Below are 115,343 nucleotides of genomic sequence, written 5' to 3'. Positions count from 1 at the left end.
ATCGAAGCCTTTGCCATCGGCAACGGCACCGCCAGCCGTGAGACGGAGGCCTTCATCAATAAGATCGGCGTGCCGAAGTCCATCCCCGTCCTCATGGTGAATGAAAGCGGTGCCTCCATTTACAGCGCCAGCGAAGTGGCACGCGAGGAGTTCCCCAACCACGACATCACCGTGCGCGGTGCCGTCTCCATTGCCCGTCGTCTGATGGACCCGCTGGCCGAATTGGTGAAGCTGGATCCCAAGTCCATCGGCGTGGGCCAGTATCAGCATGATGTGGATCAGAACCAGCTCAAGAGCAGCTTGGACAATGTGGTGATCAGCGCGGTGAACGGCGTGGGCGTGGAGATCAATACCGCCAGCAAGCAGCTCCTCAGCTATGTCTCCGGCCTCAACAGCACCCATGCAGCGAACATCGTGGCCTTCCGCAATGAGAACGGTGCTTTCAAGACTCGCAAGGACCTGCTGAAGGTGCCGCGCCTGGGGGACAAGGCCTTTGAACAGGCCGCCGGATTCCTGCGCATCCGTGGCGCGGCCAACCCGCTGGATGCCAGCGCCGTCCACCCCGAGCGTTACCCCTTGGTGGAAAAGATGGCCGCCGACCTGGGCTGCACCGTCGCTGACCTCATGCAGAAGGCCGAGCTGCGCCAGAAGCTGGATCTGAAAAAGTACGTCAGTGAAGAAGTGGGCCTGCCGACACTCCAGGACATCATGAACGAACTGGCCAAGCCAGGCCGCGATCCGCGCAAGCAGTTTGAAGTCTTCAACTTCGCTGAAGGCGTCAATGACATGAAGGACTTGACCGTGGGCATGAAGCTGCCGGGCATCGTTACGAACGTCACCGCCTTCGGTGCCTTTGTGGACATCGGCGTCCATCAGGACGGCCTCGTCCATGTCAGCCAGCTCAGCGACACTTTTGTCCGCGATGCAGCCGAAGTGGTGAAGGTGGCCCAGAAGGTCATGGTCACCGTCACCGAGGTGGACATCCAGCGCAAACGCATCGCCCTCAGTATGAAGTCCAAACCTGACTTCGAGAAGAAGACCGGTGGCGGTGCTGCCGGCGGCCCACGCCCCGCAGGGCAGGGAGGCCAGGGTGGACAAGGCGGTGGCAATCGCAGCTTCGGCGGTGGTGGTGGCAGCAACCGCAGCAGTGGCGGCGGCATGGGCAACCCCTTCGGCGGTGGCGGCGGCGGTGACTGGTTCACGGCAGCCTCACAGAAAGGTAAAAAGTAAGGCGGCCTTCAGTCATTCACGGGGACTTGGAAACAGCAGCGAACCACACTCAACGTATGATTGAAAAGCTTCCCGTCTTGTCTGCTCGGATTCGCTTCCGTGGCGTGGTGGATGTGTGTCTGGTGCTCATGCTGCTAGTCACGTGGCTGGGACTCCTGGGCCGATTCCATTGGGCCCTGGATCTCTTCAGCCATTTTCGCTGGCAGTATCTGATCCCCTGTGGAGTGGCCTTGCTGTGGTCGCTGATGGCGAAGCGGTCATGGCTGATGATCGGCTTTTGCCTGGCATCCCTCGTGATGAATGTGAACGACCTCTACAAGGCCCGTGGGAATTCCTATTTGGCCAAAGAAGAGGGCGCAAAACTGCGTGTGGTCAGCCTGAATGTTCTCACCGGGAATCCGCAAAAGCAGGTGGTGCTGGATTACCTACGCAGCACCCAGGCCGATGTGATTTTCCTCATGGAGGTGGATGCCGCCTGGGGGCAGGCCCTTGAGTCTCTAAAACAGGATTATCCACATCATTTGTTAGGCTCGCGGGAGGATAATTTCGGCGTGGCCCTGTTCAGCCGGGTTCCTTTGCTGTCAGCGGAGATCTGGCAACCTTCGCCCGCGTCCATGCCCTCCGTTCAGGCAAGGCTGATGCACGCCGACAAGGAGATGATCATTCTCGGTGTCCATCCGCTGCCGCCCATCGGCCCTCGGATGGCGGAAAGAAGAGATGCGCAGCTCCAGGAAATTGGCCGAGAAGTAGCCCTCCTCAACCAGCCCGTCTTGGTGGTGGGAGATTTGAATGCCACGCCCTGGTCCTGGGGCATGAAGTTGATCCGCCAGGGCAATCAACTAGCCTTCCGTTCCTCCGCCCCCGCCTGGATGCCGACTTGGCGGGTAGGCACACCTTTTGCCATTCCGATCGACCATGCCCTCTGCACCCCGCCCCTGGTGATCTCTACTCGCAAGATCGGGCCGGATGTCGGCTCTGACCACCGCCCGCAGGAGCTGGAAGTGGGTTGGTATCCTTGAAGATGGATGAACCTCAGGCCACCAGTCCACGTTTCTCCTTACGGCTCTCTTGCCAAGCAATGAACAGCGGAATGACGACGAGGAAAAACAACCACAGCCCGGTGAGATGCACATGCAAAAGATGAGCCGGCAGCAGCCAGGACATGGCCGCCACGATGAGGCTGCTGACGGTCCAAATCCAGCCCGCAGCGCGGTGGGTCTGCCGCCAAACGTACTCCGAATTCAGCGTCCATGGAACGCGGATGCCAACATAGCGGTTGCGCTTCAGCTTGCCGAAGAGGTTGCCCATGAATGCAAACAGCAGGGCGATGCTTGTGATGACCCAACGGGTGACATCGGGACGGTGGCCCAGGGACCAGGATATCTGCACCAGGGCCACTGCGGCCAGAAGCACGCTGATGCCCAGACGGATCATCCGGGTGGCCTTGCCATGCGCGGTGAGGCTGCCATCACTGTCCCGGTGCCTGCCAGTGTCCCGGCTTTCCATCCAGAACACCAGGCCAAAGCTCAGGATCACCGTGACCGGCATCACCAGCAGGCCCCAGGCTTTGGGGGCATACCAGTTCACCTCGCCGCGCAGGTTCCACTGCATGGGTACACGGTCCGTGGCAAAGGGCATGGCGGCGAGGGAAGCCAGCACCGGGATGCACAGGATGAGCAGTTGCAGCCACTCCTGCCTAACAAAAGGGATGATTTTATTTTTCATGAGGATATCCGGGCTTTCAGCTTTTTGGCCGCCGCCTTTTTGATGGCCGGCTTGGTGGCTTCGATGAGGCCGCCTAGCCACACCATCACATCTTCGACCACACTGGTATTGAGATGATAACGACGGAACTGCCCCTGGCGCTCTTCCTCCACCAGTTCGGCCTGCCTCAGGATGTCGAGGTGGTGGGACACGGTGGGTTTGCCCACCTGGCAGGCATCGGCAATTTCGCCCGCCGTCAGCGACTGCACCCTCAGCATCTCCAGGATCTGCCGCCGGGTAGGATCATTCAGGGCTTTGAACAGAGTGTTCATGATATGAATTTTATATTTCGACAAATATCGAAATATTGCAAGAGCAATTACGGAATCTTAAATCATCACATCTAAACCCTTTCACCACTCGCCCTTACCACCCCGAGAACCGCAACGGCCATCAGGATCATCAGCAGGCTCACGGCCACGGCCGACTCCAGATTGCCGACGCTGAGCTCCAGCCAGACCGTCGTCGGCAGCACCTCCGTGCGGTGACGGGTGGCTCCGGCAAAAACCAGGATGGGCCCGAACTCGCCGAGGCTACGAGCCCAGGCGATGCAAAAGGCGGCGATGAGGCCTCGCTTGGCACTGGGCAGCGCGATGTGCCAGAGGGCCTGAAACCGGGTGGCCCCCAGCGTCAGCGCCACATCTTCAGGCCTGGCAGAAAGGTGGTCAAAGGTCCCGCGCACGGTGCGGATGGCAAAGGCTGCCGCGACGACGAACTGGGCGAGGATGACACCCGCGACGGTGTAAGTGAACGGGATGGCCGACTCGATGACCTTGCCCAGGCGAGTCTGAAAAAAGATGAGCAGGCACAACCCCACCACCATGGGAGGCAGGACGATGGGAATGTCCAGCGCTGCATCCAGTAGTGCCTTGCCCGGAAACTGCCGCCGCGCCATCAGGTAACCAATGGGCACCGCAATGAGCAGGGCAAAGGCCGCCGCGACCGTGCAAGTGATCAGGCTGAGTCCCGCTGCATAGCGGATCTCGGACTTCATCAGCGTCTCCAGCCATGCCTGTGGCGTGCTGTAAGTAGCCGTGGCCCCCACCAGCAGCAACCAAAAGACCAGGTAAACGGCGGTGACGGTGGCAAGACTGAGCCAGAACAGGCGGGAGGACATGGAAAACGAATAAACAGGGAAAACGGTCCATTCTATCGTCGCACAGCCGCAGCGCATTGGCATCGTTGTTATTGCCAAACACTGCATTTTTGTAGTCACGCGGTCGTCGCCTCCGCATGGATGGGAGTCTTGGGGATGCTGCCCGGAGAAAGAGCTCCCCCTAGAGCGCACCGGAGGCAAGATTCTCAGCGGTTGGGTGGTGGAGTGTTTGAATCGCCCTTGCCCGATTGTTCATATGATTCTAGTTTATCTGGTAACTGATGATCCTTTGTCTCGAATCTTCCCTCCTCGGCGGCTATCTCTCCAATGAAGTGCCAGGTCTGGTCACGGGGATGCTGCACGTGGCGGGTTCCAGGCAGCCTGTTCGGGTCGAGCTGGTGGGCAATTTTTTGCGGGACATCGCCGGGTGCCGGGTGGACCTGCACAACCCGCTCCCGCATGGGGATCTGGATGAAGTCGCCTCGTTTTCTCCCCAGCAGCACGGGTTCAGCGGTGTCATGACAGCCTCTTACCGGGTGGCCAAGCTGCCGCGTCGCCGCAATACCGGCCTGTCCCCGCTGCCTGAGCCTCAGGGACTGAAAAACCTGCTGTTTCTGGAGTGGTTCAATCAGCAAAATCAGCGCATCCTCATCCAGTCCTGGCATCTGCAGATGCGAGTCAGCGCCCCACGCTGGCAGATGAGCGAACAGGAGGAGGCCTCCCTGCTGCGGCAGGCCCGTGCGCGCCGGAAGCACTTTCTTTTGCACCAGCGCGGCAGCCTTGATCGCGAAGGTGCCTTGCTGGCCCCTGGGATGCCGGATCCTTTTGAGCCGCACGATCTGGGCAGTGGCGATCCTTTTGCCGGCCTGGAAGAGCCGGAGGGGTTGCCTAAACCTGAAAAGGCCTCGCGGCCTCCCAATCCTGCCAAACGTTCCCAGGCTCTCGCCCAGGAACTGCGTCGGTTTGAGCAACTGCTCGTTTTCAACGAGGAGGTTCGTTCTCGGCCCGCCGTGATGCACCTGCTCTCCACCGTGGCGGACCTGACGGCTCATCTGGTACATGTGCTGCGCCAGTTTTCAGAATCCAAAACCGCCCACTGGCAGTTTCTCATCGTGGATCTGGAGCAGTCGCTGCCACTGTTCGGTGCGGCCCTCAATGCCACCGACAAAATGATGCAGCATGCCACCCCAGGCACCGATCAGGAATGGCTGGCCATGGTGCAGGCCAGCCTGCTGAACATCGAACTGCGCATGCGGGAGTTGCTGACGCTCCTGCGGCGATAAAATCTCACCGTTGCGGGGCAGGACCCACGGTTTCGCCGCGCAGAAAGTCGGGCATCAGGAGGGGGCTGTCCGTGCGTAGAGAGCGGCCTTCACCGCAGGCGGTCACCAGCCGCGCCAGTTTCTTGGCAAAAACCTCGGCACTGCGCTGGTAGCGCGCAGGCTCCGGATGCAGGTGCTGCAGGAAGGGTTCGTCATCGCGTGAGATCACGGAGATCTGCGCAGGAATGCCATAGCCCTGTGCCAGCAGCCAGGTCTGTGCGGTGGCTAGGTGATCTGCCCGCAGCACAAACAGCGCGGTCGGGCGAGGCCGGGCTTCCAGGGCGTGACGCAGCGTGGCGATGACTCCCGCAGGGGTTTCATTGTGGGTCACCACTTCTACCTTCGCCTGTCCGGCCCCTTCTTGAAAGCCGGCCACGCTTTCCGCATCCCCGGCCAGTTCCACCCGCGATGTCATGAGGAGCATGTGGCGGTGGCCCAGCGCTGCCAGTCGGGCGGCGGCATGGCGCGAGGAGGCGCGGTAGTCCGTATCTACCTGCGGGAGGGAGATGCCCTGATGCTGTGTGCCAGCGATCACGGCCTTCAGACCCCGAGTTTCAAACCAGCGCTGCATGGCCAGGGTGGAGCGGTGCAGGATCCATACGGCCTCTGGTTGTTCAGACACCAGCGTTTCCAGCGCAGTGGCCGGGCTGTGGCGAAAGGCGGCGGAGTCCACCTTCATCTTCAGGTCCCACCCTGCGCCCTGAAGCCGCAGCCTGAGTGTCTCCATCCACAGGAGGGTGGTGGGTGCCAGTGTGTGGTAGGGCATGCCCAGCAGAAGGACTGCTGTGTGCGGTGTAGGTTTGGCTGCCGTAGTAATGCTGCCCACCACCTCCCGGCGGCGGCCCATCTGCGTCTTCAGCAGGCCCTCCTTTTCCAGCATGGCCAGGGCGCTGCGCAGTGTGTTTCTTCCCACCTGGAGCTGCCGGGCCAGCTCCAGCTCGCCAGGGAGAAACTTGGGCCAGGTTCCGCCCAGAAGCCGCTCGCGCAGAAACTGGGCTGCCTCTGCGGCACGGGGGACACGGCTGGGCAAGGCGGGGGAGGCAGGGGCGGTGGACACAGAGTCCCAATACACACAGGCGCAGCCGTTTCTTCAACCCATCATCTGCATCTGGAAGACCGGGGGGCTCGGGGTAGGGGGCGTGGTGTTGTCAGGAGCCGCCGCCCCTGCGCATGCCTGCTAACCAAGAATGTGACCGAACGAATCTGGATGATTTCCGCCGAAGATGAAACGAAGATCGAGTTTCGGGGTCTTATCCTGCATCTCATGAACAACTGGCTGAAAAGCATCCTCATTCTCAGCATCCTGGCCTGCGTGCTCTCGTTTGGCACGCTGGGCTGGCTGGCGGTGAAGACCACGAACGTGGCGGATGGCTCTGCGGCTAAGCCTCTGCCTGCCTGGGAAAGTACCTTGTCTGCGAAGAAGCCGGGGCAGATCAATCTGGAAGCTTCGCTGGATCAGGCGACCGCGCTGGCTTTGCGCACGGTGGACGAACTGGCTGCGCGGCTGCGGCAACTGAGCGCCACCCCCGGTGTCAAAGCCGGAGAGCTGGTGCTGACCTTCAAATCTGAGGAGGCGCTGAAGGCGTTTCGCGATCAGGCGGCCAGCCTGGGTTTCAAAGTCTTGCATGATGATCCCCGCCTGCTCACCTCGCGGGTGAAGTACAGCGATGCCGATGCCATGGCCAGGGCCCTGCGCCAGAATGCCGATGACCTGGACAATATCGGGCTGAACTACCTGGCCTGGGTGCCCGGCCTGCCCGATACGAGCCAGGTGGATGCAGCCAATGCGGGCGGTGACGTCCCTTTCGGCAACAGCGGGCTGGATGCCATCGGGGCCACAGGTGACCGCAAAAACTGGGGCACGGGCACGAAGGTGGCCGTGCTGGATACGGGTGTGACGGATCACCCCTCCCTTGAGGACTCCCGTGTCACGCACATTGACCTCGTCAAAGACGGCTTGGCTCCCAACGGTCATGGCACGGCCATGGCCTCCCTCATTGCCGGGGATGCTTCCCAAGACGGTGGCGTGGCCCCGGCCTCTGAAATTCTCGACATCCGTGTGGCGGATACCCGAGGGGAAAGCAATACCGCGCTGGTGGCCGAGGGCATCATGCAGGCCGTGGATCAGGGGGCGAAGCTGATCAACATCAGCCTGGGCACCACGGGTGACTCGGATGTTCTGCGCCGGGCCGTGGAGTATGCCTTGGAGAAAGGCGTCATCGTGGTCGCCGCGGCGGGCAATGAGCAGCAGACCTCGCTGGCTTACCCTGCCGGTTATGAAGGCGTCATCAGTGTGGCCGCTGTGGATGCGAATGGCAACCAAGCCTACTTTTCCAATTCGGGCGAAAATCTCACCCTGGCGGCTCCAGGTGTGGGCATTGTCTCCGCCTACAGTGACAACCGCATGGTCGTCAGCAGCGGTACCTCCCAGGCTACGGCCATCACCAGCGGCGTCATCTCCACCCTGCTGGGCTGGGGCTATCCCGCGCGAGGGATGGCGCAGACCCTGACCACGGGTGCGCAGTCCACCGGAGCCCCCAAAAACCAGGTGGGTGCGGGAATTGTACAGTTGGTTAGACCTTGAGGCGTCAGAGCCCGCGCGGGAGCTGGTTTAAGAGCAGGCGCAGTTGGTCCAGGTTCACAGGTTTGACCAAATGGGCAAAGAAGCCGGCCTGCTTGGTCTGGCGGAAGTCTTCCTCCATGCCGTAACCGCTGAGCGCGATGCCGGGGACGGGACGCTGGCGCTGGATCTCACGCATCAGATCCAGCCCGCTGCCATCCGGCAGGCCGAGATCCGTAATCACCGCATCAAAGTTGGCCAGGGCAAAGGCAGCCAGCGCATCGCGCGAATTGGTCGCGGTGGTGACCTGGTGGCCGCGGCGGGTGAGGAGGCGCGAAAGCACGGCCAGAGTGGCCTGGTGATCCTCCACGACGAGAAGGCGCAAGGTATGGTCGGGCTCACCGTGCAGGTTCTGTTTGACCGGGAGTGGCAAGGGGGCCTCCACCGACTTCAGCTCCACGGAGAAGGTGGCCCCATGGCCCTCACCTTTGCTCTCGGCGTAGATCTCGCCGCCATGGGCGTACACGATGGCTTTGGAAATGGCCAGGCCAAGTCCCAGCCCTCCAAAGTGATGGGAGCCGGTGGCTTCAATCTGCTCAAAGGCCGTGAAGATCCGGGTGAGCGAGTCGCTGGCGATGCCAATGCCCGTATCGGCCACGGAGACGAAGATGGCCCCGCTTTCGTCCGAGCGGGTGCTGACCGTGATGGTGCCGCCTGTGGGGGTGAACTTGAGGGCGTTTTTGATGAGGTTCCAAAAGACCTGCTGCAGGCGTGCCGGATCCGCCATGACATGGTGCTGCGCTGCCTCCAGCACGAAGCGGATGCGCACCTGCTTGCCGAGGCCATCGCTGCGGACGATTTCATCGGTGTGGTCCAGCAGCAGGTGGATGTCTGAGACCACGGGAGAGATTTGCAACTTGCCGTGGCTGATGCGGGTGAGGTCCAGCAGATCGTCAATGAGGCGGGCTTCCAACTCCACATTCCGGCGTATCATTCCGAGCTGGCCACGGAGATCGGAGGAAAGGGTGGTATCGCTCTCCAATGCGGCGGCGATCATGAGCACGGGCGTCAAAGGCGTGCGCAATTCATGGCTGAGGGCTGCGAGGAAATCATCCTTGGCACGGGATGAACGCTCGATCTCTGCCATGGCCCTGCGCAGGGATTTTTCGGCCTGGGTGCGGTTGGTGATGTCCTCGATGGCCAGCACGATGCGGTCGGGCGTGCCATCGGCGCTGTCGAGCTGGCGCGCATTCAGCAGCATGGTGCGGCGGCCCAGGGTTTCGAACTCGTGGGTGACCTCGTAACCATTGAAATAGACCTTCTGTGGGAGGATGTCTTCCAGCAGCTTGCGTAGGTCCGGAATGTCCCACTGCCGGTTGCCCAGTTCATAGATCAGCCGGCCTTCGCTTTCAGATGGAAGGACATCGAAGGCCTGATAGAAAACATCGCTGGCCGAGTCCACCCGCAAGTCGGAGCGCAGGACCAGAAAGGGCACGGGCAAGGTGCGCAGGATGGCTTCGGCGTAATCGCGCGCGGCGGCGATCTGCTGCTGATGGCGTTTGAGGTCGTTGATGTCATTGAGCACCAGCACCACGCCATCTATTTTGTTATCCAGCGTGAGGTAAGGCCGCACATGCAAGGAGTACCAGAGGCCCTCCTTGTCCTGCACCTCATGCTCCTGAGGGTCGAGGGTCTGCATGACATCCACCATCATGTCATAAAGACCGGGGATGAGAAGATTGTGCCGTACACCGCCAAAGTTTCGTCCCAGATCGGCGCTCATCAGGTTGAAGATCTTTTCGGCCGGAGGGGAAAAACGGCGGATGGCGAGGTCGCTGCCCAGCAGCAGGATGGCGGTGTGAATGCTCACCTGCAGGTTGTTCAGGTCCGCATTCAGGCGGCTCTGTTCCACATCCCGGGTGACCATTTCTTCATTGATCGTGGTCAGTTCCTCATTGGTGGACTCCAGCTCTTCCTTGGAGGTTTCCAGTTCCTCGTTGATGCTTTGCAGCTCTTCATTGGCGCTCTGTAGCTCTTCGCTGGAGGCCTGGAGGTCATCATTGACGGATTCATTTTGCTCCTGAATGGACAGCAGGTAGTCGCGTGTCTCCGCCAGTTCCTGTTCCAGGATGGCGATGCGGCTGGCCACCTCGCGTTTGCCTGTGGGGGCGGAAGGCAGGTTGAGAGACCCGGGTGAATGAAGCTTGTTTTCAGCATCTTCAAACAGCACTAGCAGGCAGGGCTCCTTCAGATTCCGGAGCGGGATGACCCGCAGGGTGAGCACACGCAAGTGACCATTTTTGCGCATCTGCACGTTTTCGCGGCAGACGGTTTTGTTTTCGCGCTTGGCTTTTTGGATGGCTGCGCGCAGGGGCAGCGTGAGGCCCTCAGGGGTCATCTTTAGCAGGTCAAAGCTGGCTTTGCCTGTTGGCGGCTCCAGGAAGGCGCCTGTGGCTCCGCGAAATTGCAGGATCTGACCATCGGCATTGATGAGCACCCCCGGTGGAGCAAAGAGGCTCACGGTGATGCGGTCTGCCTCGCGCTGCGCGTTGAATTCCCCGCGCATGGCATGGGGGAGGTCATGTTCGTCTGCGATCGCCCGCATGCCGGGGAGGCGCTGGACGGGGCGGCCTTTAGGTGCCGGTGCGTGGAAGGCAGGGGTGGGGGCGGCTTTGCGGGAGAAGATCTTCTGCTTTTTGTCAGCCGGGGTGAAGAGGTCCGTGAACTGACCGATGGACTCGCTGGCACCCAGAAAAAGATAGCCGCCTGGCTTCAAGGCATAATGAAAGGCCGGGAAGATCTTTTTCTGCAGTTCAGGCTCAAAGTAGATGAGCAAGTTCCGGCAGGTGATGAGGTCCATGCGCGAGAAAGGCGGGTCGCTCATGACATTCTGCCGGGCAAACACGACCTGTTCCCGCAGAGTCTTGTTCACGCGATAGCCGCCTTCTTCCTCGGTGAAAAAGCGCTCCAGCCGCTCGGGCGTGATGTCTTGGGCCAGTGATTTGGCGTAGAGGCCGGCGCGTGCCTTGTCCAGCAGTGCCTCATTGAGGTCTGTGGCGAAGATCTGGAGCTTCTGCGGGTGGGGAGCTTCGGCGGCCGCCTCGGCAAAGGTCATGGCCAGCGAGTAGGCCTCCTGGCCGGTGGAGCAACCCAGCACCCAAATGCGCAGCGGCCCGTCGCGCCGGGCCTGGGCCAGGAGCTTGGGGAAAATCTTGTGCCGGAGAACCTCAAAGGCTTCCGGATTGCGGAAGAAGCTGGTGACGCTGATGAGCACGTCCGAGTAAAGAGCATCCAGCTCCTTGGCATTGCCCTTCAGAAAGACGGAATATTCCGCTAGCGTCTCGTGGCGGTTGAGCACCAGCCGCCGTGTCACCCGCCGCTGGATGGTGCTGGATTTGTAGAGGGCAAAATCAACGCCGCAGTGGTTGCGGAGCAGCAGCAGGACATTCCGGAAATCGTCCTGGCCGTCGGTCTCAGCAGGCTGGGCGGCCTCTGTTTTGGCGCGTCGGGAATCGGTGCGCGGCGTGCCATGCCCGCCGGATGCGAGGGGAGTGTTTGGGGTCTGGCTCTGATCGCTCTCGCGTTCGGCCTCCGCCGGAAGGGGCCGGGCCTGGGACAGCGGCAGCATGGCGGATGAATCCCGAACGAAGGGATGCCTGGCAATGCGCGCCAGCTCCCCTGCAATGGCTTCGGGCGACAGTATAAAGTCCACAAAACCAGCGGCGATGGCGCTGCGGGGCATGGAGGCGTATTTGGCGGAGCCGTCTTGGGCAAACGTCAGCCCTCCCTCTGTCTTGATAGTTTCCAGTCCCAGGGTGCCATCCATGGCGGTGCCGGAAAGCACGACGCCGATGGCATTTTCCCGCTGGTCATGGGCCAGGGCTTCAAAAAAGCAGTCAATGGAGCGCGCCGGCCCCCGGACTTTGCCGCGCGGGGTGAGAGTCAGCACCCCGCCGGAGATGGCCATGAGTACATTGGGCGGAATGATGTAAATGTTGTTAGGCTCCACCCGCAGGCCCTGCGTGACCTCATGCAGCGGCATGGTGGTGCTGCGTCTCAGTAGATGGGCCAGCGCGCTTTCATGCTGGGGGTCCAGGTGCTGCACCAGGACAAAGCCCATGCCAGTATCGGCAGGCAGGTGTTTCAGCAGATCCTGAAAGGCCTCCAGCCCGCCTGCGGAGGCACCCACGCCGACGATGGGGAATGCCTTGGCGGGCAATGAATGCAGTTTTACAACGCCGGTGCCCTTTTTAAGCCGCGGTTTGCGTGTCGAGGCTTTCGGCGCGGCTTTTTTAATCAAAGTACACCATCTTACAGCGCAGAGGGTGTGCTGCGAGGTAAATAAATCTATTGTTAGGCAGGGTGAGCTGATTGGCTGGAAACAAAGAAGGCAGGCCTTTCGACCTGCCTTCCCTGAAGTCATCACGGGCCAAAGCCCTGGGCTCAAATGTATTCGTTGATCAGGTTTTCCAGCATCTCCTGGCGGCCAGAGCCGATGAGAGGCTCGCCGTTTTCCAGGGTGTAGGCTTCGAGTTCTTCAAAGTTGGTGGTGCCGGCTTCCACCTTGGCGCCGATGCCGGCATCGAAGGTGCTGTAGCGGGCTTTGCGGAAGGCATCCAGACGACCGTCTTCAATGATGGCCGAGGCGATTTTGAGGCCGCGCGCAAACGCATCCATGCCGCCGATGTGGGCGTGGAAGAGGTCCACGGGTTCGAAGGATTCGCGGCGCACTTTGGCATCGAAGTTCAGACCGCCGGTGGTGAAGCCGCCGCTCTTCAGCATGACGAGCATCATCTGGGTGGTGAGGTAGATGTCGGTAGGGAACTGGTCGGTATCCCAGCCGATGAGCTCATCGCCCGTGTTGGCATCCACAGAACCGAGGGCCCCGGCGGCCACGGCCACCTCCATCTCATGCCACATGCTGTGGCCGGCGAGGGTGGCGTGGTTGGTCTCCAGGTTCAGCTTGAAGTGCTCCATGAGATTGTGCTCGCGGAGGAAGTTCAGGCAGGCTGCGGCATCGGAGTCATACTGGTGGGTGGAGGGCTCACGCGGCTTCGGCTCGATGTAGAAGGGGCCTTTGAAACCAATCTTTTTCTTGTAGTCCACGGCCATGTGCAGGAAGCGGGCGAGGTGATCCAGCTCGCGCTTCATGTCGGTGTTCAACAGCGAGGCATAACCTTCACGGCCGCCCCAGAAGGTGTAGCCTTCACCGCCCAGGCGGTGGGTGACTTCGATGGCCTTTTTCACCTGTGCGGCGGCATAGGCATAGACCTGCGCATTCGGGCTGGTGGCGGCACCTTGGTTGTATCGGGGATGGGCAAAGAGGCAGGCGGTGCCCCAGAGCAGCTTTTTGCCGGTGGCATTCTGAGCCTTCTCCAGCTCATCGGCGACGGCATCCAGGTTGGCATTGCTTTCGGCCAGGGTTTCGCCCTCGGGGGCCACGTCGCGGTCGTGGAAGCAGTAATAGTCCACGCCCAGCTTGTCCATGAACTCAAAGCAGGCCCAGACGCGGCGCTGGGCATTGGAGATTGAGTTGGTGCCGTCATCCCAAGGGCGCTGGGCGGTGCCTGCGCCGAAGGGATCTGCCAGGCTGTTGCGCATGGCATGCCAGTAGGCGACGCCGAAACGGAAATGCTCGCGCATTTTTTTCCCGGCCACGACTTCATCGGCATTGTAATGCTTGAAGGAAAGCGGGTTGCGTGACTTGGGGCCCTCGTACTGGATTTTCGGAATGTCTGGAAAAGCTTCGCTCATGGTATGGGCGGCCATTGGATACGTTAGGCGCGAAAGCGTCAAGCCTGTTCGTTGGCGGGCTGAATCGCGGGGGCATTTTGCAGTGCTCGCGGAAGCCCCACATCTTCCTGAAAAAAAGCGGCCCGGAGGGACCCAACCAAAATCCCTCCGGGCCTTAAGTGACCGAACTGTCCCCAACCATGAAGTGACAGTCCAGCTCGTTGTGGTGAAGCTCGCGCTTCAGGGACTTATTCAGCAGCTAACAGGCCAAGTGCATCGGGATTCTATGTCATTTTCGACGCATTTTACAGCCGAGGGTCGGCACTGCGACTTCTTGTGACGCGAAGTGGTGTGGATGTGACCTACCTGTCCTGGGGTGGGTTTTACAGCTCGGCTTTGAGGGCGGTGAGGAGGTCCTCATAGCGGTCGAAGGCCTGGAACTGGGGGAACTGGGCCTGGATGCTTTCCGGTGCATGGAAGAAGAATCCTTTGTGGGCTTCGCCCAGCATGGTGGTGTCGTTGAAGGAATCTCCCGCTGCCAGAATGTGGTAGTTCAGGGTCTTGAAGGCTGCGACGGCTTTTTGCTTTTGGTTAGACTGACGCAGCTTGTAGTCGGTGATGCGGCCGGTGCTGTCAGTTTCCAGGTAGTGGCAGAAAATGGTGGGCCAGCCGAGCTGACGCATCAGCGGATGGGCGAATTCTTCGAAGGTGTCGCTGAGGATGATGACCTGGGTCAGGGAGCGCAGCTCATCCAGAAAGGCCTTGGCGCCTTCCATGGGGGAGAGGGTGCCGATGACGTCCTGGATATCTCCCAGCTTCAGCCCATGCTGGTCCAGAATGGCTAGGCGGCCCTTCATCAGCACATCGTAGTCGGGTTCGTCACGGGTGGTGCGGCGCAGTTCGGCAATGCCGGTTTTTTCGGCAAAGGCGATCCAAATTTCCGGCACGAGTACGCCTTCGAGATCGAGGGTGACGATGGTCTGTTTTTTCATGGGCGGCTTTTCTGTGTCATGGGTTGGGGCCACTGTCCAGCGGCCGGATGCTGAAAGTAGGGAGGGGCGATTGAGGGGCATTTGGGGTTTTCGATAGGGCCAAATGGCACGCCGCCGCGTAAGTTATGGGCTGGTGGTTTCGTTTTTAACCCTGCTTTGGGTCGCCTCACTCTATTTGAGCACCCTTCATTACCCCCCAACTATCGAATGACATTCTATTCTTGCAGCCTGCTGGCTGCGTCGGTCGCCCTGCTCATTTCGGGCACCAGTTGCAGTCAGGTTCACTCCGCAGGCTCCCTGGGTTACCTCATGCATGGCGATACCAACCTTCGCCCGACTCCTAAAGATTTTCGACACATGCCTCCGCGCGATCAAGACCGTACCCCCACGCCCATGCAGTGGGGCATGGCGTTTTGAGTCGGCTAACGGTTCAAGCGAGAGAGACCTGCGCCTGCGCGAGATCCCGCGTGTGGGTGAGGGAGACCAGAACCCGGGTGACCCCCTGGGCCTCGGCATGTTTTTGAGCACCCCCGTGCAAAAGCAGCACGGGTCTGCCTGATGCTTCGCGGGTGATCTCGAAATTTTTCCAGTCCACGCCTTCAGCCCAGAGGCCGGTGCCGATGGCTTTGGCCGCTGCTTCTTTGGCAGCAAAGCGGGCCGCGTAATGCATGGCAGGGTCTGCGCAGGCATCGCAGTAAGCGATCTCGCCTGCGGTGAAGGTACGCTCCTTGAAGCGGTCCCCATGTTTGATGAGGAGATCCCGGATGCGCGACACCTCCACCAAGTCTATGCCCAGGCCGATCATGCGCGTGGGTAGTGGGCCATGATGGCGATGAATTCGGCGATGGCCTGCCTTAGCCCGACAAACACGGACCGAGCCACGATGCTGTGGCCGATGTTCAGCTCTGCCAGATGAGGCACGCTGAAGAGATCGGCCAGGTTTTTGGTGGTGAGGCCATGGCCGGCATTGATTTGCAGTCCCAGGCTGTGGCCCAGCTCGGCGGCGGCCTTGAGACGGGCGGTTTCGTGCTCCCGTTTTTCACCTTGTTCATTGGCAAAGGTGCCAGTGTGCAGCTCGATCATGCTGGCCCCGATTTCGGCGGAGGCGCGGACTTGGTCCAGATCTGGATCAATGAACATGCTGACGCGGGTGCCATTGGCTTCCAACTGGCCTACGCTGCTGCGCAGGGCCTCCTTTTGGCCCACCACATCCAGGCCGCCTTCGGTTGTCACCTCTTCGCGGTTTTCGGGAACCATGCAGACAAAGTCCGGCTTTACCTCCAGGGCGATGCCCAAGATCTCGGCCGTATTGCCCATCTCGAGATTCATCTTGGTGCCGATTTCTTTGCGCAGCAGGTAGATGTCCGCATCCACGATGTGGCGGCGGTCGGCACGCAGGTGCACGGTGATGGAGCTGGCCCCGGAGGCCTCGGCAAGATGGGCGGCTTCGAGGATGCTGGGCTCTACATTGTGCGCGCCCAGCATGGTGCGGTAGCGGGCCTGACGGAGGGTGGCCACGTGGTCAATATTGACGCCGAGAAGGAGGGAGGAATTCATCAAAGGGGACGTTGGATGTCGGAGGAAAGGAGGTTGGTTTTGGCCAGTTGGCGGGAGGCCCAGGCATGGGTGCGGCGAGAGATGGCATCCATGATCAGGGCCAGGCAAAGCCCTGCCAGCGCGCCGCCCAGTGCCCCATAGGCAGGCACCACCCAGCCATCACCGATCTGTTCTGAAAAGTGCTTCAGGGCCCAGGCGCAGATGGCCCCGGCAGGGATGCCAGCGAGAACCCCGCACTGGATGAAAAGGGCGCGGATACCAGATTCCGTACGGCCTGTGCGGAGGCCGATCAAGACGGACGAGGAGAGTACGCCCAGGCTGATCAATCCCGCTGCGGCCACGATGGCAGCCAGTCCGAGGGCGATACCCACGCCGATGAGAACGAGGGCGACACCGAGGAAGAGGATGCCAAAGATGGCCATAGGAGGGAGTATCAATGCAGGAAGTGACGATGGCCTGTGAAGACCATGGCCATCTTGCGCTCATCGGCAGCGGCGATGACTTCTTCATCGCGCATGCTGCCGCCGGGCTGGATGGCGGCGGTGGCTCCGGCTTCGGCGCAGGCGATGAGGCCGTCGGCAAAGGGGAACATGGCATCGCTGGCGACGACGCTGCCTGCGAGGGACAGGCCGGCTTCTTTGGCCTTCCAAATGGCAATGCGGCAGGAGTCCACACGGCTCATTTGGCCAGCACCGATACCCAGGGTACGGTCATGGGTGGCGAAGACGATGGCGTTTGACTTCACGTGCTTCACCACGCGCCAAGCGAAGCGCATGGCTTCCAGCTCTTCGCGCGTCGGCGGGCGCTGGGTCTTGACCTTGTTTTCCAGGTCTTCCAGGCCGAGGGCGCGTGGATCGCTGTCCATGACGAGGACGCCGCCGGGGGCGCTGCGGATGATCGGGTCGCTGAAGGTCTTGGTGACTTCCGGCAGCATCTGGATGAGGCGCAGGTTTTTCTTCTTCTGCAGCAGCGCGCGGGCGTCCGCATCGAAGTCCGGGGCAATGATGATGTCCGTGAAGATTTCCGAGATGATGCGGGCCAGGCCCACAGTCATGCTGCGATTGATGACAATGACGCCGCCGAAGGGGGCCTGCTTGTCGGTTTCAAAGGCCTTGGCCCAGGCTTCACGCAGATCTTCATCCGCACAGCCGATGCCGCAGGGATTGGTGTGCTTCAGAATGGCGACCGTCGGGCGGCGGAATTCATGGATGAGCGCGGCGGCACCGTGAATGTCCAGGATGTTGGTGTAGCTCAGTTCTTTGCCATGCAGCTTCACAAAGTAGTCGCTGAAGTTGCCATAGAGGGCAGACTTCTGGTGCGGGTTGTCGCCGTAGCGCAGCTCGCTGTGCAGGGGCAGGCTGAGGGAGAAAGTCTTCTGCGTCACCTGCTCCTTGTTCAGGAAGCTGGCGATGGCGGCATCGTAGCTGGAGGTGCGCTGGAAGACTTTGCAGGCCAGGCGCTCGCGGGTGGCCAGGGTGGTCTCGCCTTTGTTTTCCTTCAGTTCCGCCAGGACGATGGCGTAGTCCGCCGGATCCGAGATGACGGTCACCCAGCGGTGGTTTTTCGCCGCGCTACGCAGCATGGAGGGGCCGCCGATGTCAATGTTCTCGATGGCCTCCTCCAGCGTCACGTCCTTCTTGGCGACGGTCTGCTCAAAGGGGTAGAGATTGATGGCCACGAGGTCAATGACCGGGATGTTGTGCTTGGTCGCGTTCTTTTTGTCCTCGTCATTGTCGCGGCGCTGCAGCAGGCCGCCGTGGACCTTGGGGTGCAGCGTTTTTACACGGCCATCGAACATTTCCGGGAAACCCGTGTGCTCCGAGACGTCAATCACCGTCAGGCCGGCTTCTTTCAGGTGCTTTGCCGTGCCGCCGGTCGAAAGGATTTCAATGCCGAGCTCTGCCAGACCTTTGGCAAAGTCGAGGAGACCGGTTTTGTCGGAGACGGAAAGGAGGGCGCGGGCGATGGGCATGTGGACAGGTTGTGTTTCGGGAGAGTGGAGTAAAGGGGGAAAGCGGGCGCGGGCAATGGCGAATATTGGATGATTCAGGCACTGCCATATCAAAAAGGGAGCCTGGATGACCCAGGCTCCCCATGAAGGTTAAAGAGATTTTCTAGCGCGTCCTGGTTACATGACCATGCCACCATCTACGGCCAAAACCTGGCCCGTGATGTAGCGGGCTTCGGCGCTGGCCAGGAAGGTGGCGGCAGCGGCGATGTCCTCAGCCTGGCCGAAGTCGGCCAGCGGGATTTTTTCCAGCACGGCGGCCTTCACTTTTTCATCCAGCACGCCCGTCATGTCCGTGGCGATGAAACCCGGTGCGATGACATTGGCCGTCACGCCACGCCCGGCGAATTCGCGGGCGAGGGATTTGGTGAAGCCGATGAGGCCTGCCTTGGAGGCGGCATAGTTGGCCTGGCCGGCATTGCCGATGAGGCCGATGACCGAGGCGACATTGATGATGCGGGCACCTTTTTGCTTCAGGATGCTGCGCTGAAAGGCCTTCACCATGTTGAAGGCGCCCTTCAGGTTGGTATCCAGCACAAAGTCCCAGTCTTCCTCGCTCATGCGCAGAAGCAGGCCGTCTTTGGTGACGCCAGCATTGTTCACCAAGATGTCCACATGGTCGAAATCGGCCAGGATGATCTTGCCCAGTTCGGCCACGTCAGGTCCGTTGGCCACATCCACGGCATAGCCTTTGGCGGCTCCCGGATATTTGGCATTGATGGCCTCGGCGGCGGCCTGGGAGTTGGCTTCGGTACGGCTGATGATGGCCACCTTCGCTCCTTCAGAAGCGAATTTTTCAGCGATGGCTTTGCCGATGCCACGTCCGGCACCGGTGACGACTGCGACTTTGTCTTGGAGTTTACCCATGCGCCATCATGGCCAAGCCGCGCCTCCTGGCAAGCGCGGACCTTTAGACACCGTCGAACAGACCGCCGATCACGGAGCCGATGCCCTCCAGCGCCAGGCCCAGCAGTTCGCCTGCATCCACCCCGTCCATGCTTTCCAGGATCCGGCCCAGGGTGCGGCGAACGCCGACGATGGCGAAGAAAAAGAACAGCAGCGAAAGCGCCGCCATCCCCAGGCCCCGGCTGGCGCTATCCGCCATGAACCCCGAATAACTGCCGTAGGCGCTGGCCGCAGAAATGCCGCCCAGGCCCCAGCGATAAAGGGCGGGCAGCAACTGCACCTTCACCTCCAGCAGTTCGTCACGGCTCAGCACATGCCCCGCCTTCAGGGCTGCTTTGACTCCCGCTTTTTCAATCTTTGGCAGCAGTTTCTCAGCTTTCGGCGTCAAGAAGGATGGCGGCGGCAGGGGGAAGGGGGCTGCGGGTCGGCCGGTGGATGGATCGTTCATAGGAAACAGGTGGTTCAGTCACTGCTGTGGAGTGGGGCGTGTTTACCGCGTTGTAGCGCATCCCGCACCGTTGCCTATTCCAAAATAGCCTACCTGATTCCAGCCAGACAGTCGAAATGGACATAAGAAGATCATTCCCAAGCCCAGGCAGACTCAGTAAAAAGAGCCACAACTCATGAACACACGCCGCCACTTTCTCGCCGGACTCACCACCGCTGCTGCTGCCACTTTCACCCAGACTCTGCGTGCGGCACCAGATCCCAAAAAGGATGTGGTGATCGGTCACGGCAACCATCGCTACAAGGTGAACAAGGACTGGGTGGCCCCAGGGCAGGGGAGGCATCACCCCATCCTGAACTGCCACGAAATGGTCCAGGTGAAAGACGGTCGCCTTTTCATGATCGGCGATCATTGGGATAACCAAATACTGGTCTTCAAGCCAGATGGCACCATCATGGAATCCTGGGGCAGCGTCTGGCCAGGCGGCCACGGCCTCAGCCTCGCCCGCGAAAATGGCGAGGAATTCCTTTTTGTCACCGATAGCGGCCTCTGGAAAAGCGGCGGTGGCGGTTACCGCCAAACAGGACGTGTCACCAAAATCGACCTGGCCGGCCGGGAGATCTTCAGCCTCAGCCATCCCATGAGCGTGGGGGCCTATGAACCGGACATGTTTTTCAACCCCACTGAAACCGCTGTGGCTCCGAATGGCGACATCTATGTGGTGGACGGTTACGGGTCTAACTATGTGTTGCGTTACGACCATCGTGGCAAGTTCATCTCGCGCTTCGGTGGTAAGGACGGCGTGCCCGAGCAGGAGCGACTGAACAATGCTCACGGCATTGAGATTGATACTCGCAAAGGTGCGGATCAGGCCACCGTGCTGGTGACCTCACGCGCGGACCATTGCTTCCGCCGCTTCACGCTGGAGGGCAAGTATCTCGAAACCCTACCGGTGCCCGGCTGCAAGGTCTGCCGCCCGGTCATCTCTGGGCAGGAGCTTTATGCGGGCGTCTGCTGGTCCCTGGATCCGGTGCGCAGCAAGCTGCCCCAGAATCCCTCTGGTTTCACGGTCATTCTCGATGCTGAGGGCAAGGTCATCAGCGCCCCGGGCGGCACGGAGCCTGCCTATGAAAACGGGCTGCTCAAACCCCTCACGCAGGCCCAGCCGGTGATTGACCACGGTCACGACGTCTGTGTGCTGGAGGGTGGAGACCTCATCGTCTGTCAGTGGAACGCCTTCCAGACCTACCCGATCCGGCTGGAGAAGATCTGATGTGTTGTTGCGCTCTTGGTTAGGCTGGGGGCGCTGGCCATCGGGTTTCAGCTCCCTTTGGCCACCAGCGGATTCACAATCTGGTCAAATCGGCGCAGCCACACCGTGGGGGCCGTTTCCTGGCGCAGCCAATGCCTGCCGCTGCTGCCCAGCGCCGCACGCTGGGTGGGGCTCATGGCTTCCAGGTTCAGCACATCCTGCGTCAGTCCGTCCACATCTCCGGGCTCATGCAGAAAGCCGGTGTTGCCAGACAGAACGGTCTCCCCTAGTCCGCCGGATCGCGCGGCCAGCACAGGTTTGGCGTAATCGTAGGCCTCATAGGTCACTAGGCCCAGCGGTTCCCACCAGACAGAGGGGATGACCACCGCCCGGCAGCGTAGCAACTGGTCCTTTTTCGTCTCTCCGCCCACCGTTCCCAGGGCGCAGATGAAGGGGTTCCCCCGCGCATGCTGGGCCACCAGTCCTGCCAGCGGCCCCTCCCCGGCGATGTGCAGACGAGGCGTGTTTTTGCCCAGTTGATTGTGCAGCGCATCCCAGGTTTTCAGCAGCATCGGCAGACCCTTTTCTTCAATGAGCCGACCCAGAAAGAGGTAGTATCCCGCGTCCACCTTCTCTGGGGCCTGCGGCATTGCATCCCAGGCATGGCGCAGCGTCACGATGCGTTCTGGATGCACCGCCCCGGCGGCGATCAGCCGTTCCCGCATGAAGTCAGAAATGGCGATCCACGTCTTCACGCTGTCCAGCCAGCCGCTCCGGTGCAGCAGCTTTAAAAGCACCGCCATCAGCGCACTGCGCGTGACGGATCCCATCCACGCGCCCTCCCACACCTCCGTGCCGTAGCGGCCATGCAGCGGATCTGAAAGAATCCGGCCTCGCGAATACAGGCTGCCGCCCACGGAAAAGGGTCGGTAGTTATGCAAAAACTGCACGACCGGCAGCTTGCGCTTCAGCGCACTGTGATAAAGCGCTGGCGATCCCACCGGGTAAATGTTGTGAAAAACGGCCACATCCGGCTGGGCTGCATCTACCGCCGCCTCAAACCGCCTTTTCCCTTCGGGATGATAAAACAGCTTTCCCGCCTGCGCGATTTTTCCCGGTGCGCCCGGTGGCGTCCACTCCTTGCTGTCGAAGGAACAGGTGGAAACCTCATGCCGTTGCCTCAGATGCTCACGAATTCTTTCCACCGAATACTCCTCGCCCCCGAAGGATCGGTAACGGTTGAAGACATTTAGGATCGAAAGGGACATGGACGTAGGGAGACAGCAGCACCATCGCACAGACTGCGCCACGACCAACGGGAATGTCTAATAAGCCATTGTCTTCTGCCGGTGAATCGGGAACAATTCACCCATCCATGAGTGATACCCCCCAGGACCCTCCGAATCCCTCCAAACCCACTCCGTCTCCCGATGAGATCACCCGGAAGCTGGAAGACTTCATCAAAAACAGCCTCGGCGGCCAGGTGGTGTTTTCCAGGGTGGAGCCTGGCCTGCGCAGCGGCACCCCGGACGAGGCCCCCCCAGAGGGACCGCCTGTGGAGGAGGAGCCTACGGCCGCTTATGATTTCCGTTACAAGCCGGCTGACATCAAAGCCTACCTCGACCGCTTTGTGATCCGCCAGGATGAGGCCAAAAAAGTCCTCTCCACCGCCGTCTGCGATCACTACAACCACGCCCGCATGCTGCGTGAGCACAAAAAGCAGAAGTCTGCCTCTCAGCTCGAGTTCACCAAGCAAAACGTCCTCATCACAGGTCCCACCGGTGTGGGCAAAACCTACCTGGTGAAACACATCGCCGATCTCATCGGCGTGCCCTTCGTCAAGGCCGATGCCACCAAGTTCAGCGAGACGGGCTACGTGGGTGCGGATGTGGATGACCTCGTGCGCGATCTCGTCGCCAAAGCCAACGGCAATGTCGAGCTGGCCCAGCACGGCATCATCTACCTGGATGAAATCGACAAGCTGGCCACTGGCGGTGAAGGCCGCATCGGTCGCGATGTCAGCGGCCGTGGGGTGCAGACTGCGTTGCTGAAGCTCATGGAAGAGACGGAAGTCGCCCTCTATGCGCCTAACGACATGCGCAGCCAGATGCAGATGATGTTTGATACCCGCAAAGGCCGCACAGGCCGCGAGGTGGTGAACACTCGCAACATCCTCTTCATCGTCAGCGGTGCCTTCTCAGGCCTGGAAAAGATCATCGAAAAACGACAGGCCAAATCCGCCATCGGCTTTGGTGCCGTCGTGGCCGCCCGGCCCCAGTCGGAGGAGCTTCTCCGCGAAGCCCGCACCAAGGATTTCATCGACTATGGGTTCGAGGCCGAATTCATCGGACGTCTCCCCGTGCGCGTGTTTTGCGATTCGCTGAAGGCGGATGATCTCTTCCAGATCATGAAGAACAGCGAGGGCAGCCTCATCCGCCAATACGAGCGTGAATTTCATGCCTATGGCGTCCGCACCGTCTTTGAGGACGATGCCCTCCGTGCCGTTGCCGAGCGCGCCGCCGATGAGAAAACCGGGGCTCGTGGCCTCGTCACCGCCTGGGAGAAAGTCCTGCGCGACTTTAAGTTTGAGCTCCCCAGCCTCGGCCTGCCGGACCTCATTGTGGACGGTTCACTCGTCGCAGATCCGGCCAAGGCTTTGGAACGCTGCCGCCTGGATGCCCAGAGCTTCAGCACGGATGTGCGTGCGGAGGTCGTCCACCGTTTTGCCTCCCAGTTTGCCACCGCCCATGGGCTGGAGCTGGTCTTCGATGCCGGGGCCGTGCGCGCCCTCGTCCAGCGGGCCGAGCGGGAAGGCTGCGCCGTGGAAGAACTCTGCACTCGCCTCTTTAAAGACTATCCCTTTGGCCTCCAGCTCGTCTCCCGCAGCACGGGGCAAAAGGCCTTTCACATCAACCGCGAATCGGTGGAGCAACCGGACAAATTCCTCAGCGACCTCGTTGTGGATTCCTATCGTCAGGCTGAATCTCCCACCCCCTGACCCCTCTCTCTATGGATCGTAATCGAGTCACCCTCATGTTCATTGGCATCCTGGTCTGCGTGCCAGTGCTGGCCATGTATCAGTTTGGTCTTTTCCCGGAGCTTTCTGCCTGGCTGGGCGGGCAGCTCCCACGTCTGCTGGTGTTGCCAGAGGATGGGCTGAAAAGCAGCCTCTTGCTCCAGTACGGCTACTACACTGCCCTGGCCTTCATCTGTGCCTGGGCAGGACTGGAGATGCGGGCGCTCTGGCAGAAGTTTGCCTTCCTCTGCGGCCTCACCTACCTCACCATCAGCCTCACCGTCACCCTGGCTTGGATGGGCGTTTTGTTTGAGCCCTTCAGCGGTCTCATGGCCGCATGGGTGGCCTGTCTGGTCGCCGTCATGGTGGCAGATGCGGGCAAAGCTACCGTGACCTCCACATCGGAAGCGCCCGTGGTCATCGGCGCTGAAACGAAAGAAGGGTGAACCTTGCGGTTCACCCTCCATCGGTGCTTCTGGTTAGGCTTGCGCCGGTCCAGGTTTAGAAATTGAAGCTCAGGGTGATGGAGCCAAAGATCTGGCCCTCATCCTGGCCGCGAAACTCACGCGTGCGGTAAGTGTAGGCGTAGCTCAGCTTGGTGTTCTTCCAGTTCACGGCAAAGCCGGCCGAAAGGTCGGCCACCAGCGGGTATTTGTCCACGGAGTGGCTATCGCGGAAGGTGTTACCATCCAGGAAGATGTTGCGGGCCACGGCGCGGCCTTCACCCCGGAGGAAGAAGTGGAAGCCCAGGCGATTCACCCATGATTTAGAGGTGTAAGGGTTTTCCAGGGCGGTCGGAGTGGTTGCGGATTCCGTGATCGCTCCGGTGCCAAAGTCATCAGGAAGATTGTAACCAAACCGCACTTCGGTGCCGATGGTGCCATGGGTCATCACGTTGCCCAAGGTGACACCTGCATAAGGAAGGATGTCCCAGTCAAAGCCATGGCTGTCGCGACGGTCGCGGATGCGCCACATGCGTTCATAGGACACGTTCACGCCGATCTCGTTGCCCAGCTGGTTGTCCCAGCCTTGCGGGTAGTCAATATCACGCGCTTCATGGACCAGACGCTGGGTCTCTTCCGCATAGGACCAGGGGCCGACGACACCGACGTTAAAGACCAGGGAGTTTTTGACACGCTCATTCTTCCAGATCAGTCCCATGCCCACATACAGCCAGCCAGCATAAGGCCGCTGATCCTGCACCAGGGTTCTGGCATCGGTATCCATCGGGGTGAACATGCTCTGCCCCAGGGTGATGGCCACGTTGCGTTCATACGTGTCACTGCCGAAGCCGTCAAAGTAGCCTGCCATCTGCCCCAGGGTGGGGTCATCACCAAACTTCTTCAGGTTTGGGGAGGTCCAGCCGATGCGGGCTCCATTCGTGTAGTTGGCATCGGTATTTCCGAAGAGGTCGTTTTCAAAGTAAAAGGACAGCGTGCCGTATCGGTTGGGATCCACATCTTGGGCATGCATGGCAGCGGGTAGCAGGCAGGCTGCGAGGAGGCAGAAGAGAGGTTTCATGGGAGTGATGAGGTTTTAAAAGTAACGCTGCCCAGCATGCACAAACTGTGCCCCCGCGCTGAAGTCGCCTGGGCTTTTCCCTCACCGGGTCACAGTCATGAAACCGACCTCATTTCTGATTGAAGGTCTAAGGGCAGTCTGCACTTCATCGGTCACTTTGCCCGTTGCAGACTGCATGGGTTGGGCTCACTCCGCTGCTTTTAAAAAGCGCTCCATCTCACCCCACAAAAAAGCAGGCTCATCCAGTTGGATGAAATGCCGAGCCTTGGGGGCAAAAATGACATGGTGATTCGGAATCTTGGCCACTTGAGTCCGGTAGTTTTCCTCCATCTGTTTCTTCTGCTCAGGGGGCGTCGCCATTGCTGTGGCCGCCACGAGGAGCACCGGCACCCGAATCGCCGAAACCCGAGGCCGCAGATCCACGCTCATGAGTTCATGCAAAGCCTGTCCCACTGCCTGGGTATCCGATTTCGCACTGCTCTCTGCCATCCTGTCAAAATCTGCGTCTCCTGTCACCATACCCCTCAGCGTCATCCTCAGCCCAAACTCGAACTGCCCGGCCGTCTGAGTCTTGTACAAGGATCGCATGCCCTTCGCCATCTCGCGCATGGATTCCGGCGTGGCTGTCGGGTTCAGCAAAGCAGGGAAAAAGGGCACGCCATCCACAGCAATCACCGGCCCCACCTCTTCCTGAAATGTCGCTCCAAGCCAGAAGGCCATAAAAGCCCCCAGGCTGTGCCCCACGATGACGGGACGTTGCAGCCCCTTGTCCCGGATGTATTGGCCCAGGGCATCACGCACTGCCTCCAGCATCGGCTCACGCCCCGCCGCAGGCTGCCCTGCGAAACCGGCCAGGGTCACCACATGGCACTCATAGCGGTCTTTAAAATGAGCCACCGTCCCATCCCACACATTGCCTCCGCAGCTCAGTCCGGGGATCAGAATCATCGGCCTGCCACTCCCGGTCACCGTCACCGCAAACAGCGGCTTCTTCTCTTGGCCGGGGGCTACCTCTTCAGCATGGCCGCTCAGCGTCAGGGTCCACAACAGCAGCATCGTCAAGGGAAGGGGAATGTTCATGGCAATCACAGCAAGACCGACATCCTACCCCAAACAGCCGCCGGATGGCCATCCCATACCCACAAACGAGGCGGATTTATCCCCCCAGGGCCTCCGCAACATCCCCCAACTTTTTTCGCGACTTAGCTCCAAAGGGGGACTCTGGCCCTTGCGCCCGCCATCCTCGTCCCCGAAATTGTCAGGCAATCAGACGCCCGGCTCATTCACAGGGCAGGGGACTTTTCTTCGATGTCACGATGCCGCGCCCAATTTCAATTTCCGAAAAAGAGATCGAGTGGCTGCCTCCAGAGTCTCGTGTGCTTTGCCTCCGTGGCCCGCATCTCAGTTCAGCTTTATCGAGGCCAGAATGTCATCCCCCAAACCTCCCCACCATACCCGGATGGGGATTTGATGGGGAAAGTTGTCCCCATATTAAGCTGTTGGTTTCCAATCGTTTACATCAAATGATCCCCAAATGGGGAAATTTCTACAACGTCCCCATCCCCACGTCTGAATCCGTTCTGCTCTCTCGGAAAACCGGAAATCCGCTGTCATATATTCTGCACGAACGTCATTCCCCTTGCACCCCACCCACCTCCGCGCCATCTCAGGTGAACCGTCCTGCCACCACCCTTGTCTGATCCAGAGAATCAACGCACACTCGTAGCCATACCTGCCCGCTGGGGATCCACCCGATTCCCAGGCAAGATGCTCCACCTCATCGCCGGAAAGCCGCTGGTGCAGCATGTATGGGAACGCTGCCAAGACTGCCGCGAGGTGGATGACATCATCATCGCTACGGACGATGAGCGCATCGCTGAGGCCGCTGCCGCTTTTGGTGCCAAAGCCGTGCTGACTTCGCCCGATCATCCCAGCGGGACCGACCGCATCGCCGAAGCCGCACGTTCTTTCCCGGATCACCGCACCATCATCAATGTGCAGGGCGATGAACCTCTGATCTCCCCGGCCCTCATTGATGAGCTGGCCGTCGTTCTCCGGCGCGAGCCGCAGGTGCGCATGATCACGGCTGCGGCCCCCATCCACGATGAGGCCCTCGTCACCGATCCCAACGTGGTCAAAGTCGTCTTCGACGTGAAAGGCGATTCTTTGTACTTCTCGCGTTCGCCTTTGCCGTACGTGCGCAATGCCAGCGCCGGCGCACGCCACTACCGCCATCTGGGCATCTACGGCTTCCAGCGCAGCTTCCTCTTCCAGTTCGTCGCCTGGCCGCCTTCGCGCCTGGAGCAGACCGAATCTCTGGAGCAGCTCCGCGCCGTCGAAAACGGCGTCCCTCTCCGCATCGTCCTGACCGACGACCTCTCGCCCGGTATTGACACTCCCGAGCAGGCCGCCGCCATCGAACAGCATTTCCTGACCACCCCCCCACTCTGACACCATGCCTAACACACTGCCGCAGAAGCCTATGAAATACATTTTCGTCACCGGAGGCGTCGTCAGCTCCCTTGGCAAAGGTCTGGCCGCGTCCGCCCTCGGCACGTTGCTGGAACTCCGTGGCCTCAAGGTCATCATGCAGAAGTTCGACCCGTACCTGAACATCGACCCGGGCACGATGAACCCCTATGAGCACGGCGAAGTGTACGTGCTCGATGACGGCGCTGAAACCGACCTCGACCTCGGGCATTACGAGCGCTTCACCCACACGAATCTCTCCCGCCTGAACAACCTCACCAGCGGTCAGGTTTACCAGAGCGTGCTCACCAAGGAGCGCGCTGGCAAGTATCAGGGCCGCACGGTCCAGGTCATCCCTCACGTCACCAACGAGATCAAGGAGCGCATCAAGGAAGTCGCCACCAAGATGACGGCGGATGTCATCATTACGGAGATCGGCGGCACTGTCGGCGACATTGAAGGCCTGCCATTCCTGGAGGCCATCCGTCAGTTTGGCCATGAGATCGGTCAGGGCAATGTTCTCTTCATCCACGCCACCCTCGTTCCTTACATCAAGGCCGCTCAGGAACTCAAGACCAAGCCTACCCAGCAGTCCATCGCCAAGCTGCGTGAGATCGGGATTGCCCCGCACATCATCCTCTGCCGTACGGAGCACCCCCTGGAACTGGACGTTCGGGAAAAAATCTCCCTCTTTGGCAACGTCCCGATCGAAGACGTCATCGAAGTCCGCGATGTGAAACACAGCATCTACGAGGTGCCTCTGAAGCTCCACGAAGAACGTCTGGATGACGTGGTCTGCAAGCAGCTCAATCTCCAGACTGAGCAACCCGACCTCAGCAAATGGCGCCATTTCGTTCAGCGCGTCATTCATCCCACCCATCACGTCCGCATCGGCGTCGTCGGCAAATACATCGAGCTTCAGGATGCCTACAAAAGCATTTATGAAGCCCTCACCCACGCAGGTGCGGCCAATGACTGCAAGGTGGACATCGTCCGTGTGGACGCTGAAGCCATCGAGAAGGCCGGACCTGACATCTACCTCAACGGCCTTCAGGGCATCCTCATTCCCGGCGGCTTTGGCGACCGTGGCACCGAGGGCAAAATCGCCGCCACGGGTTATGCCCGCCGCGTTGGCATTCCCTTCTTCGGCATCTGCCTAGGCATGCAGATCGCCGTCATCGAGTACGCCCGCAACGTCTGCGGCCTGAAGGATGCCAACAGCACCGAGTTCGACAAAGGCACTGCTGCCCCTGTCATCAGCATGATGGAAGAGCAGAAGAAGGTGAAGCAGCTCGGCGGCACCATGCGCCTGGGCAGTTGGGTCACCCAGCTCACTCCGGGCTCCAAGGTTCATGAGCTTTATCAGGAAGAAGTCATCAGCGAACGCCATCGCCATCGCTACGAGGTCAACGATGACTACAAGGAACAGCTTGAGACCAACGGCCTTGTCATCAGCGGCGTCTCCCAGAAGGGCGAACTTGCTGAGACCATCGAGCTGCCCGGTCATCCCTTCTTTGTGGCCTGCCAGTTCCACCCTGAATTCAGCAGCAAGCCGAACGATCCGCATCCGATCTTCAACGGCTTCGTCAAGGCGGCCCTTCTGCATCACAGCACGCCGGAGCCCCTCTGCTAACTTACTCGCCTCTGCGGCCATCACCTCCCGGTGATGGCCGTTTTCTTTTCTCCTCCATTCAGCCGACAACCCAGCCTCGGAAGATTCATCTCAAGTCTTTTGTCCGGTTTCCCGGCCAGCCTGGGGATAGGAAAACCTGACTGCTTCCCTTCTGCCATGATCCGTTTCCTTCTCCTCACTCTTTGCCTGTTGTCCATCGCCCAGGCTCAGTTGCCGCTGGAACTGACCCCTGGCACGCGCATCGCCTTCATCGGTAATTCGCTCTTCGACCGCATGCGCGATGACGGCAGCTTCGAGGCTCTGCTGCATCAGCGTTTCCCGCAGCATCATCTCATCGTCCGCAACCTCGCCTGGAGCGCTGATGAGGTGGCCTTGCGTCCGCGCCCGGATGCTTTTGGCGATTTGAACCAGCATCTCACCGAGCACCAGGCCGATGTCATCTTCGCCGCCTTTGGCTTCAATGAATCCTTCAAGGGAGACAAGGGCCTGGCTGAGTTTGAAACCTTGCTCAAGGCCTTCCTCATCGAACTGAAAAGCCATCGCTACAATGGCACATCGGCCCCGCGCATTGTCCTCGTTTCCCCCACCCCGGCAGAGAAACCACACGGGCATCTGAATGGCCAGATCCAAAGCTATGCCAAGGCCATGCAGAAGGTGGCGCAGGCGGAGAACGTTGGCTTTGCGGATGTCTCAAAGAGTGCGGTGCTCCTGGCCTCATCGCCTCAAAGCCCGGTCACCATCAATGGCGTTCACCTCAACGCCCAGGGTTATCGCCTTTTCGCCGAAGACCTTTTCCGCGCCACGTTTGATGAGACCGCCCCCACGCTCAACGAAGGCCTGCGTGTCGCCGTGGTGGAAAAGGAGACCAAGTTCTTCCAGTACTATCGCCCGCTGAACTACTACTACATCAAAGGTGGTCGTGCCGAGCCTTATGGTGTGGTCAACTTCCCAGGTGAATTGGAGAAGCTGAAGCAAATGGTCGGCAATCGGGATCAGCTCATATGGGACATCGCCACAGGTAAAAAGTTGGTTAGGCAGCAGGCGGTCTCCCCAGCGGTTTCCGCCCTGGTGGATGACTCCAACACCCGGCCTCTGCCCAGCATCACCGGGGACCGGCCCGTGAACGAATGGCTGAGTGCCGCCGATGAGCTGAAGGCCTTCAAGATTGATCCCCGCTTTGAAGTCACCTGCTTTGCCAGCGAGGAAGACTTCCCGGATTTCGTCAAGCCCATCGCCATGCGTTTTGATGCCAAAGGCCGCCTGTGGGTGAGCACCAGCACCACCTACCCGCAGATTCTCCCCGGCCAGGAGCCTGAGGACAAGATCCTCATCCTCGAAGACACCAACCAGGATGGCAAGGCGGACAAATGCAGCGTCTGGGCGGACAAGCTGCACATCCCGCTCAGCTTCGAGCTTGGCCACGGTGGCGTCTATGTCTCCGACCAGCCTAACCTGACGTTCCTCAAGGACACCGATGGCGATGGCAAGGCCGATCACCGTGAAAAGCTGCTCACCGGCTTTGGCACTGAGGATAGCCATCACTCCCTGCATGACTTTGTCTGGAGCCCCGAGGGCGACCTCATCTTCCGTGAGAGCATCTTCCATCACAGCCAAGTGGAGACGCCCTATGGTCCCGTCCGCGCCCGCGATAGCAGCTTCTTCCGCTACACCCCCGGCACAGGCAAGCTGCTGGCCTTTGGTGGTTACATGAGCACGAACCCCTGGGGCATTACCTTCGACGACTGGGGTTTTCACGTCGGCAGCCATCCCGTCTTTGCCAGTGCCGTGCATGCGCTGAATGCGCCTTATCCCGATATCCATGTCCCTGCGGGCAGCTACATTCCCGCTTACAGCGGCACCTGCGGCCAGGAGTTTCTCAGCAGCAGCCACTGGCCTGAAGGACTGCGTAAAAAGCACTTCATGCGCGTCCGCTACAAGCCCACCAACGAAGTGGAACTGCATGAATGGGTGGAGCACGACACCCACTTTGAAGAGAAAAAAGTCGGCATCGTCTTCCAGTCCACCAACCTCAGCTTCATCCCTGTGGACATCCAGCAGGGGCCCGATGGTGCCATGTATGTGGCCGACTGGTACAATCCCGTCAAAGGCCACATGCAATACTCCCTGCGCGACACCCGCCGCGACAAAAAGAGCGGCCGCATCTGGCGCATCACCGCCAAAGGCCAACCCCTGGAGGAATCCCCGAAGATCGCCGGTACCAGCATTCCGGATCTGCTCGGCCTGCTGAAGAGCGAAAACTACCGTACCCGTTACCGGGCCAAGGTGGAGCTTTGGGAAAAAAGCTCGGCCGAAGTTTTGCCCAGGGTGACTGATGTCAAGGAACCGCCGCTTCACCAACTGCTCGAACTGTTCTGGGTGGTTTCACCTCACCTGCACGTCCAGCCTTTTCCTTGGCAGGTCATTGTCCAGCTTTCTGAGCAACCAGTACCAACGGCCCGGGCTGCTGCTGCCAGAGCTCTTCGTTTTGCGCCTGCAGCCACTCTTCAGTCTGAGCTTTTCGCCCGTCTGGCCAACGACAAATCTGGCCTCGTTCGCATGGAGGCTGCCATTGCCGCTAGCTACATTGGCACCCCTATGGCCCTCGAAGCAGGATTGGATCTGCTGAAGCATCCGATGGACAGCTATCTGACCTATGCCCTGCGGACATCCCTCGACAGCCACACGCTGCAGCCTCTGTGGAAAGGCAATACCGAGTTCATGGCGAAGCACCCTGAGCTGGTCGTCTTCCTCAAGGACTCTGAACCTAAAAAGCCGGCGGTGATGGCCAAGAAGAAGCTGGCCGAGAAAGCTGATCCCTTTGATGCCCAGCCTGGCCTTCAGATCATCACCATCAAGTCTGTGCCTGAGCGGCTGCTCTTTGACGTGCGTGAGTTCACCGTCAAGGCGGGCACTCCGGTGAAACTGACCTTCGAAAATCCGGATGTCACTCCGCATAATTTGTTAGTCGTGCAGCCGGGTGCTGCCGATGAGGTCGGGATGGCGGGCAATGAGATGGCCAAGCTACCCGACGGCATGGCCAAAGGCTTCATCCCTGACAGTCCGAAGATTCTGGAGAAGACCCGGATGCTGATGCAGAACGAGAGCCAGACGCTGCGCTTTAAGGCTCCAGCAGCTCCCGGGCGTTACCCCTACATCTGCACCTTCCCCGGTCACTGGCTGGTGATGAAAGGGGAGATGGTGGTGGAGTAGAGTCAGACAAGCTCCAGGGGATTTGATCGCCCGGCATCATTGGTTAGGCGCGGCGGGCGGCGACGATGATTTCATCGGCCTCGCCTTGCAGCATGTCCGTCCACAGCTTCTCACGGCTGGCCAGCTTGTCGGGAGACCAGCGGTTGCCGATACTGGTGGCATCCAGAAGCACGATGAGTTCCGCCTCGCGGTGCTGGCGGAAGAGCACTTGCTTCACATCCTGGACAAAGCGTCGCTGGACTTCCTGCTCGGGGGTGGTGGCCAAGTTGAAAATCATCACGGTCTTGCTGCCTGCGGGTTTCCAAGCGGCGGTAAAGTCATCTTCATCACCCAGGGGCACTTGAATCATTTCCGGCTCGATCATCGCGCCGAACCGTTCGCGCACGCCCCTGGCCCAGACTTCGCGGTGCATGGGGGTAGCATCCGTGGCATGGATGAGCACGTGGATCACCTCCTGGCCGCCTTCCACCGAGCGTAGGGTCCGCTTCAGATAAGAACGCCAGCCCAGGCTGCGCACACGCTTTTGCAAGATCTGACGGGCCCGCCAGACGGCCAGCCCTGCCAGTCCAAAGCGTGGCAGCATGATGAGCAGGAACAGGGTGCCCGCATACAGATGGATCCAAGGCAAAGCCAGTGCCGGGGCCTGGGTGACGCCCCCGGTGCGGTGCATGGCAGGAAGGGCCTCCAAGGGAAGCTGAAGCTTCAAAGCTGAAGATGCAGGACCGAAGAGCGTGCCAAAGAATTTTTGGGCTCCAGAGTCCGAGAGCAGGGTGCTTTCCCACACGGCCCGGTATTCATGAGACCAGCCGCGTGCGTAAAGGCCGATGATGCTGCCGAGTGCCAGCAGGGCTGCGGCCAGATGCATCCAGGCCCGCAGCCTGCGCTGCAGCCGCTCCATGGCCGGGGCATTGGCCAGCAGGCCAAAACGCTGGTCCACGGTGAGGCCGGTGAGGGTCTCGCCTTCGGCAGGGCTGTCATGGCCCACGGGTGACACCACCTGGGCCAGCCATTCCATAAAACGGCTGCCACCCCCGGCACGCGGAGCGGGCAAGAGCTCCCAAACCAAGGACAGCACCATGATGACCGCATTCCACAGGAGAACGCCGACGAGGGGCAGGGCGAGGAGGTTGAACTCCGCCTGCTGGCCGAGACCCGACAAAAAATAACCCGCCACCAAGGCAATGCCCCAGCCAGCAAGAGCCCAGGACCAGCGGCCCTGCACGGTGACAAGACGCTCCATCACCCGCACGAGAGATCCGCTCCAGCCGACGACTTCACGCTCCAGCCACTGGGTGCGTTTGTGCAGAAAGGAGATCTCACGTGAGCTTATGGGCTCGCCATTCACTCCGTCGGAAGTCAGCCCACCCCGGGTGCGGGCGGTGGCTTGACGGCGGCGTTCTTCGGAAAGGATCGCCCCATCGGGATCTCCTTCCTCCAGAGCGCGCCAGCGCAGGATGCTCTGCCAGTCATTCCAGTCCATGAGCATTCAGTTCAGCCATGTTTCAGCCTTACGTCTTTGATGCCGGAGTTCTTCAGGGTCTCCTTCAGCCGTTTCAGAATGCGTGGGCGCTCCATCATGAGGGCATGGTGGACAGTGGGCTGCAGCACCCGCACCATCAGGACACCGCGCTGGATGGAGTCTGGCCTGGAGTGCTGATACAGAAAGTCGCCCACGATTTCCTTCCATGCGCCGAGCACTTCCTCGAGCTTCATGCGGTCGCCAATGCCAGCCTGGGCGACAATGGGACCGATGAGGTCGGCGACGGATTTCAGCGGCACGTCCAGGATGGGACCGCCATCCATTCCCCGCCACGCCGAAATCAGGGCGTGCCTGCGGCGCTGGGCAGCGGTGGGGAGGCGGTTGGACATGCGCCCAAAGATGCGCGGGAGTGGCAGGAAATGCGAGTGAGAAATGTGCTCGAACGCAATGTTTCAGGCCCGGAGAATGAGCCCATCCAGATCAGGTCCGGTCGCCGATTTATTCTTTCTTCGGCGGGTGTTGCCTGCTTAGGTCCCGGCTTTCCGTCCCTCAAAAGGAAGTTGGAGCGCATTTATAGGGCTGGAAGCGGGTGTTCAGGATGCGTTCTTAGCCCACCCTCCCTGCTTGCCAAGTCGCGTATCCTCTCCAAAGTAGACGGCCCGACCGCCACGCCCCATTGCGACGCGGCGGTCTTTCTGTCATTCCCTTTCTGTTATGTTCGAGTGGATCATCAAAAAAATCATCGGCACCAAAAACCAGCGTACTGTGAAGCGCTTGCAACCGGTTGTGGCCGAGATCAACCGGATCGAAGCCCAGCTTCAAAACGAATCTGATGACGCCTTGCGCGAACGTTGCGCCAAATGGAAAGCCCAGTTCCGCGCGTTTCACACGCCCCATTTCCTGGGCGGGGTTTCGCTGCGCATTGCCGATGAAGAAACTGTCGAAGCCTGCCTGCGCCATGTGGAAGGTTATTTCACGGCGCTGAAGCCTCACTTTCCATCCCTGGATGCCAGCTATCTGGCAGAAAGCGCCTGGAACGGTGCCTCCATCGAAGACAAAAAGGCCCGCATCGACAAGGCCCGCGACGCCTGGAACGAGATCCAACCGAAGTTTGCCAACATCATCTCCAAGATCCTCAACGACATCCTGCCGGAAGTCTATGCGGTGGTGAAAAGCGCGGCCCGCCGTCTGGTCGGTCAGGAGCACATCGTCTGCGACACGCCGCTGAAATGGAACATGGTGCACTTTGATGTGCAGCTCATTGGCGGCATTGCCCTGCATCGTGGCATGATCGCCGAAATGGCCACCGGTGAGGGCAAGACCCTCGTTGGAACCCTGCCAGTCGCGCTGAATGCGCTGACGGGTCGTGGGGTGCACGTCATCACCGTCAATGATTACCTAGCCCGTCGTGACTCGGAGTGGATGGGTTACCTCTACAAGTTTCTCGGTCTCACCGTGGGCTGCCTCCAAAACGACCAGCCGAGCCACATCCGCCGCGACCAGTACCAGTGCGACATCACCTATGGGGTGAATAGCGAGTTCGGTTTTGATTACCTGCGTGACAACGGCATGGCCTCTAGCAAGGAGCAGCAGGTGCAGCGCGGCCACTACTTCGCCATTGTGGACGAAGTGGACTCCGTGCTCATTGATGAAGCCCGCACGCCGCTCATCATCAGCGGCCCGGTGGCCGGAGCTGAGAGTACGCACCAGTATGAGCGCTACAAGCCGCTGGTTGAACAGTTGGTTAGACGTCAGAACACCCTTTGCAACGGCCTGGTCACCGAGGCCAAGGAAGACGCCAAAAAGGGCGATCTGGAGTTGGCGGGTCGCAAGCTGTACCAGTGCCGTCTGGGCCAGCCGAAGAACCGTGCGCTGATGCGCTGCATGGAAGATCCCGAGCTTCGCCGCGCCTTGGAGAAGGCCGAGCTGAAGATGTATGAGGACACCCAGAAGAAGGATCTCTTTGAACTGAAGGAAGGCCTGTACTTTTCCATCGAAGAAAAGAGCCACGATGCTGACCTCAGCGAAATGGGCCGCAATTTCCTGAGCCCTGACGAGCCGGACGCCTTCGTGCTGCCCGACCTCGCCACGCTGTATTCTGACATTGATGGCGATGCCTCCCTGACGGAAGCCCAAAAGTTGCAGAAGAAGAATGAACTTCAGGACCGCCTCTCCCACCAGGGGCAGCGCATCCACCAGATCAGCCAGCTTCTGCGTGCCTACTGCCTCTATGAGAAGGACGTGGAGTACGTTGTTGAGGAGAACAAGGTGGTCATCGTGGACGAGCAGACGGGCCGCAAGATGGCGGGCCGCCGCTGGAGCGATGGCCTGCATCAGGCTGTGGAAGCTAAGGAAGGTGTGCAGATCGATGCCGAGACTCAGACCCTGGCCACCATCACGATTCAGAACTACTTCCGCCTTTATGAAAAGCTGGGTGGCATGACGGGCACCGCTGAAACGGATGCCTCCGAATTCCATGACATCTATGGTCTGGACGTGCTGACGATCCCGACTAACCGTCTGGTGAAGCGCCTGGATCAGAACGACAGCATCTACAAGACGCGCCGTGAGAAGTACAATGCCGTGATCGAGATGATCCGCGAGCGCCATGCGAAGGGTCAGCCCCTGCTGGTGGGCACCGCCAGTGTGGAAGCTTCCGAAACCGTGAGCCGCATGCTGAAGCTGCAGAAGATTCCGCACGCGGTGCTGAATGCGAAGTATCACCGCCAGGAGGCCGAGATCGTGGCCCGTGCGGGTCAAAAAGGTTCCGTGACCATTTCCACCAACATGGCTGGCCGTGGTACCGACATCAAGCTGGGCGAAGGCGTGTCTGAACTGGGCGGCCTGATGGTGCTGGCCACGGAGCGTCACGAATCCCGCCGGGTGGACCGGCAGTTGCGCGGTCGTTGTGCCCGTCAGGGTGACCCGGGCGAGAGCAAGTTTTTCCTCAGCTTTGAGGATGAGCTGATGCGCAACTTTGGCGCGGCGGACCGGATGACCAAGATCATGGAACGCTTTGGCATGGCTGAAGGCGAAGAGCTGCAGCACCCTTGGCTGAACCGCTCCGTCGAGACGGCCCAGAAGCGTGTGGAGCAGCGCAACTACACCTGGCGCAAGCGCGTGCTGGAGTATGACGATGTGATGAACCAGCAGCGCGAAGTCATCTATGAATGGCGCAATGACGTGCTGGAAAGCAACGATCCCCGCCTGCTCATCAATGAAGCGGTGGAGAAAGGCCTGAAGGAACGCCTGGAGGAATTCCTGCCGAAAGACCGTGGCAGCGACATGGAGCCCGATTATGAAAATCTACTCCAGTGGATCAACACCACGGTGCCGATCGGCCTGCGTGAGTTTGACGAAGAGTTCAAGGCGATGGACTTTGATGGCCAGTGCGTATGGCTGCAGGGCAAGATCCTGGGTGCCTATGATGTGAAGGTGGGCGGGGCCAATCCGCAGGCCCTCCAGGAGATCGAGAAGATGATCCTCCTCAACGCCATTGACCGTCTGTGGCAGGAGCACCTGTATGCGCTGGATGCCCTCAAGGAAGGCATCAGCCTGCGCAGCTACGGACAGAAAGATCCGCTCATCGAATTCAAGCAGGAAGCCTTCACGATCTTTGCTGAACTGATGCGCAACATCAATGGCGAGGTGCTGGGCAACCTGTTCCGCAGTACGCAGCAACTGGCCGCGTTTGAGCAGTTCCTGGCGCAGATCGCCATGATGCAGCAGCAGCAGGGCAATGGCATCCAGATCCAAGATGGCAATCTGGTGATCCAGCAGCCTCAGGCACGGCCTGCCCCTGAGCCCGAGCCTGAAAAGCCGAAGCCGCACAATCCCGGTGCCGATGGTCCGAAGCTGATCCTCCCCGGCATGGTGCCGCAGAGAAAGCCTCTGGCCAATGTGGGCCGCAATGACTCCTGCCCCTGCGGCAGTGGCAAAAAGTTCAAGAACTGCTGCGGTCGGACGGCTTAATTCCTCCGTATCCTTTTACCATAGCCCAGCCCATGAACGAAGACGCCCTCCAGTCCGCCCTTTCCAATCCGCAGAACCTTGGCGAAATGCCGGATGCGGATGCGGTGGGGACCGTGGGCTCTCCCGACTGCGGGGACATGGTGCGCATGTGGCTGAAGTACAAGGAAAAGGATGGCAAGAAGGTGATCGACAAGGCCAGCTTTCAAAGCTTCGGCTGTCAGACGGCCATTGCAGTGGCCAGCCTGGCGACGGAGCTCATCCGGGGCAAAACGAAGGAGGAGGCTCTGCAAATGAGCGCCGCCGAACTGAGCGCCCCTCTGGGAGCACTGCCGCCGATGAAGATTCACTGTGGGCAGATGGTGGAAGGGGCGCTGAAGGCGGCCCTGGAAGCGGAATCAGCCGTGGCGACGACTCCTGCTGCTGCGACTGCGCCCACTGGTCCTACCTTGATGGATAGCCTGGCTGATGCGGGCAAGACTGCCGGGAAGATCAAGATCGTGCTGCAGCCGTCGTGAGGGCCGATGGGTGAGGGGAGGCTGATGGGAACCTGAACGCGGAAGGCTGAGTTGGGTTTTTGAGGTCCCTTCGGAATGGCGGGCGAAGTGTAATACGATTTAGCGAGATGGATTGGTGAAATTGCGGTCGTTCGGGCGTCGCGCTGCGACGCGATGAGTGAAGTCGGTGCGAGGGACAAAACCGCGCCTTGAAAGGCGCGGCTAAGATACGGACGCCGCTCTGCGGCTGGGGAGAGGTATCGGGATGCGTATCAGGCCCAAGAGGCCTGAAGCTTGCATTGTAGCTAAATCGTATAACATGTTTTCGAGATGGCGACGCTTTTGGTTATGCCATCGCAGATTTAGAATGCCGCTTTTGTGGAGCGTGGAGGTGTGGATTATTTAAGCTTCGACAGCCCCTCACCCCTGGCCCTTTCGCTTCGCGGCTTCGCAACCCCAGTTCCTAGGGCGAGGGGGATGTTTTTTTTGGCCTTCTTTTGTCGAGACCATGAGACCTTTTTCGCGTCTTTGTGAGATGCGGAATGGAATCAGAGGCGGGAGTTTTAGCGAGCTAAAGCTCTTTAGTACTTTGGCTTTGCCGAGTTGGCTGGTCAGCCTTTGCCTTGTGATTCTTCCTTTGGCTCTTATGAGGTCAGGCAGGTTTGGAGGATGGCCTCCTGCTGGCGGGTCATTTCGGCGGCTTCTTCGGGGTCGTGATCGTCCCAGCCGCCGAGGTGCATGAGGCCGTGAATCATGTAGAGGGCGAGCTCCGGGTTGAGGGGCTGGCCGTGGTCGCTGCCTTGGCGGAGGGCGGTGTCTGCACTGACGAGGATTTCACCGTGGTGAAAGGTGATGACGTCGGTGGGGGTGGGGTCATCCAGGAACTCGGCATGGACGACGGCGATCTCTTCATCAGAGACGATGGTGAATTCGATCTCTTCCAGTTCGTGAAGCGGGGCCTCGGGGGATCTGGCCGCAGCGAGGCAGTGGGGCAGGGCGGCCTTGACGATGCGGCGCAGCCAGGGCAGATCGGGACGGTGCGTCTTTTGGCGGTTGTACAGCAACAGTTTGGCCATCATGCAGCGGAGGCTGGCGGCTTGCGTGCCGGGCGTTTTTTCTCGTTGCCTGCGCCAGTGGCGTAAGGGTTGTCGGTGATGAGCGTCATGCCATCATGGACGGGTGTGGTGGCGGCGATGTCTTTGGTGATGACGTGGGTGGTCGGGCTTTCAGTGCCCTTCTGGTACTTGATGCGGCTGTGCATCATGCTGAGGAGGGTTTTGACAAAGCTGGCTTTCACCTTGGCGAGCTCGGCGATGGTGAGGTCGCATTCGTCGAGCTGACCGTCCTTCATGCGGTCCTGCACGAGTTCATCCACGAGGCCTTCGATGCGGGACGCATTGGGTTTTTCAAGGGCGCGTGAGGCGCTTTCGACGGCATCGGCCAGGGAGATGATGGCGGATTCTTTGAACTGAGGGGTGGGGCCGGGGTAGCGGAAGACTTCTTCGCTGACCTGGGGGACGTCGTCTTCCTTGGATTTGCCCTGCTCGACCAGGCGGATCATTTCGGCCTTCTGATCGAGGGCGCGTTTGTAGAAATACCAGGCTAGGGAGGTGCCGTGGTGCTGCTCGATGACGTCGATGATGCTGACGTTGAGCTTGTGCTTGATGGCGAGGTCCACACCGTCCTTCACATGGGCGATGAGGATGAGGGCGCTCATGCGGGCGGTGAGGTCATCGTGCGGATTGTCCGCAGGGTCCATGTTTTCGATGAAGTACTCGGGCTTGGTGAGTTTGCCGATGTCATGGAAGTAGGCGCAGACGCGGGTCATGGCGGCATTGGCGCCAATGGATTCCGCGGCGGCCTCCGAGAGATTGGCGACGACGAGGCTGTGGTGATAGGTGCCGGGGGCCTCGATGCTGAGGCGCTTCATGAGGGGGTGGTTGAGGTCGGCAAGCTCGAGCCAGGAGACTTCGGTGGTGACGCCAAAGAGAGTTTCGATAACCGGGAGGAGACCACCCACAAGGAGGCCGGTGAGAATGCCCATGACAAAGGGGACGCCGAGGACACGACCGATGGAGACGCCGCCGAGGCCCGTGCCGGAAGCCTCGTATAGAAGCAGTGAAAAGACGGCTGCGACGACGCCGATGTAGAGGCCGGCCATGAAGAGGCGGTTGCGGCGGCGGACTCGCTTGGTGAAGAGGACCACGAGGAACCCGATGAGGGAGGATGAGGCGAGGTAGGTGATGGGGTTCACCGCGACGCAGACGATGGTCCCGAGCAGGGTGGAGTAGATGGCGGCGAAGAGCCCCATTTTACGACCGAGGATGACGGAGAGCACCAGCGGTGCAAAGGCATGCGGCATGGCGACGACGAGGAGCGCGCCGGTCCAGCTCTGCTGATTGCCGTAATCCAGCATGGCCACATTGGCGGCCATCTGCAGGAGGATGGTGCCAAGAACGAGGGCGAGCTCGGCATTGTCCTCAACGTCTTCGGTGAGGGCGACCCGGAGATGAACGACCAGGGCGGAGGCGATGGCCGCCATGCAAAGGTAAGCGATGGGCTGGGGGGTGACGGTACCAGGGATGACCGCCGCGCCCATCTTCATGAGGATGCCGAGGGCGATGAAGAAGCCGACGTAAACAGCGATGGTGGCCGCACGATGGGTGCGGAGTTCATCCACGAGGTCGCCTTCCTGATGTTTGAGGCGCTTCTTCCCACAAGAAAGCCCAGCTCGTTGCAATTTGGCCCGGCGAATGGATTCAAACATGAGTGGGATTTTCGAGAAGTATTAGCGGAATGCTAACACACTCAAGGTCGGCTACAAGAAGCCTTTTCTATCAAAAGCGGTTCAAATGAACATTTATTTAACCGAGCTTTATTATTGGGCTCGATGGCGGTCGTACGCTTCAATGATACGCTGAACGACAGGGAGGCGGACGATGTCCTTCGACAGGAAGCTGACGAATTTGACGCCTTCGACGCCCTGGAGTGCCTCGACAGATTCGCGGAGGCCAGAACGGACGTGGCGGCGGAGGTCCACCTGGGAGGGATCCCCGGTGATGACGCAGCGGGCACCTTCACCGAGGCGGGTGAGGAACATGAGCATCTGCTCGGTGGTGGTGTTCTGGGCCTCATCCAGGATGATGAAGGCATTTTTCAGGGTGCGGCCACGCATGTAGGCGAGCGGGGCGATTTCGATGGCTCCACGCTCGATCATGCGTTCGGCCTCATCGGGGTCGAGCATGTCGTAGAGGGCATCGTAGAGGGGCCGGAGGTAGGGGAAGATTTTCTCCTTGAGATCTCCGGGTAGGAAGCCGAGGGCCTCGCCAGCCTCGACGGCAGGGCGGGTGAGGACGAGTCGCTGGACGGCCTTTTCCCGGAGGAGATGTAGACCCTGGGCCATGGCGAGGTAGGTTTTACCTGTGCCGGCGGGGCCGATGCCGAAGACGACCTCATGGTCCCGCATGGCCTGGACGTAGGCGATCTGGCCGCGTGTCTTGACCAATACGGGAGGCTTCCGGGAGGACCCCTGAAGCTTGAGGTTCATGATGGCATCCGCCGGGGCGCTGCCGTGCTCGGTAAGGACACTTTCGGTGACGAGGCGCAGCATCGTGGGGGTGACCTCGCCGCCCTGGCGGCGGATGCGCTCGAGCTGGGCAAAGACTTCCTTGACCGCGAGGATGGCAGGTTCTTCGGCCTCGATGCGGACCCAGCCATCACGGCTGGTGATCTGCACGTGGAGGGCGTCGGCAATGATGCGCAGGCCGGAGAGGTCGTGACCGATCAGTTTTTGGAGAAACTGGGGCGACTCATAAGTGAGGGTTTCGACGGGCATGGAAACAGGTTGGGGAAGGGAGGTCGAAGCCCTGGCAGTCTGCGTTTTTAGAAACGCGCAGAGCTACTTGCCCAGTGCTTCGGGATTGAGGCCGCTCATCAGTGCGGCGCCGCCGAAGAGGAGCACGATCACGAGAGCGATGGCACCCATGATGGCATACATCACGATGACGGCGGGGATGGAGGCGAGCATGGTCTTCAGCATGATTACGATCAGCCTGCCGAAAGGGATATCAATGTCAGTAATGACCGTGCGGGTAGTGGTGCTGACATCGGCAGATGGACTCTCGTATGGATTGTTCATGATCGTGTGAGGCTGTGGATGCTACTGACAGGGAAGGATTAACGGTAACCGTAGGCAAGGGCCCAATAGACGCCTTTTTCCTTTTTCGAGGTGAGGGAAAACACGACGCTGTAGGTGCCGGTCTTGGGAGGATTGACCCGGACGGTGGCGAACATGCCCTGGCTTTTGAAATCGAGTTCGATCTCTTTGCCTTTTTCATCAAGGACCTTAAGCTCGAAGGTCACGTCTTCGCTGGCGGTGCCGAGCCAGAAGGCGTACTCGTTGCCTTTGAACATCTGGTGGCGGACCATGAGCTTTTGGCCGCTTTTGACTTCGCCGTTCCAGTAGTCTTCGCGGACGATGAAGCCCTGTTCGACGAAAGGGGTGGCGGCCTCCATGGCGAAGCTGTGGGCATCGTCAATGGTGGCGTGAGTCAGGGGGGCACCGATGAGAAGCAGCGCCGCCAGGAAGGCAGCGGCAGCACGGTGGAAGTGACGAGTAGGAAGGAAATGCATGGACGGATCCGGTAAGGGGTTAGCGCGGTGGCGCGAGGGGGCCGGTCTTTACTTGGCTGCCAGAATATCGGTCAGCAGGCTGTCGCAGGTCTTGCCGATTTCACGGACGCCATCCTTGGTGAATCCATCCACAGCACCTTCCATCTTGGCGAGGATGTCTTTCAGGCCTTTGGAAATGTCGGCAACGACGGCGTGATCTTTTTTGTCCTTGGACATCTTGGAGATGGAGGCAATGAAATGTTCGACCAGCATGGGCTGGTTGAGGAGTTCAGCACGGTCTGCGGAGAAGCTTTTGCCGATGACGGAGGTCACGGATGCGGTGCCGCGCAGCCAGCCGCCCATGCTGACGCATTGGGAGAGATCGGCGTCCTTCATTTGTTCCATGGAGTCGCGGACGGTTTTTTGGGTCTGGTCGAATTCCTTGCGGATGCTGGCCCAGTCGCTCTTGTCAGCCGCATCCAGAATGGCCTGGGCGTGGGGGCGGACGGACTTGATGAGGCCGAGGGAGGTGGCGAGATCAATGACTTCGCGACCGATGTCCTTGACGGCTTCTTTGTCCTCAGCCTGGACGGCGACGAAACCTTCCGCAACGACAAGGCCGAAGAGGAGGGAGAGTTTGGTGCGGTCCGGGGTTTTGGGGAGGTTGAGGCTGCGGATTTCCTGGCGCCAGTTGGGCTCGCCGAGTTTGTCGAGCACGGAGAAGACTTCGCTGGGGACTGGGACGACGACATCTTCGACGACCTGGCCTGGGAAGGCGCGGGGGTCAAACTCCTGCACGCCAGCGCTGGCGGCCTGGGCTGACATGGGGCCGGCGGTGACGAGGGCTGCCGCAGCGGTGATGACAAACAAGCAGGGAAGGGAGGGTCGGTTCATGAGCAATGAGACGGCGTGGTCTAGTAAGAAAATTCAACTGGAAGTAAGCCGCAAATGGGCTGAACCGCAACCGCTTTGAATGGTGGCTATTTCTGGGGAGCAGAAGGTGCCGGAGCTGGTGCTGGAGCAGGGGGCGGCGTGGTGGGAGGGCCCTGAATGTAGTGGTCGCGCAGGACTTTGGATTCGAGGAGTTGGATCTGGTCGAGCTTGAGCAGGGAGGAATACATGACGACCTCGGCAAGGTAGCCGGAGAACTGCTCTTCTGCAGGCGCATTGTCCTGGTTGGCTCCGACAACTTTACCGATTTGCAAACGGGTGAGGGGGGCGGTGGGCGGCTTGGTCTTGGCGGCGGCGCGGAAGGTTTTGCCGGGTGCGTCTTTGACGCGCATTTCGGTGACGCTGGTCGCGGTTTGCCAGGTGAGCACGACAGTGCAAGGGATAGTGGGGTCCACTCCATTGCAGGTGATGGAGCCCAGGGAACCGCCGTTGCGGAAGTCTGCGATGATTTTTTTGTATTTGTCCACGCGCAGGATGACGGAGCTGCCGTCCTCGCCAGACAAGCTGAGGACGCGGACAGGAAGACGGGATTCATCGACCTGGAAGACGAGGGCGAGGGTCATGCCGGATTCACCGCGCGGGGGTGTCTGGCCAAAGGGAAACTTGCTTTTTTCTCCGGCGGGATCGGTGAGGGCGATGGCGACGGGGCGTCCTTCGCGAGGCCGGAAATCGAGCACGCTGCGGCTGGGCTTGGCACCGATGATGCCGGAGGTCGGGGTGGGCCAGAAGCTGCGCTTTGGGGCGTAGTCGGCATTTTTGTTGTAGGCTCGCGCCAGGTTGTCATTGCCCAGGGGGGAAATGTCATGCCAGTCGAGGATCACGCCATCAGGCGGGGCGATCTTTCCGTCTTTACCGATGCAGCCGACGCCTGCGACGAGGTGCAGGCAGATATCGCTATCCATCGGAGGGAAAAGTCTGTCTTGGGGGAGCTCGTATTTGACCTTGTCCGGGCCGGTGGAGAGGATGCTTGTAGCGGCGGATCCACCGCTCGCGGTGTCCTTTTTGCTGCCAAAGAAAAACCAGCCTGCGCCGAGCACGAGGGCGATGCCAGTGCCGATGATGGCAAAGATCTTGGCCTTGGAGCCGCTGCTGGCGGGCTCAGGTGCTGGGGCATGGAGCCGTGTGGAAGGGGAGCGGCCAGTCGGCATGGTGCGCCTGCCGACTGGGGGGCGACCGGTGGTGGGGCTGGGGCGTGAGATGGGCGTGGTGTAGGCGGCCATCTCCAGGATGGGCTCCGCATCGGGCACGACCTCCAGCACGGGTTGAGCGTAAGCTTCCTCCTGCGGGGGCTGGTAGTAGCCGGGCTGAATGGGGATGGTGCTGGTGGTGGCGCTGCCGGGATACATCGGCTGCGTGTAGGTCCCGGGCGGCGGGCCGTAGCCTGGAGGCATCCAGGGCATCATCGGCGGTGCGGCGGACATTTTTTCCCAAGCCCGGAATTCTTCGATGGCCTGTTGCGCACCGGTGGGGCGGTCCTCAGGATTGAGGGCCATGAGGCGCAGAACCCAGGCGCCGAGCCAGGGCGGCACGTGCGGTGCCACCAAGTTGAGCGGGATGATGTCGTGATTGATGTGCTTATCAATAACGATGTTGAGGGTCTCGCCATCGAAGGCTTTGCGGCCGGAGAGGGCCTCGTAAAAGACGCAGCCTAGGGAGTAGAGATCGGTGCGGACATCCACCGGGGCGCGGGTGAGCTGCTCGGGCGCCATGTAGAAGATGGAGCCCATGACGGTGCCCTCCTGGTCTTCGGTCTGTTTGCGGGCACGCATGCCGGCGCGGGCTAGGCCGAAATCAATGATCTTGGACTGCATTCGTCCGCCGGGCAGGCGCTCAACCTTGATGTTTTCCGGCTTGATGTCGCGATGGAGGATGTGGCGCTGATGGGCGGCCAGCAGGGCTTCGAGGGTCTGGGAGGCCAGCTCCTTGAAGTCATCGTAATGCAGTGGACCGCGAGCGACGACATCGGCAAGGTCTTCTCCTTCGAGAAGTTCCATGACCATGAAGAGGCCTTCGGCGTCGCTGGCGACATCGAAGATGGTGACGATGTTGGGGTTGCGCAGCGAGGCGAGGGCATCGGCCTCGCGGCGGAGCTCGGCAGCGAGACCTTGGTCCCCGCTGGCATCGTTGGCGGAGATGAGTCGCTTGATGGCGACCCAGCGCTTTAACTCATTGTCATAAGCGCGGTACACAGCCCCCACGCCACCGGCGCCGAGTTTGTCATAGATCTTGTATCGTTCCGCCATCCAGGGTTTTTTGGGGGTATGCTGAGCTGGCGGTAAGGAGAATCCAAAGGCAGAGGGTTTGGCAAGAGCGATGTTTGCTAAATTACGCTTTGGAGACGGATTTTGAGCGTATTCAGGACATTCTTGGTCAGGGATTCAGCTCGTGCTTGACGAGCGCAGCAGGTCTCCGACCATCCGTGCACATGTTTTTCCTCACTCCCCGCTACCTGAAGCATGCAAAGTTGCTGCACAAAGGCGTCACTCGATTCATTGATTACAAGCGTGATTTGCTGCCACCGGCGAAGCTGGAAGAGATCTGCGGACTGCGCCGGAGCCTGGAGCAGGCGATGAAGGCGCGGGACAAGACGCGCCTGGGGGAACTGAACGAGGAGATCAACAAGGTCTGTGAGAAGGCGCTGCCAGAGGCGGCCTCAAGCGAGATCGGTGACAATGTGGAGGTGTTCTTTGTGGCCATCGTCATCGCCCTGGGCATCCGTGGATACATTGCGCAGCCCTTCCAGATCCCCACGGGGTCCATGCAACCGACGCTGAACGGCATCACGGCGCAGGCGACGGCGGAGGATCCGCGAACGGGGATCGCGGGCTACCTGAAGACATTCCTGACCAGCAGCCGCCAGATTCACGTGGTTTCTGACCACAGCGGTGTTCTACGCCGGGATGATCCGGTGACGGAGCACAAGCACTGGCTGATTTTTATGCCCTACTGCAGGCTTCATTTTGAAGACGGGCATAAGATTGACATCATGGCCCCATACTCCCAGCTGACCAATGAGCTGCAACTGGCTAGGCATCTGCGCTCGCAGCCGGTGCTGACCGGGAATGACACGCCAGACATGAAATACCGGGTGGTGATCCCAGGGGGCATCAGGGTGGAGAAAGGGCAGTTGCTGGCCAGCGGCGTGGTGAACAATGGTGACCATGTGCTGGTAGACAAGTTCTCCTATCACTTCCGCTCGCCGAAGCGCGGAGAGGTGTTTGTGTTCACGACGAAGCACATCGGGGGCATTGAAAATCAGCAAAGTTTTGATCCGCGCTGGGGCTCGCAGCATTACATCAAGCGTCTCGCGGGTGTGCCAGGAGACAAACTGGAAGTGAAGTCGCCCAAACTTCTGATCAATGGAACCGAAGCGCAGGAGCCCGGTTTTAAACGGGTGATGCAAGGCACTTTTGAAGCCCCCGTGGATGGTTATCGGGGGTATTCGGACCCGAACGCCATTGGTGGTGGCATCGCCAAAATCGAACTGGGTGAAGAACAGTACTTTGCGATGGGCGACAACAGCTACAGCAGCAGTGACTCGCGCTACTGGGGTCCCGTCCCTGAGCGGAATCTGGTGGGTTCCGGCTTTTTTTGCTACTGGCCGCTGACGAAGCACTGGGGGCTGATCAAGTAGCGGCTGAAACCTCGTTTACAATCCGCCGAGCCGGATAGCGAAGAGACTTTTTTGCCTGATGAAAGCAGGTGAAAATGAGGCTCGACGTGCCGGGGCTGTGTTGGCTATTTTGGTGCCATGAAATGGCTTTGGCGGCGAATCCGAACTGGGGTGGTGGTCGGTGTGATGCTGGCGACGGTGTGGGGGCAGGCAAAGGAGGCTGGCCTGGAAACACGTGTCTTTGCTGTAGGGAAGGATTTTTTGAGCATTGCAAGCGCAGCAGATTCGCCAGCGGCGGCTGACCCGATCGGCTACCGTCCGCCGATTCCGCGCTCGCCCCTGGAGCGCTGGGAAACCTTCCGTCAGAGCGGTGATTTTAGATCGGCCAAAGAGAGGCTGACCGCCTTTGGGATTAAGTTTCCTGCTGGGACTTCCGCCTTATTTCATCCTGCGGCGGGCACGCTGACGGTGAAGAATACGACGGCGAATCTGGACCTCGTGGAGGCATGGTTGGCAGGAACGGAACAAAGGCAACCGCAGACGGTGACCATCACCGCCCATCTCGTGCAGGCCCCGGGGCCCTTGCTCAGGTTGCTGGCCGCAAACGAAGCTCAGAAGATGGATCAGACGCAGGCCTTGAAAGACCTGATGAAGGAGGCGGAGCGGGAGACGGGGGCGGTGAAGATTTTGCACACGGCTTTTCTGGAGATGCCTCGTGGCAGCCGGAGTACTTTCAGCACGGTAACGGAACATGAGCATGCGACTGATCTGGTCCTGGATGCCAAGGGCCGGGCCGAAGTGGAGACCGAGACACAGCCCCTGGGCTTTCACATGGATCTGGATACCTTCATCCAAGAGGATGGTAAAACCCTGGACATGAGAGTGCTGGTGCAGCACACCCTGCTGAAACAGCCTGCGAGGCAGGAGACCTTGACGGAGCCAGTCTCTGGCGGGCCATTGGAGATGTCGCTGGCTGAGTTTGAGACGGCGAAGATCTCAACCGAGGTGAAGATGAAGAGCGGTCACACTCGCTTGCTGGGCCTGTGGCCCGTCAAAGGTGATCCCGCCTTGAAGGACGCGGATGTCAGCCAGGGCGTGTTTTTGACGGCTCATGTTTTGTCTCATGGGCCCGAGGCTCCCTTGGCATCTTCAGCGACATTGGAGTCTCCAGACCAGTTGATCGAACGGACCTTCGACCTGCCCCGGGAGTTTTTCTTCGTCAATCCAGGGGCCGATCAGGAGGACCTTCGCGAGCTGCTGGGATTGAACGGCTTGAAGGTGCCTGCAACGAGTCAGGTGGGCCTGGATGAGCAAAAGCGTCTGCGGGTCAAAACGACTGCCGAGATGATGCCCGTGGTCGAGGGGTGGGTAGGGCACTACGCGGAAATGTTTCCCAAGACCTTAAAATACACGGTCGAAGTGATCCGCGCGCCAGCGGCGCTGGTGCGCGAGCAGATCCTGAAGGTGGCCCATCAAAGCAACCACCGGGCCATGCGCGATGTGCTGCGTGAGGCTGTGGGACGGAAGGATGCGGAACAAGTGGCCGTGGCCTTTGCGGAGACGCGTCCCAATGAAAGCGCCATCGTGGAATCCGTGATGGACAAACATTGGGTGAGTGAGCTGAGCTGGCAAAACGGCCAGCAACCCGTGATGGAGACTGAGCGCCGCCCGTCAGGGTTTCTGCTAACCCTGGATTCTTACATGTCCGGAGGTGACTCACAGGTGAGTGTCAACATGAGTGTGGAGCGTCACCATGCGCTGCCGAGCCCGAGGCGAGAAAAGCTGTCGGATCCAGCTTCCCGACGCTCCTTCATCATGCCGCTGAATGAGTTTCATCTGGGACGAATCGAGACGGAAGCCATTTTAAGCCATGGGGAGACGCGGCTGATCGGTGTGTGGAGGCCCGTGGGGAAGGGAGGGGAGGTGGGTGAGGATGTTTTGGAGGCGGTGTTCATCCAGTGTGACATCAGCCGCCACACGAGGCATTTCGAGGTCGAGACGGGAGGTGCTATGGCGGAAGTGAGCCCCGTTCCTGCCAAGGAGGAGGACAAAATGGTGACGAAGATATTCAAAGTGACGCCCGATTTTATCCTTCACGAGGTGGGATCTCCCCGGATGTTTCCTGACCCATTCGGCAAGGAACTGTCGGCCAAGGATCTCTTCAAAGCGCAGGGCATTCCTTTCCCGGAAGGAGCCGAAGTGTCTTACACGGGGCCCGCTGCCAGACTCATGACAGTGAAAAATACGGCGGCCAATCTGGCCTTGATGGAGGCTTATTTAAAGAGGCTCAATGGCCGTGACCCCTCAGACGTTAGTTTTATCCTCCACCTGCTGGAAATCCCGGCGGCCAAGGCGAACGAGGTTTTTCTGAAGGCAGGACAGGAAGCCGATCATCGTGCGATTTTGGACAAGCTTTTGGTTGGGGGCGGGACAGACGTCAAATCTCTGGCCACACTGAATCTCAGCGTGCGCGGCAACCATGAGCACACGGTGGAAAACGTGAAGGAACTGAAGGTGTTCGAGTCATTCCGGGTGAATGACGAAGGTGCGGCGGAGGTGGAGCGGCAGACGATGGCTGTGGGAACGAGCCTGACGGTGGCGGTGGACAATGAGGAGGACGAGAGGCTGCTGAAGGTGGACTATGAGATCCGGCATCACCCCGCTGAACCTGTGCGGTATGCGCTGAATCTGGCGGCGGAGGGGAGTGCTGCTGTGGAGGTTCCTCTTACCGATTTGTTAGTGGAAAAGGCAACGGGTCATCTCATAATGATGTCCGGCAGCGCCCACATCCTGGCTTTGTGGAAGCCGATGGGGAGACCGGAGTTCGATGCCGGGGAGCTGTATCACATCGCGATCCTGGAAGCGCATGTGATGCAGGATGAGAAGGCGAAATGAAGGGGCCTACTCCTCCAGTTTCACATCGCCTTTGGTTGGGTCCACTAGCTGTGTTTTGACGAGATCATAGGCGGTGCCGCGCATGTAGGCGTGCATGTAGAGGCGCTGTTTGCGGCGCTCCAGGTTTTCGCGGACGATGGTGACTTGTTTAAAGTCCACGCGGTCCTGGAAATCGGAAAACCAGTAGATGCCATCGGCGGTGCGGAGCTTGTCATGCAGAAGGGCCAGCCAAGTGTAACCGAGCCCGGTGTTGTGAATGAAATAGGTCTGCGGGCGTTTGGAGAGGACGCGGTAGATGGCCTCGCTTTGAATATCCTTTTTGGGGTCAATGCGGAACTTTCGAGTTTCCTCGAGGGTGGCACCGCCGAGACGCCAGAATTTTTCAAACTCGACACTGGAGGTGGAGTAAACTTCATCGCCCTCCAGGCCCTGGGGTGGGGGCGGCTCGAGGCCACAGCCGAAGTAGAGGATGACGATGCTGCCACGGGCTACTTTGTCCACCTCCTCAATCACGCGGGGCAGGTGAGGGGCCATGGAGGTGGAGACATCGAGGACGAGCGCGAGACGCTTGGCCTTGATCTGCATGCCAAACATGGAGAAGGGCTGGAAGGTCATGCCGCTCTGGCCGCCGAGGCCGACGCTTTTGCCAAAGCCGCCGCCTGCGCCAGCCAGGCCCATGCCGGCCGTCAGCTTATTGCTGGCAAAGAGGTCTTTGGACTGGGGAAGTTCCAGGAGGTCGGGAGCTTCATCCGGGAGGACGATGTCGGAGATGGAATTGGCCGCGGCGATCTTCCGCAGGGGCATGGATTTTTTCAGCCAGGGGTTTTTCTTCTGCTGGATCTTGTGCTCCAGGGCCTGGGAGGCTTCGGCCCCCTGCTGGGTGCCGCCGCCAGGGAGGAAGTCCACCTGCTTTTCAGTGACCTGGGTGACGACGATCAAGGCCCCGCCTAGAAGGAGGAGGGCGTGAACGGCCACGCTGAGACTGAGGGCCTTGCCACCCCATCGTTCCCAGTATTGGCGGATGAGGCCGGGCTGAACAGGGACTGTGGTGGTGGGAGCGTTTTCCGATGAAGGAGGCGTTTCTTTGCCGCCAGCGGCATCCGTGGTTTTCTCGACGGACGGCTCCTGGGGGGCTTTGTCGGCTTTTGACTCGGGTGTAGGGGCAGGTTCTGGGTCCGCTTTTTTGTGCTTGGATTTGGGGGCTGCCGCCGGGCGTTTTTCCTGGGCGAGCGGAGCCGGTTTTTTCGGGGGCTGCGGAGGTGGTTCCGGGGCTGCGGGAGGTGGTTCCGGGGCTGCGGGAGGTGCCGCATCTGCAGTGGGCGTGGCAGGGCGTTTGCCAATGACGGTGCGACTTCTGGCAGCGGGGGCAGGGGCGACTTCGGGAGGTTGCTCCTCAGCAGTGGGTGGAGGGCTGGCTTCCGGTACGGGGGCACGGCGACCAACGACCGTGCGGCGAGGAGTCGGGGGCTGGGCGGGCTCCTGTGGGGGCAACTCCTGAGAGTGGGAAGGGAAGGCGCTTTCGGGCCAGCCAAAGGTAGAGGGAGCTGGGCTGGAACTTTGAAGCAGTTCCTGCCACTCGTCCGTGAAGGGCGCGGCTGGTTCTTCTACTGGCGGGGCCTCGACATGAGCGGTGGTGGAACGCGGACCGATGCGGGTCTGCTGGCGACGTGCCGAGGGCTGCTGAGCGAGGCTATGGGGTGTGTTTCCATCCGCTGTGGGCAATTGGCTGAAATCGTCGGATGGATCGTGAGGAGGCATGGGCGCTTTAAATGAGAAAATCAGCCGTTCAAGAAATGCCGGATCGCGTCCTGGCCCGCAAGCTTTTCGTGATCATGTCTGTCCTTCTGTCTTTCGAACGGATGAGGGCGTACTTTCTTGTCCGGTTTTGGCGGCTGGTGTGAGATAATGGGGAAGCATGAACACACAGGAGACCCGGGCCGCCCAGATCTTTCTCACCCATCACGATTTTGTGAAGGGGGTGGCGCTGAAGTATGCCCCCTGGCCGGGGCTGATGGAGGACATTGCCCAGCAGGTGTTTTTGGAGTTCATGGCCAAGGAGCAGAGATGGGATCTGGAGAATGATCTGCGCCCGCTGCTGGCCACGATGACGCGGCATGTGGCGATGCGGCTGTGGCGTGACCGCACGCGCCAGCGGCCTGAAGTGGTGCAAAAGCTCGCCGATCACATCCGCCTGCTGGCGGAGGAGAGCGAGCTGCCGCCGCGCTATGAGGAGGAGGTGGGGCTGCTGCGGGGCTGCCTGCAAAAGCTGCCAGAAAAGAGCCGCGACCTCATCCAGATGTATTATTACAGCGATGTGTCCACAGCGCAGATCGCCGAGCAACTGGAGATGAAGGCGGACACGGTCTGCCGAGCGCTTTCCCGAGTGAGGGAGAAACTGAGGGAGTGCATCCAGCGCCAGATCCAGCAGGGAGGTGCCGCCCATGTCTGAGCCAACTTATGATCCTGAGGTGCTGATGCAGCGCTATCTGGAGGACAGCCTGACGGAGGCGGAGGCTGCCGCATTGCTGGATCTTTTGCAAAAGCCAGAGGCGGGCAAGCTTTCGGAAAGCCTGCTGGCGCACCTGTCGACGGATGCGATGCTGCGTGAGATGAAGGCCAGCGACGTCGTGTCGACCCTCATTCCTGCGCCTGCAAAGCCAAGGAGCGGAGTGCGTTTCAGCTACACCACGCTGACCTCGGTAGCGGCGCTGGCGGCTTGCCTCACCCTGGCAGCGACTTGGTTGTTAGCTCCCCCGGCCAACCTGGAGGATGACGAGGACATGACGGCGGCGGTGGCCGTGCTGGCCCGTGGGGTGAACCTGGAATGGGAAGGCACCCCTCATGCACCGGGAAGCCCACTGACGCCTGGCTGGCTGCGGCTGAAGTCAGGGCTTGCGGAGATCGAATTTTACCAGGGGGCACGCGTCACTCTGGAAGGTCCGGCCGCTTTCCGTCTGGTGTCTCCCAGCGAAGCTTTTTGTTCGGCCGGAAAGCTGAGTGCGCATGTGCCTCCCCAGGCCAAAGGCTTCCGCATTGATACGCCGAAAGGCACGATTGTGGACTTGGGCACGGACTTTGGCCTGGACCTGAATACGACGGCGGCAGAGCTGCATGTCTTCAAAGGCGAGGTGGAGCTGCATGCCTCTGGCGAAGCCATGAAACCGCTGCGTGAAGGCCAGGGAATGACGCTGGGAGAAGGCACACGTGACATCCTGGCAAACCAGGCGGCCTTTGCCTCGCTGGGATCGGTGGATGAGCGCACCGCTGAATCACAAAGGCTGGCGTTTGAGACGTGGTTGTCCCGCAGCGCGATGTGGAATGAGGACTCTGCCCTGCTGATGCGGCTGGATTTTCAAGATCGCAGTGATACGCGCAGCCTGCGGAATCTGGCGAGCCGTGCGCCCCAGGTGCCAGCGGGAAGCATCGTGGGCTGTGCCTGGACGGAGGGACGGTGGCCGGGCAAACGGGCGCTGGAATTTCGCAATGTGAGCGACCGGGTGAGGCTGAGCGTGCCGGGTGACCATGACGCGCTGACGCTGAGCGCCTGGGTGCGGGTGCATGGGCTGGACCGGGCCTACAATTCCCTGTTTATGGTGGAAGGGTATGTGAATGGTGGAATCCACTGGCAAATCACCCGTGAGGGCAAGCTGCGCCTGGGCATTGCTGGGCGTGACGAGAAGCCATCGAGGGACCATGATACGCCCTCCATGTTCACTCCGGAACGGTTCGGGCAATGGATGCATCTGGCCACGGTGATTGATCCGGTGGCGAAGGAGGTGCGCCATTATGTGAACGGGGATCTGGCTGCGCGTGTGGCGAGGGCGAGTGTTTTCCCGGTGAGCCTGGGGGTGGCGGATTTGGGCAATTGGAATTTTGGCGGGAAAAACGACCGGATACCGATCCGTAACTTCAGCGGCACGATGGATGAGTTCATGCTGTTTTCGAGGGTGCTAACGGAGGCGGAGATCGGCAAACTGGCCCGCTGAATTCCAGACTTGCGGTTAGGTAGTGATTTTGCCAGCATCGCCGGATGAAATCATTCATCCTTGCGGGGCTACTGCTGTGCGGTTGGGGGTATGCGGCTACGGTGAAGGACCGTGAGGGGGCGGTGAGGGCGGACCGAGCGGTGATGGAGAATGACAAACGCTGGGCCTACAATGACATTGAGAGCGGCTTTCGGCAGGCGAAACTGACGGGGAAACCGCTGCTGGTGGTGCTGCGCTGCGTGCCCTGCCTTTCCTGCATGGGGCTGGACAGTGCGGTGCTGATGCAGGGGGATGAACTGGCCCCGCTGCTGGACCAGTTTGTGTGCGTGCGGGTGATCAATGCGAATGCGCTGGACCTAACCAAGTTTCAGTTCGATTTTGACCTGTCCTTCTCCACACTTTTTTTCAATGGAGACGGCACGGTGTATGGCCGTTACGGCTCCTGGACGCACCAGAAAAACTCGGCAGATACGACGATCTCTGGCTACAAGCGGTCGCTGGAAGCGGCCCTGAAGATTCATGCGGGCTATCCTGGCAACAAGGCGCAACTGGCAGGCAAGCAGGGGGAGCCGCTGCCCTTTGTGAATCCTTTGGACATGCCCAATCTTGCCGGGCGGTACCAGGCTCATCTGGATTGGGACGGGAAGGTGATGCAGAGCTGCATCCACTGCCACATGCTGGGGGATTCGCTGCGGGCTTCGTATCGTGAAAAGAAGGAGCCGATCCCGACGGAGTGGGTCTATCCCATGCCCTCCCCGGAGACGCTGGGGCTGACGCTGGCGGCTGACCCTGTGGGGGATGTGACGGCGGTGGCGACGGGATCAATGGCTGATGCGGCGGGAGTGAAAACGGGTGATACGCTGGCCAGTGTGGCTGGCCAGCCGCTGGTCTCCCTGGCGGATGTAAGCTGGGTGCTGCACCGCACCGACGATGTGGAAGCGACGGCGCTGGAGATGGTGGTGAACCGGGGCGGCCAGGAAATGCCGGTGAAAGTGGCGCTGCCTGCCGGGTGGAAGCATGGCGCGGACAATTCGGGCCGGGCAGGTGCCTGGCCCATGCGGGGCATGGCGACGGGCGGGATGGTGCTGGTGGATCTGACCGATGAGGAGCGGCTGGCACGCGGCCTGGGCAAGGACGGGATGGCGCTCTTTGTGAAAGGGCTGGGCATGTATGGGAAACATGCCCTGGCGAAGAAAACGGGATTTATGAAGGAGGATGTCATCGTCGAGTGCGACGGGCTGAAGGACCGCATGACGGAAAGCCGCCTGCTGGGGCATCTTTTGCAGAAACGTTTGTTAGGCGACGAGGTGGAGATTTCCCTCCTGCGCGGGAAGGAGCGCAAGACCCTGAAGCTGCCGATGCAGTGATGACTCGCTTTGAGAGCCGGTCTGATTCGCGGGTCAGACCGCAATGGTGGCCTTGATGGCCGGGTGGGGATCGTACCCTTCCAGGGTGAAGTCTTCGTAGCGGAAGGCGAAGAGGTCTTTGACCTCCGGGTTCAGCTTCATGACTGGCAGCGGGCGTGGCTCGCGGGAGAGCTGTTCCTTGGCCTGGTCGAGGTGATTTTTGTAGAGGTGGAGATCTCCAAAGGTGTGGACGAATTCACCCGGCTGCAGGTCGCAGACCTGGGCGACCATCATCGTCAGCAGGGCATAGCTGGCGATGTTGAAAGGCACGCCGAGGAAGAGGTCGGCACTGCGCTGATAGAGTTGGCAGCTCAGCTTGCCTTCAGCGACAAAAAACTGGAACAGGCAATGGCAGGGCGGCAGGGCCATCTGATCCACTACGGCGACATTCCAAGCGCTGACGATATGACGGCGGCTGTAGGGATTTTTGCGGATGCCTTCGATGAGCTGGGTGATCTGATCCACGGGGGCGGCCTCCGGGGCACCTTGCCAGCGACGCCACTGCGCGCCATAGACAGGCCCGAGGTCGCCGTTTTCATCCGCCCATTCGTCCCAAATGGAGACCTTGTTTTCCTGGAGGTAGCGGATGTTGGTATCACCGGCGAGAAACCAGAGCAGCTCGTGGATGATGCTGCGCAGGTGCAGCTTTTTTGTGGTGACCACGGGGAAACCTGCGCTGAGATCGTAGCGGCTTTGCTCGCCAAACACAGAATATGCGCCGGTGCCAGTGCGGTCTTCACGGTAGCTGCCGTGGGTGAGCACCTTTTGGAGCAGGCGGTGGTATTCTTGCATGCGGGAGGGGTGCTGAGTGCCGGAGAAAGGTCAAGGAGGGGCTCTCCTTGACCTTGGAAGCCATGAACGGACGCGCGCTTAGGCGTATGGAACTGGGGTGCCGGTGGAGTTGGCCAGGACCTTGAAATTTTTGATGATCTCGCTGGTCAGCTTGCCGGGCTTGCCGTCGCCGATGGGGCGGCGGTCATACTGGACAGCCGGGATGACCTCTGCGGCAGTGCCGGTGAGGAAGCACTCATCAGCGGTGTAGATTTCGTGACGGGTCATGGTCACTTCCTGCACCTGGAGACCCATCTGGGTCATGACCTCGATCACGGCCTGGCGGGTGATGCCGTTGAGGGCACCGCTGGCGATGGTGGGGGTGTAGATGAGGCCGTTTTTGATGACGAAAACGTTGTCGCCAGTGCACTCGGCCACGTAGCCCTGCTCATTGAGCATGATGCCTTCTTCACAACCGGCCTGGATGCATTCGATCTTGGCCATGATGTTGTTGAGGTAGTTCAGGCTCTTCACCTGGGGGCTGAGCGCGGCCGGTGTGGGGCGGCGGGTGGCGCAGGTGATGAGGTTCAGGCCGGTCTCATACTTTTCCTTGGCATACAGGGTGATGCCGCTGGCGATGATGATGACGCCTGCCTTCGGGCACTGGTAGGGGTTCAGGCCGAGGGGGCCTGCACCACGGGTGATGACGAGGCGGATGTAGCCGTCGCGAAGGTTGTTGGCGGCGACGGTTTCCACCGTGGCCTTTTCCATTTCTTCGATGGAGATCGGGATGGTGAGGCAGATGGAGCGGGCGCTTTCATAGAGACGCACAAGGTGCTCGGTGAGGCGGAAGACGCGGCCGTTGTAAATGCGGATGCCCTCAAAGCAGCCATCGCCATAGAGCAGACCGTGGTCGAAGACCGAGACCTTGGCCTCGGATTCGGGAACGAGTTTGCCGTCGAGATGGATGAGCAGATTGGATGAGGCCATGATGGGTGGTGGGAGGGCGTGGAGAATGCCAGTCACTCGACCGTTTGCAAGCGTCTGCTTGCAGCATGCGAAAAGCGGCTGGTTTTCAGAGGACTGGGCCTGGGCGGCTAGCGGCTGAGATCGCCCTGGCAGAGGACTTTGAATCCGGCTCCGCCAAGGACCTCGGCACCCATGTCCACATCATCACAATGGAGGGCGAAGAGGGGAAAGAGGCCTGGACGGACGAGCAGGGGGTAGCAGAATTCAATGTTCAGCTCGGCGGCGAGAAGCACCGAGAGGCACTCGGTGAGGCGGCGGTCGGATTCGCTGAGTTCGACGACGATGATGAAGCAGTCGGTGTGCGGGATGCCTTTTTCAATGAACAGCATGGCTGCGCCTTCAGGATCGCTGAGGATGAGGCGGACCAGGGTCATTTCCGTCGTGTCCTGCATGGAAAGGCCGAGGACTTCGATGGAGTGTTCCTGGAGCAGCTTAACGAGGGCCATGAGCGAGCCGACGCGGTTCGGGAGGAAGACCGAGAGCTGGCGGATGGGGCTGCTTTTGGCGGTGGCAGCGGGCGTTTCTTGCAGGGAGTTCGACTGCATAATGTGGTGGAGTGAGGGTGGGACTAGCCTGCTGGGCCGATGGTGGAGCGGGACTCGTCAAAAAGCGTGACCCGCAGAGGAATGGTGAAAAGGACATTGCCCGCGAGTTCCAGCACCCAGCGGTACACGCCTTGCCTTTCGATACGCAGTCGCTGGAGGTTCAGGACGATGTTTCGGGTGACAAAGGGCACGAAATTCGACGGAAAGCTGACATCCACGGCGGGGTCGAAGGGGGGGAGGCACTCCTGCCCGGCGGGGTCGATGCAGCGGATGATGAAGGCGTGGTGGCCGGAGTCCAGGGGCTCGAACATGAGCCGGATGACCAGCGAGCAGTGAGGGTGGACCACGGGAAACTCACGGGCGCACAGGGTATCGAAGGCGCCCAGGATGCAGAGTTTGCCTGAGTAGTCGGACGCGGAGTCGCAAAGGGTGGCGAGTTGAACCGTCATATCTGTCGGTGGAAGGGAACTAGGAGCCGCGTTTGAAGAGCTTGCGGAAGAAACCGCCGAGCGTTTTTTGCTCCGGCGGGGGAGGTGGAGGGGCGGCCTCGGCTGGGCGGCTTTCCTGGGCAGGGATGCCGTCCATTTCGCCTTCATCCACGGCGAGGGCCTGGGGGACATCCTTGAGGGCGGCGACGAGCGGATCATCGGTGGGGGCACCTTCGAAGTATTTGGTGAAGACTTCGTTGACGATGGGGGCGGCGATGGCCCCGCCGCCGACTTTTTCGCCAGGGCGGCCTTCATAGACGACGGCAAAGGCGAGGACGGGCTGACTGGCTGGGAGGAACCCGGTGAACCAAGCGAGGTTTTGATCCTTGGCGGGCACCCACTGGGCGGTGCCGGTCTTGCCCGCAATCTGGGCTTTTTTGATGGCGGCATTGCGCCCGGTACCACCGCTGCCGGAGACCACGGCGACCATGCCTTTGACGACGGTATCCCGATGGCCGGGATCAAGATTCACCTGGCGGCGCACGCGAGGCTCTGTGGCATCCACAACGAGTTCGCCAATGGTCTGGACCTGCTTGACGAGGCGTGGCTGGGGCATATTGACTCCATCGCCGATGGCGGCCATGGCCTGGCAAACCTGAAGCGGGGAGACAAGGACGGCACCCTGGCCGATGGCGATGTTGGCCAGTTCACCCCCGAGAATGCGGTGATCGGCATTGGTGGGCACGTTGCCTGCGGCTTCGCCTTTGAGAGGGATGCCGGTACGTTCACCAAAACCGAGCCGGAGAGCCATGTTGGTGATGGGATCTGCACCTGTATCAAGGGCGGCCTGATAGAACCAAGTGTTGCAGGAACGCTTAATGGCCGAGATGACATTCATCGGGCCTTCATCGCTTTTGGTGTTCCAGTTGTTGAAGTAGCGGTCGCCCACCAGGAAGGAAGTACTGCAGTTGTAGGCGGTATTGGCGCTGACTTTGCCACTCTCCAGCGCACCGAGTGCGGTGACAATTTTGAAGGTTGAAGCAGGTGGGTAGGCACCGCGGAAGCAGCGGTCGGTGAGGGGTTTGCGAGGATCGCTGGTAAATTCTTCCCAGCGGGCGGAGCGGACGCCGGGGACGAACTCATTGAGATTGAAGCCCGGGTTGGAGGCCATGGCCAGGATGTCGCCGTTGCGGATGTCCATGATGACCATGGCACCGCCGTTGCGCGCGCCTTTTTTGAGGGCGTTTTCTGCGTACTTTTGCAGGTTGAAATCCAGGGTGGTCACCACGGTGCGGCCGGGAGCCGGGCGGCGCAGGACTTCATCGGCCAGGAGCTTGCCATCGGGATCGAAAAGGAGGTTGATCTCGCCGGGGATGCCTTTGAGCCAGGAATCAAAGGTCACTTCCAGGCCTTCGCGACCTTCCATTTCTTCAAAGAGCTGGTCGCCATCGGCAATCGGGCCGAGGGGCAGGGGGCGGGTCTTGCCGGTATAACCGATGATGTGACAGGCGCTGTCATCCTTCGGGTAGCTGCGGATGTAGGCAGGCTGAAGGAGAAGGCCATCCTCCAGCAGGGGGGCGAGGAGCTTTTGCTGCTCGTCCGTGATTTCGACGTTCAGGGTGTCCTCGATGGAGAAGACCAGGGGCAGCCAGCGGCGGTGCTCGTAATGGCTGAGCAGACGGTCATCGGGCAGGGACCAGTTTTTTCCCAACAGGCGGTTGGCGGCATTGATCTTACCTTTGGCAAAGCTCAGGATTTTTTCCGGAGTGGCCTTGTCCATGAAGGGGAAGTTCAGGGCGAGGTAGTTGACCACGCGGTTGCTGGCAAAGGCGACGCCGTTGCGATCCACGATCTGGCCTCGGGGAGCGGGGATGCTTAGGCGCATGGTGCGCGCCTCTTTCTGGGTCAGCAGGGTGGCGGAGAGATCGCCCTTTTTCTTTTCCTCGCCTTCATTGCCCACGGAGACGTTTTGCACGGGCACGGCCTTGGGGGCATCCTGGGCCCGTGCGACTGGGAGGGTGGAAAGAAGGCAACAGCCAAGAGCCAGGGATTGCCAGGGGCGATGAAACACAGTCTGCATGAGGGAAGGGCATTCGTCCGGCGGGCTGGGACGTCCCGCAAGATGCGGGGTGAGCGCTTCCCCGTCAAGGCACACGTCAGGTTCCCGTCTGGGCCTGCATGAGATTGCGCACGTATTTGCCCAGGAGGTCAAATTCCACATTCAGGCGCATGCCGGCGGTTTTGCTGCGCAGATTGGTCATCTGGAAAGTGTGGGGGATGATCCAGCAGACGACGCTGGTTGGAGTGACTTCGGCGGCCGTGAGGGAGATGCCGTCGAGGCAGATGGAGCCTTTGGGGATGACAAGCCCCGCGTGCTCGGCTGGCAGTTCCACTTCCAGGCGGTAGTCCTGGCCGTGGGGGCTCCAGTCCAGAATGGTGACGGTGGCATCCACGTGGCCCTGGACAAAATGACCGCCGAAACGGGCATTCATGCTCATGGCGCGCTCCAGATTGACGAGGCTGCCGATGGCGAGATCTCCCAGGCTGGTGACCTTGAGGGTTTGCATCAGGAGGTCAAAGCTTGCGGTCCGGGCAGTGATGTCCCAGTCAGTCACCGTCAGGCAGCAGCCATTGACGGCCACGCTTTCACCTTCGGTCAGGCCTGCGGCGAGGGAGCCGACATTCAGGGTGAGGCGGGCGCTTTCGCCGCGTGCTTCCAAGGAAAGGACGGTGCCGGTGCATTCGATGAGGCCAGTGAACATGGGGATTTTGCTACACGGAGGTGGCGGGGATGTCGAATGCCGATTGCAGGGCGGCGGAAAAGCGGGGTCAGTTTTCGCGCGGGCGATTATTTTTGCCTTGTCGCCGGGACGGGGCAAACCCACACTCGTCTTTAGTACGTAAAACCACCCATGAACGCTGCCGCCCACCGCCCCCTGACCACGTTTTTGCTTGGCCTGACTCTGCCTCTGATGGCGACTGCTGAAATGCGCGCCTGGAAAAACAAGGCTGGAGTTTCCATCGAAGCCGAGATGGTGGCCGTGGATGTGACTGCCCGCACGATCACCATCAAGCGTGCCGATGCACAGACCTTTACGATCCCGATCGACAGCCTGAGCGATGAGGACAAGGCCTTTGCGGCGGAGCAATGGAAGAAAATGCAGGCCATGCCAGCAGCAACCCCGCCTGCGATTCCTGGCGCACCTGCTGCCCCGGCCCCTACGGCTCCCGCTCCCAAGACGGCCAGCGCGCGTCCGGCTCCTCCACGGCCAGCCCTCACCATCACCCCGGCGAGCAAGTTCAAGGTGCCAAACAGTGCCGACTATGTGCGCACCGTGCTGAAAACGCGGCCACGGCTCATCCACGCAGCCCCAGGCTGGGCCTATGTCAAAGGGCTGCCTGCGACGGACCCCGTGGCTGCCAAGATGGTGGAAAACTTGAAGGCCGGAGGAGAGAAACTGCTGGAAGCCCCAGAACTAACCCGCATTTTCGGGGAGCAGCGGGGGACGGTGACTCCGGGCTCCAAGGCGATGTTTCGCATGGCGACGCTGGGCGTGCTGAACTTTGTGGATGGAGATCCTCGCTGGAAAGAGCGTGGTGTGCGTGAACTCATCGCCATCACGGATCCGGCCACCTTTCAAAACTGGTATGTGGATGAACCGCCAGTGACGGCAGACTTTCTGATCGCAGCCTCTCTAGGTTATGACTACTTCCGCGATGGCCTGAATGAGAAGCAGGCGACGGATGCACGCACCTACATGATTGAAAAAGGTATCGGCGCGCTGGCTGCTTTCCTCAAAGGTGAGCCGGTGCCAGAGTCCGCCCGTGGCAAAACGGCTGGATCTGATGCCGCACCGAAACCTAAAGCGGCACCCAAGGGCGCTGGCAAAGGCGAATCTGAAGAAGAGCCCGACTCTGAGCACATGGCAGCGGCCTCGGCCTTGATCCTGGCTGCGTTTTGCCTCAATGATGAAGATCCCAGCGCGGCCAAACAGGCGATGGATGCGGCGGGCAAGGTGTTTGGCAAAGGAATGCTGCGTTTTGCCCCTGCGGGGATCTGGCCGGAAGGGATGGAATCCGGGGAACATGTGCTGGACTATGCGATCCTGGTGCTGCAGACGCTGAAGGCGAATGCCGGCAGTGATTTAGGTTTCAGCTTGCTGGAAGGCATCCCGCAGGCGGGACTGGCCCGGGTGCATCTGGTGGGGCCGACGAACCAGCTTTTCAACTATGGGGATGCGCAGGGCGCGGCACTGACCCGACCTTGGGTTTCCACCTGGCTGGCTGGTGCTCACGGTAACATGGGCACCAAGGCGCTGACGGCCGGAGCTGCTCCTGGAGCCGACACCGCATTTCTTAATCTGGCTGGCCATCTGATGTATTACAACCCCCACGCGGCGGGCGATGGAACGCCGGACAGCATGGACTATTCCTTCCAGGGCGGCTCTGTGGCAGCCATGCGCAGCGGCTGGGACAAGGATGCCTTTTATGTGGCGGTGAAGGGGGGCGACAACAGCATCCCGACGGCGCAACTGGACCTGGGCAGCTTTGTGCTGGAAGCCGGCGGCAAGCGCTGGGGCATTGAACTGGGCGGTGAAAGTGACCGGGCTCCGGGCTTCAAGCCTGCGGCGGACCGCACCAAACGCTATGAACTGTATGTGGAGAACACTCTGGGCCAGAACACGATTTCCCTGGGTGGAAATCAGGAACTGGATGCGAAGGCCTCGGTGATTGTCAGCCACAGCACGCCTGCCCTGGGGATCACGGCGGTGGACCTTTCCAAAGGTTATTCAAAGTCGGCTAAGGACGTTTTCCGTGGAGCGATGATGGTGCGTGGTGCCAAGCCTTATGTGGTGCTTCAGGACGATCTTCAGGTGAAGAACACGACGCCAGTCACCTGGTCCATGCACACCCGTGCGGAAGTGGTTGTGGAAGGTGCCAAAGCCACGCTGACGGACAAGGAAAAGACGCTGTATGCGGTGATCCTGTCGCCTGCGGGTGCCACCTTCACGGCAGAAGAGGCGCCGGAACCGAAGAGTGAGCAGATGAAGAAGCTGACGGGCATCAAGGTGCTGAAGGTGAACCTGGGGGCTGTCAAGGGCTTGCAGACCCTCAGCATTGCCTTTGGCCTGGGTGAAGCACCTGCCGCCATCCCGGTGAAGCCGATTTCTGAGTGGGTTCCGAAGCGTTAAGGTCAGCAGATCATCAAACAAAAAGCGCCAGAGGAGACTCTGGCGCTTTTTGTTTGGGACTGTGAGGTTCTAACCGAAGGGCTTTCTTTCAGGCCTAACCAACGATGATGCCTTTGGACTTGCGTTCTTTTTCGCGCTCCAGAAGGGGAATCGTCTCCCCGGTTTCCAGGAGGGGAATTCCGAGGTCGCCGATCTTGGCGTAGCTGAGTCCATTAAAGGCCGCCACGTCATTGGCGAGGCCTTTGAAGACATCTTCCACGCTGTAGAGACCATTGGAACCACCGCAGGCGACAACGAGATCGCGCAGGATTTCCCAGGTGTCGCGGGCATTGCCTGGAGCGTTGACGGCCTTGTTCAGCTTTTGCAGGCGGCCTGTGACATTGATCATGCTGCCGCGTTTTTCGGCATAAGCAGTGCCTGGAAGCACCACGTTGGAAAGCTCGGCCGTGGCATTGGCCAGGATGTGGAGCGTGGTGAGGAAGCCGATTTTTTCGACGTCGCGACGCTCAAAGCCGACCTTGAGGAGGTTTTCTCCCAGGGCCAGGACAGCACGCAGGCGGCCACGGCTCATCAGTTCGGTGATGCCGGCGATGCGGCTGCCGGGTTCGATGCCGAGGATCTCTTTGGCCCCGAGAGTGTTGGGGTTTTTGTCGGCGGCGGAGAGGTAGTTGTCGCCTTCGCCGAGGCGCTGGATGACATCCACGTTTTCGGTGCCGAGAATCCGGGCGAGCTGCTTGACGAAGAAGAGCTCTTCATTGGTCATGCGGGCACTTGCGATGATGGCGATTTCTTCGCCCTTCAAGCCGGAGAGGCCTTCAGCGACAGCCTGGATGGATTTTTTCCAGGTGCTGATTTCATGCTTGCTGCCCGTTTTCACAAGAGGGTCGGTGAGGCGGAACTCACTGTTGACGAAGTGGAAGTCGAGACGGCCACGGTCACACATCCAGGTGGAGTTGACGTCGTTGTTCTCACGGGGAGTCTGGCGGTAGATGGTATCGCCACGGGCACCAATTTCCATGTTACAGCCACGACCACAGCCGGTGCAGACGCTGTTGGTCTCGCTGAGGAACCAGACGCGCTGCTGAAAGCGGAAGTCGGTGGAGGTGAGGGCACCCACGGGGCAGATATCCACTGTGTTCATGGAGTAGTTGTGCTCCAGACGCTTGCCAGGGTGAACGGCGAGGGTGGTGTGGCTGCCGCGTTCGGTGAAACCGAGGACGGGTTCGTCAGCGATTTCGGCGGTGAAACGAATGCAACGGCTGCACATGATGCAACGCTCATCGTCCAGACGCACACGGGGGCCGATGTCCACATTCTTTGGCTTCTTGACCTTGTTCTCACGGAAGCGGCTTTCCCCTTTGCCGTGCTCGACGCTGAATTCCTGGAGGCGGCATTCGCCAGCCTGGTCACAGATGGGGCAGTCGAGGGGGTGATTGATGAGGAGAAACTCCATCACGCCTTTGCGGCATTCCTGAGTGAGGACGGACTCGGTGCGGATGCCCATGCCTTCGGCAACGGTGTTGGCGCAGGCGATGACGGGACGTGGCATCCAGCCGATCTTTGGCATGCCGTGTTCGTCTTTCTCGGCTTCCTGGCCAGGGGCGGGGCGCGGGGGCATGCCCATTTCGACCAAGCACATGCGGCAATTGCCGGGGCTGGAAAGCTTGGGGTGGTAGCAATAATGCGGCACTTCTTTCTTCACCTGCTTGCAGGCTTCGATCATGCGGGTGCCCTTGGGGAACTTGTGCCAGACGCCGTCGATTTGCACGTTCACCAGATCAACGGGTGGCGGTGCGGTGGGGGTAGCGGCGGCGGCGGGAGCAGACATGGGCAGAAAGACGGAGTTTGGGGATTATCGGAGCCGCCGGGAGAGGGGCAACCCGAATTTGTGAAAAATTTCACAAGCGAAGGCCTTGGCATCCGAATACTTATCCCAGGCGTTGCGCGGAGCGGCTTTTCCGGGCACTGGATTCCTGGCTTCCTTTCAACCTGTCGCCGTCATGCCCATTTACGAGTTTTACTGTCCGGAAAACAACACTGTGTATCAGTTCCTGGCCCGCAGTCTGGCCTATCGGCACAAGGTACCGAGCTGTCCGGAGAATCCAGCGTATCACCTGCAGAAGCAGATTTCGCGTTTTGCCATTCTGGGCAAGGCCAAGGAAGATCTGGAGGGGGACCCATTTGCCGGCCTGGATGAGGCCAAAATGGAGGCGCTGATGGCGGATGTGGAAGGGGAGATGGGGGCGATGAGCGAGGATAACCCGGATCCTAAGCAACTGGGCCATCTGATGCGGAAGATGACGGATCTGATGGGCGACAAGACGCCGCCGGAGCTGAGAGAGATGGTGAAGCGGCTGGAAGCAGGGGAGGATCCAGAAAAACTCGAGGCTGAGTTTGGCGGGCTGGATGAAGGGGGAGATGGCGACCTCTTTACGACGGTCAAGAAAATGGTGCACGGCAACCGTCCGCCCATTCGCAATCCGAAGCTCTATGAGATGAGCGAGTGGGTGAAGGACCCTCCTGGGGCAGCCTTATAGCTCCGCCCAGGCTCGGCCTAGGTTTTGGATAACATCCGTTGGAAGAGTGCTTTCGACAGCCTGTGTAAGTGACTGGATCTCAGCAGCCCTGCCACAGAGCCACGCGGCGAGGCCTGCGGCGAAATGGGTGGGGATGCCCTGGCCGATGAGGGCGGCGGCGACACCGGTGAGCACATCGCCCATGCCTCCGGTGGCCATGCCCGGGTGACCGGTGGTGTTGTAAAGGGTATCCTGCCCGAGGGTGCTAATGATGGTGCGGGCTCCTTTGAGCAGAAGGGTATGGCCGATGTGGTTGGCCGCCCACACTTCCGCCTGTTCGCGTCGGCTCAGGCTGCTGGCGTCGGGCATCAGCCGGGCCATTTCGCCGGGATGCGGGGTGAAAAGATGCGAGGATGCGCAATCGTTCACCGCCTCTGGTCCCTGGCGCGCAAGTGCGGTGAGGGCATCGGCATCCACGACGGAGCGCACCTGGGTTTGGCGAATCAGTTCCAGGTATTCGATCTCATGTGCAAATCCTAGCCCTGGGCCAATGGCGAGGGCGTCAAAGCGCATGTCGAGCACCTCACGGTAATCTTTGACTGATTTTACCATGACTTCTGGTGGTACGCGTTGGGCGAGGATGTCATAGGCCTGTTCTTTGACAACCAGGGTCACCAAGCCTGCGCCAGCACGTAAAGCGGCACGACAGGCCAATTCTGCGGCTCCGTAATATCCTGGCGAGCCCGCGAGGATGCCCACCCGGCCTGCTTGGCCTTTGTGGAAATCAAAGTTTCTGCGGGGGAGATGAGGACGCAAATACTCTGGGGTCAATAAGTATCCCAGGGTGTCATCGCCAGGAGCCAAAGCGGTAAGTGAGGGCAGGGGAACAAGGGCGAGCCGTCCCACGTGATGGGTGGCTTCGTCGGCGACCAGGCCTGTTTTGCAGAATGCTACGGTGGCGGTGATGTCTGCCACCACGCAGTCTGGGTGGGGCTGGCCTGTATCACCATCAAGGCCTGAAGGGATGTCCATGGCGATGGTGACGGCCCGGTGGCTGATTCGGAGTTGGTTCATCTCCTGTGCGAGTGCGGCCAGATTGGGCCGCATGGGACCTTGGCTGCCGATGCCCAGCAGACCGTCCAAAAGCACGATGGGGGCGGTCTGACTTATGATGGGGGCTTGATGAAGACACGACACTCCTGAGAGGCTGAACCAGTGAGCCTGCGGCAGAGGCTTCATCTTTTCTGGCTCGCCGCTCAGACGGGCCAGCAATGTCCACCCTAGTTTTTGGAGTTCGCGTCCAGCCACCAGGGCATCCCCGGCATTGTTGCCACTGCCCAGGTAAAGGATGAGCGTGCCGGGTGTGGGGAAAAACTGGCGGATGACCTGGGCGATGCCAATGCCCGCAGTCTCCATGAGGTCGGCAGCCTGCACACCATTGGCAAAGGCGCGCTCCTCCGTCTCTTGCATCTGGCGGCACGTCACCAGCATGGTCGTGTGGGTTATTTGGCCCGTTTGTAAGCCACGATGCCCTGGGCGATGCCTTCGGCGATGCGGGCGCGGAATTCACCTGTCATCATGCGGGCGCGCTCTGTGGGGTTGCTGACGAATCCGCACTCCACTAGAACTGCGGGGTTGCGCTCTGTTTTGCGGATGACGTGGAAGCTGGCGTGCTTGACCCCGCGATTGGTCATGCGGGTGCGCTGTACGAGGTAGGCCTGGATGTAGGCAGCCAGGGTGTAGCCCCGGGAAAAGTGGTAGAAGGTCTCGACACCGCTGCCGCTGCCGCCGCGGTTGTAGTTGTAGTGCACGCTGACAAAGATAGCATTGCCGTAGCGGTTGCCTGCGGCGGAGCGGTCTTGCAGAGGTATGAACACATCGCGGCTGCGGGTCATGATGACCTTGATGCCTTCTTTGCGCAGGAGCTGCTCCACGCGCCGGGCGGTATCCAGGGCGAGATGCTTCTCATAAACGTAACCGATGGCAGCACCGCGGTCATGGTCACCATGTCCGGCATCCAGGACCACCGTATCGAAAGCCTGGGCCAGGGAGCCTAGGAACAGGCTGATGGCGAAGCAAAGCCAGAGGATCTGAGACCGAGCGGGGGGGAGATTCATGCTGGAAAATCGAAGAAAGGGGGGAGGCTGGCCGTGGACAGCCGTGGCGATAATCAAACAGACAACGGACAGCCTGTTTTCAATGAATCCAGTAAGCCCGTTTCAGGAGGGGTGGTCAAGAAGTTTGGCGCATGTCTGCTAAGGCAAGTTCCGTGCCACCTCAAAGCGTGGACAAGGCTGAACCCGTGACTTATGAGGCTGGGATGAAGTCCCATGCAAAAACCTTACAGGCATATGTTTTGTTCCTCTGTTTTTCTATCGGGGCCCTTGCGGCTGAAGAGCCGTGGGAAACGGTGGTGATCCAGGGCATCCGGGCCATGAACCAAGGTGACGGACAAACCTTTGTACAGGTGACGCATTCTGAGTTTAAAATGACGATGCGAAACATCCTGCTGCAAAAAATGCAGGGAGTGATGGGTTCGCCTCAAAACCAGGAAGTGCTAGACGCCTTTGGCCTGGCCAGCGAGACCGAGCTGGAAAAGCTGGCTCCGGATGAAATGGTGACGAGAATGATCCGCTGGATGCACTTTAACAGTCCGGTCCGGCTACGCGCAGCCATGAAGGAGGCACAATTCAAAGTGGTCTCCAGCGCCCCAGAGGGACATCTGCAGCAGGTGAAGGTGGAGATGGAATGTGTGCTGGACGGCGTGTTGCGTAAAGCTCCCATGGTCCTCCTGGCCAGACAGGACGGCACGGCCTGGAAGTATTATGGAGATGTGGCCAGCCTTCGGGGGCCTGCGAAGTAGGTCTGCACCGCGGCTGTGATGCTCCGCGTGACGAGCAGGCGGTGTTGAAGCCGAGGGGCGTATTCGTCTTTGCGGTGGAGAGGGTTCGTCTCATATTGCTTTGGGTCCCCTCTGGATCTTTCCCTTTCGTTTTATGAGCCGCCTTTCTTCTTTGATCTTTACTGTTACTTTGGCCGTCGCCACGCTGGCGGGCCAGGCCCAGACTGCCGCTGTGCCGCAGCCGACTCTGGCCAATGTGGCCTATGGGAAGCATGAAAAGCAGGTGCTGGATTTTTACCAGGCGGCCTCTGACAAGCCCGTGCCGCTGCTGTTTTTCATCCACGGGGGGGGCTGGATGAATGGGGACAAGGCGAATCCTGACTTTCTGGCGAAGTGTCTTGAATCCGGGATCTCGGTGGTATCCATCAACTACCGGCTGATCCCGGATGTGAGTGCGGACAAAAGTGTGCCGCCGGTGAAAGCTTGTCTGGATGATTCGGCCCGCGCGTTGCAATTCGTACGCAGCAAAGCGGCGGAGTGGAAGATCGACAAAACTCGCATCGGCGGCTGCGGCGGTTCTGCGGGCGGATTCAATACTCTCTGGCTGGCCTTTCACCCGGACATGGCCGATGCCAAAAGTGCGGACCCTGTGGCCCGTGAATCTACCCGGCTGACCTGCGCACTGGGCTTTGTCCCACAAACATCCCTGGACCCGCAGCAGATGCGCGACTGGATTCCTAACAATGATTATGGTCATCACGCTTTTCTGCTGGCCAGCTACCAGGAGTTTGTGGACAAGCGCGAGTCGCTGATGCCGTGGATTGAAAAGTTTTCGCCCTATGCCCTGGCGACCTCGGATGACCCGCCCGTGTATCTGTTTTATGACTCCGTGCCTGCCATGGGCAAGGAGGCCAAAGACCCGCCGCACTCCGCCAACTTTGGGGTGGGTCTGGAAGAGAAGCTCAAGAAAGTAGGCATCCCGTATGAACTGAATTATACCGGAGGTCCCCAGGTGAAGCACCCGGACATCTTTGGCTTTCTGCTGGAGCATTTGAAGTGAGCAAGCTCAGGTGGATGCTGGACGGTTCTGGAGATTTTGGAGCGAATGCGGCGGAGCTTTGCGTTCAGTTTAAGATTTTCCTCAACCATGTCCTCGCCTCTGAGCCGGGTGGTGACCGACGGCAATCTTGGGAGATCAAAGGGAGGGCACATGAAGAATGGCTGTGCCATATGAGCCCTGGAAGTTGAGCGACTGCCAAATCCGACACAAACTTTGCTGATGTTTTAGTTGGCTGTAGTTCGTTTCGGAAAAGTGACAGGCTTGTGCCCGACCGCATGAAAGGGGTAAGCTGCTCAACCAACTGCATGAAAAAGTCGCTCTGCCTTCTCTTGATTTCGGCTGCCCCTGCCTGGGCGGCGGTTGACTTTGCGCACCAGATCGTGCCCGTTTTGCGGAAGCACTGTGCGGAGTGCCACATGGGAGACAAAAAGAAGGGCGGCTTTTCCATGAATGACCGTGGATCCCTGATGACGGGCGGGGAAAATGGGCTGGTGGTGGATGTCAAAGTGCCGCATGAGAGCCTGCTGCTGGAGGTGGTGAGCACTGAGGATGAAGACCTGCGGATGCCGCCGAAAGGGCCGGGGCTAACCAAGGATGAAGTCACGCTGCTGAAGCAGTGGGTGGAGGAAGGGCTGCCCTGGGAGGCGGGATTTGCCTTCAAAAAGCCAGCCTATGAGCCGCCTTTAAAACCACGCCAAGTAAATTTGCCTGCTGCCATGGAAGGGCGTGAAAACCCGGTGGACCGCTTGGTGGATGCCTACTTTGTGGAGCGGAAACTTGCGCGCCCGAAGACCCTTGAAGATGGTGCTTTTATGCGCCGTGTTTATCTGGATCTTATCGGCCTGCTGCCGACTCCAGAAGAATTGGCTGACTTTCAGGCGGATAAGACGGCAGGCAAGCGGGAACGTTTGGTGCAAACAGTGCTGGCCCGGGATGTGGACTATGCCGAGCATTGGCTGACTTTTTGGAACGATCTGCTGCGCAATGACTACGGTGGCACCGGATTCATCACCGGTGGGCGCAAGCAGATCAGCAAATGGCTTTATGAATCCTTGGTGAATAACAAAAGGTTCGACCAATTTACGCGTGAGCTGATTGCGCCGCCCACCGATGACAGCCGGGGTTTTATTGATGGCATCAAATGGCGCGGCGAGGTGAGTGCTGGGCAGACGGTAGAGATCCAGTTCGCGCAGAGCGTGGGCCAGTCATTCCTGGGCATCAACCTCAAGTGTGCCTCCTGCCACGACAGCTTTGTGGACCGTTGGAAACTGGATGAAGCCTACGGGCTGGCCGCGATCTATGCTGAGAAGCCGTTGGACATTCATCGCTGTGACAAGCCGGTGGGGCGCCAGGCGAAAGCGGGCTGGTTGTTTCCGGAAATCGGAGATGTGGAGGCCACCGTACCCAGGGCGGAGCGGCTGCGGCAATTGGCCGGGCTAATGACGCATCCTGAAAATGGGAGGTTCACTCGCACTATCGTGAATCGTCTTTGGCACCGCCTGATGGGGCGCGGCATTGTGCATCCCTTGGATGCCATGGACACGCCGCCATGGAATGCGGACCTGCTGGACTTCCTCGCGACTCATTTGCAGGAAAGTGGGTATGATCTGAAGCAGACGCTGCAACTGATCGCCACTTCTCAGATCTACCAGTCTCAAGGTGAGGTGGTGAGTGGCGAGATCGAAGATGCGGCTTATGTTTTCAAAGGAGTGCGGGCCAAACGATTGACCGCCGAGCAGTTTCTCGACGGGGTGTGGCGGCTGACCGGAGCGGCCCCGGCGAAGATGGATGCGGCGGTGTTTCGTGGGAAGCCTGACCCAGCGCTGGCCAAGCAGATCCAACTTCAAGGAAAGTGGATCTGGGGAGATTCGGCACTGCCGGGCAACGTGCCACCTGCGGGGGAGAAGATCCTGCTTCGGAAAGTTCTGAAGCTGGATCAGGCGGTGGCTGTGGGCTCTGCCATCATGACCTGCGACAATGGTTTTTCTCTCTACATCAATGGACGCAAGGTGACGGGGAGCGAAAACTGGGAGCAGATCGTGGCCGTTCCTTTGGCTGACAAACTTGTGGTTGGGCCTAACACTTTTGTAGTCATAGGCAGCAATGCCGGGAAAGGACCGAATCATGCGGGGCTGTATTTTGAAGCCCGCCTGAAGCTGGCTGACGGGCAGGAGATGAGTGTCAATACCGATGATACCTGGGAGTGGAATCCTGCGGTGCCCGAAGGCAAAGAAGGTCGGCTGGGAGCCGTGGCGGCCAAGGGCTGGAAACCCGCCGTGGTAGTGAAAACTCTGGGAGCCTGGAAGCAGCGGCTGGAGTCTCAAGGTCCGGCCCTGCTGGCCCAGGGAGGAAAAAGTGGTCACCTTGTCGTGCGTGCCAGTTTGCTGAAAAGCGACTTCTTGATGCGCTCTCTCGGGCGGCCTAATCGGGATCAAATCGTCTCGATGCGTCCGAACGAGATCACCACATTGGAGGCGCTGGATCTTTCCAATGGGGAAGCCTTGACGGGCACCTTGGCACGCGGTGCCGAGGCCCTGGCTGAACGTGAATGGAAGGCACCGAATGCCCTGGTGAATTGGATTTATCAGCAGGCCCTGGCGCGGGACCCGACAGGAGCTGAAATGCAGGCCGCTCTAGAAGTGTTGGGGGCAAAGCCCACGGCGACATCGGTTCAAGACCTGTTGTGGGCTGTGGTGATGCAGCCTGAGTTTATGTTTGTTCGTTAAACCTTTGAAGGAATCCAGATCATGAACCGTGAATTCGATCCACAGGCACCGGCATCCATTGTTAGGCGCGATTTCATCCGGCAGCTTGCTGCTGCAGGGACGGCCGCCTGGATGACCGGAGCTCCGCAGATGGTGAAGGGGGCGGCGTTGCAGCATCCGAAGGCCAAGGCGGATGCCTGCATTCTGCTTTGGATGGCCGGCGGCATGGCTGCACCGGAGACCTTTGATCCAAAGCGTTATGTGCCCTTTGAAAAGGGTGTCGAAGTGGCAAAAATGCTGAGCACCTTTCCGTCGATTGATACCGCCGTGGACGGGATGAAAATCTGTCAGGGTCTGGAGAACATCGCCCAAGTGATGGACCGGGCCACGCTGATCCGAAGTGCCGTGCAGCCGGATCTGGGGAGCATCCTGCACAGCCGCCATCAGTACCACTGGCACACGGGCTATGTGCCGCCGCAGACGGTAGCCTGCCCGCACATTGGTTCCTGGATGGCGAAGGTGCTGGGGCCACGCAATGCGGTGATGCCTTCGTTTGTAAACATCGGCCAGCGACTGGAAGGAGTGGGCGAAAGTGAAGAGCTGAAGGCCTTTACCACGGCAGGCTTTTTCGGCAGTGAGTACGGTCCCATGAACCTGCCTTATCCTGAGGAGGCGGCAACCTCTGTGCGGCCACCGAAGGGCATGGATGCAGGGCGTTTTGCCAGTCGAGATAAGCTGTTCCGCAAGCTGGTGGATCAAAGTCCGCAGCGTGACTACATGAGCGATCACCAGCAGCAGTCGCTGATACGCAGCATGGACAATGCCTATCGTCTGTTGAGTTCGAAAGAACGTGAAGCCTTCGACATCACCCTGGAGCCGAAGGAGAGCTATGCCAAATATGACACGGGGCGTTTTGGTCGCGGCTGCCTGTTGGCACGTCGGCTGGTGGAGGCTGGCGTGCGGTTTGTCGAGGTGACCACGGAGTACGTGCCCTTTTTCCAATGGGATACCCACAAGGATGGGCACACAACCGTGGATGGACTGCACAAGGAGATGGACCTGCCTATCGCCACCCTGGTCCGGGATCTTGAGGAACGTGGTTTGTTAGACCGCACGTTGATCGTCATCGCGAGTGAGTTCAGCCGGGATGCCATCATGGAAGGCAAGCCTGGATCGAATGCCAATGATCAAGCCACTTTCAAGGTGGAGCGGCTGGAGGAGATGAAGCATTACGGTCTGCACCGACATTTCACCGCAGGGACCAGCGTGGTCATGTTTGGTGGTGGGGTGAAAAAAGGTTTTGTCTATGGGGAGACGGCGGATGAGCGCCCGTTGGTGGCGACCAAAAACCCAGTCAACGTCATGGACCTGCACGCCACCATCATGACCGCTATGGGCATCAGCCCGAAGACGGAATACCTCATCGAAGGACGGCCTTTTTATGTGACGGAAGATGGCAAGGGGAAGGCTGTGGAGGATCTTTTTGCTTAAACAGACACATCGCCCTGCATGATCGGAAACAAGGGCGTTTCTGTGGCGTTACCCGACGATGAAAACATTGCTCTACCTCTGCCTGCTGTTGGTTTGTGGATTGGCATCGGCGGCTCAGCCAAATGTCCTGTTTCTGTTTGCCGATGACATGCGCTCAGATTCACTGGCCGCATTGGGCGATCCTGTGGTGAAGACACCTCATCTCGATGCGCTAGTGCAGCGTGGATTCACCTTTACCAATGCATACAATTTGGGGGGCAATTCGCCGGCGGTCTGCATGCCCAGCCGGAATATGATGATGAGTGGTCGCGCCTACACTCGCTGGAAGGATTATCTTCCCGCAGGTGCACCGGAGCCGCGCCGTGGCAAAATGAGTCCTGGAGATGGGCCGAATTTTCCCTTGTCCATGAAAGCCGCAGGTTATGAAACCTGGCACTTTGGGAAGAAGGGAAATTCAGCCAATCTGATCCAGGCGAAGTTTGATCACGTGCATTACCAGGAGAACGATCACATGGACCGTGAACATGGGGAGCCGGGGCGCGAGATCATTGATGGAGCCATCCAGTTTGTAAGCCAGCGGTCTGATGAGAAACCCTTCTTCATGTATCTGGGGTTCAGCAATCCTCATGACCCGCGTGTCGCCGCCCAGTCTTATCGAGACCTCTATGTGGAGGCGCAAATGCCGCTGCCAAAGAACTACCTGCCAGTGCATCCCTTTGACAACGGTGAGATGATGGTGCGGGACGAAATGATCTCGCCCTGGCCGCGCACGGAGGCGGAGATTCGCCGCACTTGGCGAGACTACTATGCCACCATCACCGGGCTGGATGCGCAGATTGGTCGCCTGCTGAAAGTTCTGCAGGAGCGCGGACTGATGGAGAACACGATTATCCTTTTTTCGGCGGATCAAGGCATCGCCATTGGCAGCCATGGTTTGTTAGGCAAGCAGAACCTCTACGATCACAGTGCTAAGGCTCCGCTGGTGGTGGCTGGCCCCGGTATTCCGAAGGGGAAGAGCACTGCGCTGGTGCATCTGCTGGATATTTATCCCACGGTCTGTGATCTGGTGAGGGCGAATCCGCCTGCGAGTATTGACGGTGTCTCCTTTAAGCCGGTCATTTTAGGACAAAAAAAATCTTCCCGTGAGTCATTGCTGCTGACCTACATGGACAAACAGCGCGGTCTGCGGGATGAACGCTACAAGCTGATCCGTTATCCTCAGACCGATGTGACTCAGCTCTTTGATTTGGAAAACGATCCACTGGAAATGGAAGACCTTTCACGCCGGGCAGAGCTCCAAGAACGCAAACAAGCCATGCTAAAGAAGCTGGCCGAGATGCAGACGAAATTTGGCGATGATCTGCCACTGACTGTGGCGCACCCACAACCTGCGAAGTGGAAGATTCCCACTCCGGAGGAGATCAAGGTCCTACTGCCAAAGTGGAAGATGGAGGATTCCCTGGAGCATCGTGCCGGAGGCCCCCCGCCTTTCCCATTTAAGAAACACTGATTCGTTTTCACTGTCTCATTTTCATGAAATTCTTCTCCATTTTAATTTTGTTGCTGGCCTTTGATTTTGCAAAGGCTGCACCGGACGTTCGGCCTAACATTGTGTTCATTCTCGCTGACGACCTGGGCGGAAGTGATCTGGGCTGTTATGGCAGCACCTTTCACGCAACCCCTCACCTGGATGCGTTGGCGAAACGGGGCATGCTTTTTACCCAGGCTTACTCGGCCAGTCCTCTATGCTCGCCCACACGCAGCAGCATTCTCACGGGGATGGCTCCGGCCCGCACGGGAATTACTGCACCTGCATGCCATGTGCCGCAGGTGATTTTGGAAAAGACCTTGATGAAGGGTGGGGCTCAAACGCGGGTTTTGGGAGCCGAATCGGTGACGCGGATGCGGACGGAGTATGTGACTCTTGCGGAGCTTCTAAAACAGGCAGGCTATCGAACTGGGCACTTTGGCAAATGGCATCTGGGGCCCGCACCTTATTCCCCTCTGGAGCAGGGTTTTGATGTGGATTTGCCGCACACACCCGGGCCTGGGCCGGGCGGTGGCAATGGATACTTTGCCCCCTGGGCTTTCTGGAAAGACGAGGGCAAGCCGGGTGACCACATTGAGGATCGCATGGCTGAGGAGGCCGTAAAATTCATGCGTGAGAACAAGGACCGCCCTTTCTTCTTAAACTACTGGGCCTTCAGCGTGCATTCGCCCTGGATGGCCAAGGCGGATTACATCACCGAGGCGGCGAAGAATACAGACCCCAAGGCGGGCCAGCGTAACCCCATGTATGCAGCCATGATCCGCAGTCTGGATGAGGCCGTGGGCCGCCTAACCAAGACTTTGGATGAACTGAAGCTCTCAGAAAAGACTCTGGTGGTCTTCACCAGTGACAATGGGGCCTGGCACAATGTGCCGAAGGAGGCCATGGGCAAAAATAGCAGCTATTCCGATGTGCCTGTGACCAGCAATGCGCCCTTTCGAAGCGGCAAGGCGAGCAATTATGAAGGGGGGACAAGGGTGCCGTTGTTCATAGCCTGGCCTGGGCATGTGCAGCCTGGAAGCCGTAGTGCTGAGGTGGTGCAAAGCGTGGACTTTTTTCCCACCCTTTTGGAGCTATGCGAGTTGCAGCCCCCCGCTGGGCAGGCCATGGATGGCGTGAGCATCGTGCCTGCGATGAAAGGCGGAAAGGTGGAGCGTGAAGCCATCTTTTGCCACTTCCCGCATGGCGGCAGATCGGACATTGAGGGCTTTCTACCAGGTACGTGGGTGCGTCGTGGGGACTGGAAGCTGATCCGCTTTTTTGCTGCGGCTGAAGATGGCAGCGACCGCCTGGAGCTCTACAATCTCGTGGAGGATGTGAGTGAAACGAAGAACCTAGCACCGCAAAAGCCAGAACTGGTTTCTGCGCTCAATACGCTGATCAGCGATTACTTAAAGAAAACGGAAGCGGTGGTGCCCAAGCTGAATCCTGCCTATAAAGCCAAGGGCGAACCGATTGCGAAAAGACGTGTTGTTGGTGGCTGGACATCGAGCAAGGATGCGAGGCTGGAGCTGACCAAGGAGGGGGCGCTAATCGTGGACTGCACAGGTGGGGATCCCTGGCTGGCTACGACGACAGTGCCTCAGGGTAACCCAGAGTCTATGACGGTGCGGGTTCGGATGCGCCGCACGGCCAAAGGCCAGGCTTTGATCTATTATGTCAGCAGCGCGGGACAGCCTTTTCATAAAGATCGCACGGTGCCCCTGCTTGGGGTTGCTGACGGTGAGTGGCATGAGCAGGAAGTGGTGCTTCCGGTGAAAAGCCTCCATTCTCTGCGCCTGGATCCCGCCCAGGGAAAAGGGCAGGTGGAGATTTCCAATCTTTCTCTGGTCGATGCCAATGGCAAGGTGCTGAAAGAGTGGCTACCGTTCAAGAATTGATGATCTGAAATAAAGTTTGTTAGCCAAATTTATGGAACCTTTGAAAGCAGTCTTTTTATTCGCGCTCATCGGCTGGATCAGCCTTCCAGCATGTCTCTCTGCGGCACCGAATGTCCTGCTGATTTACAGCGATGATCATGGCTGGGCGGATCTGGCATTGCAGGGGGCAGATCCTGATGTCAGGACCCCGAATCTGGATCAGCTGGCCCACGATGGGGTGCGTTTTTCACGGGGATATGTCAGTGCACCGCAGTGTGTTCCTTCCCGTGCTGGCGTCATCACGGGCACTCACCAGAATCGTTTTGGCGTGGATGATAATCACAAGGGACCGCTGCCTCTGGAGGTGCTGACTTTGCCTGAGCGACTGAAACAGGCAGGCTATGTCACAGGCATGTGTGGCAAATGGCACCTGGACCTGGGAAGTAAAAAGGAAGGTCCAAGGACCCTTCGTGTGCTGCCGGATCACATGCCGCACAGGCATGGTTTTGATGAATACTGGCGCGGGGAGCTGCGCCAGTATTACGCTTCCCATGGGCTGGACGGGAAGCCGTTTGAGGATGCACCCAAGCTAGTCTCGGATGATCGTTTTCGCATCACAGTGCAGACGGAGGCGGCGCTGAGTTTTCTGGATCGCAGGGCGGCGAAGCCGGAGGTGCCTTGGTTTCTTTACCTGGCCTGGTATGCACCGCATGTGCCGCTTGAGTCACCGGAACCGTGGTTTTCCAAAACACCGGATCATCTTCCGAAAGAGCGCCGTCAGGCCCTGGCGATGATTGCCGCGATGGATGATGGCATCGGGCGTCTGCGCACCAAGCTCAAGGAAATGGGCGTGGAGAAAAACACTCTGATCTTTTTCATTGGGGACAATGGCGCTCCTCTCAAACGTGGGGCGTGGAATGGCTCCCTGAATGCCCCCTTGATCGGTGAAAAAGGTATGCTGACGGATGGCGGTGTACGGGTGCCATTTGTTGCTGCGTGGCCGGGGAAGATCCCGCCCAGGAAGGTCTATGAACAACCCGTGATGAATCTGGACGTGGCGGCGACTGCCGTGGCCCTGGCGGGTCTGCCTCATGACCAAGCACTGGATGGGGTGAATCTGATGCCTCACCTGCTGGGAGAAAATAAAACGGCCCCCCATGAAGCCCTCTTTTGGCGCTGGCGCAGTCAGGCGGCTGTGCTGGAGCACCCGTGGAAACTGATTCATCTGGGAGACAAGGAGAGCTATCTTTTTGATGTTTCTCAGCCGGGTGGTGAGACAGAAAACCTTTTGGCCAAGCATCCAGAGATCGCCGCCCGCTTGGACGCAAAACTGAAAGCCTGGAGTCAGGAGCTGCATCGGCCTGGCGCAGCGGAGCCGTTGCACCCCCAGGATGTGGTTTTCTTTGCAGATCATGTGGATGCCAAGTTGGCTCCTGCTCCTCCTTTGGCGGCAGTAGAGCCCGGCGGCGTACAAGGCTGGCTATGCCGGAATGGCACTTTGGAAACGACAGATACCGGACTGCGAATCGTGCCGCAGGGAAGGGGAACCAAAGCTGCGCGTGTGTTCATCACACGGCCCGGCCTCTCGGTTGCGGGCCCTGTCGAGATCACTTTGCGCGCTCGTGCCAAGAAAGGCGGTGCTGCCAGGGTGAGCTGGCGAACGAAGGCTGAGAGCGACTTTCTGCCTGCGAACGAGAGCCCTTTTCAGTGGCCCGCTGGGGAGGTATGGCAGGAGCTGAAAGTATTGCTGCCCATCCAGGGGAGGCTCATTCATCTGCGTATCACCCCGGGGGCGGAGGCGGCGGATCTCGAGATCCAATCCATCGAATTGAAAGGTAAAAATGAAGCCCTCACGCATTGGGAGTTTGGCCGTGCGCCCTGAAACTCGGGAGCGCAAATTCCAGGATTCTGCTTGGGCTGGCAGTTTCTCCCGCTAAATTGCACGGACATGAGTCCCTCCTCAAAAATGAAACGTCCCTCCGCCATCACGGTGGAGGAGTTTTTCAGAACCAATGAAAAAGCATTGAAGCTGCGTTTGGTCGGCAGTGATGCGGGCTTTAAACGCAAGATCTCGGAGCCTTCGGTCAACCGCCCTGGCCTCGCCCTTTCGGGGTTCTTCACCTACTTCGCCTACAAGCGGGTGCAGATCATCGGGAATTCGGAGCATTCTTTTTTGGAAGGGCTGGAGCCTAAACTGCGGGCGGCCCGTTTCAGCCAACTGTGCAGTTGGGAGATCCCCTGCCTCATCGTGGCCCGTGGGCACCGGCTGAGTGAGGAGCTGGTGGCCATCGCCAATGAAGCGGGCATTTCCGTTTTCCAGACCAGCATGATCACCATGAAATTCATCAATGCGGCCACCATTAAGCTGGAGTGGGCCTTTGCCCCCACCATGCTGGTGCATGGCTGTCTGGTGGACGTACAGGGCATCGGCGTGTTGGTGCAGGGGAAAAGCGGCTGCGGCAAAAGTGAAAGCGTCATTGGCCTGTTGCAACGTGGGGCCAGCCTGGTGGCGGATGATGCGGTGCGCCTGCGCCTTGTCGAGGAGCGCGAAATCGTGGGCTCCGCCCCCGAAATGACCCGAAACATGATCGAAATCCGGGGACTGGGGATTCTGAATGTGGCGGCCCTGTTTGGGGTGGGCTCCGTCCGCATGAGCAAAAGGCTGGATTTGGCCGTGAATCTGGTGCACCTCCAGGAATCTAACGATCTGGAGCGTGTGGGCATGGAAAACCAGACGACGGAGGTCATGGGTATGACCATCGCCAAGGTGGATATTCCAGTCGCTCCAGGCCGCGATGTGGCCGGTTTGATCGAATTGGCGGCCCTAAATTACAAATTACGCACATTTGGCTACAACAGTGCGGTTGAGTTTGATCAAAGATTGTTGAAAAAGATGGCGGACGACCAGATAGGTTGATCTGCGCCCAGCCAACTCACCCGCATGACTCTCAGCAAAGACCTCACGATCCGAAACAAGATGGGCATGCATGCCCGTCCGGCGGCGCAGTTTGTCAAGCGTGCGAGCAAGTACAAGTGCGACATCTGGGTGGAAAAAGATGAAGAGCCAGTGAATGGCAAAAGCATCATGGGACTGATGATGCTGGCCGCTGGCCGCGGTGAAGTGATCAAGCTGACGACCGAAGGCGTGGACGCCGAGGCTGCCATGGCGGATCTGGAGGAACTGGTGCTTTCCGGATTTGGCGACGTGGAATAGGGGCCACTCGCCCTTATTCGCTGATCCACACGGCTGTCCCCACGGGGGTCAGATCGAAAAGCTCAATCATGGCTGCATTTTTGAGACGGATGCAGCCATGGCTGGCTGGACGACCGATGCTGCGCTCATCATTGGTACCGTGAATGTAGATGTAACGCTGCCAAGTATTGGCATTGCGTTTTTCCACCCCATCCAGCCACAGGATGCGGCTCAAAATGAGGTCATCCGGTGTTACGATGTCCTCTGTCCACAGGCCCACAGGCTGGCGGGATTTAAAAATGGTGCCCGCAGGGGCACCGTCGCCGTGCTTTTCCCGCACAAGAAAGCCGCCCAGGGGGGTTTTGTTGCTGCCTTCGATGTAGCCCAGGCCAAATTTGGAGGTGCTGCAGGGCCAGCACTTCACCTGGCGGATGCCATCCCACAGCACCAGACTCTGGGTTCCGACAGAAACTTCGATGCGTGGCTGGCTGAGGTTCACCCTCAACTCTTGGCATAGATTGGGCTCTTTGACAAATGGTCCTCGGTTCCAGAGGCCGCCTTTACCCCGAAGTGGCAACCTTCGCATGACAGTCCCATGAAATGCGGCGAAGAGAGGTTGGCCGCTTCATCCAGGAGTCTACCCACCTTTTCCCATGCAACGATTCAACTGCGACTGTGGCAATGTGATCTTCTTTGGCAGCTCACGCTGTCTGAAATGCGGAAAGGAGGTGGGGTATGATCCCTACACCTCCGAAATGCTGCGGATCCAGCCTTCCATCGGCATGAAACGCTGTGAAAACGGCGTGAAGCATGGCGTTTGCAACTGGTTGGTCCCGGCGAATTCACGCCATCGGCTCTGCGTCGGCTGTTTGATGAACCGGACCATTCCGGATCTGAACTCGGGGCGTAACCTGCTGCTTTGGGGCCGTATGGAGATGGCCAAAAAGCGGCTCATCTACACCCTTCGGCATCTGGGCATCACGCTCCCCCTGAAATCCGAAAACCCGGCAGCGGGACTCGCCTTTGACATCATCAGCACCCTTTCCAATCCCACAGTCACCACGGGGCATTTGAATGGTGTCATCACGGTGAACCTGGAGGAGGCGGATGATACCTACCGCCAGATCAATCGGCAGCAGCTCGGAGAAAACAGCCGCACCTTGCTGGGACATTTTCGCCATGAAAGCGCCCATTATCTCTGGCAGCGGTTTCTCTCCGATCTTCCTTGGGAAGACCCGCTCCGCATGGCCTTTCGTGAACGCTTCGGCGATGAGTGGCTGGATTATGCAGGGGCTCTGAGCAGCCATTACCAAAAAGGCCCGTCCACCGGTTGGGAGCAAAGTTACATCACTGGTTATGCCGCTTCACACCCTTGGGAGGACTGGGCGGAAACCTGGGCGCACTATCTGCAGATCGCCGATGGTTTGGAAACCTGTGAAGGCCTGGGCGTCCAGGTTCAGCATGTCGCCTTGCCTTTGGTGATGATGCCTGTGGAAGCTGGTTTTCTGCCGACCATCCTCAAACATGACCCCGTCGCCAATGATGAGTTCCTGGCCTGGCTGCAGCGTTGGATTTGTCTTTCCACGGTGCTTAATGAGATTTCCAACAGCGTTGGCGAATCGGCCCTGTATCCGTTTGTGATTCCGGTTAAAGTCGCTCAAAAGCTGCGTCTGGCCCATCATTTTGCCCAGGTGTGGGGCGGGCGGTTGTGAAAGCATCCCTTGCTTAAAGCTGGGTAGGCTGTCTGGTAAGGCATGTCGCAGCACCTGAAAGGTTTGTCCTGAGCGGTTCCACCTTGCCGCAGCGCATTGCCTTTTTGGGCGATTACCTGCCACGTCTTTGTGGCATTGCCACATTCACTTACGATCTCGCTGAATCCGTGGCCCAAGCGGCGACTGAGGCAGATTGTTTTGTGGGTGCCGTCAATGATCGCTCTATCGGGTACGATTATCCCCAGCGAGTGCGTTTTGAACTGCTGGAAAAGGACCTCGATTCTTACCGCAGGGCGGCGGATTATCTCAACTTCAACAATGCCGATGTGCTCTGCGTGCAGCATGAATTCGGCATCTACGGCGGAGCCGCTGGCAGCCACCTTTTGGCCCTTTTGAAGGAGGTGCGCATGCCCGTGGTGACGACCCTTCACACCGTGCTCAGCGAGCCGAATGTCGCGCAGCGCAAAGTGATGGATGAACTCGTCCGCCGTAGCGACCGCCTGGTTGTGATGGCCCGCAAAGGCGCGGAGATCCTGCATGAGGTTTACGCGGTGCCGGAAACCAAGGTGGATATCATTCCTCATGGCATCCCAGACATGCCGTTTGTGGATTCCTCTTTTTATAAGGAGCAGTTCGGCGTGGAAGGTCGCAAGGTGCTGCTCACCTTTGGTCTTCTCGGGCCAGGGAAGGGGATCGAACATGTCATTGAGGCCCTGCCTGAGATCGTGCGGCAGCATCCGAATGTCGTTTACCTAGTGCTGGGGGCGACCCACCCGCATCTTATCGCCCGGGAGGGGGAACGCTACCGGTTGGGACTGGAGCGCCTGGCAGAGGACCGCGGCGTGAAGGATCACGTCATCTTTTACAATCGCTTTGTTTCAGCCGATGACTTGAAGGAGTTCATTGGCGCGACAGACATCTACCTCACACCTTACCTCAATGAGGCCCAAGTCACCTCCGGCACGCTGGCGTATGTTTTTGGGGCAGGGAAGGCCGTGGTCTCCACGCCCTACTGGCATGCCCAGGAACTGCTGGCCGAGGGGCGCGGCGTGCTAGTGCCGTTCCGCAATGCCGCCAGCATCGCGGAAGGTGTCTGCGGACTGCTGGAGGATCCGGCACGATTGGAAAAAATACGCCATGATGCCTATGCCATGGGACGTGAGATGGTCTGGCCAGCCGTGGCCCGGCGTTATCTGGAATCCTTCCAGCATGCGCGTGCAGATCGCAAGGCCACCTCGCGAAAAGCCTTCGCTGGCTGGACTCTCAACAGCCGTCCTTATGCATTGCCACCCTTGCGGTTAGACCATGTGGAGCGGATGAGCGACAGCACTGGCATCTACCAGCACGCGATCTTTAACGTGCCGAATTTTCATGAAGGCTACTGCACCGATGATAACGCCCGGGCGTTCATCCTTTGCAACCTGCTGGATGAGCAGGGCAGCCTGCCTCTGTCTCCAAGTTTGGATCATCTGGCCACTCACTACCTCGCATTTCTGGCCGCCGCACTCAATTATGAAACGGGGCGGTTTCGGAATTTCATGAGTCATGGTCGGCAGTGGCTGGAGGAAGCGGGCAGTGAAGACAGCCACGGGCGCGCCCTGTGGGCTGCAGGCACGGGCGCGGGACGTTCGCGGAATGAAGGGCATCGCCGGCTTTCGGCCCAGCTCTTCCAGCGTGGGCTGGCAGCGGTGGCCGCCTTCACTTCTCCTCGGGCATGGACATTCTCATTGTTAGGTATTCATGAATATCTCCGCCATAATCCTGACGACGAGAAAACGCAGGTGCATGCGATGCGGACGCTGCTGACCCAGCGGCTGGTCAATCTTTGGAATGCCTATGCCACCGAAGACTGGCCTTGGTTCGAGCCTGGGGCCACCTATGACAATGCCCGCATCTGCCAAGCCCTGATTCTCAGCGGCCAGTTCATGCCTCATGAGGAGGCGATGGAAATCGGCTTAAAGTCTCTGCGCTGGCTGGTTTCCATTCAGCGAACCCAGGCAGGGCATTTCCGGCCGATTGGCAGCAATGGTTTTTACCAGCGTGATGGGGCGCGGGCTGACTTTGATCAGCAGCCTATCGAGGCCCAGGCCATGGTCTGCGCCTGCCTGGAGGCATTTCGTGCCACTCAGGATGCCATGTGGCCCCGCGAGGCCAAACGCGCCTTTGAATGGTTTTTGGGACGCAATGACCTTGGCGTGCCTCTCTATGATTCCACGACGGGTGGTTGCAGCGACGGTTTGCATCCAGACCGTGTGAACGAAAACCAGGGGGCGGAGTCCACGCTGGCCTTCCATCTGGCTCTGGCGGAAATGAACAGCGTCCAACAATTACTTGCGCCATCCCCGGCCTTATTATGAAATCAGTCCACCTCTGCCGCCATGAGGTGACACTGCTTCCTGAAAGCGCCCGTGTCATCATCCGTCCCTTCATCCCATCGGAGGTTCATCGCATCACCACCATCATTGGCCGGGCGCTGGCTTTGACGGAGGAAGAGGTTTTGCTCGAGCTGGAGTCTGTCAGACGTGAGTTCGATTCACGGCATTTGGAGCTTGAGGCTCCCTTTCAGGCGCACTACGAAAAAGTGAAGCATCACATCTTCACGCAGCGTCCCTTGTCTGCCGCCAGGCAGTTGCTCATCGGCGCGCTTTTCTCCGGGGAATATGCCCTGGAATCTGCCGCCCTGTTCAATCCTTCGATGGTCCCGCATCCAGATCAAAGTGAACTGCCTGAGGGTTCTCTGCGGTTCATCATGAGCCTGCGGGCCACCGGCGAGGGCCACATCTCCTCCATCGAATTTCGTTCGGGCGTTTGTGCTTCAGACGGGACAATCTCCCTCGATCCGGTCTCCCGTTATGTCACGGTGCCAGGCATTGTTCCGAACCCCAGTTACCGCAAAAAAAGGTTCATCATCAAGCTGCATGAAATGGGGTTTGAGAACGACCATACCACGGCGGTGCTGGCTCCCCTGGCGGACAATTTTTCACGTAGCGACCTCAATAAAAGCGTAAGCAGTATCCGCCACGAAACGAGGCCCGCCACACAGGATCTCAGCCGTACCTTGGACTGCATCCAGTGGCTGGCGGATTCCAACTACGAACTCCTGTTTTCCCCCACGCTCGCCATGAGTGAGCGCATCATCTTTCCTGTGTCGCTCAATGAGAGCAATGGCATCGAGGATGCGCGTTTTGTGCGTTTCATTGATGACGATGGTTCGGTGATGTATTTCGCCACTTACACGGCTTACAACGGTCGGGCCATCCTGCCACAGCTCATTGAGACGGAGAACTTTCTGCACTTCCGTGTGCTCACCCTCAATGGCAGTGCAGTGCAGAATAAGGGCATGGCCCTTTTCCCCCGGCGAATCGGGGGGCGGTATGCCATGTTGTCACGCCAGGACGATGAAAATCTCTTCATCATGTTTTCAGACAACCCTCATTACTGGAGTGACCCCCAGATCCTGCTGCGCCCTGCGGAAATGTGGGAATCCGTGAAAATTGGCAATTGCGGCTCGCCGATCGAAACCGAAGCCGGCTGGCTGGTGATCACCCACGGTGTGGGTCCCATGCGCAAATACTGCATCGGCGTCGTGCTTCTGGACCTGGAAGATCCCACCCGCGTCATCGGCCGTCTGCGCCAGCCTCTCCTTTGTCCCGAGGGCCTGGAGCGCGAAGGCTACGTGCCCAATGTGGTGTACAGCTGCGGCTCCATGTTGCATGGCCGCCAACTCATCCTTCCGTATGCGATGAGTGACAAAGTCACCGCCATCGTCAGCATGTCTTTGGACGAGCTTCTCAGCGCGCTGCTTGCAGACCAGAAGTAATCTTGCCTCCATAGAGAGGGCCCGGCACCTCCCCATCTGGCCACCTCCCGTGCCTCAAAGAAAACTTGACTGATCGGCCAAGTACTGCGACTCTAATCACGTCAACACTGACTTGGGGGCGTCCTGGTTTCGACGGGTAGTCTGCGGTCGGGGTGGCATGTCGAGGATGATTCGTTGGCCTCGTTAATCTTCGGATCAAACAAATAAAAGCAAACTCTTCTGAGCTCGCTCTTGCGGCCTAAGCACCGCAACATCTTCGAGGCAATGTCTGGTAGCCTCGACGATGACACTACCAGGCTGGCTGGCTGATCGGGCGACCGGGTCGAAAGCGAGATTTAACAGGACGCTGGGTGAAAGGTATTCTGCCAGTTGAAGACCTCTCATCGAGATTAAATAACCGGATAAACATGTAGAAGCTCCAACTTACGGTTATTCGGACAGGGGTTCGATTCCCCTCGCCTCCACCATTTTAAAGAAGCGCCAATCCGCTGAAAGCAGCGGTTGGCGCTTTTTTAATGTCTATTTACTTGGCAGTGCCCAGGATGGCGTGCCGAACCATTGATGCATCTCCTGTGCAAAGGGGGCGGTGACCTCAGCGGGTTCAGGGATGGCTCCTCGATCTCCAGTTTCCGTCATCCAGGTGTCGAGTGCGGCGCGAAGACGGATGAGTGCTTCGCGGTGTTCGGGCTCTTGAGAGGTCAAAAGATTCTTCACCTCATGCGGGTCGGTCTGGGTGTCATAGAGTTCTTCACAGGGACCGGTGCGTTGCATGAGTTCCAGTGCCGGTCCGGTGAGTTTCCCCTGCGCATGGAGGCCACGCATGACAGGCATGATGGCAAAACACTTTTCCTTGTATCGGTTGAGGGAGGAAAAGGTAGGGCCAGTCGAAAGGGTGCGTATGTAGTGATAGCGTTCGTCATGCACAGAGCGGATGCGCTGCGGGGTCTCGTCGATGCGGTCGCGGGCGGCAAAGGCGAATGTGCGTGGAGCCTCGGTCTGCTCTCCCAGGAAAACACGCCCCTGCATCAGAAGTGGTTTCGGCTGACCGGCCAAGGCAAGGGTGGTGGCCGTCACATCAATCAAACTGAGAATGCGGTCATCTATGGTTCCTGGTTTGATCTGAGCCGGGGCAGGGAAGTTCTTGGGCCATTTGATGATCATGGGTACGCGCAAACCATTGTCATAACACCAATGGATGCCGCGTGGTTCCAGGCGGCCATTGTCGCCGAAGAAGATGATGATCGTGTCGTCTTCGAGGCCATCGGCACGCAACTGGGCCAGCGCTTTGCCGAAGCGAAGATCCATGCCGGAAACGGAATTTAAATATCGTGCCCACTCTTGCCGCACCACCGGGTGCTCCGGGTAGTACGGCGGCAGTGTGACGCTCTCCGCCTTGGCATGCTGGACATGGATACGTTCACCCACCCACTCGACCCTGTCTTTTTCGGCGCTCTTGCGATCGTAAATGTCATACTCGCTCTCCTCCGCATTCACGACAGCGAAGAAGGGCTGGCGGGTTTTCAGCGTTTCCCATTCGCTGGAGTTTTCATGGTAGATAGGGCCTTCGTTGACGTAGTTGAGATCCAGTTTGCCAGTGCCCACACTCTCGTTACCCACGGTCTTGATGTTGGCCGTGAAATACCCACCATCCTGCAGGCGATGCGTCACTGGGCGCACACCTTCTGGCAGCTTAAAACCATCCGTGCGGTGCGCACGCATGGGGTGGGTGTCTGTCGAGGTCTGATACATGCCCACAAAGAAGGCGGAGCGGCTGGGAGCGCATGCTGGGTTGGTGGAAAAGACACGGGTGTAGCGCACGCCTTCAGCCGCCAAACGGTCGAGATTGGGCGTGTGGACATCCTTGGCACCGTAGCAGCCCAGATCGTGGGAAAGGTTTTCTCCAATGAGCCAAAAAATGTTAGGCTTGCGAGCGGGCGTTGCCGCTTGGGCAGGCGGAAGCAGCAGAAATCCTAAAAGCAAAAACAGGAACTTGGTCATGGTGCATCAGTGGTACGGATTTTCTCCATTTCTTCATCCAGTCTTCTCCGCAGTTCGCCCATTTTGGTCAGGTATTTCGGATCTGCCTGGACTCCTATTGCCTTTTCACCCAACTGCCAGACATGATCGCTGAACAGCATGATCCAGGTGTTTTCGGCATGAGGGCTGGCTTCCAGCTTTTTCTGCTGTGGAGCAAAGAGCGGAATGTGAGGCCGATAGTAACCTGTGCCAAGAAAGAACGGTTTTGCTCGGGGGGCTTCGAATTTCTTCATGGCCCCGTTGGTCGGGTTCTACTGGCTACGATGAAAACGCAAAAGACGCCCAGACCTTTTCGGTCGCCTGTTATCAAAATCGGTGACTTCGAAACGGCAGATCAGTCCCGTAAAAATAAACGCCAAGCGCTGTGACCCAGCGTTTGGCGTTTATGGACGGTCAAAATGGCTTTGGTTACCCGAGTTACCAGCGGATCACCGAACTGGCCCAGGTGAAACCACCGCCAAAAGCGACGAGGAGGATGATGTCGCCACGTTTGATCTTGCCTTGACGATGGGCTTCATCGAGGGCCACGGGAATGGTGGCGGCGCTGGTGTTGCCATACTGGTCCAGGTTGATGAAGGTCTTTTCAGGCGGCACGCCCAGGCGGTCGGCGATGGCGGTGATGATGCGGGCATTTGCCTGGTGGGGGATCACCATGGCGATGTCTTCCTTTTTCAAACCAGCGATTTCCAGGGCCTGCTCGCTGGCCTGGCACATGCGGGTGACGGCATGCTTGAAGGTTTCCCGGCCTTCCATGTGAATGGTGTTCGGGCGGCTGGCCACGTTTTCAGGCGTGATGGGGCAGGCGCTGGCACCCCCTGGGACTTTGAGAAGGTCCGTCAGGTTGCCATCGCTGCCCATGACGGTGGAAAGCACGCGCCCTGGGGCGTCTTCGCCTTCCTCGGCCCTGCGGATGACCACGGCCCCGGCACCATCGCCAAAGAGCACGCAGGTGTTGCGGTCCTGCCAGTTGATGAGGCTGCTGAGTTTTTCCGCTCCGATCACCAGTGCGGTGGTGCGGTTCCCCGTGTTGATGAAATGACGCGCGACCTGAAGGGCGTACAGGAAGCCTGAGCAGGCGGCACTGATGTCAAAGCAGACGGCATTGCTAGCACCGATCTTTTTCTGCACGAAACAAGCGGTGGAGGGGAAGAACATGTCCGGCGTGACGGTGGCCACGACGATGAGGTTGATGTCCTCAGGTTTCACATTCGCTGCGGCCATCGCGCGTCGGGCCGCTTCGCTGGCGAGGTCGCTGGTGGCCTGGTCGTCCGCAGCGATGCGGCGTGCGCGGATGCCCGTGCGGCTGGTGATCCACTCATCGGAGGTGTCCACAAACTTGGACAAGTCGTCATTGGTCAGGACTTTTTCCGGCATGTAGCTGCCGGTTCCGATGATGCTGGAGGCGCAGAAGGGCTGCGAACTAGGCGTGGGCATGGATGAGAAGATGTTTGGAAATGGCGGCCTCGATGTGAGGGTTCACCTGGTGGGAAATGGTGTCGCAGGCCATGCGGATGGCATTTTTCATGGCATAGGCGCTGGCTCCGCCGTGGGCGATGATGGTGATGCCATTGAGACCGAGGAGGGGCATGCCGCCGGCTTCATCCGCACTGGTTTTCTTATGAATGCGCTTGAAGGCAGGCTTGGCCAGAAGACCGCCGATTTTGGTGCGGGTGGAACTGACAATCTCGGTCTTGATCATGCCAAAGAGGGCATGGGCCAGGGCCTCGGATGTTTTGAGAATGATGTTGCCGGTGAAGCCGTCACAAACCACCACATCCGGCGGTGTTTCCCACAGGTCATGCCCTTCCACGTTGCCGATGAAGTTGATGCCCGGGGTGGTGCGCAGGAGTTTGGCGGTTTCTTTGCAGAGAGCGTTGCCCTTTTCTTCCTCGGTGCCGTTGGACATGAGGCCCACGCGCGGATTGTCCCGGCCCATCACGTGCTTGGCATAGGCGCTGCCCATGAGGGCGTTTTGGACGAGATGCTCGGGCAGGCTGTCAGGGTTTGCCCCGGCATCGATCAGCAGCCAGGTGGTCGTCTGCGAAGGCATGACGGAAGCGATGGCGGGGCGCTCAATGTGGGGCAGGGTGCGCAGCTTGATGAGGCTAGCGGTTACGGCAGCACCCGTGTGGCCGGCGCTGACGACGGCATCGGCCGTTTTGTCTTTTACTAGGTCCACCGCCCGGGCGATGGAGCTGTCCTTCTTTTTGCGCACGGCATCCAGCCCGCTGTCGCTCATGTCCACCACCTGGCTGGCAGGGACGATTTCCAGCTTGGAACTGGCAGGGATGCCCTGGGCCTGCATTTCTCGCTCAATGAGTTCCGGCACGCCCACGAGAAAGATTTTCTCGAGTTGCGGCAGGGTTTCCAGGGCCAGCTTCACGCCGCCCATGGGATTCTGCGGGGCGTGGTCGCCACCCATGACATCCAACGCGATTTTCATGCCTCAGGAGCTAGTGTGTTCAAAATTAGGAAAGAGCAGAGTGTAAAGCGTGGCCCGGTCAGTTTGCAAATGCGGATTCATTCCAGGATGAGGGACGGCGGTTAAAAAGGCAAGAGGGCAGGGGAGGGAAAGCCAGCCGAGTCTGCATTGCGCTTCTCCTAAACTTTTTCTTGTTTCTGCCCCTGATCTGGCGGATGGTGCCACAGTGAGCCAACGTGCCGATGTCACTCCCCCCGCTGCTTCCTGGACACAGGAGGGTGCGGCTGTGACCTTGGTCCTGGCGGGTTCTTGGAACCGGGACAGCCCTGAAGTCAAGGTGGAGGGAACCGCCCCCGCGCATTGGCCGGACCGTTTTGAAACCAGTGGCCTGGGAGAGTTTGATTCCACCTTGCCTGCTTTTCTTCTCGCACAATATCGCGAATTGGGCATAGCAGACACCGCCGGGGAAACCCAAGGAGAAGAGCCCAAAAAACCTTCACTTGAAGGCCTGCCAGAAAACCTCCGGGGCCTGATGGAGCTCGCGCTGGCCGTGCCCGAGCGGAGTGAGGCCAAAACTCGCAGTGCACCGCCTTCAGAGCTCAAAGCCCTGGGCAAGGTCACGCTGGGAGTCTGGGCCGGGATCCGTGGCATGGCCGAGTTTGTCGGTGAGTCCATTCTGTCTATCGGGCGTCTTTTGACAGGCAAGGCCCGCTTCCGCCGCAGCGATCTTTGGATGACGGTGCAGGAATGTGGCATTGAGGCCCTCCCGATTGTTTCTCTCATCAGCTTTCTGATCGGCCTCATCCTCGCTTTCGTGGGCAATGTGCAGCTCACTAATTTCGGCGCGAACATCTTCGTCGCAGATCTGGTGGGCATCGCCATGGTTCGTGAGATGGGGGTGGTGATGACGGGCATCATCATGAGCGGGCGTACCGGCGCGGCCTTTGCGGCCCATCTCGGCAGCATGAAGGCCAATGAGGAGATCGATGCCCTGCGCACTTTTGGTCTGAACCCCTTTGACTTCCTGGTGCTGCCTCGCCTGCTGGCCCTTTTGTTAATGATGCCAGTGCTGACGGTATATGCGAACATCATCGGCATCCTGGGTGGCATGCTGGTGGGCGCGGTGGTGGGCATCCCCCCGGTGCTCTATTGGAATGAAACCCTCCTGGCCATCAATCTCACCACGGCTTCCCTGGGGGTCTTGAAAAGCTTCTTTTTCGCTGCTGCTATTGCCATCAGTGGCTGCATGCAGGGCATGAATGCGGGCAATTCTTCGGCAGCGGTGGGCCAGGCCACCACCCGCGCCGTCGTCATCTCCATCACCGCCATCATCGTGCTGGACTCCGCCTTTGCCGCCATCTTTACCCTGCTGGAAATCTGATCCATGAGCGCCCCTTCTGCAGAACCTAAGGCCAAGATCTCCATCCAGGATCTGACGATGGCTTATGGTTCCTTTGTTGTGATGAAGGACCTGACGTTTGACATCCAGGAGCGGGACATCTTTGTCATCATGGGCGGCAGCGGCTGTGGCAAAAGCACCCTGCTGCGCCATCTCATCGGCCTGCGGGAGCCCGCCAAAGGCAACGTCTATTATGGGGAGGAAAACTTCACCCAGGCCGAGCCCGAAGCACGGGAAAAGTTCATCCGCCGATTCGGGGTGATGTATCAGTCTGGGGCCTTGTGGTCTTCCCTGACTTTGGCTGAAAACATCGCGCTGCCGCTGGGGGAGTTCACCCAGATGTCGCCCAAGGCCGTGCAGGAGCTGGTGTCTTACAAGCTGGCGCTGGTAGGGCTCTCCGGCTATGAAGACTACTACCCCAGCCAGGTCAGCGGCGGCATGAACAAACGGGCCGGCATCGCCCGGGCGATGGCGCTGGACCCCGACATTCTGTTTTTGGACGAGCCCGGGGCTGGTCTGGACCCCCTCAGCTCGCGCCGTCTGGACGATCTCATTTTGCGTCTGCGCGACAGCCTCGGTTCCACCGTCGTCATCGTCACTCACGAACTCGCCAGCATTTTTGCCATCGCCAACAACAGTGTTTTCCTCGATACTGAAACCCGCACGCTGGGGGCGGTGGGGAATCCCTCCCACCTGCGTGACCATTCTGAGAATGACAATGTCAGACGGTTTTTGAATCGCGGGGCCGAAGTCGCTGTCCAGAAGGAAGCCTAACTAGAAGTTTTTCATGAGCCAAAAAGCCAATCCCACTCTCATCGGCGCTTTCACCCTGGTTGGTCTTATCCTGACCGGGGCTGCCATCGTGCTGTTTGGCGCCGGCAAATATTTCGAGCGTTCACACAAAATCCTCCTCCATTTCGACAAGAGCGCCATCGGCCTCATGGTCGGCTCGGATGTGCGGTTCGGCGGTGTGCGCATCGGTCGTGTCTCCTCGATCAATGTGATGGTGGACACAGAAAAGAACCGCAAGATCATCCCCGTGGTGGTCGAGCTGGGCGAGAAGGACCTGAAGGCCATCGGCACCACCACGGGCGTGGCCATTGATTTCTCCAGACGCGAAGGGGTTGCGCGTGCGGTCGAGCGAGGCCTGCGGGCTGGTATGAAGCAGCAGAGCCTCCTCACCGGCCTGCTTTACATCGAATTCGACATCGTTCCTGACACGCCCGGATTTCTCTACAATGGCCCAACGATTGCCAATTACCCCACAGTGCCGACGATCGCAACGGAGATTGATGAGCTGATCGCTGGTGTGGCGGATGGCCTCAAAAAGATTAATGCGCTGGATCTGGATGGCATCGTCAAGGACCTGCGGGATGTCTTAAAATCGGCCGATAAACAGCTCGCAGACTTGAACACCAAGGCCATCAGCGACAGCCTTCTGGTCATCACCGAAGATGTGAAAAACTTCACTGGCGACAAAAAACTGTCCCTGGCTGTGGACAATCTCAATGAAGCACTCGTGCAGTTCCGGGACCTGAGTGCTAAAGTTAATCAGGGCGTAGATCCGCTTCTTGAGGATTTCTCAAAGGTGGCGGACAAGGCCGCCGAAAGCCTGGCCAGAATCGAAGAAGCCGGGGATGAAATCACCAAGGTCACCAATCCCCGGGGGCCCGTGCTCATGCGCCTCCAGGCCGTTCTCCAGGAAACTGAGCGTGCAGCCCGCGCCATCACGGAGCTGGCCAATGATTTGAAACGCAACCCCAACGCCCTCTTGATGGGCAAGGAAAACAAGGAATGAAACACGCCCTACTGCTCTGCCTGCCCGCTCTTTTGTTCTCCTGCAGTACGTTCAAGCCCGTCAAAGATCCGGCCTCCCGCCACCTGCTGGACCCTGCCGTACCGTACGCCGCCGGAACTTCTTCACGGCCTTCGCTTGCGGTAGCGCGCCCGGCTTTGCCCGCTTATTTGGACCGGCAGCAACTCGTTGCCCGCGATGGCAATGGGGCCGTGCTTGTTCAGGACAACAATCTTTGGTCAGAGCCTTTGAGTCCCGCCATCGCCCGCGTGGTGGCGGCCAATCTCAGCCGCCTCACCCGCTCCACCGGGATCTTGCCGGTCGAGGATTTTGTAACCTTGGAGTACACCTCTTTGGTGGAACTGCGGATCGCCCAGTTTGATCCATCCCCTGCGGGTGCCATGGTCCTGGAATGTACCTGGAAAGTGCAGCCCGTGAAAGGTGGCGACACGGATTTTCGCAGTTTCCGCACGGTAGTGCCCATTGAGCTGACCGTGCCGCCCGTCTCTGGCCGCATTGCAGCCATGAATGAGGCCCTGGCCCGTCTCTCCCGCGACATCGCCCGTTCGGTGCGATAAGCCACACCTCATTCAAGCGGCAGAAGATGACCTTTTAAACCAAGGTTCTGGATACGCAAAAACTCAACCCCGCCCGGTTTCCCAGGCGGGGTTGGAAAGATGAGCCTCTCTCAGTCGCTGCGATTACTCGCCAGCGGTGATGTTCAGCACCTGGCGGCCTTTGTAGTAGCCGCAGGAAGGGCAGGCCACATGGCCAGGAACGGACGTGCCGCACTCTGGGCAGGTCTTGAGGACGGGGGCGCGCCAGCGTTTAGCTCCCTGACGGAGGCGTTGACGGCTCTTGGATTGTCTGCGTTTTGGATTGGCCATGTTCGGAAGGGGTCGCTATTTCAATTGATCGAGGGCATTCCAGACTCCGCCGTCAGCACCAGGCTCTTCGTTCACCAGAGGTTCATCAGTTGGATCGAAGTTGCCCTCAGCAGGACAGTCGCGCGGATCAACGTTGCCGTCTTCACAGCGCGGGAAGTTCGGAAGGGTGAGCAGAATGTCTTCTCTCACGAGGTCTGTCAAGTCCATCGTTGTTTCCTTTTCAATTGGCACCTCGGCCTGGTATTCGGCCAGGTGCACCCGCTGCTGGAAACGCTCCAGGCAGCGCCCACACTCCAGACTGAAAGTGGCATCCAGGCTGCCAGTGACGATGATGTCCTTGTCATCATGGATAAAAGTGAGGTCATAGACCACCGGTGTCTCGGCTTTGACCAGATCGTTTTCAGGGAGCTGGAAAAAGCTGGCAGGCAGGCTGCCCGTCACCTGTTTGCCATCAATGGGCAGGTTGCGGATGTCGAATTGGAAGGGATTCATAACGGTTAAAGGGGGGATGGGAAGACGGGCCCAGCGGCCTTCAGCTCTTCATTTGCCGGGCTTTCAAGGCCGCGACGACGTGGGGGGGGACAAATTGATTTACGTTGCCACCCAGCCGGGAGATCTCTTTCACCAGCCGGCTGCTGATATAGGTCAGCTCTTCGCGGGGCATCAGAAACATGGTTTCCAGGTTGGGCTCCAGTTTCCGGTTCATCAGGGCGAGCTGGAATTCAAACTCAAAGTCACTCACGGCCCGCAGCCCGCGTACCAGGGCCACCGCACCTTGCTGTTTGGCAAAATCCACCAGCAGCCCCTGAAACGGCATCACTTTCAGGTTTGGGATGTGTTCGGTGGCGCCGATCAGCAATTCCACCCGCTCTTCCACGGTGAAGAGGCTCTGCTTGGCATTGTCCTGGGCCACGGCGACGATCAGTTCGTCAAACAGCCCGGCCGCGCGTTGCAACACGTCCAGGTGGCCGTTGGTGATGGGATCAAAACTTCCAGGGTAGATGGCGCGGCGCATAGGAGACAGCAGACTGGTTACTCGTTCAGACCCTCGGAGAAAAGCGATTGCTCAGGAAAGTTGCAAATCCTCCGGCCTCCTTTAACACAGAACACCGCCCCAAACCACCATGAACGACGACAGCACCACCATCGAGACCCGTGAGGAAGTCATGTTTTTTGACACCGACATTGGTGGTGTGGTGCATAACATCGCCTACCTGCGGATGATCGAGACCGCGCGCACGCGCCTAGCGGCCAAGCTGGGCATGAAACTGCGGGACATGGCGCAGACCCAGGTTTACCCCGTCGTGGTCCGCACGGAGATTGACTATCGCAAACCGGCCACGCTAGGGGATGAGCTTGTCATCTCAGGCCGTCTGGAAAGTGTGGAGCGCGTGCGCTTTTGGGTCGCCTTCGAGATCCGCCGGGCGGGAGAGGAGACGGTGCTCATCACCTGCCGTCAATCGCTCGCCCTTGTCCAGATGCCGCAAGGCAAGCCGATGCGCCTCCCGGAAGACTGGATGGAAAAATATGCCCATCTGTTTCTGAAAAAGGCCAAATAGGGCCTCAGCGCGGCAGTTCAATGGGGCTTCCGGGAAGCTCTGCCCTGGAGAACAGAAAGGCTCTTGCCGGTTCGAAATCGAATTATTTCGTTCAAACGGCGTGAAAGATGCCTCTCAGGGGCTCGTTTCCGCCCCTGTCCTGCCCCCCAGGATCGCAGCGTGCCACCCCGCACTGCACGTCATGTTTTAAAAAGACTCCCATGAAACCCATCTCCACTCAGAAAACTCCGGGCTACCGTTTACCCACGGCGCTGGCTGCCATGGCCTGTGCGCTGGCGGGGCTGGTGCAGGCCAAGGAAATGTCCCTGACCGACATTCAGGCCAAAGCCAAGCAGATTGACCAGTTCGTCTCGGCCAAGCTGGAAAAGGAAAAGATTCAGCCCACCGCTCCAGTCTCCGATGAGATTTTCGTGCGCCGCATCTACCTGGACATCGCGGGCCGCATCCCGACCCTCAAGGAAACGACGGACTTCCTGGCCGACCCTGCGGCGGACAAACGCGCCAAGCTCATTGATGATCTCCTGGCCTCCGATGGCTATGTGCAGAACTTCGCCAATTACTGGAGCGATCTGCTGCGGGTGAAATCCCAGCTTACCCAGGGTAATAGCCAGCCTGCCGGCGCCGCCTATTCCAACTGGGTCCGCGATTCCCTCAAGGCCAACAAGCCCTACGACCAGATGGTGCAGGAGATGCTGACGGCCAAAGGCAAGACCTATGAAAACGGCGCCGTGGGCTTTTACATCCGCGATTACAACATGCCGCTGGATAACATGGCTGTCACCACCCAGGTCTTCCTGGGCACCAGCATGGTGTGTGCCCAGTGCCACAACCACCCCTTCGATAAGTGGACCCAGATGGACTACTACCAGATGGCCGCGCACAGCAATGGCATGACCGGCAGCAACGGGCTGTCGAATCCGCTTCTCGCCCAGGCCTTTTATGGCCGCAGTGCCAAGGGCAAAAAGGCAGGCAAGGGCGATAAATCCATGGACTCCATGATGATGGGCGAAGCGACCGGGCTGGCCCGCAAAGATGTTGGCCGTGCCATGAACGAGATTTTGCGCCCGCTGCGCTACAACACCGTGCTGGATGAGACGGATAAAAAGCCCCTGCGCCTGCCTCACGACTATCAATACACAGATGCCAAGCCCAAGAGCGTGGTGGAGCCGATGATTCCGGCGGCCTTTTCCAAAGACGGCAACATCGTCAAAGAAGGCCAAAAACCCATCCAGGCTTATGCTTCTTGGGTAGCCTCGAAGGACAATCCCCGCTTCACCCTCGTCATCGCCAACCGTCTCTGGAAAAAGGTGATGGGCGTGGGTGTCATCGAGCCTGTGGATGAAATCACGGACTCCACCGTGCCGAGCAATCCGCAGCTCATGACCTTCCTTGAGGAGACCATGAAGCAGGTGAACTACGACATGAAGGCCTATCTGCGCATCATTTACAACAGCAGCACTTACCAGCGTGCCGCCTATGCCAAAGACGTGGAGCTTGGCGAAGTGTACCACTTCCCAGGCCCCGTCCTCCGCCGCATGAGTGCTGAGCAGATTTGGGACAGCATGGTGGCTCTTTACAAGCCTTCCCCGGATACGCCGAGCATGGCCGCCAGCATCGAGCGTGAATCCACCATCCGCCGCGTGGAGTGGCTGGATCGAGCCCTGAATGCCCTGACCTCCAAAGAACTCGCTGAAGGTGCAGCCAAGGTCGTGGCCGTGCAAAAGCAGCTCGCCACCGATGTGCGCAAGGCCCAGGAACAGCTCACCGAAGCGAACAAAAACAAGGATGAAGATGCCATCCGCGCCGCCAAAAAAGTGGTGGCCAATCAGCGTCGCGCCATTGATGAAGCCGCTGAGGAGATCATCTACTCGATGGGCTTCAAAAAGTTCGCCCAGCTTGCTCGTGAAGGAAAGCTCAAGGAGCAGGTGGATGATGTGGAGTTCGCCAAGGAAATCACCAGCGTCATTCGCAGCAAGGAAGGCCAGGACCTGGGCGTGGATGAAGCCCTCGCCATCATGGCGAAGCAGCAGCGCGCCCGCCTGACTGCCCAGCAGCAGCAGCGCCTGAAACGGGATGCTGAAGCCCTGAAAGTGGACGATAAGAAAGAGCTGACCTCCCTCAAAGCCTGGGAAAACTACCGGGATACTTTCATGGTCCGTGCGGCGGATCTGCGCAGCCCGGCTCCGAACGGCCACTTCCTGCGCGAGTTCGGTCAGAGCGATCGTGAGCTGGTCGAAAACAGCAATGACGAAGCCAGCGTCGGCCAGGCTCTCATGCTGCTGAATGGCAAAACATTCACTCAACTGTTGAATCCTTATACGATGATTTCCCGCGCCCTGCGTCGTGCCGAAACCACCGAGCAGACCATCGATACCGTTTACCTCTCCCTTTTCAGCCGCAAGGCGACCGCTGAAGAGCAGGAACTGCTGAAACCTGTGGTGGAAGGCAAGGGTTCCGTCGGCAAAGGCGATGCCCTTTGGGCCGCGCTGAATACCCGCCAGTTTTACTTCATTCAGTAACGTTTGATTTCAAATCATAGCGGCGGCTCTCACGAGTCGCCGCTTTTTTTATGCCCTGGAACCTTGATCGTTTCCTGGCTTTGGACGATGGAAACGGCGCTTTGAAATCGCACCTGCCCAACCATCCTACCCAGCTCTATCTCATCCGTCATGGCGAGGTGGAGGAGCGTTACCACCAAGTCTTTGGTGGCAGCCGCATTGACATGGAGCTTTCATCCCTCGGGCAGCAGCATGGGGCCGCCGTGGCTCGCTGGCTGGCGGATACTCCCTTGGATGCCCTTTACGCCAGCCCGATGGTCCGCGTGCAGCAGACGCTGGCCCCTCTGGCCGCTGCCAAAGGGCTGCAGCCCATCCTTGTGCCGGATCTGCGCGAGGTGGATTTTGGCGACTGGACGGGGTACCGCTGGGACGGCATCCAGGAGCATTTTGGTGTGAGCGCCTTTGATTGGCTGGAGATCATTGAGAATCCGGGCATCCCGAACGGCGAAACAGCCGCAGCTTTGGCCCAGCGTGTGCAGCCAGCGCTGCTCAAAATCCTTCAGGAAAACCCACATCGTCGGGTGGCCATCTTTTGTCATGGCGGCATCATCCGGGTCATCCTGGCCCTGTTGATGGAACAGCCCTTGAAATACATGGCCCATTTTAACATTGAGTACGGCAGTCTTAGCATCGTCGAGGTGCAGCCTGAAAAGAAACACGCGGTCGAGATCGAGCTGCTGAACTTTTGCCCGCCATTGGCATCGTAAGCCACAGGCAGGCATGGATAGCCTGCGGCTGTCCTGGAATCCCTGCTTGCGACGCAGGCCAGAAGCACCGATGAATAAAGCTTCTCTTTCCATGTTTTCTGCCCTCACTGACAAACTCGAAGATGCCTTCCGCAAGCTGCGCGGTCTGGGCAAGATCAGCGAATCCAACGTCTCCGATGCGATGCGGGAGATCCGTCTCGCCTTGCTGGAAGCGGATGTGGATTTCAAGGTCACCAAGGACCTGGTTGAGGCCGTCAAAACGCGGGCTCTGGGGGAAGAGGTGCTCAAGACCGTGACGCCTGGGCAGCAGATCGTTAAAATCTTCCACGACGAGTTGGAGAAAATCCTCGGCGGTGGAGCGTCCGAACTGGATCTGGGTCCACCGCAGCGCATCCTGATGGTCGGTTTGAACGGGGCAGGGAAGACCACCACCTCCGCCAAATTGGCCAATTGGTTGAAAAAGCAGGGCAAACGCCCGTTGCTCATCGCCCTCGACCTTTACCGTCCGGCTGCGGTGACCCAGCTCCAGGTTCTCGGCCAGCAGCTCGGCGTGCCTGTTTGCGTGCCAGCCGCTGGTGAGACGGATGTCGTTCGCGCCACCCGTGCCGCTTTGGCCTGGCTGGATCAGCAGGGCAGTGGTGTTGCCATTTTCGATACTGCGGGTCGCCAAGAAGTGGATGATGCTTTGCTGAGCGAGCTCAAAAAGGTTCGTGACCTGGTGCAGCCGAATGAAACTCTGCTGGTGGCCGATGCGGCTACGGGGCAGCAGGCAGTCGCTGTCGCCTCAAAATTCCATGAGACGGTGACCATCACCGGCCTCATCATGACCAAGCTGGACGGCGATGCCCGTGGCGGTGCGCTGCTTTCCATGCGCCAGGTCACGGGATGCCCGGTCAAGTTCATCGGTGTCGGTGAAAAGGTGGATCAGCTCGAAGTCTTCCACCCGGACCGCATGGCCCAGCGCATTCTCGGCATGGGCGATGTCGTCTCCTTGGTGGAGAAGGCCGCGCAGGAGATTGACGAAAAGGACGCCATGAAAATGATGCGTCGTCTGGAGGAGAACAAATTCGACTTCAATGACTTCCTCGGCCAGCTCCGCTTCATGAAAAAGCTGGGGCCTCTTGAGGGCCTGCTCGGCATGATTCCAGGCATGAACAAGCTGAAGGGCATGCCCGGTGTGGATGACAAGCGCATGAAGCATGTGGAGGCGATCATCCTTTCCATGACGCCCAAGGAACGTTCCAAGCCCGACATCATCAATGGCAGCCGCCGCAAGCGCATCGCCAAAGGCTGTGGCCGGCCCGTGGTGGAGATCAATCAGCTCCTCAAGCAGTTCGAGATGATGCGAGGCCTGATGAAGAACAAGAGCGCCATGGCCCAGATGGCCAGTGGTCTCTTTGGCGGTGGCGGCCCTGGCGGCATGCCTCAGATGCCGAAAGGCATGATGCCTGGTGGCAAGCTGCCGAAGAGCAAGTTTGGCAAAGGCTTCCGCCTGGGCGGTTAGTCTCGCACCTTCCGGTCCCAAGCCGGATCCTTTAAAACATCAGATCGTGATGAACCACGAAAGGGGATGCCTATGCCCGGACATGAGCGGCGAACGGATTCCTTTGCATCCAAGCAATCAAGCTGTGGATGATGGCCTGCTGTCGAGGTCTTCTCGGGTTTATCCGACACCGCCAAAAAAGATTTCCAAAAAACGACAAAAACCACTTGCGCCGATGATCGGCCCGCGCATTATATCGGCCCGCTCAAACTGAGCATGACCCCTTCGTCTAGCGGTTAGGACACATCCCTTTCACGGATGCGACACGAGTTCGATTCTCGTAGGGGTCGCCACTCTCAAGCCAAAGGCTTGAGAATCAACGGAAGCCTTGATGCTCAAGGCTTAGCGCTTCCCGAATGTAACGACGCGCTGTAACGATAGGGCAAAATGAAGCCCTCGAAAATGTATCTCCAAAAGCGCCCTGAAAATGGCGTCTGGTATTTCCGCCGTCCCATTCCAAAGGACTTGCGGGACTTCGTAAACTTTGGGAACCGGCGTGAGTTCGTGATTTCCCTCAAGACAGACAAGCTGCCGGATGCGCGGAAGGCGCACCACGGCCTATGGATGGAATCAGAGCGCCTGCTTGAAGAAGCGAAGCAGCGAAAGAAGGCGGCAGGCGATGAAAACGTTTTCACCGAAAGCCAGCGCGAGAATCCGGGCGCAAAGGACAGTTTGAAGCGGCGGCCCGTAGAGCAGTTCTCACGCGCTGAACTGGTGACGCTGGCGCACCGCTGGTTTGCTGGCGAGTGGCAAGCATGGCTGGACAAATACCAAAAGCGCCCCGCGCTGATGAATGGCACAGAACGCCAGCAGGAGGCGGAGAAGCTGGAAACGGAGATTGAAGCCCTGATTTCCGGCGAAGTGTTCCAAGAACAACGCTTGGCAGCACTACGGCGGCAGATCATCGAAGATGCAGGCGGCTACATGACACTTCGCCGCTCGCATTCGGCATGGGATGCCTACGCGGAGTTCGGGAGCCTGATTTTAGAGGGCACTCTTGCCGTGCGAAGGCTCGCAGTCGCATTTCTCCGCACGGGCCAGCCTCCCGCTATGGAGCACCTGGCTTTGAGGCTTGCGCCGATGGTCAAGGATGCCGCAAAAGCCGCTTCTTCCGTCTCGCTGGATTCCCTGATTGAACGATTCAGCAAAGACCCAAAGCGCAACGATTTGAAGCCAAAGACACGGGACGAATTTGCCCTGGTGTGTGGCGTGCTCCGCGAAATGTTGGGGACAGAAACGCCGATAGCGGCCATCACTCGCGAGCAGATGCGGGAGATTCAGGAGCTTTACATGCAGCTTCCCGCGCACGCTGGCACGCTCTACCCTGGAAAGACGTTGCGGGAATCCGTGGCGCAGGCGAAACGTGAAGGCAAGGAGCCGATGGCGAGGGCTACTTTCAACAAGCGCATGACGATGATTTCCGGCCTGTTCAGGTTTGCCGTGAAGGAACTGCTTCTTGCGCAAAGCCCAGCGGATGGCCTCGCCCTGGAAGGCGAAGCAAAGACCGAAGGGGAAAAGTCATTTTCCGCAGACGAATTGAACCGCATCTTTGCAGGCGAGGTTTATCAACGATTTGCCAACCAGCCAGACGCGGCTTTCACGGTGAACCATCCTTTGCGCCCGCATGAGTATTGGTCGCCTTTGATTGCTCTCTTTGAGGGAATGCGCATGGAGGAAATCTTGCAACTTCTGCCCTCTGACATCACGGAAGCAGACGGCGTGAAGTGCATTCGGATTCGTGAAGGTGAAGAGCAGTCATTGAAGACAAAACAGAGCGTTCGCACCATTCCTATTCACCCGGAACTGGAGCGCCTGGGATTCCTTCGCTATGTGGAGTCTGTCAGGCAATCAGAGGCCACAGAGCTTTTCCCGGATGCCACACGCGGCAAGACGTATGGAAACCGCTCTCACAACTACTCGAAGCGCTTCAATCGCTACTTGTGGGATGTGGGCGTGAAACAGGGTCGCAGCCAGTGCTTCCACTCTCTCCGGCACACGTTCACCGATGCAATGCGCGAGGCGGAAATTCCACAGGATGCGTTGCGGAGGCTTGGAGGCTGGACAGACAAGAGCAGCGCTGAAACGTCCTATGGCGGGCGCTTGCTGCCCTATCTGGCACGTCACCTTGAACGCGTGAAATACGAGGGGCTGAACCTCTCTCACCTGCCACGCCCCCGCATCAAGGCCACCGTGCGGGCAAAGCTGCCGGAAAGAGTGTGATTCCGCCTTTACTCGGAAACGGATGTGCTCAAGAATTGAAGTGTTCGGGGAGACCTGAACCGGGGCTTTAGAATCCCGACCGTTAGCGGCGGGCGTGTGCCGCAAACACGCCGCTTCACGACCATGCACAATGGCCGGGAGGCGGCGGCGTATGTCCAGAGCCTCACGGCTTAAAGGCCGTCGTGACTGTCTAACGGCGGTTTCTAAACTCTCCGGCCACCTTTGGCGCTCGTGCCAAAGGGGGAATCCCGAACGATTCCCGCCATGACACAGACAGCCGCATTTTCACAGGAGAGCCAGAATTGGTTTTATGCTCACAACGGGCAAGCCATCGGGCCTATTTCTTTCTCGGAGCTTCAACGCCTCAAACAATCGGGCCAGCTTGGGCCAGAGGTGCAAATCGTTGCAGAAGGTGGTCAAGACTGGCGGCCTATTGGTGACGTTCTCGCTTCGCTTTGCATTTCGCAGCCTGCCAAGAAGTCGGAAGTTTCACCCGCACGGAAAGCGGCTGGCATGGGCTGCTTGAGCTTGCTTGTGATCTTGGGTGCCATTGCCATTCTTTGCCCAGCCCCGGAGAAGGAGACGGCGGCAGTGCCAGCCATAAGGCCCGCAGACAAGCCAGAAACGCCAGCGCAGGGCAAAGACGCCACAGCACCAGCGGCCACGTCTGGCGGACTGTCAGAGGCTCAAAAGGAGGCATACCGGAAAGAGCTTTTGAGCATCTATCGGCAGCTTGAAGCCTTGCGGCCTGCCCTGGCAATGCGAAAGGACACGAACGACATGGAGGGAGCGGCGAAAGCCGGGCGGGAATTGAAAGCCTTCCGTGAAAGCGCGATGGCTCGCGTGAAGCAGATTCAGCAGGAGGCAGCCGCAGACTTTGCCTATTCGCACAGAGCCGCCGTTTTCATCGAAGGGCTTTGGCTCAAGTATCTGGCAAGCGATGGGGCCGAAACACCGATGATCCGCACGGACAAGGAGGCCATCGCAGAGAGTTTGAAAGCGCTTGAAACTCTGAACGCCAAGTGAACCGCCCATGAAACGCTTGCTCCTGTTTCTCGCCCTCCATTCGATAGCCTCTCACGCGGCGGAAAGCACTGCCCCGAAAGCCAATGGCGTCATTCTCAAAGAGGCCGTGCTCTATGCAGACACGGAAACGCTCAAGATCATAGAAGCAGAGTCAGACAAGGGAGGCGAGGCCGGAACGCGAGCCTTGGAGCGCCTGGACAACGCGGGCAAGGTCTGGACTGCCGGAAGCAATGTAAAAGTTCGCGTGCTACAAAGAGGCGGGCCGATGGACGCTGTGATGGTGGAGGCGATGGAGGGAAGCGGAAAGCTCAAGGCGGGCCGGTTCTGGATCATGGAAGGCGATTTGCTGCCGCTCAATCATCCAGCGGCCACCGTGGCAAACAACGGCACCGCAGCAGAAGCAGCGAGCAAAGCCAAGCCATCCAAAAGCGTTCGGAAGGCTGATTTCCCGTATGTGCTCAACAGTTCCATTACCAACGAGATTGCGGGCGTTGAAGTGAAGAGCCTGATTCATATCGTGGCGGCGCTCTATCACGGAGACGTTGCCGATGATGCGGTGAAACAGTGTCTCGTGATGCCCGCCGCTTTGGGAATGGACAGCAACCCCTGTGACCTGGTTTCAGTCACAGAGAACAGCTTGATTTACAGGGGTGTCTTGACTGTGCGCGAACACTTCACGTTTGCCGTTGTGCGCGAGGTTGCCTTTGAAGCTGGCTACGATGATCCAAACAAGCTGTATCAGCAGCTCACAAAGGACGGATACCATGAAGATGATCCGCTGAATTTGGGCGCGTTGATCTATCGAGGCCGGCGAAAGTTCATCCTGCAAAATGGACTCGTGAAGATGCTTCCAACCTTCCAAGTGGTGAACGTTTTGGAGCAGTAAAAAAAGCCCTTCTTGATCGAAGCATAGCGGGACGAAATGAAACCCGCGCAATGCTGTTTTCGATCATCAAAAATCATCTCAATCAATGCGGCGAATCGTTGATTTTTCAACGCTTCAAGCCTATTGTTAGGCTCGTTTCGATCAAGAAAAAGGGTATGAGCGCGAATAATCAAAATGGCGCAAATGGCGGCACGATTTCACCACGTCGCGGCCTGTCTGCAATGAGTCCGGGGCAGCGTCCGCGTGGACTGTCTCCGCGTGCCTATCAGGCCCGTGTGGACCTCTGCCGTTTGTGGGATTTGATGATGCAGGGCAGCAGTGCCGCAGACATTGCCCGCACGATGGGCAAAGACCCTGCTTGGGTGTCCCGCAGCATCAAGCGAATCAAAGGCGACTTCTCCACCGTCTATGAACGGCCTGCTGAGAAAGAGATGGTGAACGATCATCTTGCACGGCTGGAAACGCTCTATGCCAAAGCCATGAAGGCGGCAGAGGAAAGCGAAGGCATGGCGAAGGTGGCAGCCATCCGCACCGTGAACAGCATTCTGCGGGACAAGGCGCAGTTTCTTCAATTCGTCGGCTTGATCTACCGGAATCAGGAGGATCACCCCGTGCCCTTCTCTATGGAGAGCTTTTTCAAAAAAAACTAACACCCCCCTTCGATTTTCCGGCCAAAAAACGAGGGCTAATAAACACAAAATAGGACTCGCCGACTTTTTGGCCGCATACCTTGGCCTTGTTTAGAATCAGGTCCGACCCTTTTTAGAACATGCAGCAAGGCATTTCTCACGCACTGGCCCGAGTGGTTGGCAACATCTTGGGACGCTACTATTACAGCCACCGTGAAATCCATGCTCTTCTTTGTGGGGCGGGCGCGAGGACCAACCCGCCAGAAGGAAACCCCAACTGTGAGAATGAAATCACACGCTGGCTTTTGCAGGAAAGCGAACGTGATCCTGGAGCCGCTGTAGTCATTCTCGGCAAAATCTTGGAAGAATTCATGGAGTGCGACTTCACGCGTAATCTCCACACAGATGAAGACAAGGCGAAAGAGAAAACGCGCCTGATTCAGTTCTTGGCAGACAATGGCATGTCATACGCCAAGGGCGGCAAGCTTCTCACGGCTGGAATTGGAGCCTCTTCTAAAACACTGATTGAGCACATCAAAGAGGGCAACTTCGCGGAAATCGAAATAGAGGTCGAACGAGCGCTAAAAACCGTGGATCAAGACCCACCCGCTGCCGTGACGGCGGCTTGCAGTTTGTTGGAATCTCTGTGCAAAGCATACATTGAGGACGAGTCTTTGGCTTGGCCTACAAGCAAAACTCTTTCACCGCTTTGGAGCGTGACAGCCAAGCATATTGGCTTGTCACCGGATCAACTACACGATCAAGATTTGAAGCGGATTCTTTCTGGCCTTTTCAGCATCGTTGAAGGCATTGCCGCCTTTAGAACCCATGCCGGGAGCGCCCACGGAAGGGAAAAGGGTGCCTACCGAATCTCTCCCCGTCATGCGCGATTTTCAGTGAATGCGGCGCACACCCTCGCCTCGTTTGTCATGGAGACATGGAAAGCCCGAAAAGAAGCAAAATCATGATTGTGTTCACACATAAACGACCGTATATGTGTGAACATGGACGGCAAATTCATCGCCTATTATCGAGTTTCGACAGCCCAGCAGGGCAAAAGCGGCCTTGGGCTGGATGCCCAGCGCGAAGCCGTGAAAAGCTACCTGAACGGGGGCCGCTGGGAACTGGCTGGCGAGTTCACAGAGGTAGAGAGCGGCAAACGCAAAAACCGCCCTCAACTGGCGGCAGCTCTTGCGGCGTGCAAAAAGCAAAAGGCCAAGCTCGTGATTGCCAAGCTGGACAGGCTGGCGCGAAACCTTCACTTCATCTCTGGTCTGATGGAGTCCAAAACTGATTTTGTCGCCGTGGACAATCCGACTACCAACCGCCTCACGGTTCACATTCTCGCCGCCGTGGCAGAGGAAGAAGCCCGCGCTATTTCCTCCCGCACGAAAGCGGCCCTTGCCAGCGCCAAGGCTCGCGGCGTGAAGCTCGGCACGCATGGGGCCATCTTGGGCGCTGAAAACCACGCCAAAGCCAAAGAAACAGCCCTCATGTTGAAGCCCGTGCTGGATGAGATGACAGCCGCAGGCGTTACTACGGTGCGCGGGATTGCCGATGCCCTGAACGCTCGCAAAATCCCGACTCCCACGGGTAAAAGCTGGCACTCCACCAGCGTTCACCGCCTCTTGAAGCGTCTGGAAACGCTGGCGAATTGATCCCGGTGGCATTTTCCCGGCCCCCTCTGTAGAGATGGGGCGCAAATCAGGGGAAAAACGACATGGGAAGCATAGCCGCCTACAGCCACGGAATCACAGTCACAGCAGAAAACGCTCTCCATGATCGTATCACGGCACGCTTGAGAGGCTGGACAGCTTTACGGGAGATTGTGGGGGAAACACCCCTTGCAACGGTGCAAACGTTTTCACCACTGTTGTCCGTGCCTGCAATGTCACTCCGGCAAACTCGCACCGCTGGCGCTTTCGGAATCGTTTTCGGCAGGCCGGAGGGGCGGGCAAGTGACCGCGTTAGCTTCAGGAGCCGTGCAATCGAATTGCCTGGATTTCGCCACCCAATTCCCGCGATGCTCCCACAGGTGAAGCTACATCTTAGAGGCATTCGAGACGGGGCGGGTGTTAATGCCGTCTATGGCGAGGCAACGGCCACGTTGAACGCCACGCGCTACATGCGGCAGCGCGGTTTCCGTCGCCGTCTTGATTTGGGGCCGAATCAGGACGTTTTCCGCCACTCTGAATACTTCCGCCCGCCAACAAACGGAGAGCATAGCCTGGATGGGAACGATAACTGGTTTCCAGCCGATGAGTCCGGGGCCGTTGGATGGAATGACGATCAAGCCCGCAGCGCTCCCGTTCGTTTTCTTTCAAGCCTCCATGCCCGAATTGCCAGCGAGTTTCAAAGAGCTGCCTCCTTGTCTCCAGACATGGCAGCAACGCAGGCAGCCCTGTCTGGCAGCCTGCAACAGGTGGAAACCTATTGGGAGTTCTGGCATGATGAACCGCTCCGACTTGTCCAAAGCCTGCAACGCGAGGCATTGCAATTCGGCGGCCAAGTGAGGAGCCAGATTTTTGAAACCGCCACCGATGGACACTCACTCGGCCTTTCCTTTTCCGTGACGGCGGGAACACGGCTTAGAATCTACGCCAAGACAAACAGGCGTGTCCGCTTTGAAGTCGAACACTCCTTGGAACGTTCCCGGCGTGGATTCAGCAGCACCACCGAGATTACCGCCCTGCTTTCCGCAGCGAGGACAGATGCGGCGGAGACAGTGAACGGCTTTCTTGATTTCGTTCATCCGCAACGCCCTGTGCATTTCAGCCAGTGCCGCAGCCCCCTTGCTCTCGTTTGTGAAATCGTTCACGCCGTGCATGGCAACTATTCTCACGCTCAGTCCTTGCTGGAAGCTCTCAGCGTTCATAGTCGGTTGACCACAGTTCGGAACAGCCCCTTGCGACCTGCCATCATTCGGCTTGTGGAGAATGGCATTTTCCAGCCCTCACGCCCGCGCTCCCGCTCTTATGTCCCTAGCCCTGTCTGGCGCTATGCTGGCGAAGTTCTGGCGCAACAGGATAGGTTGAATGAACTCGTAAACGTGCAAGCGTTGGCTCAGCGGAGACGTTGAACCCCGCATAATTCACCGGCGCGATTTCGGGAGCCACGTTGACAAGGAGGGTATTGCGCCAGCAAAAACAGCATTGTGTTTGCTCCCTCAAATTAATCTGCCTGAGGCAACACAACGACGGTAGTTAACGGTTTTCTCTTTGAGGCTCATGGAAAGGATTAAATATGAGGTCCTAAAATGGGTTAAGAATCCGGCTGAAAGCAAGTTTGAAAAACACAACCAAAATACTGTTCAAATGAATAAACCTGCATTTTGAGTTTGTCTCTGCGATTTTACAACGCAATTTGTAACAACGCCCTGTCACACAGCCCGGCGTTACAGAAGTGCAAACCCTTGATTTTCAAGGCTTGGCAAGATGGCAATTCAAATCTCGTAGGGGTCGCCACTTCACCCAGGTCAATACCGGGGAAGTGAGGGACGGGAAGGGGTGAAAAGGACCCCAAAGGGCCGTTTTGATGTAACGCAGATGATGCCACATAGTATAACTGGCTTCCAGGGAAACAAAGCACGGTCAATGCACTTCTGTCTTGCTGTCTGAATAGAGCCTGGCCTGCAAGTGAGTTTGTTGAAATGCTTTTTGTTAGGTATGGATGCTTTTCCTGGCCGTAAAAATAGGTTTTAGCCATGGGGTAGCTGTGATAGAAATGGACTCCATGCCCCCTCAGCCCGGCGATGACCTCAATCCAGAGATTGACCGTTTCCTGCGGGTCGTGCGGCACCTGGCCGATGCATCCCAGTGGGAAAGACTTTTGGAGGTAGCCAGGCGACGCATGGAGCAGTCTCCCGCAGATGAGGTGGCCCACAGGGCTGCTGCATTGGCATTGATTCGCTTGAGGCGGGGGAGTGAGGCACGCATCCATGTGGATTGCCTGTTGAAGGAGGATCCTGAACATGCCTTCCATCATGAACTGGCGGCACAGGTGGCCATGCAGTGTTGTGACTTCCGGTTGGCGGAGGAGCATTTGAAAACGGGACTGACCTTGGAGCCCGACAAAAGTGCTCTGCATTTTCTCACAGTAAGTGTTAAAAGTGCCCTGGGCGACCCGGCGGAAGCGCACCGGCATGCCCGAAGATTGCAGGAACTGGAGGGTGACAATGCGCAGGCGTGGTTGAGCCAGGATGTGGCCTTGGAAGGCAATCCACAAGATGCGAAGTCTATGGCTGAAAGAATTCAGGCGTTAGAAAAAGCCTTGGTTCATGCTCCAGAGCGGGCCTTTTTGCTGTGGCGGGTGGGGCGCTTGCTATTGCGCCTGGAGCAGCCCGCTGCTGCGCAGCAATGGCTGTCCAGAGCGATGGCGGGAGATCCCCTGAACAAGCACCTTGCCGCCGACTGGCGGGAGGCCATCGAGAGAAGCCATCTGGTGTATCGTTGCCTTTCCTTTCCCTGGCGTTCCTGGCAGCGGGTGAGAAGGTTTTTTTTGGTGCTTCGTGTGCGCCCGGACATCTGGCCTCATGCCCTGGTGCTCAGCATCTGTTGGGGCCTCCTTCTTCCCTGGTGGCTGCTCTCCTGGGGCTGCTTAGCGCCTTTGGGAGGACTGGTGCGGTATTTTATGCTGCTTCACCCGGCTTTTGATTTTCGTTGGCCTTCGCGGCATTGGCTTCGCTCGTTTTCGGCGGGGAGGCGTGTGGGGTTTATGGTGACTGTACTCCTGTTGATTCTGGCTGCACTCTGCCTGGTGATGCCCTGGGAATATCCGCTGGGCTGGGCAGGCGTGGCAGCGGTGCAGCTTTACTTTCAGGCATACTTTAAATCTGCCGCGATCCAAGCTAGGCAGGACATGTATCCCAGTCCGCCCTCTTCATGGTTGAACCCCGGATGTTCGCAGTCGTCCTGATCAGGGATCAAGGTTCTTCGCCCAGGTAGGCAGCCAGATGCTTGCGCAACTCGGCACGGGCGCGGAAGAGCAGGCTTTTGACGGCCGGAAGGGACATTTTCAGGATCTCACAGATCTGCTCATAAGGCAGTTCTTCGTGGCGGCGCAGCACCACGGCGAGGCGCTGCTTTTCTGGTAGGGCGGCGATGGCTTTGTCCAGCGCCTGCTCCAGTTCTTCCTGCTGGGTGATCTGGTCGGCCGCCGGCGCGGTATGGTCGGCGAACTGCTGCGGGGCGTGCCCGTCATCCTCCTGCTCTAGGGGGATTTCTTTGCGGCGGGAGCGGCGCCGGGTTTCGTTGAAGACCAGATTTCTTAAAATGGTAAACAGCCAGGTGGTGAATTTGGCCGTGGCTTCATAGCGCGGGGCGCTTTTCCAGACCCGCAGAAAAACCTGCTGTGCGATGTCGTGAGCATCCTCCATGCTGCCGAGCATGCGGCAGGCGGTGCCGATGACCATGCTCTGATGCATTTCGACGAGCCGCTCAAAGGCCTGGATGTCGCCTTCCTTCACGCGCAGCATCAGGCGTACATTTTCTTCATCATCAGAAAATGCATCGTCACCTGCCACGCGGGTGGCAGGCAGGGCAGGGGAGTCGGGCCATTCCGGTTCCGGCATGACAAGGGTGGGCAACAGGCTCACGACGCTAAGGGCGGTCATCTCCGCTATCAACCACGCTCGTGCGGATTGGTTGCAGATTTGTCGTGAGGGACTGTATTTGCATCCGGCGGGAGTTTGCGCTTTAAAGGGGACGTGACCTTCCGCCACCCCAAACACGACGTCTTCATCCCTGATCAAACCGACCCCTGGACAGCGCTGCGCCGCGTGACTCACCTCGGCATCGTTTCTCACCAGGATGACCTGGAAATCGCCGCTTATCATGGCATCACCGAATGTTTCCACAGCGGTGACCAGTGGTTCGGCGGTGTGGTGGTGACGGATGGCTCCGGCAGCCCACGCCGTGGCCCCTATGCGGACTACACGGACGATGAGATGCAGAAAGTGCGCCTGGTGGAGCAGCGCAAGGCCGCCTTTGTGGGCGAATACAGCTTCATGGCGCAGTTGGGCTACCCCAGCGAGGAAGTGAAGGAGCAGCGCCACGGCCCTGTGGTCGAGGACCTGAAGTTCATCCTGGAACACTGCCAGCCCCAAATCCTGTACGTGCACAATCCCTGCGACCGGCACGATACCCACGTGGCCACCTTTCTGCGCTGCCTGGAGGCCATCCGTGCGCTCCCTGTGGAGATGCGGCCCAAAAAAGTTTACGGCTGTGAAGTCTGGCGCAAGCTGGACTGGCTGCTGAGCGACGACAAAGCCATGCTGTGGGTGGATAAATACCCGCATCTTCTGCGTCCGCTGCTGGGGGTCTTTGACAGCCAGATCAGTGGCGGCAAGCGCTATGACCTGGCTGAGGAAGGCCTCCGCCATGCCAATGCCACCTACTTTGACTCCCACACCACGGACAAGACCAGCCTGCTGACCTTTGCCATGGATCTCACGCCTCTGGTGGAGGACGACCAGATTGATGTGCAGGAATATACTTTGAATTATGTCCGCCGACTTCAGGAGGATGTGGCCCAAAGATTGAAGAAATTCGTCTGATGACGGTTTTAAATGCGGTTTTCCGTCTTGTCTGAAGAAATGACATTGACGCAAAACCCGCGTCCCCGCTAAATTCATAATTCTGTAATATTTGTCGTTTCCCCCGTCACCATGAGCGAATCCGAAAACACGCCCACTCCGCCACCTCCCAGCACACCCAAGACTGCGGCTGTGCCCCTGAAAAAGGAAACCGTGCGCATCACCCTGCGTTCGCGTCCTGGTGCTGGAGCTACACAGCCCCGTGAAGCCACGGCTCCTGTGTCCCCAATCTCCCTGGGTGTGGCCGCGCCGGACATCACTCCCAAGCGTTCCACCGCGCCGATCCAGTTGCCTTCCGCTCCTTTGCCACCGCCTGCGCCGAAGTCGGCCACAGCCCCGGTGAAGCTGCCTCCAGCACCTATGGATGTTTCCCGCAAAACCACCTCGGCTGTGCCTGTGGTTGCTTCTCCTGCGCCTAGCGCTCCTCCGCCTTCCATGCCGATGCCTCCGGCACCGCGTCCTCTGGGTGCTCCGCCTGCGGCGACTGTGCCCATGGCCGCTCCACGTCCGCCTTCGGCTCCTGGGGCTCCCCCATCCGCTCCTGGCGCACCGCGTCCTCCGATGGCCCCTGGCGCTCCAGGTGCCGCGCCGGTCGCTCCTGGCGCACCCCGCATGGAGACAGGTGCCACCACGGCCCCTCTGAAAACGATGCCAACTCGTCCTGCGGTCAGTGCTCCGCGCACTCCAGGTGCCGCTGGCACAGCCCCGCTGGCCGCTGGCCCTGGTGCTGGCACAGGCTCTCTGCCCAAGGCTACCGTCAAGCTTCAGCAGACGCAGCCGATGGCGCGCCCGAGCATCTCGGCTCCACCGAGTGCCCCTGTGAAGCGTACTGCAGCTTCGGACTCCCAGCAGTTCTACGAAGAAAAAGATCCGGAAGAAGGCCTGATGCCTCTTTCCGTGGTTTGCCTGCTGTTCTCGGTCGTCCTTTTGGTGATCCAGATGTTCGGCAGTGATCGCATCTCTGCCAGCGCAGATTCGCCAATCATGGTGCCCCCAGCGGTTCCGGTGAAGTGGGAACGGCCTCTGCCAGATGGCTCCTGGACCAATGAATTCATCTCTGGCGGTCATCTTCCTGCGCTGCCGCAGTAAAGGATCTTCAGGTGTTTTAATTCTTCGTAACTTTTTCGCTCTCCCCCTATGATTCTTGCCTGGGTTGTCTTCCTTCTTTCGATCGCCGTGCTTGCCCTCAACTTCATCGCCAAAAGCGGTGGGGCGGGCTTCTGATCTGGTTTAGTCCAGTCGCGGAAACGCTTCGGTCTGCCTGTGATCTCCACCACCTTCAACCTCGATAGGCTGGATGTGGTGGGAATCGGTGCAGCCACCTTGGATGACCTCTGGCTAGTGCCAGATTTCAGTGACCAGGAAAGCGTTACGCAGGCGATTCAGTATCTTCAAATGGGCGGTGGTCCTGTGGCCACCGCTCTTTGCGTACTTGGTGGCTTAGGCCGCAAGGTCACGCTTTTGGATACCTTGGGGGATGATGCTGCCGGGCAGCTTATCCTGGAGGGATTGCAGCGAGATCATGTCTCTACCGCAGGCATCTCCTCCCTAGCTGGGGCTTCCTCGGCCCGTGCTGTCGTCCTGGTGAGGCAGAGAGATGGGGCTCGTCAGATCGTTTATCAGCCTTCGAGTGCAGGCGAACTGAGTCTGGATTCTAGGCAACGGGAGCTGATCCTCAGTGCCAGGATGCTACACCTCAACGGCCGTCACGAATCGGCTGCCCGAGAGGCTGTGCAACTCGCTTCGGCGGCGGGTGTTTGCGTGTCGTTTGATGGTGGTGCAGGACGATATCGAGATTCGATTAGAGACTTGGTGTTGAAGAGCCAGATTCGGATTGTCTCGCGGCAGTTTGCGCAGTGCTTTTGTTACTGCGAGGAGGTGGATGAAATGCTCCGCCAGCTCATGGCCTCTCCCGCTGAGGTGGTGGTGATCACTGACGGCGCCCGGGGAAGCTGGGTGGCCTTGCCCGACGGGACCAAGTTTCATCAGCCTGCCTACTCTGTTGACCAATTAGTGGATACGACTGGCTGTGGGGATGTTTACCATGGAGCCTTTCTCCATGGCTGGCTGGAAAACTGGACAGCCTCAGCGTGTGCAGATTTCGCCAGCAGACTGGCTGCCCAAAACGCCTGCGGGCTGGGCGGGCGCGCGGTTTGCCACGAACTATCTCTCAAGGAGATCTGAAGCCCGCAAATCCTACTGAAGCTTTTTGACGTCTGCTTCGGCGGTCAGCATCTGGGTCTTCA

96 protein-coding genes, 1 tRNA gene, 1 other RNA gene and 1 pseudogene (2 of these 99 only partly in view) are annotated in these 115,343 nt (G+C 59.0%); 54 read left to right on the top strand and 45 right to left on the bottom strand.

Annotated elements, in window-relative coordinates; genetic code table 11:
- Together ABEB25_RS17655 and ABEB25_RS17650 are read left to right on the top strand one after the other, a co-directional pair.
- A protein-coding gene (locus ABEB25_RS17655) for a Tex family protein (RefSeq protein WP_345737754.1) crosses the window boundary here: on the top strand, positions 1-1,230 show its 3' portion. 1,164 nt of this gene lie to the left of the window's left edge; only the last 1,230 of its 2,394 coding nucleotides appear in the window; its start codon lies beyond the left edge, outside the window; its stop codon occupies positions 1,228-1,230.
- A 56-nt stretch (positions 1,231-1,286) separates the two neighbouring features.
- A complete protein-coding gene (locus ABEB25_RS17650) occupies positions 1,287-2,249 on the top strand; it encodes an endonuclease/exonuclease/phosphatase family protein (RefSeq protein ID WP_345737753.1) in 963 nt (320 codons plus the stop codon).
- A 13-nt stretch (positions 2,250-2,262) separates the two neighbouring features.
- Here the strand turns inward: ABEB25_RS17650 and ABEB25_RS17645 are convergent, their stop codons facing one another.
- From ABEB25_RS17645 to ABEB25_RS17635, 3 genes are all read right to left on the bottom strand, one after another.
- Entirely contained in the window at positions 2,263-2,955 is a 693-nt protein-coding gene (locus tag ABEB25_RS17645) for an SdpI family protein (protein WP_345737752.1), read from the bottom strand.
- Positions 2,952-3,266, bottom strand: a complete 315-nt coding sequence (locus ABEB25_RS17640; protein WP_345737751.1) for an autorepressor SdpR family transcription factor — start codon at positions 3,264-3,266, stop codon at positions 2,952-2,954. The genes ABEB25_RS17645 and ABEB25_RS17640 overlap by 4 nt, the downstream gene beginning before the upstream one ends.
- 71 nt (positions 3,267-3,337) lie before the next feature.
- The gene (locus ABEB25_RS17635; RefSeq protein WP_345737750.1) at positions 3,338-4,111 is read right to left on the bottom strand and encodes an ABC transporter permease; all 774 of its coding nucleotides are present in this window, start codon (positions 4,109-4,111) and stop codon (positions 3,338-3,340) included.
- Positions 4,112-4,371: 260 nt separating this feature from the next.
- On the opposite strand from ABEB25_RS17635, the gene ABEB25_RS17630 reads away from it, so the two are divergent.
- A complete protein-coding gene (locus ABEB25_RS17630) occupies positions 4,372-5,373 on the top strand; it encodes a hypothetical protein (RefSeq protein ID WP_345737749.1) in 1,002 nt (333 codons plus the stop codon).
- A gap of 4 nt (positions 5,374-5,377) precedes the next feature.
- Here ABEB25_RS17630 and ABEB25_RS17625 read toward each other — a convergent pair whose 3' ends face one another.
- Positions 5,378-6,469, bottom strand: a complete 1,092-nt coding sequence (locus ABEB25_RS17625; RefSeq protein ID WP_345737748.1) for a substrate-binding domain-containing protein — start codon at positions 6,467-6,469, stop codon at positions 5,378-5,380.
- Positions 6,470-6,619: 150 nt separating this feature from the next.
- Between ABEB25_RS17625 and ABEB25_RS17620 the strand changes: the two genes are divergently transcribed.
- On the top strand, positions 6,620-7,996 hold the full coding sequence (locus ABEB25_RS17620; protein ID WP_345737747.1) for a S8 family peptidase: 1,377 nt from the start codon (positions 6,620-6,622) through the stop codon (positions 7,994-7,996).
- 4 nt (positions 7,997-8,000) lie between these two features.
- Here the strand turns inward: ABEB25_RS17620 and ABEB25_RS17615 are convergent, their stop codons facing one another.
- From ABEB25_RS17615 to thrH, 3 genes are all read right to left on the bottom strand, one after another.
- The gene (locus ABEB25_RS17615; protein ID WP_345737746.1) at positions 8,001-12,191 is read right to left on the bottom strand and encodes a CheR family methyltransferase; all 4,191 of its coding nucleotides are present in this window, start codon (positions 12,189-12,191) and stop codon (positions 8,001-8,003) included.
- A 224-nt stretch (positions 12,192-12,415) separates the two neighbouring features.
- A complete protein-coding gene (gene xylA, locus ABEB25_RS17610; RefSeq protein ID WP_345737745.1) occupies positions 12,416-13,726 on the bottom strand; it encodes a xylose isomerase in 1,311 nt (436 codons plus the stop codon).
- A 362-nt stretch (positions 13,727-14,088) separates the two neighbouring features.
- A complete protein-coding gene (gene thrH / locus ABEB25_RS17605; RefSeq protein ID WP_345737744.1) occupies positions 14,089-14,697 on the bottom strand; it encodes a bifunctional phosphoserine phosphatase/homoserine phosphotransferase ThrH in 609 nt (202 codons plus the stop codon).
- Positions 14,698-14,904: 207 nt separating this feature from the next.
- On the opposite strand from thrH, the gene ABEB25_RS17600 reads away from it, so the two are divergent.
- Complete coding sequence (locus ABEB25_RS17600) at positions 14,905-15,114, top strand: hypothetical protein (protein ID WP_345737743.1); 210 nt, start codon at positions 14,905-14,907, stop codon at positions 15,112-15,114.
- A gap of 13 nt (positions 15,115-15,127) precedes the next feature.
- Here the strand turns inward: ABEB25_RS17600 and acpS are convergent, their stop codons facing one another.
- The 6 genes from acpS to ABEB25_RS17570 form a co-directional block, all read right to left on the bottom strand.
- A complete protein-coding gene (acpS, locus tag ABEB25_RS17595; protein ID WP_345737742.1) occupies positions 15,128-15,502 on the bottom strand; it encodes a holo-ACP synthase in 375 nt (124 codons plus the stop codon).
- Positions 15,499-16,254: a pyridoxine 5'-phosphate synthase gene (locus ABEB25_RS17590; protein ID WP_345737741.1), complete on the bottom strand. Its 756-nt coding sequence runs from the start codon at positions 16,252-16,254 to the stop codon at positions 15,499-15,501. The genes acpS and ABEB25_RS17590 overlap by 4 nt, the downstream gene beginning before the upstream one ends.
- Complete coding sequence (locus tag ABEB25_RS17585; RefSeq protein WP_345737740.1) at positions 16,254-16,676, bottom strand: hypothetical protein; 423 nt, start codon at positions 16,674-16,676, stop codon at positions 16,254-16,256. Before ABEB25_RS17585 ends, ABEB25_RS17590 begins: the two co-directional genes overlap by 1 nt.
- An 11-nt stretch (positions 16,677-16,687) precedes the next feature.
- Positions 16,688-18,226, bottom strand: coding sequence for a bifunctional phosphoribosylaminoimidazolecarboxamide formyltransferase/IMP cyclohydrolase (gene purH, locus ABEB25_RS17580; protein ID WP_345737739.1), 1,539 nt, complete (start codon positions 18,224-18,226; stop codon positions 16,688-16,690).
- A 156-nt stretch (positions 18,227-18,382) separates the two neighbouring features.
- Positions 18,383-19,129 carry a 3-oxoacyl-[acyl-carrier-protein] reductase gene (gene fabG, locus ABEB25_RS17575; protein WP_345737738.1) on the bottom strand — a complete coding sequence of 249 codons (747 nt, stop codon included), beginning with the start codon at positions 19,127-19,129 and terminating at the stop codon, positions 18,383-18,385.
- A gap of 43 nt (positions 19,130-19,172) precedes the next feature.
- The gene (locus tag ABEB25_RS17570; RefSeq protein WP_345737737.1) at positions 19,173-19,616 is read right to left on the bottom strand and encodes a hypothetical protein; all 444 of its coding nucleotides are present in this window, start codon (positions 19,614-19,616) and stop codon (positions 19,173-19,175) included.
- A 175-nt stretch (positions 19,617-19,791) separates the two neighbouring features.
- Between ABEB25_RS17570 and ABEB25_RS17565 the strand changes: the two genes are divergently transcribed.
- The gene (locus ABEB25_RS17565) at positions 19,792-20,889 is read left to right on the top strand and encodes an NHL repeat-containing protein (RefSeq protein ID WP_345737736.1); all 1,098 of its coding nucleotides are present in this window, start codon (positions 19,792-19,794) and stop codon (positions 20,887-20,889) included.
- Between the two features lie 47 nt (positions 20,890-20,936).
- Here ABEB25_RS17565 and ABEB25_RS17560 read toward each other — a convergent pair whose 3' ends face one another.
- Positions 20,937-22,136, bottom strand: coding sequence for a glycosyltransferase family 4 protein (locus ABEB25_RS17560; protein WP_345737735.1), 1,200 nt, complete (start codon positions 22,134-22,136; stop codon positions 20,937-20,939).
- A 107-nt stretch (positions 22,137-22,243) separates the two neighbouring features.
- Here ABEB25_RS17560 and ABEB25_RS17555 point away from each other — a divergent pair, with 107 nt between their 5' ends.
- Both ABEB25_RS17555 and ABEB25_RS17550 read left to right on the top strand, forming a co-directional pair.
- Positions 22,244-23,866, top strand: coding sequence for an AAA family ATPase (locus ABEB25_RS17555; RefSeq protein WP_345737734.1), 1,623 nt, complete (start codon positions 22,244-22,246; stop codon positions 23,864-23,866).
- An 11-nt stretch (positions 23,867-23,877) separates the two neighbouring features.
- Positions 23,878-24,330, top strand: a complete 453-nt coding sequence (locus ABEB25_RS17550; RefSeq protein ID WP_345737733.1) for a hypothetical protein — start codon at positions 23,878-23,880, stop codon at positions 24,328-24,330.
- A gap of 55 nt (positions 24,331-24,385) precedes the next feature.
- On the opposite strand, the gene ABEB25_RS17545 is transcribed toward ABEB25_RS17550, so the two are convergent.
- A complete protein-coding gene (locus tag ABEB25_RS17545) occupies positions 24,386-25,405 on the bottom strand; it encodes a lipid A deacylase LpxR family protein (protein ID WP_345737732.1) in 1,020 nt (339 codons plus the stop codon).
- Between the two features lie 186 nt (positions 25,406-25,591).
- Entirely contained in the window at positions 25,592-26,485 is an 894-nt protein-coding gene (locus ABEB25_RS17540; protein WP_345737731.1) for an alpha/beta fold hydrolase, read from the bottom strand.
- 612 nt (positions 26,486-27,097) lie between these two features.
- On the opposite strand from ABEB25_RS17540, the gene kdsB reads away from it, so the two are divergent.
- The 3 genes from kdsB (at position 27,098) to ABEB25_RS17525 (ending at position 32,717) form a co-directional block, all read left to right on the top strand.
- On the top strand, positions 27,098-27,856 hold the full coding sequence (kdsB, locus tag ABEB25_RS17535) for a 3-deoxy-manno-octulosonate cytidylyltransferase (RefSeq protein ID WP_345737730.1): 759 nt from the start codon (positions 27,098-27,100) through the stop codon (positions 27,854-27,856).
- Between the two features lie 31 nt (positions 27,857-27,887).
- Positions 27,888-29,507: a CTP synthase gene (gene pyrG / locus ABEB25_RS17530; protein WP_345737729.1), complete on the top strand. Its 1,620-nt coding sequence runs from the start codon at positions 27,888-27,890 to the stop codon at positions 29,505-29,507.
- 156 nt (positions 29,508-29,663) lie between these two features.
- Positions 29,664-32,717 carry a PVC-type heme-binding CxxCH protein gene (locus ABEB25_RS17525; protein ID WP_345737728.1) on the top strand — a complete coding sequence of 1,018 codons (3,054 nt, stop codon included), beginning with the start codon at positions 29,664-29,666 and terminating at the stop codon, positions 32,715-32,717.
- Positions 32,718-32,760: 43 nt separating this feature from the next.
- Here the strand turns inward: ABEB25_RS17525 and ABEB25_RS17520 are convergent, their stop codons facing one another.
- Together ABEB25_RS17520 and ABEB25_RS17515 are read right to left on the bottom strand one after the other, a co-directional pair.
- Positions 32,761-34,197: a DUF2868 domain-containing protein gene (locus tag ABEB25_RS17520; protein WP_345737727.1), complete on the bottom strand. Its 1,437-nt coding sequence runs from the start codon at positions 34,195-34,197 to the stop codon at positions 32,761-32,763.
- An 11-nt stretch (positions 34,198-34,208) separates the two neighbouring features.
- Positions 34,209-34,586 (bottom strand): DciA family protein, encoded by a 378-nt coding sequence (locus tag ABEB25_RS17515; RefSeq protein ID WP_345737726.1) that lies wholly within the window; start codon positions 34,584-34,586, stop codon positions 34,209-34,211.
- 325 nt (positions 34,587-34,911) lie between these two features.
- Here ABEB25_RS17515 and secA point away from each other — a divergent pair, with 325 nt between their 5' ends.
- Entirely contained in the window at positions 34,912-38,169 is a 3,258-nt protein-coding gene (gene secA / locus ABEB25_RS17510) for a preprotein translocase subunit SecA (protein ID WP_345737725.1), read from the top strand.
- 32 nt (positions 38,170-38,201) lie between these two features.
- Positions 38,202-38,684, top strand: coding sequence for an iron-sulfur cluster assembly scaffold protein (locus tag ABEB25_RS17505; protein WP_345737724.1), 483 nt, complete (start codon positions 38,202-38,204; stop codon positions 38,682-38,684).
- A gap of 623 nt (positions 38,685-39,307) precedes the next feature.
- Here ABEB25_RS17505 and ybeY read toward each other — a convergent pair.
- From ybeY to ABEB25_RS17470, 7 genes are all read right to left on the bottom strand, one after another.
- Entirely contained in the window at positions 39,308-39,742 is a 435-nt protein-coding gene (ybeY, locus tag ABEB25_RS17500) for an rRNA maturation RNase YbeY (protein WP_345737723.1), read from the bottom strand.
- Positions 39,739-41,430, bottom strand: coding sequence for an HD family phosphohydrolase (locus ABEB25_RS17495; RefSeq protein WP_345737722.1), 1,692 nt, complete (start codon positions 41,428-41,430; stop codon positions 39,739-39,741). The genes ybeY and ABEB25_RS17495 overlap by 4 nt, the downstream gene beginning before the upstream one ends.
- Positions 41,431-41,541: 111 nt before the next feature.
- A complete protein-coding gene (locus ABEB25_RS17490) occupies positions 41,542-42,498 on the bottom strand; it encodes a PhoH family protein (protein ID WP_345737721.1) in 957 nt (318 codons plus the stop codon).
- Positions 42,499-42,561: 63 nt separating this feature from the next.
- The gene (locus tag ABEB25_RS17485; RefSeq protein ID WP_345737720.1) at positions 42,562-42,801 is read right to left on the bottom strand and encodes a hypothetical protein; all 240 of its coding nucleotides are present in this window, start codon (positions 42,799-42,801) and stop codon (positions 42,562-42,564) included.
- A 38-nt stretch (positions 42,802-42,839) separates the two neighbouring features.
- On the bottom strand, positions 42,840-43,295 hold the full coding sequence (locus tag ABEB25_RS17480) for a hypothetical protein (RefSeq protein WP_345737719.1): 456 nt from the start codon (positions 43,293-43,295) through the stop codon (positions 42,840-42,842).
- Positions 43,296-43,343: 48 nt separating this feature from the next.
- Entirely contained in the window at positions 43,344-44,168 is an 825-nt protein-coding gene (locus ABEB25_RS17475; protein WP_345737718.1) for a hypothetical protein, read from the bottom strand.
- 86 nt (positions 44,169-44,254) lie between these two features.
- A complete protein-coding gene (locus ABEB25_RS17470) occupies positions 44,255-46,468 on the bottom strand; it encodes a serine/threonine-protein kinase (protein ID WP_345737717.1) in 2,214 nt (737 codons plus the stop codon).
- A gap of 182 nt (positions 46,469-46,650) precedes the next feature.
- Here ABEB25_RS17470 and lepB point away from each other — a divergent pair, with 182 nt between their 5' ends.
- Together lepB and ABEB25_RS17460 are read left to right on the top strand one after the other, a co-directional pair.
- A complete protein-coding gene (gene lepB / locus ABEB25_RS17465) occupies positions 46,651-47,859 on the top strand; it encodes a signal peptidase I (protein ID WP_345737716.1) in 1,209 nt (402 codons plus the stop codon).
- A 117-nt stretch (positions 47,860-47,976) separates the two neighbouring features.
- A complete protein-coding gene (locus ABEB25_RS17460) occupies positions 47,977-50,733 on the top strand; it encodes a hypothetical protein (RefSeq protein WP_345737715.1) in 2,757 nt (918 codons plus the stop codon).
- A 6-nt stretch (positions 50,734-50,739) separates the two neighbouring features.
- Here the strand turns inward: ABEB25_RS17460 and ABEB25_RS17455 are convergent, their stop codons facing one another.
- Complete coding sequence (locus ABEB25_RS17455) at positions 50,740-52,491, bottom strand: hypothetical protein (RefSeq protein ID WP_345737714.1); 1,752 nt, start codon at positions 52,489-52,491, stop codon at positions 50,740-50,742.
- Between the two features lie 157 nt (positions 52,492-52,648).
- On the opposite strand from ABEB25_RS17455, the gene ABEB25_RS17450 reads away from it, so the two are divergent.
- From ABEB25_RS17450 to ABEB25_RS17440, 3 genes are read left to right on the top strand one after another with little or no spacing between them, the layout of a single operon-like run.
- Positions 52,649-53,182 (top strand): RNA polymerase sigma factor, encoded by a 534-nt coding sequence (locus ABEB25_RS17450; protein ID WP_345737713.1) that lies wholly within the window; start codon positions 52,649-52,651, stop codon positions 53,180-53,182.
- Positions 53,175-54,719: a LamG-like jellyroll fold domain-containing protein gene (locus ABEB25_RS17445; protein ID WP_345737712.1), complete on the top strand. Its 1,545-nt coding sequence runs from the start codon at positions 53,175-53,177 to the stop codon at positions 54,717-54,719. Before ABEB25_RS17450 ends, ABEB25_RS17445 begins: the two co-directional genes overlap by 8 nt.
- A gap of 44 nt (positions 54,720-54,763) precedes the next feature.
- Positions 54,764-56,086: a Trx7/PDZ domain-containing (seleno)protein gene (locus ABEB25_RS17440; protein ID WP_345737711.1), complete on the top strand. Its 1,323-nt coding sequence runs from the start codon at positions 54,764-54,766 to the stop codon at positions 56,084-56,086.
- Positions 56,087-56,119: 33 nt separating this feature from the next.
- Here ABEB25_RS17440 and ABEB25_RS17435 read toward each other — a convergent pair whose 3' ends face one another.
- The 6 genes from ABEB25_RS17435 to ABEB25_RS17410 form a co-directional block, all read right to left on the bottom strand.
- On the bottom strand, positions 56,120-56,917 hold the full coding sequence (locus ABEB25_RS17435) for a thymidylate synthase (RefSeq protein ID WP_345737710.1): 798 nt from the start codon (positions 56,915-56,917) through the stop codon (positions 56,120-56,122).
- Between the two features lie 78 nt (positions 56,918-56,995).
- Positions 56,996-57,886, bottom strand: coding sequence for a branched-chain-amino-acid transaminase (gene ilvE / locus ABEB25_RS17430; RefSeq protein WP_345737709.1), 891 nt, complete (start codon positions 57,884-57,886; stop codon positions 56,996-56,998).
- A gap of 107 nt (positions 57,887-57,993) precedes the next feature.
- Positions 57,994-58,470 (bottom strand): acetolactate synthase, encoded by a 477-nt coding sequence (locus ABEB25_RS17425; RefSeq protein WP_345737708.1) that lies wholly within the window; start codon positions 58,468-58,470, stop codon positions 57,994-57,996.
- Between the two features lie 23 nt (positions 58,471-58,493).
- Positions 58,494-58,919 carry a DUF6941 family protein gene (locus ABEB25_RS17420; RefSeq protein ID WP_345737707.1) on the bottom strand — a complete coding sequence of 142 codons (426 nt, stop codon included), beginning with the start codon at positions 58,917-58,919 and terminating at the stop codon, positions 58,494-58,496.
- Between the two features lie 19 nt (positions 58,920-58,938).
- Positions 58,939-60,978, bottom strand: a complete 2,040-nt coding sequence (locus ABEB25_RS17415) for a penicillin-binding transpeptidase domain-containing protein (RefSeq protein WP_345737706.1) — start codon at positions 60,976-60,978, stop codon at positions 58,939-58,941.
- A 76-nt stretch (positions 60,979-61,054) separates the two neighbouring features.
- Positions 61,055-61,660 carry a riboflavin synthase gene (locus ABEB25_RS17410; RefSeq protein ID WP_345737705.1) on the bottom strand — a complete coding sequence of 202 codons (606 nt, stop codon included), beginning with the start codon at positions 61,658-61,660 and terminating at the stop codon, positions 61,055-61,057.
- 150 nt (positions 61,661-61,810) lie between these two features.
- Here ABEB25_RS17410 and ABEB25_RS17405 point away from each other — a divergent pair, with 150 nt between their 5' ends.
- Positions 61,811-64,090, top strand: coding sequence for a hypothetical protein (locus ABEB25_RS17405; protein WP_345737704.1), 2,280 nt, complete (start codon positions 61,811-61,813; stop codon positions 64,088-64,090).
- 94 nt (positions 64,091-64,184) lie between these two features.
- Here the strand turns inward: ABEB25_RS17405 and ABEB25_RS17400 are convergent, their stop codons facing one another.
- Positions 64,185-65,918 (bottom strand): NADH-quinone oxidoreductase subunit G, encoded by a 1,734-nt coding sequence (locus tag ABEB25_RS17400; protein ID WP_345737703.1) that lies wholly within the window; start codon positions 65,916-65,918, stop codon positions 64,185-64,187.
- A 172-nt stretch (positions 65,919-66,090) separates the two neighbouring features.
- Between ABEB25_RS17400 and ABEB25_RS17395 the strand changes: the two genes are divergently transcribed.
- Positions 66,091-66,627: an FmdB family zinc ribbon protein gene (locus ABEB25_RS17395; protein WP_345737702.1), complete on the top strand. Its 537-nt coding sequence runs from the start codon at positions 66,091-66,093 to the stop codon at positions 66,625-66,627.
- On the opposite strand, the gene ABEB25_RS17390 is transcribed toward ABEB25_RS17395, so the two are convergent.
- Together ABEB25_RS17390 and ABEB25_RS17385 are read right to left on the bottom strand one after the other, a co-directional pair.
- Entirely contained in the window at positions 66,622-68,097 is a 1,476-nt protein-coding gene (locus ABEB25_RS17390; protein WP_345737701.1) for an NAD(P)H-hydrate dehydratase, read from the bottom strand. The genes ABEB25_RS17395 and ABEB25_RS17390 overlap by 6 nt on opposite strands.
- Before the next feature lie 11 nt (positions 68,098-68,108).
- A complete protein-coding gene (locus tag ABEB25_RS17385) occupies positions 68,109-68,723 on the bottom strand; it encodes an N-acetylmuramoyl-L-alanine amidase family protein (protein WP_345737700.1) in 615 nt (204 codons plus the stop codon).
- A gap of 131 nt (positions 68,724-68,854) precedes the next feature.
- On the opposite strand from ABEB25_RS17385, the gene ABEB25_RS17380 reads away from it, so the two are divergent.
- From ABEB25_RS17380 to ABEB25_RS17340, 9 genes are all read left to right on the top strand, one after another.
- The gene (locus ABEB25_RS17380) at positions 68,855-69,469 is read left to right on the top strand and encodes a hypothetical protein (RefSeq protein ID WP_345737699.1); all 615 of its coding nucleotides are present in this window, start codon (positions 68,855-68,857) and stop codon (positions 69,467-69,469) included.
- Between the two features lie 133 nt (positions 69,470-69,602).
- Positions 69,603-70,508, top strand: coding sequence for an alpha/beta hydrolase (locus ABEB25_RS17375; RefSeq protein ID WP_345737698.1), 906 nt, complete (start codon positions 69,603-69,605; stop codon positions 70,506-70,508).
- A 305-nt stretch (positions 70,509-70,813) separates the two neighbouring features.
- The gene (locus ABEB25_RS17370; RefSeq protein ID WP_345737697.1) at positions 70,814-73,234 is read left to right on the top strand and encodes a DUF1549 domain-containing protein; all 2,421 of its coding nucleotides are present in this window, start codon (positions 70,814-70,816) and stop codon (positions 73,232-73,234) included.
- Between the two features lie 21 nt (positions 73,235-73,255).
- A complete protein-coding gene (locus ABEB25_RS17365) occupies positions 73,256-74,704 on the top strand; it encodes a DUF1501 domain-containing protein (protein WP_345737696.1) in 1,449 nt (482 codons plus the stop codon).
- Positions 74,705-74,762: 58 nt separating this feature from the next.
- Positions 74,763-76,214, top strand: coding sequence for a sulfatase family protein (locus ABEB25_RS17360; RefSeq protein ID WP_345737695.1), 1,452 nt, complete (start codon positions 74,763-74,765; stop codon positions 76,212-76,214).
- 23 nt (positions 76,215-76,237) lie between these two features.
- Positions 76,238-78,133 carry a sulfatase gene (locus tag ABEB25_RS17355; protein WP_345737694.1) on the top strand — a complete coding sequence of 632 codons (1,896 nt, stop codon included), beginning with the start codon at positions 76,238-76,240 and terminating at the stop codon, positions 78,131-78,133.
- A gap of 31 nt (positions 78,134-78,164) precedes the next feature.
- Positions 78,165-79,994, top strand: a complete 1,830-nt coding sequence (locus ABEB25_RS17350) for a sulfatase-like hydrolase/transferase (protein WP_345737693.1) — start codon at positions 78,165-78,167, stop codon at positions 79,992-79,994.
- Between the two features lie 84 nt (positions 79,995-80,078).
- Positions 80,079-81,029, top strand: a complete 951-nt coding sequence (hprK, locus tag ABEB25_RS17345; RefSeq protein WP_246431168.1) for an HPr(Ser) kinase/phosphatase — start codon at positions 80,079-80,081, stop codon at positions 81,027-81,029.
- Between the two features lie 24 nt (positions 81,030-81,053).
- Positions 81,054-81,326 (top strand): HPr family phosphocarrier protein, encoded by a 273-nt coding sequence (locus tag ABEB25_RS17340; protein WP_345737692.1) that lies wholly within the window; start codon positions 81,054-81,056, stop codon positions 81,324-81,326.
- A gap of 13 nt (positions 81,327-81,339) precedes the next feature.
- Here ABEB25_RS17340 and ABEB25_RS17335 read toward each other — a convergent pair whose 3' ends face one another.
- Positions 81,340-81,804 (bottom strand): L,D-transpeptidase family protein, encoded by a 465-nt coding sequence (locus ABEB25_RS17335; protein ID WP_345737691.1) that lies wholly within the window; start codon positions 81,802-81,804, stop codon positions 81,340-81,342.
- 154 nt (positions 81,805-81,958) lie between these two features.
- Here ABEB25_RS17335 and ABEB25_RS17330 point away from each other — a divergent pair, with 154 nt between their 5' ends.
- The 4 genes from ABEB25_RS17330 to ssrA all read left to right on the top strand — a co-directional run bounded on the left by ABEB25_RS17330 (position 81,959) and on the right by ssrA (position 87,304).
- Positions 81,959-83,017 carry a zinc-binding metallopeptidase family protein gene (locus ABEB25_RS17330; protein ID WP_345737690.1) on the top strand — a complete coding sequence of 353 codons (1,059 nt, stop codon included), beginning with the start codon at positions 81,959-81,961 and terminating at the stop codon, positions 83,015-83,017.
- Positions 83,018-83,100: 83 nt separating this feature from the next.
- Entirely contained in the window at positions 83,101-85,374 is a 2,274-nt protein-coding gene (locus ABEB25_RS17325) for a glycosyltransferase family 4 protein (protein WP_345737689.1), read from the top strand.
- Positions 85,371-86,837, top strand: a complete 1,467-nt coding sequence (locus tag ABEB25_RS17320) for a glycoside hydrolase family 130 protein (RefSeq protein WP_345737688.1) — start codon at positions 85,371-85,373, stop codon at positions 86,835-86,837. Before ABEB25_RS17325 ends, ABEB25_RS17320 begins: the two co-directional genes overlap by 4 nt.
- Positions 86,838-86,951: 114 nt before the next feature.
- Positions 86,952-87,304: a transfer-messenger RNA gene (gene ssrA, locus ABEB25_RS17315) on the top strand.
- A gap of 52 nt (positions 87,305-87,356) precedes the next feature.
- Here the strand turns inward: ssrA and ABEB25_RS17310 are convergent.
- The 4 genes from ABEB25_RS17310 to plsX form a co-directional block, all read right to left on the bottom strand.
- Positions 87,357-88,835: a sulfatase family protein gene (locus ABEB25_RS17310; protein ID WP_345737687.1), complete on the bottom strand. Its 1,479-nt coding sequence runs from the start codon at positions 88,833-88,835 to the stop codon at positions 87,357-87,359.
- Positions 88,832-89,107: a hypothetical protein gene (locus ABEB25_RS17305; protein ID WP_345737686.1), complete on the bottom strand. Its 276-nt coding sequence runs from the start codon at positions 89,105-89,107 to the stop codon at positions 88,832-88,834. Before ABEB25_RS17305 ends, ABEB25_RS17310 begins: the two co-directional genes overlap by 4 nt.
- Positions 89,108-89,291: 184 nt before the next feature.
- On the bottom strand, positions 89,292-90,308 hold the full coding sequence (locus tag ABEB25_RS17300) for a beta-ketoacyl-ACP synthase III (protein WP_345737685.1): 1,017 nt from the start codon (positions 90,306-90,308) through the stop codon (positions 89,292-89,294).
- A complete protein-coding gene (plsX, locus tag ABEB25_RS17295) occupies positions 90,295-91,317 on the bottom strand; it encodes a phosphate acyltransferase PlsX (protein ID WP_345737684.1) in 1,023 nt (340 codons plus the stop codon). Before plsX ends, ABEB25_RS17300 begins: the two co-directional genes overlap by 14 nt.
- 205 nt (positions 91,318-91,522) lie before the next feature.
- Between plsX and ABEB25_RS17290 the strand changes: the two genes are divergently transcribed.
- From ABEB25_RS17290 to ABEB25_RS17275, 4 genes are read left to right on the top strand one after another with little or no spacing between them, the layout of a single operon-like run.
- Positions 91,523-92,677 (top strand): ABC transporter permease, encoded by a 1,155-nt coding sequence (locus ABEB25_RS17290; protein ID WP_345737683.1) that lies wholly within the window; start codon positions 91,523-91,525, stop codon positions 92,675-92,677.
- Between the two features lie 3 nt (positions 92,678-92,680).
- Entirely contained in the window at positions 92,681-93,469 is a 789-nt protein-coding gene (locus ABEB25_RS17285) for an ABC transporter ATP-binding protein (RefSeq protein ID WP_345737682.1), read from the top strand.
- 13 nt (positions 93,470-93,482) lie between these two features.
- A complete protein-coding gene (locus ABEB25_RS17280; RefSeq protein ID WP_345737681.1) occupies positions 93,483-94,493 on the top strand; it encodes an MlaD family protein in 1,011 nt (336 codons plus the stop codon).
- Positions 94,490-95,068 (top strand): PqiC family protein, encoded by a 579-nt coding sequence (locus ABEB25_RS17275; protein ID WP_345737680.1) that lies wholly within the window; start codon positions 94,490-94,492, stop codon positions 95,066-95,068. Before ABEB25_RS17280 ends, ABEB25_RS17275 begins: the two co-directional genes overlap by 4 nt.
- Positions 95,069-95,191: 123 nt before the next feature.
- Here ABEB25_RS17275 and rpmF read toward each other — a convergent pair whose 3' ends face one another.
- The 3 genes from rpmF to coaD are packed head-to-tail and all read right to left on the bottom strand — an operon-like array spanning position 95,192 to position 96,392.
- Entirely contained in the window at positions 95,192-95,377 is a 186-nt protein-coding gene (gene rpmF / locus ABEB25_RS17270) for a 50S ribosomal protein L32 (RefSeq protein WP_345737679.1), read from the bottom strand.
- 15 nt (positions 95,378-95,392) lie between these two features.
- Positions 95,393-95,869 carry a YceD family protein gene (locus tag ABEB25_RS17265; RefSeq protein WP_345737678.1) on the bottom strand — a complete coding sequence of 159 codons (477 nt, stop codon included), beginning with the start codon at positions 95,867-95,869 and terminating at the stop codon, positions 95,393-95,395.
- Between the two features lie 40 nt (positions 95,870-95,909).
- Positions 95,910-96,392, bottom strand: a complete 483-nt coding sequence (gene coaD / locus ABEB25_RS17260) for a pantetheine-phosphate adenylyltransferase (protein ID WP_184212873.1) — start codon at positions 96,390-96,392, stop codon at positions 95,910-95,912.
- Positions 96,393-96,501: 109 nt separating this feature from the next.
- On the opposite strand from coaD, the gene ABEB25_RS17255 reads away from it, so the two are divergent.
- From ABEB25_RS17255 to ABEB25_RS17195, 14 genes and pseudogenes are all read left to right on the top strand, one after another.
- A complete protein-coding gene (locus ABEB25_RS17255; RefSeq protein WP_345737677.1) occupies positions 96,502-96,936 on the top strand; it encodes an acyl-CoA thioesterase in 435 nt (144 codons plus the stop codon).
- A gap of 200 nt (positions 96,937-97,136) precedes the next feature.
- On the top strand, positions 97,137-99,455 hold the full coding sequence (locus ABEB25_RS17250; protein WP_345737676.1) for a DUF1549 domain-containing protein: 2,319 nt from the start codon (positions 97,137-97,139) through the stop codon (positions 99,453-99,455).
- Between the two features lie 50 nt (positions 99,456-99,505).
- Complete coding sequence (locus ABEB25_RS17245) at positions 99,506-100,201, top strand: histidine phosphatase family protein (RefSeq protein WP_345737675.1); 696 nt, start codon at positions 99,506-99,508, stop codon at positions 100,199-100,201.
- A gap of 91 nt (positions 100,202-100,292) precedes the next feature.
- Entirely contained in the window at positions 100,293-101,705 is a 1,413-nt protein-coding gene (gene ffh, locus ABEB25_RS17240; RefSeq protein WP_345737674.1) for a signal recognition particle protein, read from the top strand.
- Between the two features lie 257 nt (positions 101,706-101,962).
- Positions 101,963-102,037 (top strand) — tRNA-Glu (locus ABEB25_RS17235).
- Between the two features lie 94 nt (positions 102,038-102,131).
- Entirely contained in the window at positions 102,132-103,964 is a 1,833-nt protein-coding gene (locus ABEB25_RS17230; protein WP_345737673.1) for a DUF6538 domain-containing protein, read from the top strand.
- A 264-nt stretch (positions 103,965-104,228) separates the two neighbouring features.
- Positions 104,229-104,396 (top strand): annotated as a pseudogene (locus ABEB25_RS24540) (DUF4339 domain-containing protein); the annotation flags it as partial.
- 90 nt (positions 104,397-104,486) lie between these two features.
- Complete coding sequence (locus tag ABEB25_RS17225; protein WP_345737672.1) at positions 104,487-104,990, top strand: hypothetical protein; 504 nt, start codon at positions 104,487-104,489, stop codon at positions 104,988-104,990.
- Positions 104,991-104,997: 7 nt separating this feature from the next.
- Positions 104,998-105,876, top strand: coding sequence for a hypothetical protein (locus ABEB25_RS17220; protein ID WP_345737671.1), 879 nt, complete (start codon positions 104,998-105,000; stop codon positions 105,874-105,876).
- Positions 105,877-106,031: 155 nt separating this feature from the next.
- Positions 106,032-106,526 carry a hypothetical protein gene (locus ABEB25_RS17215; protein ID WP_345737670.1) on the top strand — a complete coding sequence of 165 codons (495 nt, stop codon included), beginning with the start codon at positions 106,032-106,034 and terminating at the stop codon, positions 106,524-106,526.
- 119 nt (positions 106,527-106,645) lie between these two features.
- Positions 106,646-107,473: an abortive infection family protein gene (locus tag ABEB25_RS17210; RefSeq protein ID WP_345737669.1), complete on the top strand. Its 828-nt coding sequence runs from the start codon at positions 106,646-106,648 to the stop codon at positions 107,471-107,473.
- Positions 107,474-107,509: 36 nt separating this feature from the next.
- Positions 107,510-108,163 (top strand): recombinase family protein, encoded by a 654-nt coding sequence (locus ABEB25_RS17205; RefSeq protein WP_345737668.1) that lies wholly within the window; start codon positions 107,510-107,512, stop codon positions 108,161-108,163.
- 62 nt (positions 108,164-108,225) lie between these two features.
- On the top strand, positions 108,226-109,584 hold the full coding sequence (locus ABEB25_RS17200; RefSeq protein WP_345737667.1) for a hypothetical protein: 1,359 nt from the start codon (positions 108,226-108,228) through the stop codon (positions 109,582-109,584).
- A gap of 644 nt (positions 109,585-110,228) precedes the next feature.
- The gene (locus ABEB25_RS17195; RefSeq protein WP_345737666.1) at positions 110,229-111,419 is read left to right on the top strand and encodes a tetratricopeptide repeat protein; all 1,191 of its coding nucleotides are present in this window, start codon (positions 110,229-110,231) and stop codon (positions 111,417-111,419) included.
- A 7-nt stretch (positions 111,420-111,426) separates the two neighbouring features.
- Here the strand turns inward: ABEB25_RS17195 and ABEB25_RS17190 are convergent, their stop codons facing one another.
- Positions 111,427-112,116 carry an RNA polymerase sigma factor gene (locus ABEB25_RS17190; protein WP_345737665.1) on the bottom strand — a complete coding sequence of 230 codons (690 nt, stop codon included), beginning with the start codon at positions 112,114-112,116 and terminating at the stop codon, positions 111,427-111,429.
- Positions 112,117-112,209: 93 nt separating this feature from the next.
- Between ABEB25_RS17190 and ABEB25_RS17185 the strand changes: the two genes are divergently transcribed.
- From ABEB25_RS17185 to ABEB25_RS17175, 3 genes are all read left to right on the top strand, one after another.
- Entirely contained in the window at positions 112,210-113,058 is an 849-nt protein-coding gene (locus tag ABEB25_RS17185; protein WP_345737664.1) for a PIG-L deacetylase family protein, read from the top strand.
- A gap of 111 nt (positions 113,059-113,169) precedes the next feature.
- On the top strand, positions 113,170-114,186 hold the full coding sequence (locus tag ABEB25_RS17180; RefSeq protein ID WP_345737663.1) for a hypothetical protein: 1,017 nt from the start codon (positions 113,170-113,172) through the stop codon (positions 114,184-114,186).
- Positions 114,187-114,360: 174 nt separating this feature from the next.
- On the top strand, positions 114,361-115,281 hold the full coding sequence (locus tag ABEB25_RS17175; protein WP_345737662.1) for a carbohydrate kinase family protein: 921 nt from the start codon (positions 114,361-114,363) through the stop codon (positions 115,279-115,281).
- A 12-nt stretch (positions 115,282-115,293) separates the two neighbouring features.
- On the opposite strand, the gene ABEB25_RS17170 is transcribed toward ABEB25_RS17175, so the two are convergent.
- On the bottom strand, positions 115,294-115,343 hold the end of the coding sequence (locus ABEB25_RS17170) for a hypothetical protein (protein ID WP_345737661.1). It continues 757 nt past the right edge of the window; only the last 50 of its 807 coding nucleotides appear in the window; its start codon lies beyond the right edge, outside the window — the gene reads right to left on this strand; it ends in the stop codon at positions 115,294-115,296.

It is taken from the genome of Prosthecobacter algae (assembly GCF_039542385.1).
Classification (GTDB): Bacteria; Verrucomicrobiota; Verrucomicrobiia; order Verrucomicrobiales; family Verrucomicrobiaceae; genus Prosthecobacter; species Prosthecobacter algae.
The sequence above is the reverse complement of the archived record's forward strand: the minus strand, read 5'-3'. Positions and strand labels throughout refer to the sequence as shown.

What these genes read in the sequence shown, in the direction of transcription:
- ABEB25_RS17375 (WP_345737698.1), top strand. Translation starts at nt 69,603, where the DNA reads ATGAGCCGCCTTTCTTCTTTGATCTTTACTGTTACTTTGGCCGTCGCC.
- ABEB25_RS17555 (WP_345737734.1), top strand. Translation starts at nt 22,244, where the DNA reads ATGAGTGATACCCCCCAGGACCCTCCGAATCCCTCCAAACCCACTCCG.
- ABEB25_RS17440 (WP_345737711.1), top strand. Translation starts at nt 54,764, where the DNA reads ATGAAATCATTCATCCTTGCGGGGCTACTGCTGTGCGGTTGGGGGTAT.
- ABEB25_RS17220 (WP_345737671.1), top strand. Translation starts at nt 104,998, where the DNA reads ATGAAACGCTTGCTCCTGTTTCTCGCCCTCCATTCGATAGCCTCTCAC.
- ABEB25_RS17450 (WP_345737713.1), top strand. Translation starts at nt 52,649, where the DNA reads ATGAACACACAGGAGACCCGGGCCGCCCAGATCTTTCTCACCCATCAC.
- plsX (WP_345737684.1), bottom strand. Translation starts at nt 91,317, where the DNA reads ATGAAAATCGCGTTGGATGTCATGGGTGGCGACCACGCCCCGCAGAAT.
- ABEB25_RS17275 (WP_345737680.1), top strand. Translation starts at nt 94,490, where the DNA reads ATGAAACACGCCCTACTGCTCTGCCTGCCCGCTCTTTTGTTCTCCTGC.
- ABEB25_RS17415 (WP_345737706.1), bottom strand. Translation starts at nt 60,978, where the DNA reads ATGCAGACTGTGTTTCATCGCCCCTGGCAATCCCTGGCTCTTGGCTGT.
- ABEB25_RS17380 (WP_345737699.1), top strand. Translation starts at nt 68,855, where the DNA reads ATGTCTGCTAAGGCAAGTTCCGTGCCACCTCAAAGCGTGGACAAGGCT.
- ABEB25_RS17350 (WP_345737693.1), top strand. Translation starts at nt 78,165, where the DNA reads ATGGAACCTTTGAAAGCAGTCTTTTTATTCGCGCTCATCGGCTGGATC.
- acpS (WP_345737742.1), bottom strand. Translation starts at nt 15,502, where the DNA reads ATGATCGGCCTGGGCATAGACTTGGTGGAGGTGTCGCGCATCCGGGAT.
- ABEB25_RS17205 (WP_345737668.1), top strand. Translation starts at nt 107,510, where the DNA reads ATGGACGGCAAATTCATCGCCTATTATCGAGTTTCGACAGCCCAGCAG.
- ABEB25_RS17460 (WP_345737715.1), top strand. Translation starts at nt 47,977, where the DNA reads ATGAAATGGCTTTGGCGGCGAATCCGAACTGGGGTGGTGGTCGGTGTG.
- ABEB25_RS17455 (WP_345737714.1), bottom strand. Translation starts at nt 52,491, where the DNA reads ATGCCTCCTCACGATCCATCCGACGATTTCAGCCAATTGCCCACAGCG.
- hprK (WP_246431168.1), top strand. Translation starts at nt 80,079, where the DNA reads ATGAAACGTCCCTCCGCCATCACGGTGGAGGAGTTTTTCAGAACCAAT.
- ABEB25_RS17480 (WP_345737719.1), bottom strand. Translation starts at nt 43,295, where the DNA reads ATGCATTTCCTTCCTACTCGTCACTTCCACCGTGCTGCCGCTGCCTTC.
- ABEB25_RS17305 (WP_345737686.1), bottom strand. Translation starts at nt 89,107, where the DNA reads ATGAAGAAATTCGAAGCCCCCCGAGCAAAACCGTTCTTTCTTGGCACA.
- ABEB25_RS17645 (WP_345737752.1), bottom strand. Translation starts at nt 2,955, where the DNA reads ATGAAAAATAAAATCATCCCTTTTGTTAGGCAGGAGTGGCTGCAACTG.
- ABEB25_RS17525 (WP_345737728.1), top strand. Translation starts at nt 29,664, where the DNA reads ATGATCCGTTTCCTTCTCCTCACTCTTTGCCTGTTGTCCATCGCCCAG.
- ABEB25_RS17410 (WP_345737705.1), bottom strand. Translation starts at nt 61,660, where the DNA reads ATGTTCACTGGCCTCATCGAATGCACCGGCACCGTCCTTTCCTTGGAA.
- pyrG (WP_345737729.1), top strand. Translation starts at nt 27,888, where the DNA reads ATGAAATACATTTTCGTCACCGGAGGCGTCGTCAGCTCCCTTGGCAAA.
- ABEB25_RS17505 (WP_345737724.1), top strand. Translation starts at nt 38,202, where the DNA reads ATGAACGAAGACGCCCTCCAGTCCGCCCTTTCCAATCCGCAGAACCTT.
- ABEB25_RS17545 (WP_345737732.1), bottom strand. Translation starts at nt 25,405, where the DNA reads ATGAAACCTCTCTTCTGCCTCCTCGCAGCCTGCCTGCTACCCGCTGCC.
- secA (WP_345737725.1), top strand. Translation starts at nt 34,912, where the DNA reads ATGTTCGAGTGGATCATCAAAAAAATCATCGGCACCAAAAACCAGCGT.
- ABEB25_RS17600 (WP_345737743.1), top strand. Translation starts at nt 14,905, where the DNA reads ATGACATTCTATTCTTGCAGCCTGCTGGCTGCGTCGGTCGCCCTGCTC.
- ABEB25_RS17445 (WP_345737712.1), top strand. Translation starts at nt 53,175, where the DNA reads ATGTCTGAGCCAACTTATGATCCTGAGGTGCTGATGCAGCGCTATCTG.
- ABEB25_RS17330 (WP_345737690.1), top strand. Translation starts at nt 81,959, where the DNA reads ATGCAACGATTCAACTGCGACTGTGGCAATGTGATCTTCTTTGGCAGC.
- ABEB25_RS17180 (WP_345737663.1), top strand. Translation starts at nt 113,170, where the DNA reads ATGAGCGAATCCGAAAACACGCCCACTCCGCCACCTCCCAGCACACCC.
- ABEB25_RS17355 (WP_345737694.1), top strand. Translation starts at nt 76,238, where the DNA reads ATGAAATTCTTCTCCATTTTAATTTTGTTGCTGGCCTTTGATTTTGCA.
- ABEB25_RS17340 (WP_345737692.1), top strand. Translation starts at nt 81,054, where the DNA reads ATGACTCTCAGCAAAGACCTCACGATCCGAAACAAGATGGGCATGCAT.
- ABEB25_RS17495 (WP_345737722.1), bottom strand. Translation starts at nt 41,430, where the DNA reads ATGTTTGAATCCATTCGCCGGGCCAAATTGCAACGAGCTGGGCTTTCT.
- ABEB25_RS17230 (WP_345737673.1), top strand. Translation starts at nt 102,132, where the DNA reads ATGAAGCCCTCGAAAATGTATCTCCAAAAGCGCCCTGAAAATGGCGTC.
- ABEB25_RS17395 (WP_345737702.1), top strand. Translation starts at nt 66,091, where the DNA reads ATGCCCATTTACGAGTTTTACTGTCCGGAAAACAACACTGTGTATCAG.
- ABEB25_RS17635 (WP_345737750.1), bottom strand. Translation starts at nt 4,111, where the DNA reads ATGTCCTCCCGCCTGTTCTGGCTCAGTCTTGCCACCGTCACCGCCGTT.
- ABEB25_RS17650 (WP_345737753.1), top strand. Translation starts at nt 1,287, where the DNA reads ATGATTGAAAAGCTTCCCGTCTTGTCTGCTCGGATTCGCTTCCGTGGC.
- ABEB25_RS17190 (WP_345737665.1), bottom strand. Translation starts at nt 112,116, where the DNA reads ATGACCGCCCTTAGCGTCGTGAGCCTGTTGCCCACCCTTGTCATGCCG.
- ABEB25_RS17200 (WP_345737667.1), top strand. Translation starts at nt 108,226, where the DNA reads ATGGGAAGCATAGCCGCCTACAGCCACGGAATCACAGTCACAGCAGAA.
- ybeY (WP_345737723.1), bottom strand. Translation starts at nt 39,742, where the DNA reads ATGATGGCCAAACTGTTGCTGTACAACCGCCAAAAGACGCACCGTCCC.
- ABEB25_RS17565 (WP_345737736.1), top strand. Translation starts at nt 19,792, where the DNA reads ATGAACACACGCCGCCACTTTCTCGCCGGACTCACCACCGCTGCTGCT.
- ABEB25_RS17630 (WP_345737749.1), top strand. Translation starts at nt 4,372, where the DNA reads ATGATCCTTTGTCTCGAATCTTCCCTCCTCGGCGGCTATCTCTCCAAT.
- ABEB25_RS17285 (WP_345737682.1), top strand. Translation starts at nt 92,681, where the DNA reads ATGAGCGCCCCTTCTGCAGAACCTAAGGCCAAGATCTCCATCCAGGAT.
- ABEB25_RS17550 (WP_345737733.1), top strand. Translation starts at nt 23,878, where the DNA reads ATGGATCGTAATCGAGTCACCCTCATGTTCATTGGCATCCTGGTCTGC.
- purH (WP_345737739.1), bottom strand. Translation starts at nt 18,226, where the DNA reads ATGCCCATCGCCCGCGCCCTCCTTTCCGTCTCCGACAAAACCGGTCTC.
- ABEB25_RS17490 (WP_345737721.1), bottom strand. Translation starts at nt 42,498, where the DNA reads ATGCCCGTCGAAACCCTCACTTATGAGTCGCCCCAGTTTCTCCAAAAA.
- fabG (WP_345737738.1), bottom strand. Translation starts at nt 19,129, where the DNA reads ATGGGTAAACTCCAAGACAAAGTCGCAGTCGTCACCGGTGCCGGACGT.
- ABEB25_RS17320 (WP_345737688.1), top strand. Translation starts at nt 85,371, where the DNA reads ATGAAATCAGTCCACCTCTGCCGCCATGAGGTGACACTGCTTCCTGAA.
- thrH (WP_345737744.1), bottom strand. Translation starts at nt 14,697, where the DNA reads ATGAAAAAACAGACCATCGTCACCCTCGATCTCGAAGGCGTACTCGTG.
- ABEB25_RS17420 (WP_345737707.1), bottom strand. Translation starts at nt 58,919, where the DNA reads ATGACGGTTCAACTCGCCACCCTTTGCGACTCCGCGTCCGACTACTCA.
- ABEB25_RS17250 (WP_345737676.1), top strand. Translation starts at nt 97,137, where the DNA reads ATGAAACCCATCTCCACTCAGAAAACTCCGGGCTACCGTTTACCCACG.
- ABEB25_RS17475 (WP_345737718.1), bottom strand. Translation starts at nt 44,168, where the DNA reads ATGAACCGACCCTCCCTTCCCTGCTTGTTTGTCATCACCGCTGCGGCA.
- ABEB25_RS17360 (WP_345737695.1), top strand. Translation starts at nt 74,763, where the DNA reads ATGAAAACATTGCTCTACCTCTGCCTGCTGTTGGTTTGTGGATTGGCA.
- lepB (WP_345737716.1), top strand. Translation starts at nt 46,651, where the DNA reads ATGTTTTTCCTCACTCCCCGCTACCTGAAGCATGCAAAGTTGCTGCAC.
- xylA (WP_345737745.1), bottom strand. Translation starts at nt 13,726, where the DNA reads ATGAGCGAAGCTTTTCCAGACATTCCGAAAATCCAGTACGAGGGCCCC.
- ABEB25_RS17310 (WP_345737687.1), bottom strand. Translation starts at nt 88,835, where the DNA reads ATGACCAAGTTCCTGTTTTTGCTTTTAGGATTTCTGCTGCTTCCGCCT.
- ABEB25_RS17195 (WP_345737666.1), top strand. Translation starts at nt 110,229, where the DNA reads ATGGACTCCATGCCCCCTCAGCCCGGCGATGACCTCAATCCAGAGATT.
- ABEB25_RS17540 (WP_345737731.1), bottom strand. Translation starts at nt 26,485, where the DNA reads ATGAACATTCCCCTTCCCTTGACGATGCTGCTGTTGTGGACCCTGACG.
- ABEB25_RS17400 (WP_345737703.1), bottom strand. Translation starts at nt 65,918, where the DNA reads ATGTCTGCTCCCGCCGCCGCCGCTACCCCCACCGCACCGCCACCCGTT.
- ABEB25_RS17265 (WP_345737678.1), bottom strand. Translation starts at nt 95,869, where the DNA reads ATGAATCCCTTCCAATTCGACATCCGCAACCTGCCCATTGATGGCAAA.
- ilvE (WP_345737709.1), bottom strand. Translation starts at nt 57,886, where the DNA reads ATGGCCTCATCCAATCTGCTCATCCATCTCGACGGCAAACTCGTTCCC.
- ABEB25_RS17435 (WP_345737710.1), bottom strand. Translation starts at nt 56,917, where the DNA reads ATGCAAGAATACCACCGCCTGCTCCAAAAGGTGCTCACCCACGGCAGC.
- ABEB25_RS17300 (WP_345737685.1), bottom strand. Translation starts at nt 90,308, where the DNA reads ATGCCCACGCCTAGTTCGCAGCCCTTCTGCGCCTCCAGCATCATCGGA.
- ABEB25_RS17390 (WP_345737701.1), bottom strand. Translation starts at nt 68,097, where the DNA reads ATGCTGGTGACGTGCCGCCAGATGCAAGAGACGGAGGAGCGCGCCTTT.
- ABEB25_RS17215 (WP_345737670.1), top strand. Translation starts at nt 106,032, where the DNA reads ATGAGCGCGAATAATCAAAATGGCGCAAATGGCGGCACGATTTCACCA.
- ABEB25_RS17520 (WP_345737727.1), bottom strand. Translation starts at nt 34,197, where the DNA reads ATGGACTGGAATGACTGGCAGAGCATCCTGCGCTGGCGCGCTCTGGAG.
- ABEB25_RS17255 (WP_345737677.1), top strand. Translation starts at nt 96,502, where the DNA reads ATGAACGACGACAGCACCACCATCGAGACCCGTGAGGAAGTCATGTTT.
- ABEB25_RS17470 (WP_345737717.1), bottom strand. Translation starts at nt 46,468, where the DNA reads ATGGCGGAACGATACAAGATCTATGACAAACTCGGCGCCGGTGGCGTG.
- ABEB25_RS17370 (WP_345737697.1), top strand. Translation starts at nt 70,814, where the DNA reads ATGAAAAAGTCGCTCTGCCTTCTCTTGATTTCGGCTGCCCCTGCCTGG.
- ABEB25_RS17570 (WP_345737737.1), bottom strand. Translation starts at nt 19,616, where the DNA reads ATGAACGATCCATCCACCGGCCGACCCGCAGCCCCCTTCCCCCTGCCG.
- ABEB25_RS17425 (WP_345737708.1), bottom strand. Translation starts at nt 58,470, where the DNA reads ATGCAGTCGAACTCCCTGCAAGAAACGCCCGCTGCCACCGCCAAAAGC.
- ffh (WP_345737674.1), top strand. Translation starts at nt 100,293, where the DNA reads ATGTTTTCTGCCCTCACTGACAAACTCGAAGATGCCTTCCGCAAGCTG.
- ABEB25_RS17280 (WP_345737681.1), top strand. Translation starts at nt 93,483, where the DNA reads ATGAGCCAAAAAGCCAATCCCACTCTCATCGGCGCTTTCACCCTGGTT.
- ABEB25_RS17365 (WP_345737696.1), top strand. Translation starts at nt 73,256, where the DNA reads ATGAACCGTGAATTCGATCCACAGGCACCGGCATCCATTGTTAGGCGC.
- rpmF (WP_345737679.1), bottom strand. Translation starts at nt 95,377, where the DNA reads ATGGCCAATCCAAAACGCAGACAATCCAAGAGCCGTCAACGCCTCCGT.
- ABEB25_RS17585 (WP_345737740.1), bottom strand. Translation starts at nt 16,676, where the DNA reads ATGGCCATCTTTGGCATCCTCTTCCTCGGTGTCGCCCTCGTTCTCATC.
- ABEB25_RS17590 (WP_345737741.1), bottom strand. Translation starts at nt 16,254, where the DNA reads ATGAATTCCTCCCTCCTTCTCGGCGTCAATATTGACCACGTGGCCACC.
- ABEB25_RS17560 (WP_345737735.1), bottom strand. Translation starts at nt 22,136, where the DNA reads ATGTCCCTTTCGATCCTAAATGTCTTCAACCGTTACCGATCCTTCGGG.
- ABEB25_RS17640 (WP_345737751.1), bottom strand. Translation starts at nt 3,266, where the DNA reads ATGAACACTCTGTTCAAAGCCCTGAATGATCCTACCCGGCGGCAGATC.
- ABEB25_RS17515 (WP_345737726.1), bottom strand. Translation starts at nt 34,586, where the DNA reads ATGTCCAACCGCCTCCCCACCGCTGCCCAGCGCCGCAGGCACGCCCTG.
- ABEB25_RS17385 (WP_345737700.1), bottom strand. Translation starts at nt 68,723, where the DNA reads ATGAATCTCCCCCCCGCTCGGTCTCAGATCCTCTGGCTTTGCTTCGCC.
- ABEB25_RS17210 (WP_345737669.1), top strand. Translation starts at nt 106,646, where the DNA reads ATGCAGCAAGGCATTTCTCACGCACTGGCCCGAGTGGTTGGCAACATC.
- ABEB25_RS17245 (WP_345737675.1), top strand. Translation starts at nt 99,506, where the DNA reads ATGCCCTGGAACCTTGATCGTTTCCTGGCTTTGGACGATGGAAACGGC.
- ABEB25_RS17620 (WP_345737747.1), top strand. Translation starts at nt 6,620, where the DNA reads ATGATTTCCGCCGAAGATGAAACGAAGATCGAGTTTCGGGGTCTTATC.
- ABEB25_RS17485 (WP_345737720.1), bottom strand. Translation starts at nt 42,801, where the DNA reads ATGAACAATCCATACGAGAGTCCATCTGCCGATGTCAGCACCACTACC.
- ABEB25_RS17405 (WP_345737704.1), top strand. Translation starts at nt 61,811, where the DNA reads ATGAACGCTGCCGCCCACCGCCCCCTGACCACGTTTTTGCTTGGCCTG.
- coaD (WP_184212873.1), bottom strand. Translation starts at nt 96,392, where the DNA reads ATGCGCCGCGCCATCTACCCTGGAAGTTTTGATCCCATCACCAACGGC.